At 42.3% G+C, this 89,601-nt stretch carries 102 protein-coding genes and 2 pseudogenes (1 of these 104 running past the window's edge); 40 read left to right on the forward strand and 64 right to left on the reverse strand.

Annotated elements, in window-relative coordinates; all coding sequences use genetic code 11:
* The 3 genes from gpmI to ACWIUE_RS04385 all read left to right on the forward strand — a co-directional run.
* On the forward strand, nt 1–193 hold the end of the coding sequence (gene gpmI / locus ACWIUE_RS04375; protein WP_454135217.1) for a 2,3-bisphosphoglycerate-independent phosphoglycerate mutase. The gene continues 1,283 nt to the left of window position 1, outside the view; 193 of the gene's 1,476 nt are visible here — the last part of the coding sequence; the start codon falls outside the window, past its left edge; the stop codon is at nt 191–193.
* Between the two features lie 235 nt (nt 194–428).
* Nucleotides 429–590, forward strand: coding sequence for a hypothetical protein (locus ACWIUE_RS04380; protein ID WP_454135219.1), 162 nt, complete (start codon nt 429–431; stop codon nt 588–590).
* A gap of 415 nt (nt 591–1,005) precedes the next feature.
* Nucleotides 1,006–1,173, forward strand: coding sequence for a hypothetical protein (locus tag ACWIUE_RS04385; RefSeq protein WP_454135220.1), 168 nt, complete (start codon nt 1,006–1,008; stop codon nt 1,171–1,173).
* Between the two features lie 40 nt (nt 1,174–1,213).
* Here ACWIUE_RS04385 and ACWIUE_RS04390 read toward each other — a convergent pair whose 3' ends face one another.
* From ACWIUE_RS04390 to nrfH, 3 genes are read right to left on the reverse strand one after another with little or no spacing between them, the layout of a single operon-like run.
* Entirely contained in the window at nt 1,214–1,387 is a 174-nt protein-coding gene (locus ACWIUE_RS04390; RefSeq protein WP_454135222.1) for a hypothetical protein, read from the reverse strand.
* A complete protein-coding gene (locus ACWIUE_RS04395; RefSeq protein ID WP_454135224.1) occupies nt 1,388–3,208 on the reverse strand; it encodes an ammonia-forming cytochrome c nitrite reductase subunit c552 in 1,821 nt (606 codons plus the stop codon).
* Nucleotides 3,209–3,226: 18 nt separating this feature from the next.
* Nucleotides 3,227–3,712, reverse strand: a complete 486-nt coding sequence (nrfH, locus tag ACWIUE_RS04400) for a cytochrome c nitrite reductase small subunit (RefSeq protein WP_454135226.1) — start codon at nt 3,710–3,712, stop codon at nt 3,227–3,229.
* Between the two features lie 214 nt (nt 3,713–3,926).
* Here nrfH and ilvD point away from each other — a divergent pair, with 214 nt between their 5' ends.
* Complete coding sequence (ilvD, locus tag ACWIUE_RS04405; RefSeq protein WP_454135228.1) at nt 3,927–5,627, forward strand: dihydroxy-acid dehydratase; 1,701 nt, start codon at nt 3,927–3,929, stop codon at nt 5,625–5,627.
* 214 nt (nt 5,628–5,841) lie between these two features.
* Nucleotides 5,842–7,056, forward strand: coding sequence for a sodium/glutamate symporter (gene gltS, locus ACWIUE_RS04410; RefSeq protein ID WP_454135230.1), 1,215 nt, complete (start codon nt 5,842–5,844; stop codon nt 7,054–7,056).
* A 95-nt stretch (nt 7,057–7,151) separates the two neighbouring features.
* Here the strand turns inward: gltS and ACWIUE_RS04415 are convergent, their stop codons facing one another.
* Nucleotides 7,152–8,978: a glucosyltransferase domain-containing protein gene (locus ACWIUE_RS04415; protein ID WP_454135231.1), complete on the reverse strand. Its 1,827-nt coding sequence runs from the start codon at nt 8,976–8,978 to the stop codon at nt 7,152–7,154.
* Between ACWIUE_RS04415 and ACWIUE_RS04420 the strand changes: the two genes are divergently transcribed.
* Complete coding sequence (locus tag ACWIUE_RS04420) at nt 8,962–9,117, forward strand: hypothetical protein (protein WP_454135233.1); 156 nt, start codon at nt 8,962–8,964, stop codon at nt 9,115–9,117. The genes ACWIUE_RS04415 and ACWIUE_RS04420 overlap by 17 nt on opposite strands.
* A gap of 116 nt (nt 9,118–9,233) precedes the next feature.
* Here the strand turns inward: ACWIUE_RS04420 and ACWIUE_RS04425 are convergent, their stop codons facing one another.
* From ACWIUE_RS04425 to ACWIUE_RS04455, 7 genes are read right to left on the reverse strand one after another with little or no spacing between them, the layout of a single operon-like run.
* Nucleotides 9,234–9,884, reverse strand: a complete 651-nt coding sequence (locus tag ACWIUE_RS04425; protein ID WP_454135235.1) for a metal-dependent hydrolase — start codon at nt 9,882–9,884, stop codon at nt 9,234–9,236.
* Complete coding sequence (locus ACWIUE_RS04430) at nt 9,830–10,138, reverse strand: hypothetical protein (RefSeq protein WP_454135237.1); 309 nt, start codon at nt 10,136–10,138, stop codon at nt 9,830–9,832. Before ACWIUE_RS04430 ends, ACWIUE_RS04425 begins: the two co-directional genes overlap by 55 nt.
* Complete coding sequence (locus tag ACWIUE_RS04435) at nt 10,138–10,596, reverse strand: DUF2393 family protein (protein ID WP_454135238.1); 459 nt, start codon at nt 10,594–10,596, stop codon at nt 10,138–10,140. The genes ACWIUE_RS04430 and ACWIUE_RS04435 overlap by 1 nt, the downstream gene beginning before the upstream one ends.
* Nucleotides 10,597–10,610: 14 nt before the next feature.
* A complete protein-coding gene (gene hisIE / locus ACWIUE_RS04440) occupies nt 10,611–11,567 on the reverse strand; it encodes a bifunctional phosphoribosyl-AMP cyclohydrolase/phosphoribosyl-ATP diphosphatase HisIE (protein WP_454135240.1) in 957 nt (318 codons plus the stop codon).
* A 21-nt stretch (nt 11,568–11,588) separates the two neighbouring features.
* Entirely contained in the window at nt 11,589–12,710 is a 1,122-nt protein-coding gene (locus ACWIUE_RS04445; protein ID WP_454135241.1) for an SPFH domain-containing protein, read from the reverse strand.
* Between the two features lie 13 nt (nt 12,711–12,723).
* Nucleotides 12,724–13,647 (reverse strand): branched-chain amino acid transaminase, encoded by a 924-nt coding sequence (locus tag ACWIUE_RS04450; RefSeq protein WP_454135243.1) that lies wholly within the window; start codon nt 13,645–13,647, stop codon nt 12,724–12,726.
* A 45-nt stretch (nt 13,648–13,692) separates the two neighbouring features.
* The gene (locus ACWIUE_RS04455; protein WP_454135245.1) at nt 13,693–17,040 is read right to left on the reverse strand and encodes a DNA translocase FtsK; all 3,348 of its coding nucleotides are present in this window, start codon (nt 17,038–17,040) and stop codon (nt 13,693–13,695) included.
* Between the two features lie 99 nt (nt 17,041–17,139).
* On the opposite strand from ACWIUE_RS04455, the gene ACWIUE_RS04460 reads away from it, so the two are divergent.
* Both ACWIUE_RS04460 and ACWIUE_RS04465 read left to right on the forward strand, forming a co-directional pair.
* Nucleotides 17,140–17,331: a hypothetical protein gene (locus tag ACWIUE_RS04460; RefSeq protein ID WP_454135247.1), complete on the forward strand. Its 192-nt coding sequence runs from the start codon at nt 17,140–17,142 to the stop codon at nt 17,329–17,331.
* Complete coding sequence (locus ACWIUE_RS04465) at nt 17,331–18,779, forward strand: hypothetical protein (protein ID WP_454135248.1); 1,449 nt, start codon at nt 17,331–17,333, stop codon at nt 18,777–18,779. The genes ACWIUE_RS04460 and ACWIUE_RS04465 overlap by 1 nt, the downstream gene beginning before the upstream one ends.
* Here ACWIUE_RS04465 and ACWIUE_RS04470 read toward each other — a convergent pair.
* Complete coding sequence (locus tag ACWIUE_RS04470; protein WP_454135250.1) at nt 18,761–19,210, reverse strand: hypothetical protein; 450 nt, start codon at nt 19,208–19,210, stop codon at nt 18,761–18,763. The two genes, ACWIUE_RS04465 and ACWIUE_RS04470, sit on opposite strands and share 19 nt — an antisense overlap.
* A gap of 22 nt (nt 19,211–19,232) precedes the next feature.
* On the opposite strand from ACWIUE_RS04470, the gene ACWIUE_RS04475 reads away from it, so the two are divergent.
* Nucleotides 19,233–19,469, forward strand: coding sequence for a hypothetical protein (locus ACWIUE_RS04475; RefSeq protein ID WP_454135251.1), 237 nt, complete (start codon nt 19,233–19,235; stop codon nt 19,467–19,469).
* On the opposite strand, the gene ACWIUE_RS04480 is transcribed toward ACWIUE_RS04475, so the two are convergent.
* Nucleotides 19,432–20,151: a glycosyltransferase family 10 domain-containing protein gene (locus ACWIUE_RS04480; RefSeq protein ID WP_454135253.1), complete on the reverse strand. Its 720-nt coding sequence runs from the start codon at nt 20,149–20,151 to the stop codon at nt 19,432–19,434. The genes ACWIUE_RS04475 and ACWIUE_RS04480 overlap by 38 nt on opposite strands.
* 3 nt (nt 20,152–20,154) lie before the next feature.
* Here ACWIUE_RS04480 and ACWIUE_RS04485 point away from each other — a divergent pair, with 3 nt between their 5' ends.
* Complete coding sequence (locus ACWIUE_RS04485) at nt 20,155–20,352, forward strand: hypothetical protein (RefSeq protein WP_454135255.1); 198 nt, start codon at nt 20,155–20,157, stop codon at nt 20,350–20,352.
* Here ACWIUE_RS04485 and ACWIUE_RS04490 read toward each other — a convergent pair.
* On the reverse strand, nt 20,305–21,657 hold the full coding sequence (locus ACWIUE_RS04490) for a hemolysin family protein (protein WP_454135257.1): 1,353 nt from the start codon (nt 21,655–21,657) through the stop codon (nt 20,305–20,307). The genes ACWIUE_RS04485 and ACWIUE_RS04490 overlap by 48 nt on opposite strands.
* Before the next feature lie 143 nt (nt 21,658–21,800).
* Between ACWIUE_RS04490 and kdsB the strand changes: the two genes are divergently transcribed.
* Both kdsB and ACWIUE_RS04500 read left to right on the forward strand, forming a co-directional pair.
* Nucleotides 21,801–22,667: a 3-deoxy-manno-octulosonate cytidylyltransferase gene (gene kdsB, locus ACWIUE_RS04495; RefSeq protein ID WP_454135259.1), complete on the forward strand. Its 867-nt coding sequence runs from the start codon at nt 21,801–21,803 to the stop codon at nt 22,665–22,667.
* Entirely contained in the window at nt 22,668–23,840 is a 1,173-nt protein-coding gene (locus ACWIUE_RS04500) for a glutathionylspermidine synthase family protein (protein ID WP_454135261.1), read from the forward strand.
* Between the two features lie 134 nt (nt 23,841–23,974).
* Here ACWIUE_RS04500 and ACWIUE_RS04505 read toward each other — a convergent pair whose 3' ends face one another.
* The 12 genes from ACWIUE_RS04505 to ACWIUE_RS04560 all read right to left on the reverse strand — a co-directional run bounded on the left by ACWIUE_RS04505 (nt 23,975) and on the right by ACWIUE_RS04560 (nt 31,532).
* Complete coding sequence (locus tag ACWIUE_RS04505) at nt 23,975–24,169, reverse strand: hypothetical protein (RefSeq protein ID WP_454135263.1); 195 nt, start codon at nt 24,167–24,169, stop codon at nt 23,975–23,977.
* A gap of 135 nt (nt 24,170–24,304) precedes the next feature.
* A complete protein-coding gene (locus ACWIUE_RS04510; RefSeq protein ID WP_454135264.1) occupies nt 24,305–24,526 on the reverse strand; it encodes a hypothetical protein in 222 nt (73 codons plus the stop codon).
* A 130-nt stretch (nt 24,527–24,656) separates the two neighbouring features.
* Entirely contained in the window at nt 24,657–27,362 is a 2,706-nt protein-coding gene (locus ACWIUE_RS04515; protein WP_454135265.1) for a RecB-like helicase, read from the reverse strand.
* A complete protein-coding gene (locus ACWIUE_RS04520; protein ID WP_454135267.1) occupies nt 27,305–27,520 on the reverse strand; it encodes a hypothetical protein in 216 nt (71 codons plus the stop codon). Before ACWIUE_RS04520 ends, ACWIUE_RS04515 begins: the two co-directional genes overlap by 58 nt.
* Entirely contained in the window at nt 27,448–27,708 is a 261-nt protein-coding gene (locus ACWIUE_RS04525; protein ID WP_454135268.1) for a hypothetical protein, read from the reverse strand. The genes ACWIUE_RS04520 and ACWIUE_RS04525 overlap by 73 nt, the downstream gene beginning before the upstream one ends.
* Nucleotides 27,659–27,838 carry a hypothetical protein gene (locus ACWIUE_RS04530; RefSeq protein ID WP_454135270.1) on the reverse strand — a complete coding sequence of 60 codons (180 nt, stop codon included), beginning with the start codon at nt 27,836–27,838 and terminating at the stop codon, nt 27,659–27,661. Before ACWIUE_RS04530 ends, ACWIUE_RS04525 begins: the two co-directional genes overlap by 50 nt.
* 132 nt (nt 27,839–27,970) lie before the next feature.
* Entirely contained in the window at nt 27,971–28,162 is a 192-nt protein-coding gene (locus tag ACWIUE_RS04535) for a hypothetical protein (protein WP_454135272.1), read from the reverse strand.
* A 69-nt stretch (nt 28,163–28,231) separates the two neighbouring features.
* Nucleotides 28,232–28,357 carry a hypothetical protein gene (locus ACWIUE_RS04540; protein ID WP_454135274.1) on the reverse strand — a complete coding sequence of 42 codons (126 nt, stop codon included), beginning with the start codon at nt 28,355–28,357 and terminating at the stop codon, nt 28,232–28,234.
* The gene (locus ACWIUE_RS04545; protein ID WP_454135276.1) at nt 28,308–28,799 is read right to left on the reverse strand and encodes an FkbM family methyltransferase; all 492 of its coding nucleotides are present in this window, start codon (nt 28,797–28,799) and stop codon (nt 28,308–28,310) included. Before ACWIUE_RS04545 ends, ACWIUE_RS04540 begins: the two co-directional genes overlap by 50 nt.
* Before the next feature lie 64 nt (nt 28,800–28,863).
* Nucleotides 28,864–29,274, reverse strand: a complete 411-nt coding sequence (locus ACWIUE_RS04550; protein WP_454135278.1) for a hypothetical protein — start codon at nt 29,272–29,274, stop codon at nt 28,864–28,866.
* Between the two features lie 17 nt (nt 29,275–29,291).
* Complete coding sequence (locus ACWIUE_RS04555; protein ID WP_454135280.1) at nt 29,292–29,450, reverse strand: hypothetical protein; 159 nt, start codon at nt 29,448–29,450, stop codon at nt 29,292–29,294.
* A complete protein-coding gene (locus ACWIUE_RS04560; protein ID WP_454135387.1) occupies nt 29,451–31,532 on the reverse strand; it encodes a transglycosylase domain-containing protein in 2,082 nt (693 codons plus the stop codon).
* A gap of 136 nt (nt 31,533–31,668) precedes the next feature.
* Between ACWIUE_RS04560 and ACWIUE_RS04565 the strand changes: the two genes are divergently transcribed.
* Entirely contained in the window at nt 31,669–31,989 is a 321-nt protein-coding gene (locus tag ACWIUE_RS04565) for a hypothetical protein (RefSeq protein WP_454135282.1), read from the forward strand.
* Nucleotides 31,990–32,076: 87 nt separating this feature from the next.
* Here the strand turns inward: ACWIUE_RS04565 and ACWIUE_RS04570 are convergent, their stop codons facing one another.
* Nucleotides 32,077–32,520 carry a CZB domain-containing protein gene (locus ACWIUE_RS04570; protein ID WP_454135389.1) on the reverse strand — a complete coding sequence of 148 codons (444 nt, stop codon included), beginning with the start codon at nt 32,518–32,520 and terminating at the stop codon, nt 32,077–32,079.
* Between the two features lie 75 nt (nt 32,521–32,595).
* Nucleotides 32,596–33,402, reverse strand: a pseudogene (locus ACWIUE_RS04575) (methyl-accepting chemotaxis protein); the annotation flags it as partial.
* 94 nt (nt 33,403–33,496) lie between these two features.
* Here ACWIUE_RS04575 and ACWIUE_RS04580 point away from each other — a divergent pair.
* A complete protein-coding gene (locus tag ACWIUE_RS04580) occupies nt 33,497–33,976 on the forward strand; it encodes a transcriptional repressor (protein ID WP_454135284.1) in 480 nt (159 codons plus the stop codon).
* 223 nt (nt 33,977–34,199) lie between these two features.
* Here the strand turns inward: ACWIUE_RS04580 and ACWIUE_RS04585 are convergent, their stop codons facing one another.
* Nucleotides 34,200–34,322 (reverse strand): hypothetical protein, encoded by a 123-nt coding sequence (locus ACWIUE_RS04585; protein WP_454135285.1) that lies wholly within the window; start codon nt 34,320–34,322, stop codon nt 34,200–34,202.
* Between the two features lie 11 nt (nt 34,323–34,333).
* Between ACWIUE_RS04585 and ACWIUE_RS04590 the strand changes: the two genes are divergently transcribed.
* From ACWIUE_RS04590 to ACWIUE_RS04615, 6 genes are all read left to right on the forward strand, one after another.
* Nucleotides 34,334–34,624: a hypothetical protein gene (locus tag ACWIUE_RS04590; RefSeq protein WP_454135287.1), complete on the forward strand. Its 291-nt coding sequence runs from the start codon at nt 34,334–34,336 to the stop codon at nt 34,622–34,624.
* A 69-nt stretch (nt 34,625–34,693) separates the two neighbouring features.
* Nucleotides 34,694–36,127, forward strand: coding sequence for a Do family serine endopeptidase (locus ACWIUE_RS04595; RefSeq protein ID WP_454135289.1), 1,434 nt, complete (start codon nt 34,694–34,696; stop codon nt 36,125–36,127).
* Nucleotides 36,128–36,309: 182 nt separating this feature from the next.
* Nucleotides 36,310–36,864, forward strand: a complete 555-nt coding sequence (locus tag ACWIUE_RS04600) for a ClbS/DfsB family four-helix bundle protein (protein ID WP_454135291.1) — start codon at nt 36,310–36,312, stop codon at nt 36,862–36,864.
* Entirely contained in the window at nt 36,861–37,043 is a 183-nt protein-coding gene (locus ACWIUE_RS04605; RefSeq protein WP_454135292.1) for a hypothetical protein, read from the forward strand. The genes ACWIUE_RS04600 and ACWIUE_RS04605 overlap by 4 nt, the downstream gene beginning before the upstream one ends.
* Nucleotides 37,044–37,127: 84 nt before the next feature.
* On the forward strand, nt 37,128–37,388 hold the full coding sequence (locus ACWIUE_RS04610) for a hypothetical protein (RefSeq protein WP_454135293.1): 261 nt from the start codon (nt 37,128–37,130) through the stop codon (nt 37,386–37,388).
* Entirely contained in the window at nt 37,355–38,038 is a 684-nt protein-coding gene (locus ACWIUE_RS04615) for a phospholipase A (RefSeq protein ID WP_454135295.1), read from the forward strand. Before ACWIUE_RS04610 ends, ACWIUE_RS04615 begins: the two co-directional genes overlap by 34 nt.
* Here the strand turns inward: ACWIUE_RS04615 and ACWIUE_RS04620 are convergent.
* From ACWIUE_RS04620 to ACWIUE_RS04635, 4 genes and pseudogenes are all read right to left on the reverse strand, one after another.
* Nucleotides 37,993–38,190 carry a hypothetical protein gene (locus ACWIUE_RS04620; RefSeq protein WP_454135297.1) on the reverse strand — a complete coding sequence of 66 codons (198 nt, stop codon included), beginning with the start codon at nt 38,188–38,190 and terminating at the stop codon, nt 37,993–37,995. The two genes, ACWIUE_RS04615 and ACWIUE_RS04620, sit on opposite strands and share 46 nt — an antisense overlap.
* A gap of 391 nt (nt 38,191–38,581) precedes the next feature.
* Nucleotides 38,582–38,782, reverse strand: a pseudogene (locus ACWIUE_RS04625) (2-hydroxymuconate tautomerase family protein); the annotation flags it as partial.
* Between the two features lie 31 nt (nt 38,783–38,813).
* A complete protein-coding gene (locus ACWIUE_RS04630; protein WP_454135299.1) occupies nt 38,814–39,605 on the reverse strand; it encodes a sulfite exporter TauE/SafE family protein in 792 nt (263 codons plus the stop codon).
* A gap of 192 nt (nt 39,606–39,797) precedes the next feature.
* Nucleotides 39,798–39,974 carry a hypothetical protein gene (locus tag ACWIUE_RS04635; RefSeq protein WP_454135300.1) on the reverse strand — a complete coding sequence of 59 codons (177 nt, stop codon included), beginning with the start codon at nt 39,972–39,974 and terminating at the stop codon, nt 39,798–39,800.
* A 71-nt stretch (nt 39,975–40,045) separates the two neighbouring features.
* On the opposite strand from ACWIUE_RS04635, the gene ACWIUE_RS04640 reads away from it, so the two are divergent.
* Complete coding sequence (locus tag ACWIUE_RS04640) at nt 40,046–40,189, forward strand: hypothetical protein (RefSeq protein WP_454135302.1); 144 nt, start codon at nt 40,046–40,048, stop codon at nt 40,187–40,189.
* Here ACWIUE_RS04640 and ACWIUE_RS04645 read toward each other — a convergent pair.
* A complete protein-coding gene (locus ACWIUE_RS04645; protein WP_454135391.1) occupies nt 40,136–42,319 on the reverse strand; it encodes an STT3 domain-containing protein in 2,184 nt (727 codons plus the stop codon). The genes ACWIUE_RS04640 and ACWIUE_RS04645 overlap by 54 nt on opposite strands.
* A 12-nt stretch (nt 42,320–42,331) precedes the next feature.
* Between ACWIUE_RS04645 and ACWIUE_RS04650 the strand changes: the two genes are divergently transcribed.
* Nucleotides 42,332–42,910 (forward strand): hypothetical protein, encoded by a 579-nt coding sequence (locus ACWIUE_RS04650; RefSeq protein ID WP_454135304.1) that lies wholly within the window; start codon nt 42,332–42,334, stop codon nt 42,908–42,910.
* Here the strand turns inward: ACWIUE_RS04650 and ACWIUE_RS04655 are convergent.
* The 15 genes from ACWIUE_RS04655 to ACWIUE_RS04725 form a co-directional block, all read right to left on the reverse strand.
* Complete coding sequence (locus tag ACWIUE_RS04655) at nt 42,834–43,280, reverse strand: hypothetical protein (RefSeq protein ID WP_454135306.1); 447 nt, start codon at nt 43,278–43,280, stop codon at nt 42,834–42,836. The genes ACWIUE_RS04650 and ACWIUE_RS04655 overlap by 77 nt on opposite strands.
* Complete coding sequence (locus ACWIUE_RS04660) at nt 43,270–44,178, reverse strand: thioredoxin family protein (protein ID WP_454135308.1); 909 nt, start codon at nt 44,176–44,178, stop codon at nt 43,270–43,272. Before ACWIUE_RS04660 ends, ACWIUE_RS04655 begins: the two co-directional genes overlap by 11 nt.
* Nucleotides 44,175–44,663, reverse strand: a complete 489-nt coding sequence (locus ACWIUE_RS04665; RefSeq protein WP_454135309.1) for a peroxiredoxin family protein — start codon at nt 44,661–44,663, stop codon at nt 44,175–44,177. The genes ACWIUE_RS04660 and ACWIUE_RS04665 overlap by 4 nt, the downstream gene beginning before the upstream one ends.
* A complete protein-coding gene (locus ACWIUE_RS04670; RefSeq protein ID WP_454135392.1) occupies nt 44,660–45,301 on the reverse strand; it encodes an ABC transporter ATP-binding protein in 642 nt (213 codons plus the stop codon). The genes ACWIUE_RS04665 and ACWIUE_RS04670 overlap by 4 nt, the downstream gene beginning before the upstream one ends.
* A 1-nt stretch (nt 45,302) precedes the next feature.
* Complete coding sequence (locus ACWIUE_RS04675) at nt 45,303–46,694, reverse strand: ABC transporter permease (protein WP_454135311.1); 1,392 nt, start codon at nt 46,692–46,694, stop codon at nt 45,303–45,305.
* Nucleotides 46,695–46,704: 10 nt separating this feature from the next.
* A complete protein-coding gene (locus ACWIUE_RS04680; RefSeq protein WP_454135313.1) occupies nt 46,705–48,366 on the reverse strand; it encodes an ABC transporter permease in 1,662 nt (553 codons plus the stop codon).
* A gap of 17 nt (nt 48,367–48,383) precedes the next feature.
* Entirely contained in the window at nt 48,384–49,859 is a 1,476-nt protein-coding gene (locus ACWIUE_RS04685) for a Fe-S-containing protein (RefSeq protein ID WP_454135315.1), read from the reverse strand.
* Between the two features lie 208 nt (nt 49,860–50,067).
* Nucleotides 50,068–50,271: a hypothetical protein gene (locus tag ACWIUE_RS04690; RefSeq protein WP_454135317.1), complete on the reverse strand. Its 204-nt coding sequence runs from the start codon at nt 50,269–50,271 to the stop codon at nt 50,068–50,070.
* 124 nt (nt 50,272–50,395) lie between these two features.
* Nucleotides 50,396–50,920 (reverse strand): iron transporter, encoded by a 525-nt coding sequence (locus ACWIUE_RS04695; protein WP_454135319.1) that lies wholly within the window; start codon nt 50,918–50,920, stop codon nt 50,396–50,398.
* Nucleotides 50,921–50,969: 49 nt separating this feature from the next.
* Complete coding sequence (locus ACWIUE_RS04700; RefSeq protein ID WP_454135321.1) at nt 50,970–53,120, reverse strand: FTR1 family iron permease; 2,151 nt, start codon at nt 53,118–53,120, stop codon at nt 50,970–50,972.
* Between the two features lie 75 nt (nt 53,121–53,195).
* Nucleotides 53,196–54,365 carry a hypothetical protein gene (locus ACWIUE_RS04705; protein ID WP_454135323.1) on the reverse strand — a complete coding sequence of 390 codons (1,170 nt, stop codon included), beginning with the start codon at nt 54,363–54,365 and terminating at the stop codon, nt 53,196–53,198.
* 161 nt (nt 54,366–54,526) lie between these two features.
* On the reverse strand, nt 54,527–54,697 hold the full coding sequence (locus ACWIUE_RS04710) for a hypothetical protein (RefSeq protein ID WP_454135324.1): 171 nt from the start codon (nt 54,695–54,697) through the stop codon (nt 54,527–54,529).
* 35 nt (nt 54,698–54,732) lie between these two features.
* Nucleotides 54,733–55,704 carry a shikimate dehydrogenase gene (locus ACWIUE_RS04715; protein ID WP_454135326.1) on the reverse strand — a complete coding sequence of 324 codons (972 nt, stop codon included), beginning with the start codon at nt 55,702–55,704 and terminating at the stop codon, nt 54,733–54,735.
* The gene (locus tag ACWIUE_RS04720; protein WP_454135328.1) at nt 55,701–56,306 is read right to left on the reverse strand and encodes an SH3 domain-containing protein; all 606 of its coding nucleotides are present in this window, start codon (nt 56,304–56,306) and stop codon (nt 55,701–55,703) included. Before ACWIUE_RS04720 ends, ACWIUE_RS04715 begins: the two co-directional genes overlap by 4 nt.
* Nucleotides 56,299–57,111 (reverse strand): AAA family ATPase, encoded by an 813-nt coding sequence (locus ACWIUE_RS04725; protein ID WP_454135330.1) that lies wholly within the window; start codon nt 57,109–57,111, stop codon nt 56,299–56,301. Before ACWIUE_RS04725 ends, ACWIUE_RS04720 begins: the two co-directional genes overlap by 8 nt.
* Nucleotides 57,112–57,356: 245 nt before the next feature.
* On the opposite strand from ACWIUE_RS04725, the gene ACWIUE_RS04730 reads away from it, so the two are divergent.
* Nucleotides 57,357–57,503 carry a hypothetical protein gene (locus tag ACWIUE_RS04730; RefSeq protein ID WP_454135331.1) on the forward strand — a complete coding sequence of 49 codons (147 nt, stop codon included), beginning with the start codon at nt 57,357–57,359 and terminating at the stop codon, nt 57,501–57,503.
* Here the strand turns inward: ACWIUE_RS04730 and dxs are convergent.
* From dxs to hisC, 7 genes are all read right to left on the reverse strand, one after another.
* Nucleotides 57,450–59,432 carry a 1-deoxy-D-xylulose-5-phosphate synthase gene (gene dxs, locus ACWIUE_RS04735; protein WP_454135333.1) on the reverse strand — a complete coding sequence of 661 codons (1,983 nt, stop codon included), beginning with the start codon at nt 59,430–59,432 and terminating at the stop codon, nt 57,450–57,452. The genes ACWIUE_RS04730 and dxs overlap by 54 nt on opposite strands.
* A 12-nt stretch (nt 59,433–59,444) precedes the next feature.
* Nucleotides 59,445–60,032 carry an HNH endonuclease gene (locus ACWIUE_RS04740; protein WP_454135335.1) on the reverse strand — a complete coding sequence of 196 codons (588 nt, stop codon included), beginning with the start codon at nt 60,030–60,032 and terminating at the stop codon, nt 59,445–59,447.
* Nucleotides 60,032–60,904, reverse strand: coding sequence for a DNA-methyltransferase (locus ACWIUE_RS04745; protein ID WP_454135336.1), 873 nt, complete (start codon nt 60,902–60,904; stop codon nt 60,032–60,034). The genes ACWIUE_RS04740 and ACWIUE_RS04745 overlap by 1 nt, the downstream gene beginning before the upstream one ends.
* Nucleotides 60,905–60,989: 85 nt before the next feature.
* Nucleotides 60,990–61,832, reverse strand: coding sequence for a flagellar assembly protein FliH (fliH, locus tag ACWIUE_RS04750; RefSeq protein ID WP_454135337.1), 843 nt, complete (start codon nt 61,830–61,832; stop codon nt 60,990–60,992).
* Complete coding sequence (gene fliG, locus ACWIUE_RS04755) at nt 61,816–62,847, reverse strand: flagellar motor switch protein FliG (protein WP_454135338.1); 1,032 nt, start codon at nt 62,845–62,847, stop codon at nt 61,816–61,818. Before fliG ends, fliH begins: the two co-directional genes overlap by 17 nt.
* Entirely contained in the window at nt 62,848–64,536 is a 1,689-nt protein-coding gene (gene fliF, locus ACWIUE_RS04760) for a flagellar basal-body MS-ring/collar protein FliF (protein WP_454135340.1), read from the reverse strand.
* A 9-nt stretch (nt 64,537–64,545) separates the two neighbouring features.
* Nucleotides 64,546–65,658 (reverse strand): histidinol-phosphate transaminase, encoded by a 1,113-nt coding sequence (gene hisC / locus ACWIUE_RS04765; protein WP_454135342.1) that lies wholly within the window; start codon nt 65,656–65,658, stop codon nt 64,546–64,548.
* A 78-nt stretch (nt 65,659–65,736) separates the two neighbouring features.
* Here hisC and ACWIUE_RS04770 point away from each other — a divergent pair, with 78 nt between their 5' ends.
* From ACWIUE_RS04770 to ACWIUE_RS04790, 5 genes are all read left to right on the forward strand, one after another.
* Nucleotides 65,737–67,419 carry a phosphomannomutase/phosphoglucomutase gene (locus ACWIUE_RS04770; protein WP_454135344.1) on the forward strand — a complete coding sequence of 561 codons (1,683 nt, stop codon included), beginning with the start codon at nt 65,737–65,739 and terminating at the stop codon, nt 67,417–67,419.
* A complete protein-coding gene (gene pyrC / locus ACWIUE_RS04775) occupies nt 67,416–68,453 on the forward strand; it encodes a dihydroorotase (protein ID WP_454135345.1) in 1,038 nt (345 codons plus the stop codon). The genes ACWIUE_RS04770 and pyrC overlap by 4 nt, the downstream gene beginning before the upstream one ends.
* On the forward strand, nt 68,407–70,392 hold the full coding sequence (locus ACWIUE_RS04780; protein WP_454135347.1) for a hypothetical protein: 1,986 nt from the start codon (nt 68,407–68,409) through the stop codon (nt 70,390–70,392). The genes pyrC and ACWIUE_RS04780 overlap by 47 nt, the downstream gene beginning before the upstream one ends.
* A 13-nt stretch (nt 70,393–70,405) precedes the next feature.
* Nucleotides 70,406–70,564: a hypothetical protein gene (locus ACWIUE_RS04785; protein ID WP_454135348.1), complete on the forward strand. Its 159-nt coding sequence runs from the start codon at nt 70,406–70,408 to the stop codon at nt 70,562–70,564.
* A 168-nt stretch (nt 70,565–70,732) separates the two neighbouring features.
* Entirely contained in the window at nt 70,733–71,248 is a 516-nt protein-coding gene (locus ACWIUE_RS04790) for a hypothetical protein (RefSeq protein WP_454135349.1), read from the forward strand.
* On the opposite strand, the gene ACWIUE_RS04795 is transcribed toward ACWIUE_RS04790, so the two are convergent.
* Entirely contained in the window at nt 71,187–71,357 is a 171-nt protein-coding gene (locus ACWIUE_RS04795; protein WP_454135350.1) for a hypothetical protein, read from the reverse strand. The genes ACWIUE_RS04790 and ACWIUE_RS04795 overlap by 62 nt on opposite strands.
* A gap of 38 nt (nt 71,358–71,395) precedes the next feature.
* The gene (locus tag ACWIUE_RS04800) at nt 71,396–73,960 is read right to left on the reverse strand and encodes an ATP-dependent Clp protease ATP-binding subunit (protein WP_454135352.1); all 2,565 of its coding nucleotides are present in this window, start codon (nt 73,958–73,960) and stop codon (nt 71,396–71,398) included.
* A 234-nt stretch (nt 73,961–74,194) separates the two neighbouring features.
* Here ACWIUE_RS04800 and ACWIUE_RS04805 point away from each other — a divergent pair, with 234 nt between their 5' ends.
* The 8 genes from ACWIUE_RS04805 (at nt 74,195) to ACWIUE_RS04840 (ending at nt 82,023) form a co-directional block, all read left to right on the forward strand.
* On the forward strand, nt 74,195–75,295 hold the full coding sequence (locus ACWIUE_RS04805) for a pyridoxal-phosphate-dependent aminotransferase family protein (protein WP_454135354.1): 1,101 nt from the start codon (nt 74,195–74,197) through the stop codon (nt 75,293–75,295).
* A 50-nt stretch (nt 75,296–75,345) separates the two neighbouring features.
* Entirely contained in the window at nt 75,346–75,900 is a 555-nt protein-coding gene (locus ACWIUE_RS04810; protein WP_454135356.1) for a DUF507 family protein, read from the forward strand.
* Nucleotides 75,900–76,022 (forward strand): hypothetical protein, encoded by a 123-nt coding sequence (locus ACWIUE_RS04815; RefSeq protein ID WP_454135357.1) that lies wholly within the window; start codon nt 75,900–75,902, stop codon nt 76,020–76,022. The genes ACWIUE_RS04810 and ACWIUE_RS04815 overlap by 1 nt, the downstream gene beginning before the upstream one ends.
* The gene (carA, locus tag ACWIUE_RS04820; RefSeq protein WP_454135358.1) at nt 76,019–77,164 is read left to right on the forward strand and encodes a glutamine-hydrolyzing carbamoyl-phosphate synthase small subunit; all 1,146 of its coding nucleotides are present in this window, start codon (nt 76,019–76,021) and stop codon (nt 77,162–77,164) included. Before ACWIUE_RS04815 ends, carA begins: the two co-directional genes overlap by 4 nt.
* Complete coding sequence (locus tag ACWIUE_RS04825) at nt 77,165–77,356, forward strand: hypothetical protein (RefSeq protein WP_454135359.1); 192 nt, start codon at nt 77,165–77,167, stop codon at nt 77,354–77,356.
* 7 nt (nt 77,357–77,363) lie between these two features.
* The gene (bamD, locus tag ACWIUE_RS04830) at nt 77,364–78,014 is read left to right on the forward strand and encodes an outer membrane protein assembly factor BamD (RefSeq protein WP_454135361.1); all 651 of its coding nucleotides are present in this window, start codon (nt 77,364–77,366) and stop codon (nt 78,012–78,014) included.
* Nucleotides 78,015–78,076: 62 nt separating this feature from the next.
* Complete coding sequence (lon, locus tag ACWIUE_RS04835; protein WP_454135394.1) at nt 78,077–80,419, forward strand: endopeptidase La; 2,343 nt, start codon at nt 78,077–78,079, stop codon at nt 80,417–80,419.
* Nucleotides 80,419–82,023: a MiaB/RimO family radical SAM methylthiotransferase gene (locus tag ACWIUE_RS04840; protein WP_454135362.1), complete on the forward strand. Its 1,605-nt coding sequence runs from the start codon at nt 80,419–80,421 to the stop codon at nt 82,021–82,023. Before lon ends, ACWIUE_RS04840 begins: the two co-directional genes overlap by 1 nt.
* A 130-nt stretch (nt 82,024–82,153) precedes the next feature.
* Here the strand turns inward: ACWIUE_RS04840 and ACWIUE_RS04845 are convergent, their stop codons facing one another.
* On the reverse strand, nt 82,154–82,312 hold the full coding sequence (locus ACWIUE_RS04845; RefSeq protein WP_454135363.1) for a hypothetical protein: 159 nt from the start codon (nt 82,310–82,312) through the stop codon (nt 82,154–82,156).
* Nucleotides 82,285–82,716 carry a Dps family protein gene (locus tag ACWIUE_RS04850; RefSeq protein WP_454135365.1) on the reverse strand — a complete coding sequence of 144 codons (432 nt, stop codon included), beginning with the start codon at nt 82,714–82,716 and terminating at the stop codon, nt 82,285–82,287. Before ACWIUE_RS04850 ends, ACWIUE_RS04845 begins: the two co-directional genes overlap by 28 nt.
* A 153-nt stretch (nt 82,717–82,869) precedes the next feature.
* On the opposite strand from ACWIUE_RS04850, the gene ACWIUE_RS04855 reads away from it, so the two are divergent.
* Nucleotides 82,870–83,130: a hypothetical protein gene (locus ACWIUE_RS04855; RefSeq protein ID WP_454135367.1), complete on the forward strand. Its 261-nt coding sequence runs from the start codon at nt 82,870–82,872 to the stop codon at nt 83,128–83,130.
* Nucleotides 83,131–83,207: 77 nt separating this feature from the next.
* Here the strand turns inward: ACWIUE_RS04855 and ACWIUE_RS04860 are convergent, their stop codons facing one another.
* From ACWIUE_RS04860 to ACWIUE_RS04870, 3 genes are all read right to left on the reverse strand, one after another.
* Nucleotides 83,208–83,462 carry a hypothetical protein gene (locus ACWIUE_RS04860; RefSeq protein WP_454135369.1) on the reverse strand — a complete coding sequence of 85 codons (255 nt, stop codon included), beginning with the start codon at nt 83,460–83,462 and terminating at the stop codon, nt 83,208–83,210.
* Between the two features lie 138 nt (nt 83,463–83,600).
* A complete protein-coding gene (locus ACWIUE_RS04865; RefSeq protein ID WP_454135370.1) occupies nt 83,601–86,072 on the reverse strand; it encodes a molybdopterin guanine dinucleotide-containing S/N-oxide reductase in 2,472 nt (823 codons plus the stop codon).
* A gap of 12 nt (nt 86,073–86,084) precedes the next feature.
* The gene (locus ACWIUE_RS04870; protein ID WP_454135371.1) at nt 86,085–86,708 is read right to left on the reverse strand and encodes a hypothetical protein; all 624 of its coding nucleotides are present in this window, start codon (nt 86,706–86,708) and stop codon (nt 86,085–86,087) included.
* Between the two features lie 253 nt (nt 86,709–86,961).
* Here ACWIUE_RS04870 and ACWIUE_RS04875 point away from each other — a divergent pair, with 253 nt between their 5' ends.
* Nucleotides 86,962–88,671 (forward strand): glucosyltransferase domain-containing protein, encoded by a 1,710-nt coding sequence (locus ACWIUE_RS04875; protein ID WP_454135373.1) that lies wholly within the window; start codon nt 86,962–86,964, stop codon nt 88,669–88,671.
* 43 nt (nt 88,672–88,714) lie between these two features.
* Here ACWIUE_RS04875 and ACWIUE_RS04880 read toward each other — a convergent pair whose 3' ends face one another.
* Nucleotides 88,715–88,858, reverse strand: a complete 144-nt coding sequence (locus tag ACWIUE_RS04880; RefSeq protein WP_454135375.1) for a hypothetical protein — start codon at nt 88,856–88,858, stop codon at nt 88,715–88,717.
* 110 nt (nt 88,859–88,968) lie between these two features.
* Here ACWIUE_RS04880 and ACWIUE_RS04885 point away from each other — a divergent pair, with 110 nt between their 5' ends.
* Both ACWIUE_RS04885 and ACWIUE_RS04890 read left to right on the forward strand, forming a co-directional pair.
* Nucleotides 88,969–89,142 carry a hypothetical protein gene (locus ACWIUE_RS04885; RefSeq protein WP_454135376.1) on the forward strand — a complete coding sequence of 58 codons (174 nt, stop codon included), beginning with the start codon at nt 88,969–88,971 and terminating at the stop codon, nt 89,140–89,142.
* 183 nt (nt 89,143–89,325) lie between these two features.
* Nucleotides 89,326–89,601 (forward strand): hypothetical protein (locus tag ACWIUE_RS04890; protein ID WP_454135378.1); only part of this gene is annotated, 276 nt, incomplete at its 3' end.

The following is an 89,601-nucleotide window of genomic DNA, read 5'->3' on the forward strand; positions in this document are numbered from 1 at the left end:
CGGGAATTGCGAAAAAATGAAAGATGAAAATGGCAAAATTCTCACAAATCACACGGTGGGATTCGTGTGGTGCTTTGTGGTGGATAAAAGCGTTTCGCGCGTGAAAGATGGCGGACTAAACAATGTCGCACCGAGCGTGTTGAAGTTGATGGGATTGGAAGCCCCGAAAGTTATGTCAGAACCGCTATTTTAGGCTTTGCGTTTTGGTAATTTGTGTTTTAGATAAACTGCACTATCGCTTGTTTTGGGTAATCATTTGAATTGTTTAAAATTTTTTAGATTCTGCGATTTTAATATAGATTCTGCAATTTTATGCGAGATTCTGCGATTCGCAGAATCTAGCTTGTAATAATTGTGAAGCAATTTGCGACAATCTAAATCGCAGAATCTGCCACCACTTCGTCATTGCGAGATTTGCGAAGCAAATCGTGGCAATCCAAAATTTTTGCGATAGCAAAAATGATAAAAATAATCCGTGCGAAGCACCCAAAACTCGCCCGCTTCGTGGTGCAAAAAATCGGATTGAAGGTTGCAGTAGTGCAACCGCCGATTTTTTTGCTAGAAGCGGAAAAGCGAGGCTCTCCCCCTAAAAGCGAAAAGCGGCTGCTTTTTGGGAACACAATTTAAATGAAGTCGGGGAGGGGGGGTGCAGCCCTTTTGCGAAAAAATAAGGGATTTTAAAGTGAGGTTTGGCGGTAGATTCGCAGAATCGCAGAATCTAATAAAAATCACGAATCGATAGCCCAAAAGCAAATCAATGCAGATTTATTGCAAGTAAGTAATTCGCCTAAAACGCAGATTCTCCCTAATGGATTGCCACGATTTTGCTACGCAAAATCTCGCAATGACGAAAAAAGGGCGTAGATTCTGCGTTTCAAGTAAATTTCGCAGAATCTAAAAAGAGATTTTTCGCTCATTTCACTCACTCAAAATGACAATGTTTTAGATTACTGCTTCGTTTCACTTGTAAAACAAGGCAAAGCCAAAGTTTCTTTATTTAATTCTATGGATTGCCACGATTTTGCTATGCAAAATCTCGCAATGACGGAAAATGAAGCATTTTTGCAGAATCTCGAAATAACACAAGGTGTGGATTGCTTCGGCGATAAATCGCCTCGCAATGACGGATTTTGCGCTAGATTCTGCAATTTTAGATTCTGCGTTTTTTTGTGATAATTTCGCAGAATCTCGCCTTAAACTCGCAGAATCTCTTTTAATTTTTGAGATATTTCGACTTTTTCAAAGTCTCAATATGACAATTTAAGATTTTCGCAGAATCCCCAAAATTTTCGCAGAATCTAAATAGAGATTCCGCTTCGCACTTCGCGCTACGCTCAAAATGACAAAATAAAATCGCAGAATCTCCGCTAGATTCTGCGATTAGCACCTATTTTACAATCTTTCCATCAATCTTTTGATAATTGTATGGTTTATTGTTTTTATCAAACTCTAATGCGCTTTTTGGTGGATTGCCGTTGATTTCGGCGTGCTCATAGTAGCGAGTTCCCGCTTTTTTGCCATTGACATCGACTTTATAGCGAATATCGCCCGGATTTAGCTTTTGAATCTCTTCAAAAGTCGCCTCGCTTGGTTTGTAAGCGATATTGTATTGTTTTGCGATGAGCGCAAGCTCTGTTTGCCCTTGACGCGCCATTTCGACTGCTTGAAGTAGCATTCTACTAGCTTCGCGTGGATTGTGGAAACCTGTTGAGTTTTCCGCACCCACGAAGTCGCCTCTCATTTGTCCTCTTCTATGCAATTCAAGCACATCTTTCAAAATCGCATTGATTTGCTCATCGTTTTTGCCTTGTTTGCCTAACTCATCGCGGATTTTCTTAATATCCCAAATTAGGCTAACTGTCGCATATTCCGCACTTCGCAAGTCAAACGCCACAGATTTTTGAATGTCGCTAATCTGCGCTTTTAGGTATTCCTCGCTTTGATTGTGGCAAGTTTTACACGCGCTATTTACATCAAACAAAGGCGAAGTTATGTTGTGCTGTGTAACCTTTTTTGCGCCTTTGCGAATGTAAGGCATATGGCAATCCGCGCACGATACGCCATTTGCAGCGTGGATACTTCCGCTATACATTTCATATTCGGGGTGCTGGATTTTTAGCATAGGTGCTTTGGTGATTTTGTGTGACCAATCGAATTTAAACGCCTTGCCACCTTCCAAATTTCGCGCTTTGTCATAGTGGGTATCAAACATTTCGATTCTAAATGGTTTGCCCTTTTCCCACGCGCTCCAAGGATAGATTAGCTCCAATCCATCGACTTCGATTTCGGTAGGTTTGTTGCCATCTCTCCACGAATCAAACTCATCGTAGGTTTTTTGAGTGCCATTCCACCATTTTTTGCTTGAATCTTGTGCGATTGATTCGCCCATAACTTTGACTTTTGTCCCTGTGGGTTTGAAATAATACTCTACGTGGCATTGTGCGCACACTAGCGTTCTCATTTCGTTTCTATCGGCTTTTACGCCTTGCACTGCGTCTTTTTCATAGCCACGAAGCACAAGTGAGTTTATCAACGCTTGACGGCTGATTCGCAAAGTCATATCGCTAGGATTGTGGCAGTCTGCGCAGGTTACGCCCATTCGCTTGCCTCCGTGCGGTCCGCTATGCTCAACGCTATTTTCAGCTATGCCATTTACCGCTGGGATAGTTTTAATCATAGTCCAATATTTTGTCGAGTTAAACGCTACCCAATCGCCCTTTGCGGTATTTTTGAGAAGCCAAGGCGACCATCCGCTGTGGCAGTTCATACACGCCGTAGGCTGTCCGCCAAATCCCGCAAATCCGTGCGCGTTTAAGAAGTCTTTGTTGTTTCGCGCTGTATCCATTTGATCGACTTGAATCCAAAAGTGCCCCCGCTCTTCGTTTGCGTCAATGCTAAATGGATACCCCGCCCAAAGTTGCGTTAGCTGCGGATAGCGAATGAGCTTGCTATACGCCAAATTTCCCCCAAATGTCGTATCTTTGGGCTTTTCTTTTTCGACAATCAAATACATATCCAAATAATCAGGATAGTTTTTGCCCCAAAAGTCAAATGTAGGATTATCATCGCTAATCTCTACAACGCCTTTTTGCGCCACCGCCAATTCCTCCGCCTTTTTCCCGCCAATGCTAGAAGCTAGCATTACCAACGCCACACCGATAATCACCGCAATCACCAGCACCGCTGGTAAAGTGTAAGATTTTTTCATCTTTATTCTCCCTTAATTTTAGAAATTTCTCAAATGCCCAACATTCTTGTGGCACGAAACACAACTAAGCGCATTGTCATAATTATGGACTTTTGCCGTAGTCGGATTCACGACATTACTAGCCAAAGACGCGTGGCAGCGGATACAATTATCCTGCACTATGACTTTTGTCTTTTTGGTAGGCGTGAAATGTGTCGGCAAGTCCTTCAAAGTGAAGGCATAAGCGTGATTAAAGCCACTTTGGGCTTTCATACTCCACTTTGCAACAAAGCCACTAGGGATATGACAATCACTGCACGAAGCGTGGTTTTTATGGCTACCAACGCTCCAATCCTTATAAACCTCATTCATCACGTGACAATTATTACACGCACTTGAATCATCGCTAAAATATGACGCGCCATTCGCATACCAAAATGTGAATGCCCCCGCTCCAAAGACAAATCCAATGGCGATAATAACCGCAAGTGTGAGAATGGGACTTTTGTCATTATGATTTTTCAAAAACTCCCCCTAATTTTTAAAAAATTTGCAAAAATGCGGGGCGATTTTAGCACACTTTGAAAACAAAAAATTTGACTTAAATCAAAAAAAATGGAGATTTTATTAAGAAAATTTATTTAGATTCTGCGAATCGCGATTTTTTTCACAAATTCGCCGAATCTACCCGCAAAATCCACTATAATTTCACACACAAAATATTTCAAAAGGATAGAAAATGAGAAGCGACATTATTAAAAAAGGATATCTCCGCGCGGGTAATCGTGCCTTGCTAAGAGCGTGTGGCGTTAGTGAAAGCGACTTTGAGAAGCCATTTATCGGCGTTGCAAATAGCTATATTGACATAATCCCGGGGCATTTTTTCTTAAATGAATACGGCAAAATAGTAAAAGATGAAATCCGCAAAAATGGCTGTGTGCCCTTTGAATTTAACACAATCGGCGTTGATGATGGCATAGCGATGGGGCATAGCGGTATGCTCTACTCGCTCCCAAGTCGCGAGATAATCGCCGATAGCATTGAGACGATGATGAATGCCCACGCGCTTGATGCGATGATTTGCCTACCAAACTGCGATAAAATCGTGCCCGGTATGCTTATGGGCGCGCTTCGTGTGAATGTGCCGACAATCTTTGTAAGTGGCGGACCGATGAAATCAGGCAAGTTAGATTCAGGGCGAGCAATCAATCTAAACTCCGTATTTGAGGCGGTTGGCGAATATGCAAGTGGCAAAATCAAAGACGCCGAACTTTATGAAATCGAGTGCAAGGCGTGTCCTAGCGGGGGCAGTTGTAGCGGTATGTTTACTGCAAACTCGATGAATACGCTGTGCGAAGCGATGGGCATCGCATTAAGTGGCAATGGGACGATTTTAGCACTCACAAAAGAGCGCGAAGAGCTCTTACGCAAGGCAGCACGGCGGATTTGCGAAATCGCGCTAGATTCTGCGAAGTGTGAAGCATTTAAGATTCGAAACATTATAAACGAAAACGCCGTCCATAACGCATTTGTCGTGGATATGGCGATGGGCGGGAGCACAAATACGATTTTGCATATCCTTGCCATCGCAAGGGAGGCTGGGGTGAAATTTGACTTGCGAAATATTAACGAAATCGCTTCAAAAGTCGCGCACATCGCTAAAATCGCCCCTGCGATAGAGACGATTCACATAGAGGATATACATCGCGCAGGTGGCGTGAATGCCGTGATGAGCGAAGTGGCAAGGCGGGGCGATATTTTACGCACGCACGCACTTACAATCACAGGCGAGAGTTTGGGTGAGCGCATAAAGGGCGCGGAGATTTTAGATACAAACATAATTCACCGCAACGAAAATGCCTACTCGCAGGTGGGCGGATTAAAAATAATGTTTGGCAACTTGGCAACGCAAGGCGCGGTGCTAAAAGTCGCCGCCATCGCAGAATCTATGAAAGAGTTCGAAGGCAAAGCGGTGGTTTTCAACTCGCAAGATGAAGCGATAAAGGGCATTTCAGGGGGCAAAGTAAAGGCAGGGGATGTCGTAGTCTTGCGCTATGAAGGACCAAAGGGCGGACCCGGTATGCAAGAAATGCTCTCCCCCACAAGTCTAATTATGGGAATGGGACTTGGCGAATCTGTCGCACTCATCACCGATGGGCGATTTAGCGGGGCGACACGGGGCGCGTGTATCGGGCATATAAGCCCCGAAGCGGCGGAGGGCGGACTAATCGCGCTTGTGGAGGATGGCGATAAGATTCGCATATCTGTGGCAAATGGGAGCGTGGATTTGCTAGTAGATTCTGCAATCATTGAAGCGCGAAAAAGGGCGTGGAAGCCGATTCAAAAGGCGATAGATTCAAGGTGGCTAAGACGATATGCAAAGATGGTTAGCAACGCTGCAAATGGCGCAGTGCTGGATTTGGAGGGACTTGGAGGGTGAATTTTTTAGGTGCGATTTTAGATTCTGTGAATCGCAAAAAATTCGCAGAATCTGCCACTTTATTGCAAAATCCACGCATAGATTCTGCTAATCGCTAAAAAATATTTGACTTAAAATATCAATAAATGGCAAAATCCAAAAATCGCGCTAGATTCTGCGAACAGCACTCAATTTCGCGCCGAATCTAGCAAAATCTCAACAAAAAGGACAAAAGATGAATGCAATCGAATTTAATTTCTACTCAACGCTCGTGTGTATGGTAATCGTGCTGATTTTGGGGCGATTTATCATTAGCAAAGTCAAAGCATTAAGCGACTACAATATCCCCGAACCTGTGGTGGGCGGGATTATCGCGGCGTTGTTAATTTTGTGTGTGTATAAATTTTTGGGGACGGAGTTGAAGTTTGATAGCTCGTTAAAAGACCCGCTAATGCTTGCGTTTTTCACATCTGTGGGGTTAAGCGCGGACTTTGCTTCGCTTAAAAAAGGGGGCAAGTTGCTAGGCGTGTTTCTCTTTTTTGTGTGCGGATTACTAATCTTGCAAAATCTCGTAGGCATAGGCGCAGCCACCGCAATGGGCGTAAATCCGCTAATTGGGCTACTTGGCGGCTCTATCACGATGACAGGCGGACACGGCACGGGCGCGGCGTGGGCGGATGTTTTCAAGGCAGCACCGCATAATTTTAGCGCGGCGACAGAAGTGGCGATGGCGTGTGCGACTTTTGGACTTGTGATGGGCGGACTAATCGGCGGTCCTGTGGCGCGATTTTTGGTAAAGCACTACAAGCTCAAAACGCCCGGCAAAGAGCATAATAATGACGACCCGCACGGCTTTGAAGCCCCTACAAAAGAGCGACTAATCACAGCGGAGAGTTTTGTTGAATCGCTTGCTTTGATTGCGATTTGCTTGCTTGTCGGCACACTTTTGAAGGGATTAGAAAAGTCCTACATTGCGGGGCTAAATCTACCGACTTTTGTTTATTGCCTATTTTGCGGGGTTGTGTTGCGAAATATTTTAAGTGCGCTAAAAATCCATCAGGTTTTTGATAGAGAAGTCGCGGTGATTGGCAACGTGAGCTTGTCGCTATTCTTGGCGTTTGCGATGATGACGATAAATCTATGGGAGCTAGTCGCGCTCGCACTGCCGATGCTTGTGATTTTAGGACTGCAAACGGCGATGATGATTGCGTGGGCGATATTTGTCACATTTAGATTCTGCGGGAGGGACTATGATGCGGCGGTTTTGGCGGCGGGACACTGCGGATTTGGCTTGGGCGCGACACCAACGGCTATGGTAAATATGCAAACGGTCACTTCGCATTATGGACCTAGTCACATTGCATTTATTATCGTCCCGCTTGTTGGGGCGTTTTTCATCGATATCATCAACGCACTTGTGATTCAAGGGGTGCTTAGCGTATTTTTTTAGGGCAAGATTCTGCGAATCGTAGAATCTGTGGCATAAAAAGCACATAAAAAAAGCACAAATTTCGCAGAATCTAATAGCTTTTAGATTGCAAAATACTATTTATCACCCGTTTTAAGCGTTAAAAACACGCAAAAATCAACATTTGATATCGTGTGATATTCGTTATCTAACAGAATTTTTGGGCTTTTTTTGTCGCTAAAATTTTTGCATTTTTTTATGTCATATTCGATTTTATACGGGGATTTTAAATGCCAAAACGCGCTTTGATTCCACCCCCATCCCTCCGTCATCAGTATCGGGATAATCCTACTAGCGACTTTGTGCCGCTCTACAAGCCTTTTTGCCACAGGCGCATAGCCTATATTGCCTTTGATAAAAACCATCGCTTTGTTAGAATCTAATCCCACTTTTAGCAAATCATTAAGCGCGAGATTTGCCCTAAATGCCATCCATTCTTGCTGTTTGGCTAGTGCGTTTCCATAGGCGTTTGCAAAGGCGATGCAGATATATCCAAGCAATATTATGCAGATTTTGGAGAGATTTTTTAGTGCAGTGGATTTGGGTAATATAAACGCGCTTAAAAGCAGCAACGCCACAAATGCGCCGATACCATTAAAAGCGCGTGGCACAAATAATGGCTTTGCCAATGCCAAATATAATCCATACGACAAACATAAACAAACGATTAAAAATAACATAGTAGCCAAAAAATACCACACACTTTTTTTATTTGCAAGTATAGCGATGATAAAAGCTACGCAAACAATGCACACAAAAATAAAAAAGATTGACGCACCTTGTATAAAATCGCTATGTAATATGCGAAAATAATGGCTTAGATTTTTTATTAGTCCAATATGCAATTCTTTTAATGGCAACATAGAGCTACTTACATAGTCATCCACTTCTCTTACTACAAAAACCTTGTAAATACCCGCAGAGGTAATCAAAATCACAGCACTTAAAAGCAGAAATTTGACAGCTTCTTTGACGCTCATATCGCCCCGCACAACGCCATTAAACGCGATAAATAACGCCAATAATATATACACGCTATTTGCCGACTGATATGAGCAAAGCATAAGCAAAAGACTTGCAACCCCAATAATGCAAAATGGCAAAGTATGCTTTCTAAATATAAATGGCAAGCACGCACAAAAAACCGCAAAAGACATATTTAGTGCGTCAAACTTATAGCTCATATTTTCCAAAAAATACGGACTAAGCCCTAGTGGCAGCAATGCCATCATCCCAAAATAGCTAAATTTTTTCGCGCCATCCAAAGCATACAAAATCATCATAGACGAAAGCACCATTAGCGCAATGCCAATCAGCTGATAAATAGGCGAAATATCCAAAATCGAGCCAATTCCTAGCGTTTGCGCCAAAAATGTCGCCATAAATCTAGAAAAATAATTCCAATCACTTCCCCAAAGACTGCGCCCCCAATCATCGATATAATAAACATCGCCCCGCAGTAGCGCAAATAGCGCGATAAAATATAGCAAAAATCCAAATATAAAAATATTTTTAAAATTAGGCGTAGCGAGAAAATCTCGAATTTGCCCTTTGCACTGCGAAGTGTGCGAAAAAAATATCGCAAATGCCATTAGCGATAAAATCGCAACATAATACTTCGCAATGCTTTTTATAAGCGGATTAAAGCTGATTTTATATTCGACAACGCCGATAGATTCTGCGTTTTGCGTGAGTTTTTTTAAATCCTGCGTAGAATCTACCCAAATTCTAATGTTTTTCGTGCGGAGATTCTGCGTTTTACCTGCGATTTCCGCACTCCACGAAAATCGCAGAATCTCCACACTTGAAATGCGCTTTGAGCGAAGCAAGGGGGCGAATTTTGGCGCGTTTATGATGAAATGATATGAGAAAATTTCGCCATTTTTTGTGGCGTTTTTTAGCACCAAATCCGCCTTAAAAATCTCGCTCTTTGTGGATAAATTTAGCACAAATGCAAATGCGATACCCAAAAATGCGACGGCACTTAAAACGCAAAATATGACTTTTAGCGGAGATTTTATAAAAGATGGATTTGGCTTATAACCTTTGCGCCCCCCCCCAAGAGTGTGTTAGTGGATTTTTCATTTTGTGTCCTTTTGAGATTTTAAAGTGCGAATTATAGCAAAAAATTGCGCTTGTGAAACTAAAATTATTTTGCTTTAAAGCGCAAAGTCGCCTATATGCTTTAAAAATCGCTTTATTGCTTTTAGATTCTGCAAGTTTTGGATTTGCGAAATATCAGGCGAATCGCCAAAGACAAAAACCGAAGAGAGTGCGATTAGTGGCGTTAGGATACAAATTAAGATGATTTTCTCAGCAATGCTCCCCGTGCGAAAACGCAAAAATTGTGGCAACAGCACGGCTTTTTTGCGCGAAATGGGGAAAAAATAATGTGGGATTCCACTAATTGTCATCATATCGCCTATTTGGTGCAAAAAAATCCCATAACTTAGCGCAAAAAAGCAAGGCGTGATAATTTCGTGCGCCAAAACCGCGCCCACCACCACAAAAATCAGCGGAAAAATCAAAAAATGCGTAAATCCCCTATGCGAAAAACTAATGCTAAAAATCCGCGAGATTAGCGGAAACTTCCTGCCGATGAAGCTTTTTGGCTCATCAATATCTGGCAAAAGTGAGCCTAGCAAGATTAGTGGGAGCAAAAGGGTTAGATAAAATTCTTTTGCGATGCCACATTTTTGTGCGAGTGGATAGGCGCAAACACCGCCAATTAGTCCTAGCGAAATGTGGCTTTTGGCTAGCAAAATATCGCCTTTGAATCGCCTAAATATCGTAAATTTATAGATTGCCACGATTTTGCTGTCGCAAAATCTCGCAATGACAAAATTTCACAGATTCTGCGATTTTGGTAGAGATTCGCAGAATCTATCGCAAAATCTCGCAATGACGGACAACCCACCCCCTTAATCCCCCGCTCGCATTTGGGAGGGGGAGAATAAAAAAGCCCCTCCCCTTGCGGGAGGGGTTGGGGTGTGGTTAATCTCCGCAAGGGAGGGGGAGATTTTATATTTGCGCATTTTGCGTTAGATTCGCGCCAAAATTTCACTAAAAGCACCTGATTTTTATCTCTTTTACAGATTCATCTTTAAAATTATCGATTGTGCGCTCAATCTCTGCCTCCGCGCCCACTTTTAAGTCCAAATCGCTAACGATGACTTTATAGTCGGGGTTTAGCGGGAATTTGTTTTTTACATAGAGATTGAAGTGGCATTTTTTTAGCGCGGTTTTACCGACATTTTTTAGTGTGCCGTGCAAATAAAAGCTGTCAATATAGACGAGTTTTTTCGAGCTATCGGCGAATGCAACTTTGTTGATAAAGTTATCCAAAATGAGAATATTAAAAAATGGTAGCGCGAAAAATAGCAAAACGCATAGCCCAAAAATCGCCCATTTTGCCCCGCCACGCAACAAAAATCCAAGCATTAAAATGACGATAAAGGCAAAAAATAGTGCGATTCCTACAAAAAAATCCCAAAACCCTACTTGTGGTAGCTCAAATCCCACGATGAGTGCCTTTTTTAGCGATTTTGTCGGCTGTTTTTTTCATCGATTCCGCTTGTGCCAAATCGCCGTTTTAGCTCGTCCATCACGCGATTTGGCGATATATCGCAATAGCTTAATCCCACTAGCAAGTGATAAATCAAATCTGCGGATTCGTAAATGACGGATTGCGCGGGAGTTTGGGGGAGATTTGGTTTTGAAGTGCTTGTAGATTCGTGTGAATTTACCCACCCCCTTTGTCCCCCTCCGCAAGGGAGGGGGAGAGATTGATTTTCGCCCTCCGCAAGGGAGGCAGAAAGTGTGGTGTCGCCTAGTATTTGAGATGATAAATCATCTTGTTCCCCTCCCCTTGCGGGATGGGTTAGGGGTGGGGTATTTTTTGATTCGCGCAAAAAATCCTTTATCGCAAAGCATACTTCGCCACTCTCTTCGATGATTTTTTTGCAAATCGCATTTTGTCCTTTGGCGTAAAGTTTCGCAGTGTAGGATTTTTCAGGCGATTCAAACTTGCGCTCTTGCAAAGCGTGATAGAGATTATCGATGATATGATAGGGATTCTGCGCTATATTCTGCGATTCCGCGACTTTAAGTGCCAAATTCTCCAAATCCACTTTTTTAAAAAAGCAGCTGACATTGCCCGTATGACAGGCGAATCCCTTTTGATTTACGCAAAACAAAATCGCATCATTATCGCAATCAATGTAAATTTCGCTAATTTTTTGCGTATTGCCAGACTCTTCGCCCTTTTGCCAAAGGCGATTTTTGGAGCGCGAAAAATAATGTGCTATGCCTTTTTGTAGCGATAATTTCAACGATTCGGCATTGCTATATGCAAGCATTAGCACTTCTTTACTCGCAGAATCTTGCGCGATTGTGGGGATTAGTGGCGATTTATCCCACGCGATTTTGCCTAAAATCGTTTCGATTTTCGCGCTAGATTCGCGCTCAAAATCTACTTCGCTAGATTCGCCCATTTTACGCCTTTATCGCAGAATCTACTCGCCACTTGCCGCCGTGCTTCGCTGTTTGCTTTTAGAATCCACCCAAATATTTGGCACAGCACCGCCGGGTGTTAAAAATATCTGTGCGTTTGTATTTTCGCGCAGTGCTTCGTTAAACTTCGCTTGTGTTTCGATTTGGCGCAAGTTTAGCAGTTGATTTGTGAGACTTGCGCCGATTGCGCGGTTTGCCTTGCTTTGCGCTTGTGCTTCAATCGTGATGGCATCTGCCGCACCTTGCGCCTTTGTGCGATTGACATCTGCCTCCCCTTTTGCCAAAGTAACGGCTTTTTCTGCCTCCATTTTTGCTTGCTCGACTTCATAGCGTTTGCGCTCGGCTTCCTGCCTTGCGACTTGGACTTTTTCGATTTGCTCTCTTATATTTTGTGGCAACACGATTTCACGCAACTGCACAGAATCAAGTCGCACGGGCTGATTTTTAAACTTCATAATTTCGGTTTCGATATTTGTGCTGATTAGATTTGCGATATCATTGCGCTTTACGGGTAATTCTTCCGCTGTGTAGCGTCCTATCACGCTTCGCACGACATCAAGCACAACAGGGTTTATGATTTTTTGCTCCCACGATAAGCCATACTCGGCAATCGTTTGTGGCGCAGTGGTGGCGTTTAGCTGATATTGGACGGTTAGCTCGATTGAGACCGTTAGCCCGCGACTATCCATTACGCTTATTGCATCATTGCGTAAAATGCCCTGTTCGCGGTTTATAGCGGCACTCTCCGTGCGTGAAAAGTCGATTTTCAGCACGCGCGTATCGACAATTATGACATTTTGAATCCACGGGATAAAGAAATGCAGTCCCGCTTGAAGTGGCGTAAAGTCATATTTTCCCGCAGTGGATTTAATCCCCACTTGCCCCGAGCTAACAATGACAAATGGCTTTGCGATGATAAAGATAAACACAAGCACCACCACCACGATAATTCCTGTAAGCGTCTTGCCATTTGGCATTTCAGGCATATTGATTTTTGGCGGTTTGAATGGATTGTTTGGCGAATCCTTATCGCCACCATTATTTTTGTCGCCTCCGCCGTTATTGTTTGGCTTGTTATTATTTGCGTTTTTGCGCTTTAAATGTTCGTTTAAGTCAATAGGCATAATTTCTCCTTTGTTAATCAATATAAGTCAAAAAGTCCGCATACTTGGCGTTTTTGCCTTGTGCGACTTCAAAAAATGCGTTTTGCAAGTCTTTTGTGATTTTGCCACGCTTACCACTGCCGATTTGCCTAAAATCTAACTCGCGAATCGGCGTAATCTCCGCTGCTGTCCCTGTGAGAAATGCCTCATCAGCGATATAAAATTCATCGCGTGTGATTCTGCGCTCAACGACTTTGTAGCCCAAATCTTTGGCGATTCGCACTACTGAATCTTGGGTGATTGATTCTAATGAATTGTCGTGTGGCGGGGTGATTAGCTCACCATCTCTAACGATAAACACGCACTCACCTGTGCCCTCAGCTACGAATCCATTGTCATCTAACATTAGGGCTTCATCAAAGCCACATTCAACCGCCTCAAACTTCGCCATTTGCGAGTTTAGGTAGTTTGCGGACGCCTTTGCTTTGCCCATCAGCGATTTGATAGAGTTTCGCACAAAGGAGCTAGTTTTCACGCGAATCCCATTTTCAATGCCCTCTTCGCCCAAATACGCGCCCCAATTCCACGCGGCAATCATCATATTTACAGGGCATTTTTTATGATAAATCCCCATAACGCCGTATCCCAAGTAAATGAGCGGACGAATATAGACATTGTCCTTAAAGCAATCTTTGTTTGCGCGAAGCACTTCAATATGCGCGTTTTTGGTGGTTTCAAAGTCATAAGGCGTATTTAGTAGCAAGATTTTTGCAGAATCTAGAAGCCGTTTTGTGTGGCAATCTAGCCTAAAAATCGCTAGTCCCTTATCTGTCCTATATGCTCTAACGCCCTCAAATGCGGCGTTTCCATAATGCAAACTATGTGTAAGCAAATGCGTGGTGGCTTTTTCCCACTCAACCAATTTGCCATCACTCCAAATAAATTTTGATTCTTCCATTTTTTACTCCGTTTTTAAAATTTTGCGATTTTAGCGAAATATGCCTTAATTGCCTATAATTTCTCTAACGCCCTTGCTATTTGGGGGCGACAAAAATCCATCTTTTTCTAGCGATTCGATGATACTTGCAGCCTTGTTGAATCCTACGCCAAGCCCCCTTTGCAGGTAGCTAATGGAGGTTTTGCCACTTTGCAAAATGATTTCTTTGGCGCGTTCTTTGTAATCGCCCTCACTGCTTATTTGCGTAGGTTGTGGCGCACCAACAGGCTCTTTTTGCTCTAATGAGAAAAATTCATCGTATTGCACTTCTTGTTGCGCCTTTAAAAACTCTACAATGCGCTCAATTTCTCTCTCATCATTGTATGGCGCGTGTAATCGCACGATATTATTTGTCTTTGAAAAGAGCAAATCGCCCCGTCCCAGCAATGCCTCCGCGCCCGTCTCATCTAAAATCACCTTTGAATCAATCTTTGAACCCACGCGATAGCTGATTTTGGATGGCAAATTGCCTTTGATTAGCCCCGTTACGACATTCACCGTTGGGCGTTGAGTGGCGATTATTAGGTGAATCCCACTAGCACGGGCTTTGCCAGCTAGTGAAATCAAAAACTGCTCTGCCTCGCGCCCTCCCATTATCATCAAATCCGCAAATTCATCGATGATTATGACAATATAGGGCAGTTTTTCTTCGCCATTTGCCTCTGCAACTTCATTGTAGCCTACAATCGTCTTAACCTTTGCCTTATCCATTAGCTCATAGCGGCGATTCATCTCTTCAACCGCCTTGCTTAAAGCAATAATCGCCTTTTTTGGGTCGGTGATTATAGGCGTTAGCAAATGCGGAATGTCCTTGTAAAGCCCAAATTCAAGGAATTTTGGGTCAATCATAATGAAACGCAAATCCTTTGGCGTGTGGCGATAAAGAAGCGATAAAATCATCGCATTTATGCCGACACTTTTCCCACTGCCCGTAGTCCCAGCGATTAACAAATGTGGCAACTTCGCCAAATCCTCAATCACAGGATTGCCAATCACATCTTTACCAAGTGCTATGGGGAGATTTGCGGTTGCGTTGCGATATTCATCGCTCTCAAATATCTCACGCAGATAAATTGTCTGAATTTTATTATTTGGAATCTCAATGCCAACTACATCTTTGCCCGGTATCGGGGCTTGAATGCGAATGCTTGTCGCCTTTAATGCCATCGACAAGTCATCTTGCAGGTTTTGAATGCGCGAAACCTTCACATTTGGCGCGGGGCGAAACTCAAAAGTCGTAACCACAGGACCGCTATAAGTGCGCACAATATCGCCCTCAATCTTAAAAACGCGCAGTTTGTTGAAAAGATTTTGGACTTTTATGTCAATCTCGCTATCATCAATGTCGATTTTTTGCGCGAGTGGCGGGGCGAGTAAGTCTAGCGGTGGCATTTGAAATCCATCTCTTATCGCAGAATCTGCGTTTGATAAATCCGCAGAATCTCGCGTTTGATTTTGCGAAAGATTCTGCGAATCATTAACATCTACCGCAGATTCTGCGTTTGTCGCAAAGTCAAAGAAATCATCGCCAAACTCATCTTTTGCCTCAACTTCATCCGTTTGATTTTGCGGTGGATTCTGCGTTTCCATAAATTTTGGCGTAGATTCTGCGTTTATTTCGGCAAAATTGCGCGAGATGACGCTATCTTGCAAGATGGGCGGGGTAAAATCAGTCGCTTCTTGCGTGAAATTCGCATTTTTCACAATGGCAATATTTGGCGCAGAATCTGCATTTGATAAATTCGCAGAATCCACCATTTTCGCAGAATCTCGCACGAAAATCGCAGAATCTTTTGGGGCATTAAACCCACCCCCTAAATCCCCCTCCGCACGGGAGGGGGACATAGAGAAAGCCCCTCCCCTTGCGGGAGGGGTTTGGGGTGGGGTATTCTCCGCAAGGTAAAGGGAGGATTTTTCCGCAGAATCTACCGCAGATTCTGCGTTTATTTCAGCAAAATTTTGCCCTAGATTCTGCGAAATATTAAGATTCTGCGTTTCGACAACATTTTGCCCTAGATTCTGCGTTTCGACAACATTTTGCCCTAGATTCTGCGTTTCAGTAACATTTTGCGCCAAATCTCGCTCAAAATCCGCATTTGACTTAATTGGCGTGATGGATTTTATGTCGCCTAAATTTTGACGCATTTTTGCGATTTTTAGTCGCTCTTCGAGTTTCTTTTGTGCGCGTGTTAGGGAGTTATTGATTTCATTCAACTCATCAATGTCCTCTGTGGCGTCAATGATATTATTATCGCCCAAAATATCATCGTAAAGTGCCTTAATCTTGGGAAATTCAATGTCGTAATTATCGATTTTATCGACAATCTCGATGCTGTGCGTCCGTCCATCATCGAAATTCTGCGTGTAGTCGGCATTTGGCGTGTAGATGATTTCATTATTGCTTTGCGCGAGGTTGCTAATGATATTTGGAGTGGCGTTTGGCGCGGTGGAGTGGGCGAATTTAAAATCGGTATTTTTTGGGGCAGATTCTGCGATTTTCACAGATTCTGCGAAATTTTGCGGTTCAGATTCTGCGATATGAAGGTTGCTTAAATCGACTTTTGGCACGGGATTTTGCGTAGAATACAAAGTGCGAAGTGGCGTAGATTGCGAAGCAAAATCGTGTATTTTCGCAGAATCCATCGCATTTTCCATCGCAGAATCTACGAAATTCGCAGAATCTTTGGGGGAATTAAACCCACCCCCTAAATCCCCCTCCGCAAGGGAGGGGGACATTTTGCGCGAATCCTCCGCAAGGGAGGGGGACATTTTGCGCGAATCCTCCGCAGTGGAGGGGGAATATTCAAGGTTTGGATTGCCACGATTTTGCAAAGCAGAATCTCGCACGAAATTCGCAGAATCTACATTTGATTTCGCACTAGATTCTGCGATTTGCGTCTCTGCGATTTGAGTTTTTTCGATTTGAGTTTCTTGCGCAAAGTCTCGCTTTGGCAGTGGCACTCGCTTGGGAATTTCATTGATTTCCACTGCAAATTCGCTTTTAGATTCTGCGCTAAAATCATTCGCAGAATCTAACGCAGAATCTGCCGATAAATTCCTGCTTTGGGGCGTTTGATTTTGCTCTATATATTCTTTCACATTTTCGATATTGTCCGCCAAATGCGCGCGTTTCGCCTCCGCCTCATCTGCAAACTCTCTCTCAATCAACTCATCATCGCTCAAATTCCGCAATCTCGCGCGTTCCTCGTCCTCGCGCAGTCGCTTGATTATGGGACTATTTTCGTTTATTTTTTTATTCGCGGGTTTATTTGCAGGACGGAAAGTCTCTTGCTCGCGTGCTTCGGGACTTTCAATGCTTTGTTTTATTAGTTTTATTCGCTCTTCTAATTCCATTTCATATTTTCCAAAATTGATAAAAAATTATCGCGAATTATAGCATATAATTTTTTTTATGTTAAAATTATCGTTTTTTGGAGGGATTTTATGGAATGCGTGAGTTTGGAAGAATTTTTGAAAAATAAAGGCAAGTTTAGCACCGCGACAATCGTAAAGCAGGGCGATGATGAAGTTTGCATCGCGCTAAATAATGAGGATGATTTACTTGCATTAGTTATCCCCAAATTCGCCCAATCTCCCGCAAAGTCCGCAGAATCTACCCCAAAAAAACCCGCGGATAAAAAATAATGCACGGCAGAATCGTTCAATATTCCCACTCCACAGGCGTGGGCATCATCATAAATAATCACAAAAAGTTATTTGACTTCAAACTCATAAATTGGCACGATAAAACGCGAATCCCCGAGATAAATCTACTTGTTGAATTCAAATGCGATGAGGATAATTTAAGCGTGCTGTCGGTGAAAAGTAGCAATTATCAAGAGTTTGGCAAAGATAGCATTATAAAAGAGGCGGATTTTTGGAAAACGCTCACCGATGATGAGTTAGAGCGCGTGGAGCTTGGCGTGTTTGAGGACTTAATCGCCAAAGTTTGCAAAGAGACAAATTATGAAAATTTAAGCGAAATCAAACCAAGCATTTCGATTGAGAACTTTTTAGAATACCACTTCGAGGCGGAAAATCATATCATCCAAATCGCGCTAAAACTCCCCACAGGCGGATATGAGCTATTAGACTATCGCATTTTGACGCGATTTTTAATGCGGACTTTGGACTCGCTAATCTACACCGAAAAGCGCATCACAAAGGACACTTTTTCGCAGTATTTGGAGATTTACAGCAAATTGCAATATTTTGTGACGCCATTTTACAAAGCAAGTCAAGATTCTGCGAAAATCTACGCAGAAGTGTTTTTAAATCAACAGCTTTATTTCACCGCCGCAAAGCGAAAGTTACTTAACACAAAGGATGATTTATTGCGCGTGGAAAGTCGATTGCGGATGAGTAGAAGTCAGATTTTAAGCAACGAGCAGAAGTTATCAAACGCACAAAATAAACAACAAAACGAAGTGCGGGAGCGATTAGAAAAATTAAGGGCGCAGTTTGCCGAGCTTGGCGAGGAAAAAGTAAGATTAACGAAGTTAAAAGAAAAATTAAGCGTGATGATTGACGCCTTTCAAACGCGCTACGAGGCGAACTTCGCAAAGCAGTTTAACACAAAAAAAGAGCAGATTTTTGAGCAAATCAAACTCGCCCTAAACACCACAATCACTTCGCTAGATAACAAAATGTGGGATTTGGCGATGAAAAGTGAGCCGATTAAAAATCACTATTTTAAGTTAGATACGAATTATTCCTTTTGCATTTTGGCGTTTGTGTTGCAATATCTAAAAATGCTCGATAGCGCGAAGCTAAATGATAATGATAGGATTTTGCACTCATATATCATCCGCTACCGCGAGCGGCGAAGCAAAAATATTCTAATCGTCTCAAATAATGACAGAATTAAAAATAAACTTAAAATCAAGCTTTTCAGCGCATATAAGGACTTTTCCATCACCGCTATTGAGAAAAAAATGGAGTATGAAATCATCATCGCAAATCAGCACTTTGACTTTGTGATAATCGATGATGAGTTAGAGGACGGCGTGCCAATAGAAATGGTGCTCTTTGGCAAAAGCAAAAAGCACAATAAAAACGCGAAGTTTATTGTGTATCAAACAAAAGCAGTGTAGATTTTGGTGCGCCAAAATTTCAGTTTATGCCGAAATTTTCGCGTGGATTTACGCACTGAATAATAGAACTTTGCGAGATTTAGCGCATCTGTGCCTAAACTCTCATAATATTGCAATTTTTCTCGCATTTCATTCTCTAATTTATCGCTATGCTTTTTCTGCGCCCTTTTGGCGTATTTTGTGCGATAATTCTCATCTCCGCGGCGAAAGGCATTATGCGCCCCTTGCGCGAAAATATTTTCAAAAAAACTCAAAAGTTTCGTTGCGTAAAAATCCTTCGGGTTGAAGTTATGCAAAAAAATGGGTTCATTTCGCATCGCTTCATAGGCGCGCTCATCGCTATCGATGCGTTTGACCTCCGCCACTAGCGCATCCAAATGCGGGAAATTATGCGCGTTTATGAATGCCTTTGGATTGATTTGATATTCCACCAAATGCGGAGAAATGCGCGGAATGCGAGTGTCGATGAAATCTTTCGCAGAATCTGCTGTGGAAATCGTAGAATCTTGGTTTAGAATCGCAGAATCTCGCACGAATTTCGCAGAATCTTGGTTGTTCGCAGAATCTTTTGTGGAATTATACCCACCCCCTTTATCTCCCTCCGCAAGGGAGGGGGAAATTTTGTTAGATTCTGCGTTCGCAGAATCTTTATTTATGAATTCCCCCCCCCCCTTAACGCATTTTTTTTAGAAGATTCTGCGAAAATTGCATTAGATTCTGCACTTCGCAAACTCGTATCGCCCCAATAAATGGGAATGCACCCCGCATTGTAGGCGTCAAATAGCTTTTCAGTCAAATATCCCGGCGCACTTGAATTCTCAAAGCAAATGTTGAATTTATAGCTTTGCAACCATTTTTGCTTATTCTCCATCCAGCTTTTGCCGTTGCTATCGATACTTCCGCCGATATTATTGCGCCAATTCCCACCAGAATCTACCCTTTTATATTCGCTCAATTTATCAAAAAATCTATCCCGAAATCCGCCAAATTCGCCCCACAAAAACGCCCCGCTGTGCCGCACCAAATAACTACAAAACTTCTCCCTTTTGCCTAACACACGCTCTTTTTTGCCATCCTGATAAAACGCAAACAGCGGAAAATGCAAATACCTATCGCCAAAGTCCATATAATCAAATCCAATGCCATAATCCATTAAATTCCAATCCACGCGGACATTTTCGCCTGTGTAGAATATTTTCACGCACTCATATTCAAAGTGCCGATTGCCAAATGGTCCGCAAAGCACGAAGTCCGGGTCATCGGAGCGGACAATGTCAAACTTTTGGCGCAGAATCTTAATTATGTGATTTTTGTAAAAATTCTCCTCTGTGTCGGCATCCCACCAATCGATAACTTTCATTTTTATTTGCATTTTTTGTCCTTTTTTTGTTTTTTTGTGAAAATTGCAGAATCTGAGTTTAAAAACGCAGAATCTTGCACGAAATTCGCAGAATCTTTTGTGAAATTATACCCACCCCCTTTATCCCCCTCCGCAAGGGAGGGGGAATCTTTGCTAGATTCTGCTCTACTTTATATTTTCCCCCTCGCTTTCATCTTTTTCCTCATCTCTTAATCGCACGATTTTTAGCTTTTTGATTCGCATTCCATCGATTTCTAGCACCTCATAGGCAAAGTCGCCCTCTACCACACTATCGCCCACAAGCGGTTCTTTGCCAAGCAGATTAAACACATATCCGCCGATTGTAACTTGCTCTACCTCATCGCTAAATGCTACAAGAATGCGCTCTCCAATCGTGTCTAAATCAAGCATTCCATCGACTTCATAAGTGTGCGCGTCAATTTCTTTAATGTCTTGCGTTTTTTTGTCGTGCTCATCGGAGATATCGCCCATAATCTCTTCGATAATGTCCTCCATTGTGAGTAATCCCGCTGTCCCGCCGTATTCATCGACAACAAGCGCGGTGTGGATTTGCTTTTTATTCATTTTCATCAGCACATTTGAAATCGAACTTGATTCAGGGACGATGATTAGCTCACGCACGATTTTTGATAAATCACAAGGCGCAGAATCTGCCCCGATTGTCGCTTGAAGCAAATCGCGGATGTGAATCATTCCTACCACATTGTCCTTGCCCTCTTTGCAGTAAGGATAGCGCGTGTGATTTGTCTCGCGGACAATTTGGATATTTTCCTCATAAGAATTATCATCAAAAAGGCACACAATGTCCTTGCGTGGCGTCATAATCTCTTTTGCCGTTGTGTCGCTAAAATCAACGGCATTTTTCAAAATCTCGCTTTCGATTGAATCCAAATATCCGCCTTTTAGGCTCTCGCCGATGATGATTTTGATTTCTTCATCGCTGTGGGCGTTTTCAGCCTCTTCGCTTATTTCAATGCCGATTCGCCGTAGAAAAAAGCCACTCATCATCTCAAAACTCTTTATCACAGGGAAAAACACATTGCGAAACAAATACAGCGGACGCGCCACAAAAAGCGTGGATTGCTCCGCCTTTGCGATAGCGATAGACTTTGGCACAAGCTCCCCAAATACGATATGTAAAAATGTGATTAAAGTAAAGGCGATGACAAAGCTAACCGAATGAAGCAAAATCGTATTTTCGCCAAAAAACCCGCTAAATGCCTTATGTAGCACCTTTGCGATAGCTGGCTCACCTAGCCACCCAAGCGCAAGAGATGAAAGCGTGATTCCAAGCTGTGTGGCGGACAAATAAGTATCAAGCGACTTTGTGATTTTTAAAGAGAGCTTTGCATTTGCTTTATTTTTCTTTGCTAACTCTTCAAGTTTGGAGCGTCTAACTTTGACAATCGCAAACTCTGATAGGACAAAAAACCCATTCAACGCGACAAAAAACAATGCCAATATTATCATTAGCAACTGACTCGGCGAACTATCCAACAATAATCCTTTTGCTTGTAGATTTTATGTGATTTTCATAAAAAAGCGCGAAAATTATAGCTTAAAATAAAAATTCTAACCTTAAAGGCGAAATTTTAGGGTAAAAATCGCTAGAATCCACGCAAAAATTTTAAAGGCAAACTATGATAATAATCCCCGCAAGACTGCAATCCACGCGATTGCCAAATAAATTATTGCTACCATTAAATGGCGTCCCGCTAATCATTCACACCGCAAAAAAGGCGCAAAATATCGATGATACAATCGTGGCGTGCGATGATTGGGCGATTTTAAAAGTGTGCGAATCACATAAGATTCACGCGATGATGACTTCTACGCTGCATTCAAGTGGCACGGATAGATGCGCAGAAGTGGCGCGGGAGCTTGATTTACCCCGCAATGAGATTGTGATAAATTTGCAAGGCGATGAGCCATTTTTGGAGGAAGGCGTGGTTGATTTGCTGATAGATTCGATGCGCCACACGCATTTTATGGCAAGCTGTTATAAGGCTGTAAGCAAGGCGGAGGCGGTTGATTCAAACCTAGTCAAAGTGGTGGTAAGCAATGATAATTTCGCGCTTTATTTTTCGCGAAGTGTGATACCTTTTGAGAGAGTGGATTTGGCAGATTCTGCGAATCAAAGCGCTGAATCTAATTTAGATTCAGCAAAAAATACCCCGCCCCAAACCCCTCCCGCAAGGGGAGGGGCTTTCTTTGTATCCCCCTCCCTTGCGGAGGGGGACAAAGGGGGTGGGTCTTCTAATTCTAAAACCACAGATTCATCGCTAGAATACAACGGACACATAGGAATCTATGGCTTTTTTGCGTGGAGTTTGGAGGAATTTTGCGCTCTGCCAAAATCACCGCTTGAATCCATCGAAAAATTAGAGCAACTCCGTGCTCTTTGGCATAGAAAAGAAATCTTTATGACAAAGGTTGAAACGCAATCAATCGGCATTGACACGGAGGCGGACTACAAAAACGCACAAAAAATTATGGGAGATTTGTAAATGAAAATCATTGATTTAAAGCCTTTGGATAAGGACGCACTAGAAAATATCGGGTTAGAATGGCACACGGACGCCGATAATACGCCATATATCGCAAATGAAGCGGTGGAGATTAGCAAGGCAGAAGCGGAGGCGTTTTATAACGCGGGGAACGAACTTTATGATATGTTTGTCGAAGCTGGGGAGTTCGTCATCAAAAACAATCTATTCTTTGAGCTAGACATTCCTACAATGCTAATTGATAGCATAAAGCAAAGCTGGGAAAATGAAGTGCATTGGCATATTTATGGGCGATTTGACTTTGCGGGTGGATTTGATGGGAAGCCATTAAAATTGCTTGAATTTAACGCCGACACCCCCACTTTGCTTTATGAATCCGCGCTAATTCAATGGGCATTGCTAAAATTCAACAAAATGGACGCCGATTCGCAGTTCAACGATATTTTTGATGCCATTAGCGATAATTTTAAGCGAATGATTACGCTGGGCGCGGATTTAGAGCGATTTGATGAAATGTATGAAGGCTGGGGTGTGCTATTTTCTAGCATTAGAGGTAACGCCGAAGAAGAGCGCACCACGCGATTTTTGCAAGAGTGCGCCAAAAATGCTGGGTTAAAAACAGAATTTGCATACATTGATGAAGTGATTTTTGATGAAAATAATGGCGCGTTTTTGGGCGATTCGCAATATGAGTTTCTTTTTAAACTGCTCCCGTGGGAGATTATTAGCATTGATGAGCCTGAACTTGCGGTGCTTGTGAATAAAATGATTGCAAACAAAAATACGATTTTTCTAAATCCCGCATACACGCTACTTTTTCAAAGCAAACGAATGCTAAAAATTTTGTGGGATTTGTTTCCAAATCACCCGCTATTGCTTGAATCCGCCTTTGAGCCGATTCATAGCAAAAAGCAAGTCAAAAAAGTTTCATTTGGGAGAGAGGGCGCAAATATGGATATTTTGGATGAAAACGGCGCGATTTTAGCGCAAAGAGGTGGCGAATACGGCAATTACAAGCCACTTTATCAAGAATTTTATGAGCTAAATAGCGCGCGCGAGGCATTTTATCAGCCAAATGTCTTTTTTGCTTACGAATCTTGCGGACTTGGAATCCGCAAAGGCGGGGAAATAATGGATAATATGTCAAAATTTGTAGCGCATTATTTGAGGTAAAATTTGGTAGATTCTGCGAATTTTGTTTTAGATTCTGCGAATTTTTGTGTGCGAGATTCTGCGATTTGCAGGAAAAATTATAAAAACGCAGAATCTGCCTTTTGATTTTGTGAATTCGCAGAATCTGCGCTGTTTTATGTCATTGCGAGATTTGACGAAGTCAAATCGTGGCAATCCATTGTTTTGTCATTCTGAGCGAACAAAGTGAGCGAAAAATCTCTTGTTAGATTCTGCGATTTTGTGCTAGATTCTGCGTTTTTCGTGCGAATCGCAGAATCTGCGATAATTTCGTTATTTTGTCCATTTGATTCGCTTGTTTTTTTTCGCAAAAGGGCTGCACCCCCCCCCCGCTCCCCCTACGCGCCAAAAAGCAGCCGCTTTTTCGCTTTTAGGGGGAGTGCCTCGCTTATCCGCTTCTAGCAAAAAATCGGCGGTTGCACTTCTGCAACCTTAAATCCGATTTTTTACACCACGAAGCGGGCGAGTTTTGGGTGCTTCGCACGAATTATTTTTTTTTGGATTGCCACGATTCTGCTTCGCAGAATCTCGCAATGACGAAATGGGGGCAGATTCTGCGAATTGTAAGAAAAAATGCAGAATCTAATAGAATTTACCCACCCCCCTAACCCCCTCCGCAAGGGAGGGGAATCTTTTGATTGCCACGATTTGCTTCGCAAATCTCGCAATGACGAAATTTAGCGCATTAGATTCTGTGAATTACAGAATCTCGCACGAAAAACACAGAATTTGATTTGGATTGCTTCGTCAGTGCTATGCACTTCCTCGCAATGACAAAACAAAGCAAATTCCGCATTTTCACACCTCCAAAATCTCCCCATTTGCGAAGCACAAATACGCGCGGATATTTTTGTAGTGCGCCCTTGCAAAGTCCGCATACCGCAGAATCTGCGCCTTTTTGCCCTCCAAATCCAAATCGCTACTTTTATAATCCAAAATCACCGCATTGCCCCCCGTTTCAATCAAGCAATCAATGCGATTTAGGCGATTATTTTCCAAATACGCCACCTCACAGCGCACAGATTCTGCGTTCGCCAAAATTTCGCGTAACGCCGCATTTCCCAATATTTTCCCCACGCTCCGCAGTATCTGCGCCCTTTCACTCGCCCCCAAAACCATCCCAAAGCGATTTTGCAAAATCGTCTCAATCTCATCATCGCTATTCCCGTAAGCAAGGCGCATTTCTAACGCCAAGTGCAGGGCGATTCCGCGCATTTTGGAGAGATTTGTGTAGGATTTTTCGCTCTGCTTTATAAAGTCGCCTTGTTTGCCAAAGTCGTATTGCGCGGGGATTTTCGCGCTAGATTCTGCGAATTTTGGCGATTTTTCGCCGATAATGTCGCTTCCAATTTTCCCATCTTTTAAGTCCAATAATTCCAATCGCAGGGCATTTTTTTTCGCAGATTTGATGATAAATAAACTATCCTTTGCGCGAGTAAATGCCACATACAGCACATTTAGCGCGTCATTTTCATCCGCTGATTTTTTTTGCGCTACAATGTTTGCAAACTCATCATCCACAAGCACACGCGCCTTTTTATCGCCTAAAAAATACACCTTCCCACCGCGCAAAGATGGCGCGTAAAACTGCGCCGTGTCGCGATTATTCTGCCCTCTTAAATCGCAAATAATCACATCTCCAAACTCCAATCCTTTGGATTTATGAATTGTCATAATCTGTATTTCACACGCCAAATCCGCCGCATTTTTTATCTCCGCACCGCCCAAATACGCGATGAATTTTTCCAAGTCATCAAACTTCGCACTTTCCTCCAAAATCCGCAACGCCACCGCGCCACGAAGGGCAAATGTCTGCATAATGCGGTGGATGATTTTATGCACCTCTGCGTCCTTTTTTATCGCGAGAGACGGCGTAGAATCCACCTCACCGCCATTTAATTTCACGCAATTTTTGAGATAAAAAATATTATTTGTTTGCAAAAATCGCAGGGCATTTTGGATGATTAAAAGTTCTACATTGTTGCTTTTCTCCGACTCCAATGCGATTTTAGTGTGCGGAAAATGGGCGCGCAAAAACCCATAAATTTCCTCCGCAGAACTTACATTGCGCGTCAAAATCGCAATATTTTTTTTGTGATTTTCTAGCAAAGTTTGGATTCTGCGCTCTATCAAATCAAACGCAGAATCTGCCTCACTCTCGCTTACAATCTCCACAAATCCGTCATTTTTGCTCTTTGGATTTTGCATTTCGTAATTTGGAAAGCGCGTTTGAAATGCGCTATTTACGAACTCCACGATATTTTTGGCACTGCGATAATTATCTTTTAGCGTTTTTTCGCTCATATTCAACTCATCGCTAATCGCGCGAAATAGGCGACTTTCCCCTCCCCGAAATCCATAAATCGCCTGTTTTTCGTCACCCACAAAAAACAGCGTCTTATTTTCTCTCGCGCCATCGCCACTTTTAATCTCATCGATGAGCGGTTTTAGATTTTCATACTGCTCTAAATTCGTATCTTGGAACTCATCCACCAAAATGTGATTGATTTTTGAATCAAGGCGAAAATAAAAGAAATTTTTATCAATATGATTGTGAAGCAAATCATAGCAAATCTCGCTAATATCGCTAAATGTGAGTTTATTATGCGATGAAATCACTTGCAATTTTTGCTTTTTAAACTTCGCATAAATATTAGAAATTTTCCATAAAATCTCGCTTTCTTGCATTTCAAAAAATTTTTTGCATAAATCTTTTAGATTCTGCGTTTTTCGCGCGATAATCGCAGAATCTACCGCAGAATCTAGCGTTTTTTGCATATTTTCTGTTAGCGTAAAAATATTTTCCACGATGGCACTAACATTTTTTTTGTCAATATTTTTATTGAAGCGACTTTTTAAGTGGTGTGCGTTTTTTTGCCCATCCACCGCATTTATAGCAAATGCACGCAACTCATCAAACGCATTTATAATCTCATCTTTCAAATCGCTAGATTCTGCGATTTCGCCCAAAAACTCGCCGTTTTTAAGCGAATTTATCATAGATAAAATATCTTTTTGATTGAGTTGATACTTCGCGCAAAACTCTATCAGCGCGTCAAACTCGCCCCCTCCAAGCAAATCAAGTGTCTTTTTGAAAATCTCACCATCTAACTTAAAGTCCGCGCCCACTTCATAATCGCTCCGCACACCCGCGTAAAAACTAAACTTTTTCACCACCGCATTGAAAAACGCATCAAAAGTCATAATGTGATTTTTGCTCTCCACAAAATGCCGATAAATCGCCCCGCTCTGCGTCTCAATCGCACTTTTTGAGATACCTAAATCAAGCAGATTCTGCGAATAGGCGTCATTTGGATTTTGGCAGAGCAAAAAAAGCGTGTTTGTAATGCGCGCAAGCATCTCATCCCGCGCCTTGTTCGTGAAAGTGATACACAAAATCTCATTTGCCCTCGCGCCAAAAAACAGCAAGGAAATATAGCGCAGTGTCAAAGCGAAAGTTTTCCCGCTACCAGCACTCGCGCGAATGCTCTGCCATCGCTCCATAATGCCCCTTTTTTGTGAAAATCAAAGGGGAATTTTAGCAAAATGGCGGTGAATTTTGTTGCAAGATTCTGCAAATCGCAGAATCTCACACGAAAATCGCAGAATCTGCCCTGTGTTTTTTTGTCATTGCGAGAAAATGCGTAGCATTTTCGTGGCAATCCAAAAAAACAACGCCGTCATTGCGAGGCACGAAGTGCCGAAGCAATCCAAAAAAATCCTCAATTGCGGAGACTTCACGCAAAATTTCCCCCTCCCTTGCGGAGGGGGATAGGGGGTGGGTAAAACTCAACCTTTCGTTATGCCACAAAGTCGCCACAAGTGCCGACTTCGTGGCAATCCAAAACAAATAACGCCGTCATTGCGAGATTCTGCAAATCGCACGAAAATCGCAGAATCTGCCACCAATTCGTCATTGCGAGATTTGACGAAGTCAAATCGTGGCAATCCAAGATTCTGCGAACGCAGAATCTAATCAATAATTGTCATACTGAGCGAAGCGAAGAATCTCTATTTAGATTCTGCGATTCTGCGATATTTTCGCCATTTTTAGCATTTGATTCGCTAGTTTTTTCTCGCAAAAAGGGCTGCACCCCCCCACCCCGCTCCCCCTACGCGCCAAAAAGCAGCCGCTTTTCGCTTTTAGGGGGAGTGCCTCGCTTATCCGCTTCTAGCAAAAAATCGGCGGTTGCACTACTGCAACCTTCAATCCGATTTTTTGCACCACGAAGCGGGCGAGATTTGGGTGCTTCGCACGATTGATTTTTATCATTTTTGCTATCGCAAAAATTGTGGATTGCCACGACTTACAAGTAAGTCTCGCAATGACGGAGAGTAATGCAGATTCTGCGAGATTTTCGCCGTTTTTTGCATTAGATTCTGCATTCGCAGAATCTACCCACCCCCTTAATCCCCCTCCGCAAGGGAGGGGGAAATTTTGGGATTGCCCTACGCAATGGAATTGCGAGATTCTGCGTAAAAATACTCCAAAAATTCATTTTCATCCAAATTTTCGCCCAAAATCAGCACATCATAATAATAAATATTGCAGTTTGAGTGCGCCACATATCGCGCTAGTAGCGTAAGATTCTGCGTATCATCAAGTGCCAAAGCACACATTGGCGACCCAAAATTATCAAAGATTATCGCCCTTTTGTAACCGCAGGATTTTAGCGCGTCAAAAATCGACAAATAATCCTCGCCCTGCGCCTCCAAAAATGCCTTATCCCACTCAAAATACAGCGATGGTTTGTGCGATTTGATAAAATCAATTCCGCTTCGAAGCACCTTAAAATCAAATCCATCAGTATCGACTTTGATGAAGTTCGCGTCAAATTTATGCTTTTGCAAAACCGCATCCAAAGTCGCAAATTGCGAGTTTTCGCGCAATAAAATCGCCGTTGATTTACTTAAAACGCCACTGCCATTTTTTAGCGTCATTTGATAGTTTGCGTTTGTTTGCTCGCCGATTAGGGTTGTTTCGATGATATAATTTATCGTATCGCTACTGCCCCCCCCCCCCGTTTTGAATGTTGCTATAATTTGCCCTTAAATTTTTCTCAATCAAATTTGCGTAATTTTCACTGCCCTCAATTAGCAAATAATTTGCACCTTTGCATTGAGTGAAAACCGCCGTATCGCCGATATTTGCGCCGACATCCACCATATTTAAAAACCCGCATTTTCCCTTTATAAAATGCGCGATTTTGCCTAGTGCCATATCATAATTTGGATATTGCTTTTGGTAGGCAAAAATCGTGTGCGAAAATGGCATAGTTAGGCAAAATCCGTTGTATTTTAGCGTGATTAGCGGATTGCAAAACCTTAAAATTATCGCGCGGATTTTCCATAAAATCTTTGCCAAAAACTTTGATTTTGTCCCTAAATACGCTTTATAAATCATCTTTGCAATCATAATTTCCTCCATTAAAGTTAAAATTTCGCAGATTCTGCGTTCGTTTCATTTGCGTGGGAATGACAATTTTTTGTGGATTGCTTCGTTGCACTCGCTTCGCTTCGTGCGCCTCGCAATGACGGAAAAACGACACAGATTCTGCGAATTTCAATCATTTTGTCATTGCGAGTTTGCATTTAAAACAAAATCTCTCCATCGACATTGCTTTTCGCGGGTAGTTTGGAGGTTTTTGTATAAAGATACTCCACGCCATCGATATTTCGCCGAAAAATCCCGCTTGGCACATCAAACGCCCTTTTTAGTCCCGGCTCCACGCGCAAAATATTACGGAAAAACTCCCCCGCCACCGGCGCGCTAATCACGCCACCTGTGAGATTATTGCCGATTGATTTATTATCATCGCGCCCATACCACACGACAACTTGAAGCGTAGGCGAAAATCCGCTAAACCACGCATCCACGCTGTCATTTGAAGTGCCCGTTTTCCCTGCGATTTCGATGCCCGAAGTGCGCGCGCGATACCCCGTGCCGTGCGTTACGACACTTTTCAAAATATCAATGCTTAAATATGCCTGCTCTTTGGCAAGTAACTCTTTTGGCGCAGAATCTAGCGCAGAATCTGCGGATTTTTCGCCAAATTTTTTGGTGGATTCTGCGATTTTTGCGTTAGATTCTGCGATTTTTGCGTTAGATTCTGCGGATTCTGCGATTTCTATGGGCATTTCGCTTCCATCAGGTTTGATAATCTCTCTAATAAGTTTTGGATTTAGTGGCGTTCCATAGTTTGCAAAAAGCGAGTATTGCTTCGCCACATCAAGCGGAGATAGCGCGAAACTCCCTAGCACCACAGTCATATCCTGCGGAATATTTGCAAATCCATAATCCACCATTTTCCCATACACCGCGCGAAATCCAATCATATCTACCAAATTTATCGTTGCCAAATTCAGCGAACGGCGCAGTGCCTCTTTTAGCGTAACGATACCATTGTAACTGCGCGAATAATTCTTCGGTCGCCACGAGTTATCCACCGCCTCTGCGTCATTTTCGATAGTTTCTTCTGTTTTTAAATCCGCATTGCTTAAATCCGCTTCATTTTGCCCAAAACTTCGCGCCACATCCGAAATCTGCGTCCCTTGCGAGTATCCCATATCAAGTGCGATTTGATAAATAAATGGTTTCACGGTGCTACCAAACTGCCTTTTTGCCTGTGTGGCGCGATTAAATGGACTTTTTGAGTAATCCACCCCACCCACTAATGCCAAAATATTGCCCGTTTTGCTTTGCGTGACGACAATTGCGCCATTTAAAGTGTCATCCGTTTCCTCCGCAGAATCTGCGGAGTTTTCGGTAGATTCTGCGTTTTTTACTTTTTTGGTGCGGGAGATGATATTGTCATATCCGTTTTTTAGCGCGGTTTGGGCGACTTTTTGATAATCCAAGTCAATGTGCGTTTTCACCACATATCCGCCCGTTTTCAAATCTTTAATGTGGGAGAGTTGTCGCAAAACCTCATCGACAACATAGGGGGCGAGATTCTGCGTTAAAGTCTTGTTATAAACCTTTGGGACTTCATTTAGCGCGTTTTCAAACTCATCTTTGGTAATCCACCCGATATTATAAAGTCGCTCTAAAATCGTATTTGCGCGGGTTAAGGACGCCTTTAAATTCGTCACGGGATTATAAAAGGATGGTGCTTTGGGGAGTGCCATAAGCATTGCGATTTCTTTTAAAGTGAGATTTTGCAAATCCTTGTTAAAATACCCGTCCGCCGCCGTTTTTATGCCATAAAATCCATTGCCAAAAAATATGCAGTTTAGATATTTCTCCAAAATCTCTTCTTTGCTTAAAAACTTTTCAATTTGGATTGTGATGATTGCCTCTTTGAACTTCCTATCAAATGTCCGCTCCATCGAAAGGGCGATATTTTTGACGAGCTGCTGTGAGATGGTGCTACCGCCTTCATTTAGTCCGCCGGATTTGAGATTGCGAAGCATTGCGCGCATTATCGCGTCCAAATTTATCCCGCTGTGCTCAAAAAACATCGTGTCTTCCACCGCCAAAAGCGTCTCAATAATCTTTGGGGGAATCTCATCATATGGCACAAAGTGGCGGAATTCATCCTCAAAGGCATTCGCCACTAATCTATCTTTTCTATCCAAAATTTTTAGTGCTTTATTTGGCGTGTAATTCACCACCTGCGCGACTTTGCTCTGCGTATCATAAATCGCTACAATCGTAAATAGCGCAAACATCATCAGCAAAAATAGCACAACCGCAAGGGCAATGCGCCGTTTGGAGTTGATAATGGTGAATTTTTTAAGAAAATTTTTAAGAAATTGCAAAAAAGTCCTTTTATGTAAAATTTAAATATCGCAGATTCTGCGAAATTGTTTGCTTTGGTGGCAGATTCTGCGAATTGCCTTAATTGTCATTCTGAGCGAACTTTGTTCGCGAAGAATCTCTTTTTTGAGATTTTTCGCTTCGCACGAGTGCTTCGCTCAAAATGACAAAAAAGTGGGGGCAGATTCTGCGATTTGCCTTTGTTTCGTCATTGCGAGGCAGTTTGAGCGAAGCGAAAACAACGAAGCAATCTATAATTTATTCTATGGATTGCCACGAAGTCGCCACAAGTGCCGACTTCTCGCAATGACGGCGAAAATATCGCAGATTCTGCGATTTTTCACGCAAATCACGCAAATTCGCAGAATCTAGATTGCCACGCTCGCTTCACTCGTTCGCAATGACAAAACGAGAGCAAATTCGCAGAATCTACGCAGAATCTCACCGCAATCCACCGCGTTATTTTTCCAAAACCTCCATTTCCTTACTCATTTTTGCGATTTTCGCCTGTGAGGTGGCGAGTTTCTCGCTTAGCATTTCATCAATCGCGCTAAAAATTTGATTTCCCATATCCTCAATTACCACCATTTTGCTATCGATGAAATTCTTTGGAGTCGCCTTATTTGCGTCAAGCAGACTTGCAGCAAGCGCATTTGCCTCCGTGTGAATGCTTAAATGCGGGACTTCGACTTTTTTATACGCATTTGTCGCGGAGAAATTCTTTTTCCCCTCGCCCTCATAATACCACTTGCCAAAGCGGCAGCTTGTGCCATCGACTTGTTTAAATTCATTTGTCATACCAAAAATCAGCGAATAAAGTCCTTGTTTGTAAAGCAAATGGTCGATTTTGGCAAGTCCGCAGAATACCTTGTCATTTGAACAGCCGATTTTCAGCTCCGCCAAAATGGAGTTATCTTTGAAAACTTTTACGATATTATTTATCTCATCGACATCCTCTTTGACACTTTTTGTAACTTCGTTGATTTCCTCTGTGCTTGTTTGAATGTCACTTGCCTCTTGCTGCATTGATTTTACCACGATGGCGATTTCTTTTGTCGCTTTTTGCGTTTTTTCAGCGAGTTTGCGAACCTCATCTGCGACAACGGCAAATCCTCTCCCGTGCTCGCCCGCGCGTGCCGCCTCAATTGCTGCATTTAGCGCAAGTAGATTTGTTTGCTCGGCGATATCATCAATTAGCGAGATGACATTTGTGATTTCGTTGCTTCTTTGCGTGAGTGAGCTAACCAAATTTATCGCATTTTGCATTTTTTCATACAAATGATTTATTTGCTGTGATGAGCTTTGCGAAATCTCAATGCCCTTTGTCATCCCCTCCGCAGTCTTATGCGCGACTTCATAAATCTCTTTTAGCTCGCCTACTAGCTCAATAAAGGCATTTTGACACGCAACCGCCCCGCCGTGCATACATTTATTATAAAATCCTAGCAAGTCCTCGCCTAACTCTTTGGAGCGTGAATCGACTTCATTTAGGTAATAAATGGCAATATCGCCGACTTTTTTTGATTTGACTTTGATATTATTTTGCGTGGTTACAATCTCGCTTTTGCCTTCTTTCAAACTTTGCTTAATCCCATCAAAGTCCCTAATATCCGCGCATTTATCGTTTTTAAATACTACTTCATCGCCCAAAAGTGCCACTACAAATTCATTTTGCGAGTGCAATGCAATCGCCTTGTATAGCTCATTTTCCTTTTTTAATGCCTCAATTTCTTGCTTCAATGCTTCTAATTGTCCGTTGTTATAAGTGTGCTTTGCGCCAAACATTTTGTCTCCTTAAAATAAAAAATGTGCGGATTTTACCAAATATTATTTTAAAATCTAGTATAATTTGCATTTTATAATATTTGGGAGGACGAAATTGGCGGAGAATAAAATCAAAAGAACAGAGAGTTTGGAATCTGTCATCACGCGCTTACAAAGAGTAGTAACCGCAAAGCAGCTTAAAACAAGCAAACAGCGAGAGCATATTTTGGCGTTAATCTACAATAGCAAAACGCATTTAAGTCCAGAGGAAATCACAAATGCCCTAAAAGGCGATGATAAAAACTCATCGCTTTCGAGCGTATATCGCATTTTGCAGTTTTTGGAGACTTATGGATTTTTGACTTCTGTGGAGACTAAAAGCGGGAAGCGATATGAAATCGCCGCAAAAGAGCATCATTACCACATTATTTGTCTTGGGTGCGGGAATATTATGGAGTTTGTGGATGATGATATTCGCGAAAAGCAATCAATCATCGCCAAAACGCTAAAATGCGAACTAATCAGCGATAATCTGCGACTTTTCGTGCTGTGCGGGAAGTGTTTGGGGAAAAAAGGGAAGGGATTGGTGTATTAGATTTACCCTCAACTTTGTCATTGCGAGATTCTGCGAATTTGGTGCGGACAATTTGTCTTTGGGTAATCATTGCGTAGATTTGCAATTTTTCGGGGCATTCGCAGACCGCAAGTCTAGTCTCAGCCCCAAAAAATTGCAAAAACTCCACAAGCACTACCGCAAAATACTTCGATTGTAGATTCTGCGAATCAAATAAAAAATCGCAGAATCTGCCCGCATTTCGTCATTGCGAGTCCTTGCGATAGCAAGGCGAAGCAATCCACAATAAAATCAAATCCGTGCGAAGCACCAAAATCTCGCCCGCTTCGTGGTGCAAAAAATCGGATTCAAGGTTGCAGTAGTGCAACCGCCGATTTTTTGCTAGAAGCGAAAGCTGGGCACTCCCCTAAAAGCGAAAAAGCGGCTGCTTTTTGGCGAGTAGGGGGAGCGGGGAGGGGGGTGCAGCCCTTTTTGCGAAAAGAAACAAATGAATCTAATTTAAAAAACGGCGATTTTATCGCAGAATCGCAGAATCTGCCCGCATTTCGTCATTGCGAGGGAGCGAAGCGAGCGTGGCAATCTATATTAGATTCTGCGAATCAAACCAAATTCGCAGAATCTCGCCCAAAATCGCAGAATCTACGCAAATTTGTTAAGAAATCCGCATAAATTAGCGACATTTTTTAGCATTTTTTACATATAATTTCGCTTATTTTTAGCAATTTGAAAGGATTAAAGATGAGAATTTTAACTGCATTTTTAGCGTTATGCGCGATTAGCTTTGCTTTTGACTTCGCCGAAATGCCAAGTGCCACAAAAAGGCAAAATCCAAGTGGTGCTAATGGCGTGATTCACTCATACAATGACGCAATTAGCGAGGTAAAAAAGAGTGTCGTAAATATCTCCACACAAAAAAAAGTCAGCAACAATGTGCTAAATCACCCCAATAATCCAATATTTAGCGACCCGTTTTTTCAGCAGTTTTTTGGCGACATTTATCGCAACGCGCCAAAGGATAGGGTAGAGCGAAGTTTAGGCAGTGGCGTGATTATCTCAAAGGACGGCTATATCGTTACGAATAATCACGTGATTGATGGCGCAGATAAGATTTTGGTAAGCCTCCCAAATAGCCCCAAAAAAGAGTATGAAGCAAAAATCATCGGCAAAGACCCGCGCAGTGATTTAGCGGTAATCAAAATTGCGCAAAACAACTTGCCCTACGCAAAAATCGGCAATAGCAATGAACTAATGGTAGGCGATGTCGTCTTTGCCATCGGCAATCCCTTTGGCGTAGGCGAATCCGTAACGCAGGGCATAATCTCCGCGCTTGATAAAACAAATATGGGGATAAATGACTATGAAAACTTTATTCAAACAGACGCCTCCATAAATCCGGGCAATTCGGGCGGTGCGCTTATTGATTCGCGTGGTGCGCTTATCGGTATCAATACGGCGATTCTCTCGCGCACAGGGGGTAATCACGGCATAGGATTCGCAATCCCTAGCGATATGGTAAAAAAAATCACAAAGACGCTGATTGAAAAAGGTAGCATTGAGCGCGGATTTTTGGGCGTTGGGATTCAAGACATTACGGATAATCTCTCAAATCTCTACGATGGCAAAAGTGGCGCGGTTTTGGTGAGTGTGGATAAAAGCTCAGCTGCGGCAAAAGCGGGGCTAAAAGTGTGGGATTTAATCATCGCAGTAAATGGCAAACCCATAAATAGCGCAAGTGAGCTAAAAAACACCATCGGCTCATATCCGCCAAATGAAGTCGTAGAAGTGCGCTACATACGGGACAAAAAAGAATACAAAGCCAAAGTGAAATTAGACAAATATACCGAAAAAGGCGAAATAGCAAGCGTGCAACGAGGCGACAAAGGCGCGAAAAATGCCAAAAATAGCGGACTTGTCGTAGAAAATATCGATAGACAAATGCGCCAAAGATACCAAATCCCAAGCGATTTTAACGGCGTGATTGTAAGCGAAGTAGCGGAGAATAGCACAGCGCAAAAAGCGGGATTTGAGAGTGGCGATATAATCACGCAAATTGAGGACATAAAGATTAACAGCGTGAGCGATTTTAACAATGCGATGAAAAAATATAGTGGCAAAACGAAGCGCATTTTGGTGCTACAAAATAGGGGGCTAAATACGATAATTTTGAAGTAGATTCTGCGCTTTGGCGTCATTTTTATGTCATTGCGAGACTTTGCGATAGCAAAGTCGTGGCAATCTATATAGATTCTGCGATTCGCAGAATCTAGCGCAAAAAACGCAGAATCTTGCTAAAATTTCACACAAAATTCGCGCAAAATTCACATAAAAATTTCACACGCAAAAAAAGGGAGAAAATGCCACGCCCACGAAGTAAAGATGAGTTGCTAAAAGCGATAAATGATGAGTTTGCCAAACTTTTGAGATTTATCAAAAATGTGCCACGCGATATTTTGGAGGGCGATTTTACCCTCCCACTACGCGATAATTCGCGCGATAAAAATGCCCGTGATGTGCTTATCCACCTTTATGAGTGGCACAAAATGTTGGAGCATTTTGTCGCAAATAATTTGGAGTGCGATGGCAAAAGATTCACGCAAAGGGCGCAGGTTACGCCATTTTTGCCACTTCCGCATAATTGGCGCACTTATCCAAAGCTAAATATTGAGTTTTGGCAAAAGCACCAAAGCACGCCCTTGCAAGTCGCGCTAGATGCGTTGCAAACAAGCCACAGCACCATCGCAAATATCGTGCAAAAATTTAGCGATGATGAGCTGTTTTGCAAGGGGCATTTTGCCTGCACGGGGGCAAATGCGCTTGGTTCGTTTGTGATTTCAAGCACTTCTAGCCACTATGCGTGGGCGATAAAGCAACTCAAAAATGGTATAATTTCAAATAAAGGATTGCGATGATTTTGGGTAAAATTTTGGCGGGTTGCGTGGTGCTTGTGAGTTTTAATATATCGCTTGGGGCGGGGGATTTTAGCACTCCGTGTTGTCATATTGAGCGTAGCGAAATATCTCAAAAAGATTCTACGATTCAGACGCAAAACGCAGAATCCGCAAATAGGGGGGGGGGAAGAATAGGTTAAAAAACGCAGAATCTACGCTAGATTCTACAAATCACGCAAAAGATTCGGCGTTCGATTCTACGAATCAAACCCCGAGTTGTCATATTGAGCGTAGCGAAATATCCCAAAGAGATTCTTCGCTCACTTCGCTCACTCAGAATGACAATGAACAAACCACAGATTTTGCGATTCAACCCAAAATCACAAAATCCACCTTTGATTCACCCACCGATAATGCCACGCCACGCGCGATTGTTCGCCCAAAAGATTCAAGTGCATTTTTTGAAAATTGGCGCGATACATATTTTTTGTATGTGTATAATCTTACATCTATGCGAAATCCGCAGTATTTTCGCGGCGAGATAAAGGGGCAGGTGAGTTTTCGCGCGCCTATCGTGACTTTTAGCGATGAGTGGATTTTTTATTTGGCATTTACGGATACTTTTTATTTTCAGCTTTTTAATGAAAAGGCGAGCTCGCCGATGCGGGATAATGACTTTCAGCCCGAGTTTTTGCTGACTTATCGCCCGAGCGATGTGAGTGATGGCTTCGCGCTAACTGAAATCACGCTAGGGTGGCGACATATTAGCAATGGCGAGATAAATATCGCGCAAGGCGGGGCGGCGGATAGAAGTAGGGGGAGCGATAGATTTATCATAAAGGCGCGGTTTTCGAGCAAACATTGGGGGCTTGATGTGGAGGCGTTTGCGCCGACTAGATTTTATGCGGAGAATCGCGATATTTACAAGTATTTGGGGATTTTGGAGATAAAGGCAAATATGCGTTATGGCGACCATCTAGCGGACTTTGGCGTGGGTGGATTGCTCGGTGTGCTCGCCCCGCCCTACAATGTCGCCAAAAAGCACCCTACGCCATACTTTCGCGCCAGCTACACTTACAAAATCAACGACTACTACGGCATTTACGCGCAGTATTTCGCGGGGTATGGCGATGTGCTGTATGAATACGATTACTTTTCGCATAGAATTGGCATTGGCATAAGATTCGTGCGGTAGGGGTGGGGGGATTTTTGCGAGATTTGCGGTAGATTCCGCGATTCGCGCGAAAAGCGCAGAATCTGCGGGGAGATTCTGCGAGATTTTATGCGAATCACAAAATCTATTGTCATTCTCGCGCGAAGCACTTTGTGCGAAGCGAAGAAACTCAAATTCTCCACCTCCCTTGCGGAGGGGGATTAAGGGTGTGGGTAGATTCTGCGAATTTTTATGCGAATCACAGAATCTAGCGTAACTTTGCCATTCTAATTTTTGTTATTCTCGTGCGAAGCACGAAGCGAAGAATCTCTTTTTTAAAATTTTAGAGATATTTTGGCGTTTTCAAAGTTTAAATATGACAAAAAAATGCCCCAAATTATGCGAAAATAGATTGCCACGAAGTCGCCCAAAGTGCAACTTCTCGTAATAACAAAAAATCACCATAGTTTCACACAATCTTTAAGATTTTTACTTTTTAGATTCGCGCTTTTTCGCGCTTTTTGGCGAATCTTTTTTATTTGTTACACCCTTTTTTTCGCCATTTTTCACTTCATTTTTCGCGCCCTTTTTTCGTAGCAAAGTTATGCTCTCACCGCCTAATCCGTAGTTGTCCGTGTCGATTTCATCGATTATTACCACCGTGCTAGACTTATTTTTGCCTAGCACTTCGGCGAGTAAGTTTGTAACACCTGCGATTAGCTCCCGCTTTTGCGCGATTGTGGGCGTCCCATTTTCTTTTGTGATGCGAATATTTACAAATGGCATTGCGAATCCTTTTTAAAAAATTTTAACATTTCTAAATCGCCAAAATCCCCATTTTGCGCAAGAGCGTGAATGCGGTGGTGAGTATCGAAAAGGCATAGACGCAAAGCATTGCGGTTTTGTGGGAGTTTAGCTTGATTTTCTCCATCATTTTTGTGCCGATAAATACGCCAAGTAGCGAGCCTACGCCCACTGCCACGCCCATCGTCACCACGCTTTCATTTAAAACTCCCTCCCGCGCGAATGAAAGACTCCCCGCAACGCTTGCAAAAAGAATGTAAAATAGCGAGATTCGCGCTACTTGCTTGCTGTCATACCCTAGCGCAAATCCCAAAATCGCCGCGAGCTGCACGCCCCCGCCAATGCCAAGCGATATGGCAAAGACGCCCACAAGCGCGCCCGTGCCTACTAAAATCACTCGTTTTTGTGCCTCCGTGCGGGACTTTGCGACTGCTACGCTTTTTTTGGAGCGAAAAAAATATTTGATGAAAAATATCACGCCAACGCCCAAAAATATCGCTGTAAGCGTGATATCTGAGAAAAAATTCACGATTATCCCGCTAAAACTCGCACCCAAAAGTCCGCCAAAGCCCACAAAAAGCCCGTCTTTGAGATTTAGATTTCGCTTTTTGTAGTTGAGATATGAGCCAAAGATGGATGAGAAAATCATCTGCACCACGCTAATTGCGACTGCGTGATGCGATGAAATGCCTAGTAGCAGGGAAAATGGGACGATTATCATCCCCCCGCCAATGCCAAAAAGCCCCGAAGTCACCCCCGCCACGATGCCGATGAGTGCGTAGGGGATAAGTGCGATGAAGTCCATAGCGCGCCTTTTTTAGAAAAAATTTTAGCATTTTAACGAAAATTTGCAGAATCTAGTGTGCAAAATCGCAGAAACTCGCAAAATCAAATCCAAAAAATCGCAAGAATCTCGCACGAAAACGAAGAATCTAGTGCGAAAAAATCGTCATTGCGAGGCAGTTTGAGCGAAGCGAAAACAACGAAGCAATCTATTTTATTTTCTTTTTTTTGGATTGCTTCGGCACTTCGTGCCTCGCAATGACGGATTTTTTACCCACCCCCTAGCCCCCTCCGCAAGGGAGGGGGAGAAAGAGAGAAAATAAGCCCCTCCCCTTGCGGGAGGGGTTTGGGGTGGGGTAGATTCTGCACTTCGCAGAATCTCATTTGTCATTGTGAGTTAGCGAAGCGAAAAATCTCTGTTGTGTTTTTTGTGAGATATTTCGACTTTTTCAAAGTCTCAATATGACAAAAATTAGGGCAGATTCTGCGAATTTTGATTATTTTTTCGCGCTAGATTCTGCGTTTTACACACGATTCGCAGAATCTACCCCCTCACCTAACCTTCCACGCTTTGGAATGTGGGGATTTGTAAAGCATTTGAAATAATTTTCTATCATAATTTTCATATAAGAAAAACTGCACCAATAGCGAGTCATTCGTCCGCTCATCGATTAAGAAAAATCGCCCCATCTCCACAGAAAACACCGCAATAAGCGCGCCTTTCTCATTTTCATAATTCACTTTATCCGTCTGCAAGGTATTATGCACTCGCTCAACTCTGTGAAATGCCTTTACTTGGAGTGTTTTCCCGCTTTCGATATCCGTAACCACGCCATTTTTAGGATTAAATCGCACCTTTTCATCTAGCACAAATTCATCGCCATCAACTCCCACGCTGTAATACCGCACGAGTTTTTTATCCGTCCGTGTCGCCTTTCCGTTGCGTAAATCAATATCGCTAAACTGCTCGATTGTCGCGGTTAGCTCAAAAAGCTGATACGGGATGAAAATATAAATCTCACGCTGTTTTTCAACTCCGCTAAAATGCTCCATATTTTCAAAAACGGCGTTTGGATTATCGCTAGTGCCGTATTTTGCGATGATTTTCTCCACTAAATTCATCTTTTTATCATCTTTTTCAAAATACAAATTCGTAGCGATATTCATCAAATTATACGCTGCTTTTTGGTTTGTCTCGGTGATGATTTTTGCCGCTACAAAGTGCATTACGCCATCCATATCGATGCCAGAGATGATTGCGCGGGTATTTGTGTAATACGAAGTCAAAAATCCATAATCCCACCAGCTAATCGTCACATTCTCCCTACTCGCAGAATCTGCCCTTATCTCATTTAGCGCGCCCATCTCTTCGCTATAAAGCGCGGGTGCGTAACCGATATTTTTCCCAAAATAAAAATGCGGTATTATGCAAACTCCCGCAATCACCGCATACGAAACGATTTTCACACCATAAATTACGATTTTATCATCAAAAATCTGCTTTGCCCCCTGCAACACAAAATACACAAAGTAAAACACGCCGATGGCAAACACAGGCGAGGCAAACATAGAAAAGCGAATGCCAAGTTTAATCGACAAAAGTCCAAGCAAGGCAAACGGGAGCAAAACTAGCGTTTGCGGTTTTTTATAAAACAATAGCAAAATCCCAAGTGCGCCAATGGTAAATGCCGTGTAATCGCCAATTATCCGCACCACCGCGCCATAAAAATCAAGCGGTTTTAGCTCCATAATCGTATCTGTGACGCCACGCACGATGATATTTGCATTTTGCAAAGTGTCTCCCGCCACCACATACAGCGCAAAACTGCTAATAAATCTATCGACATTTGAAAGCAGTCCAATGGCAAGTGCGACTAAAAACAGCGTGACGGATTTGTATTTTAACTTTGCTTTGATTTGATTTGTGAGATTCTGCGCGATGAAAACTTTATCACTCACAAAGTGCAAATACACCGCCAAAAGCGCGAGTTTTAGGAAAATATTCATATTGCAAAGCGCGATTATCAAAACGCCAAGCAGCTCCAAAACCCTCAAATCATCCCTTTTAAAAATTAGCGCGTAGCAAATGCCTAAAAATACTCCCGCCCCAAGCAAGGCAACGGCACTTGTCGTATGCCACGCAATCGCCATAATGCCAAAAATCGCCCCCAAAATCGCATAGCGCAATTTCGCAGAATCTAAAATTTTCAGCAGAAAATACGCCACAAATAGCGGGATTGTCAAAATTAGCATATCCGTATCATAATATCCGCCCATCGTGCGCACGGAATACGCCTGAGTTATGGGCGCAAGAAGTGCCGCAAAAAACGCCACCAAAGAATTTGAAAAATTTTTGGTAATCAAAAACACAGGGATGACAAGCAAAATCGAAAGCACCATCGGCATATAAAAGAAGAGTTCATCAAGCGAAAATGGCAGGATTTTATAAAGCGTCACACTCAAAAGTGCCGGCATCTCAAACTCGGCAGATGGGAAAAACGCAGAATCCCCCTTATTCCCCTCCAAGCGGTCGCGCGTGGCGTTTGCGTAGTGGTATCCGTCATTTGTCGTTAAAATGCGCTCATCATTAAAAAAATATTGTGGCATAAACTGCGTAGAATCCGCATACGCAAGGCGCAAGTGAAGCACGCACGCCATCGCAACTATCATCAAAATAATATCAATCACAAAATATCTCGCCAAAAACTCATAAAAACGCCTTGCCTTCTCAATCATCACGCACAATCCTTGTTTAAAAAAATATTTTGCGATTATAGCAAAGTTTGGATGGATTTTGGCGCAGAATCTTATTTGGATTCTGCGAAATTTGTGTTTGATTCGCAGAATCTAATGCGCCAAATTTTGTCATTGCGAGATTTTGCGATTTTGGAGCGAGATTCTGCGAATTTTGGTTTGAAGCGCAGAATCTGTGTGATTTTTCGTCATTGCGAGAAGTCGCACTTTGAACGACTTCGTGGCAATCCAAATAAAATTGTCATTCTGAGCGAAGCGAAGAATCTCTTGTTTGTTTCGCAGAATCTAATGCGCCAAATTTCGTCATTGCGAGATTTGCCAAAGGCAAATCGTGGCAATCCATTATGGAGACTCTGTGTTTTAGGCGAATCACCTACTTGCAATGAATCTGCATTGATTTGCTTTTGGATTGATTTGTTATTTTTATTAGATTCTGCGATTTTTGTTCGATTCGCAGAATCTGCGAGATTTTCGCCACTTTGCCCCTTTGATTCGCTTATTTTTCTCGCAAAATGGCTGCACCCCCCTCCCCGCTCCCCCTACTCGCCAAAAGCTGCCACTTTTCGCTTTTAGGGGGAGTGCCTCGCTTTTCCGCTTCTAGCAAAAAATCGGCACTCGCACTACTGCTCGCTTGCTCCCGATTTTTTGCACCACGAAGCGGGCGAGTTTTGGGTGCTTCGCACGATTGATTTAATTGTGGATTGCCACGCTCGCTTCGCTCACTCGCAATGACGAAGTGGGGGCAGATTCTGCGATTTTTGGTTTGAAGCGCAGAATCTCTTGTTTGTTTCGCAGAATCTAATGCGCCAAATTTCGTCATTGCGAGATTCTGCGTAGCAGAATCGTGGCAATCCATTTTTAGATTCTGCAATTTCTTGCGAATCGCAGAATCTAAAACACCAAAAATCCACACAAAACGCAGAATCTGCCCTTTATAGCGCACTTAAAATCTTGCCCTTTGGTATCAAACCTACGAATTTTTCTTTGACTTTGCCATCTTTGAAAATCACAATCACGGGGACGCCTTTTATGCCACCTACGATTTGGCTAAAAAATCGCCTTGCAGCATTTTCGTAGAAAATCGACAGTGAGATTGCGCTAGATTTGGCGTATTTTTGGGCTAAATCTTTGTTTGGTGCGTTGCCTAAAATGCCGTAGATTTTGATATTTTCATTTTCTAATTCTTGCGCGATTTCTTGCAAAATGGGGATTTGCGCTTTGCAAACGCCACAAGTGGTGGTAAAGAAAAATAAGATGAAATGCGAATCTGTTTTTGCTTTGTCATTCTGAGCCGTAGGCGAAGAATCTCTATTTTTTTGAGATTTTTCGCTACGCTCAAAATGACAATTTAAATTAGATTCTGCGTTTTTTGTTTCATTCGCAGAATCTGCGATATTTTCGCTATTTTGTTTATTTAATTCGCTTATTTCTTTTCGCAAAAGGGCTACACTCCGCTCCCGCTCCCCCCGACTATTAAACTGTGTCCCCAAAAGCTGCCGCTTTTCGCTTTTAGGGGGAGAGCCTCGCTTTTCCGCTTCTAGCAAAAAATCGGCGGTTGCACTACTGCAACCTTCAATCCGATTTTTTGCACCACGAAGCGGGCGAGATTTGGGTGCTTCGCACGAATTTGATTTTATTTTGGATGGTTGCTTCGCTTCGCTCGCAAATTGCATACCCAAAGACGAATTGCCATCACGCGAATCCAAAATTTTCAGCACCCCATTTTCATAAATCGCACTTATTTTTCCCGCATTTATCGCTTCAAACTCGCCTTTGCTCTCCAAACACCCGCATAGCAAAATCGCGCAAAATGCCACACACGCGCATTTAAAAAGATTCATAACCACTCTTTGATTTGCGCCTCAACCTTGCCAAAGTCCGTTACACCGATGATTTTGGCGCGAATCGTCCGCTCTTTGTCTAGCAGAACGATTGTAGGCGTCATATTGATGATAAATCGCTTCGCGCTCGCCCCTAGCGAATCGCGCAAAACGCGCGTATTTGGCAGTGGCGTTTCCTCCAAAAACTCCATTATTTCCTCTTTTGAATTTGCCATATTTATCGCAATGGAGGCAAGATTCGCGCTTTTGGCATAATTATCAAGCGCAGGGATTACGCCCACGCAAGCTTCGCAACCATTTTTATAAAACACAATCGCAACGGCTTGTCCGCTAAAATCGCTCAAATTCACGCTTTTTCCCTCCAAATCCATAGCCACGATTTCGGGGGCGGTTTCATTTAACGCTGCGTATTTGTCGCCATCACACGCACTAAAAAAAATCGCACCAAAAAGCGCAAAAACACATAAAAATTTTTTTAGATTCACGCCATTTCTCCGTGCTTTAACAGCACTTTTTTGTTGCCGTATTCGCCTAACTCGGGGTTGTGTGTGATTAAGATTATCGTTTTGCCCTCATCGCGCAGTTTGCAAAATGCTTCTAAGACGATTTTTTCATTTTCGCCATCCAAATTGCCCGTAGGTTCGTCTGCCAGTAAAATATCGGGGTTGTTTATGAAAGAGCGCGCAATGCAAAGTCGTTGCTGTTCGCCCCCGCTTAGTTCGCTTGGCAAATGTGAGATTCGATGCCCTAACCCTACTTTTTCAAGCGCGGCTTTGGCATCATCGCTATCGACTGCGGAGTGATAAAACTGCGCAAGTTCGACATTTTCAAGCGCGGTGAGATATGGGATAAGATGAAATTGCTGAAAAATTAGCCCGATTTTCTCCCTGCGAATCACAATCTTTTCCTCTTCGCTTAAATCTCTCATAGATTTCCCCATAAGGCGATATTCCCCGCCACTAGGCTCATCAAGCAATGCGATGATATTTAAAAGCGTAGATTTTCCACTGCCACTAGGTCCCATAATGCTAACCCAATCGCCCTTTTGGACGGATAGATTCACGCCTTTTAGTGCAACGACATTGCCAAAAGATTTGTTTATATTTTGTAATTCTAAAACCATATTATTCCCCTTTGAGATTTGTGATGATATTGACATTTAACGCCTTTTTGATAGGGTAAAAACTCGCCACAAAGGCAAAAAATAGCGTGATTCCAACCGCGCCTACTATGCTTAAAAATCTAAAAGAAATGCTTGAATTAAAGATAATCCACCCAAGCAGATTCGCCAAAGCATAGCCACAAATCGCGCCCACTACGCTTGAAACCAACGCCAAAAGCAAAACCTCCGCGCCAAAGAGTTTGGCGATTTGGCTTTTTCGCGCTCCCAAGCTCAAATGCAAGGCGACTTCCTTTTTTCGCGCAAAGATTATCGCGCTAAGGCTTGTATTTACGCTCAAACTTGCGATAAATAGGATTGTAGCGCAGATTAGAAAGATAAGCGATTTGATTTTGTTTAGGACTATGCCTTCGCTGATTGACACCTGCGCTATGGGCTTTGCGACTATTTGCGAATCGCTTAACGATTCGCCTATTTGCTTGACTTCGGCAAAGTTGCCGTATAAAACAAGTTTGGCGTAGTGGATAAATGAGCGGTTAATTATTTCGTCATTGCGAGATTCGGCAACGCCGAATCGTGGCAATCCATTAAGGGGAATCTGTGTTTTAGATGAATCACTTACTTGCAACGAATCTGCATTGATTCTCTTTTGGGTCATTGATTCTTTTTGCTGTTTAGATTCGTGTGATTTGGATTGCCACGAAAATTCGCTACGCTCATTTTCTCGCAATGACGGATTATTTAAAGTTATTGAATCGTTTGCAATTCTAGTATCTTGCGTAAGAGACGAATTGCTTGCCAAATTCTGCACCACTTTTAACGGCGCAAACACAATCCCATCAAACTCATCTCCGCTTGAAATTATCCCCTTAACCTCCAAATCCGCGCTTTCTAGCGTCTTTTGATTTGTTAGCGTGATAGTATCACCTGCTTTGATTTCCGCGCTTTTTGCCAAACTAACGCCCACAAATGCGCTAGATTCGCCAAAAACGCTATTGCCAAAATGCCCATCAACCACTTCGATAAATGGAAAAACGCTCTTTAATGCGCCAAAATCCACGCCCGCGACAATCGCAGAGTTGCTCCCCAAGCTAAATGAGCCATAGAGAAATGGCGCGGCGGCTTTTAGCTTGTCTTTTGGGATTTGGGCGATTTTTGTTTCATAGAGCTGCGAATCTATGTGATTTTGCCCGTGTGTGGGGGAGATAATGAAGTTTGCACCATATACTTTTAGCTCATTTGATAGCTTGTATTCAATGTCTAGCAAAATATTTAAAAACGCGCTACTCACGCACGCACCGATAAAAAGCGAGATTGCAATCACGCTCACACGCGCAAAAGAGACGCGCAGTGAATTTAAAATGCTTTTGTAAAAAAATGCGTTATTTGCGTTCATTTTCGCCTCCCTATCGCCCATACAGCACATTTGCAGGTAAAAGCGCGTTGATATTTTTTAGTAGCATTAGTGAGCCACAAAGCGAGATAAACAGCGCAAATGCGATAGATAAGGGCAATGCAATCCACGAAATCGGCAGTGCGTGGGCAAAAATGCTAAGCGATATTAGCTCTGCTACGCCCACACCGCCAAAAAAGCCGATGATTGCGCCAAAAATGGCTATGACACACGATTCGCCTGCAAAAATCGCATAGATTTGCCAGAGATTCGCGCCAAGCACTTTCATAAGCCCGATTTCTTTGCGTCTGCGCTGAAACTCCGCGCTTAACAACGCGCCGATTCCCACACTTGCCACAAGCAGACAGATTATGCTAGTAACCCCCATAAGCCCTTGAATCTTGCGCACAATAGAGCTTTCCGCATCGCTAACTTTGATTTGTGCTTTGGCAGACGCGCCTTTGAAGTCCTCTTCGATTTGATAGGCAATCGAACTTGCAAACGCGCTACAATACCAAGTGTCAAATTCTACATCGTTTAGCCCATCCAAATTGCGCCGTGCTTTGTAGCTAAGCGTGTTTTCGGGGATTGTGAATGCGGAGACTTCGGCTTTGGCGAAAATATTGTCCTTGCCCATTAGCTTTTGCGCTAACGCAAGTGAGCCTACTATGCGATTGTCATAAACGCCACTATTTGATAAGATTCCGCTGACTTTTGCGTGATATTGATTTGAATCGCGTGAATCAGCGGTAGATTCGCGCAAAATTAGCGTGTCGCCGATTTTTATATTTTCTCTTTTTGCAAGTTCGCTTCCCACAAGGACAGAATTAAGCGAATCATCTGCCACCCATTCGCCCTCCACGCTCCACGCAGGGTAGAGCATTTTCACGCCCGTGCTAAATTCGGGTTCGTCTTGGACGCCGATGAGTTTGTCAAAATAAGTGCCACTGAATATTGCAAAAGTGCGATTGTCTTGTTCGCAATTTGTTCTGGGGTATTCATTCGAGTCGTTTTGATGCGAAACTTCGCTCAATGGACGCCCAAGTCCTATTTTCGCTCGTTCCGCATCAAAACGACTCGAAGCAACACCGCTTTTCGCTCGTTCCGCATCAAAACGACTCGAAGCAACACCGCCATTACTTCGATTGTTTGATTGCGTGGTAGATTCTGCGTTTAGATTCTGCGATTTTGAATTAGATTCTGTATTCGTAGAATCTGTATTTGAATCAATTCTAGTATTTGCGGTATGGCTTTTGTATTTGTGAGAATTTTGGGGATTGAGACTAGACTTGGAGTCTGCGAAATCCCCAAAATTTTCACAAGTGCGAAATTGCATACCCAAAGACGAATTGCTTACCTTTAAATCCAAAAATGGCGCAAATGCGGTAATATTATTTCTCCAAAATATTTCCTTTATCAAATGCAGACGCGATTCCTCCAAATAACTCTCACTCTGCAAAGGCGCAAAAATCTCATCGCCCACTTCCACGCTAAGAGTTGTCCCCTTTGGCAAAACCACGATATTGCTCCCATAGCTACGCAAATCTTTGGCGATTTGATTGCCGATGCCTAGCGTAATATTTAGCATACAGCTTATTAGCAAGGTGCTTGCGATAATCGTAACTAGGGAGAGAATCTTTTGAAACCTGCTCCCGCCAATAGATTTTCTAATCAAATTTAGCGTCATTTTTTCTAACTCTCTTTGTGATATTTTTGGATTATGTAAAGTGCGCTTTGTTCGCTAGGTGCGTAAATTTCAGGCTCTTTGACAAAGGTGTCGTAGTTTTCTTGCGATTGAAAAAAATATGTCCGCCCGTTAAATTCATAGCGAAAAAGCGCGTCTGTGTTTAGCAATTTTGCGCCACTCACAGGGTCGGTTACTTCTTTGCTAACGATTTTGCTAAAATAATTTGCCCCGCCTAGCACATTTTGAAGGCTAATGCGAATCGTGCCATTTTCATTGCTAAATTCTAGCGGGATAGGATTGCACCCGCCAAATTTCCCCACAGATGGCAGAAAAATCCGCACATTACACGCGATACAGATTAGCTCTCCACCGCGCTTGATATAGCCCATATCGCCACAGAGCGCACACGCATCAAACGCCACCGCAGGGGAGCTTCTATCCTCAAATTTGTTTAGCAAAAAGAAGCGAATCTCTTTGCCCTCATCGTCAATATAGGCGAATCTATGCAGTTTATTATCGCTCAAAATCTCCGCGCTAAACTCAAAAACGCCACTTTGCGGACGCTCCAAAATTATAGGTTTATCAATCGTCATAGGCTTTGAAGCGTATAAATCATAATATAGCAAAATCCCCACACTCACCACGCACACGCAAATATTTAGGGCGAACTTTTGGTTTATGAAATTTTTTAGTCCGCATTTTTTGCGATAATCCAAATCAAAAAGCGCGTTTTTATGAATGTGGCGCGGGATTTTTGCAAGGCTCATAATCCCCAAAACCATCAAAAATCCCACAAAAATATATGGGTTTAAAAACGCGTAATATAGGCTTTTACCAATGTAGCTAATAAGCGATTCGCCACTAGGGAGGATATTTTGTCGCACCAAATATAGCAAAATGTCCGCAATGACAGGGTTTATCGACAAAATCGCAGTGGCAAAAGCGATGATTAGCGTGAATTTTGGTGCGAATTTACGCAAAATTTTTAGCAAGTAAAACACCACCACACACGCGCCTAGCGCAAGAAGTGTGAGCGCAAAAGAGTTGATTGCCAAAGTATCCAAAATCTCTGCGCCAAAGAGTTTGAAATCCACGCTCTCTTTTAAATATCGCACGAAAAATCCAAGCGCGATAAAGGCAAAAATGCTCTCTTTTAGCAGTGGTATCTCTGCGATTTTTGGGGCGATTCGCGCGGTAAAATAAAGTGCGATTAAGGCAAAAAATGCAATTAAAAGCAAAATATTTGTGATAAAAATTAGCGTGTCATCTTGCAGATTTTTTGTGGCGATAAAGTGCGCGATATAGGCAAAAACCGCGCCTACAATGATAGAAAATATGAGATTTTTAGGGGCAATCTTTTTGCTTTGAGCGCGTGAATCTACGCTAGATTTGCGCGAATCTTGCGTGAAATCCAAAAAAATTGCACCTAAAAAACTAAGTGGCACTAAAAGCGCGAAAAAATGCACGAAATAAATGGACATTTTTTATCCTTAAAAATTGTAATTTTCAAACGCCGTCATTGCTTTGGCGTTTCGTAGATTCGCCGAAGCAATCCACGCCCTGATTGTCATTGCGAGAAGTCGCACTTTTAAGGGCGACTTCGTGGCAATCCACAAAAAATTGTCATTCTGAGCGAGTAAAACGAGCGAAGAATCTCAAAAATCAACAAATAGAGATTTTTCGCTTCGCTCAAAATGACAATTTAACGCAGATTCTGCGAATCAAACTAAAAATCGCAGAATCTAATGCGAAAATTACCCACCCCCTAACCCCTCCGCAAGGGAGGGGGATTTTTGAATTCAAACTCCGCAAGGGAGGGGGAGTAAAGGGCGGATTTTGCCCCGCCACTTCGTCATTCTGAGCGAAGCACGAAGTGCGAAGCGAAGAATCCAAAAAAGATTCGCAATTCGCAAAAATATTTTTTAATTTTGCTAACGCAAAATTTTTGGATTCTTCGGTCGCTTCGCTCTCTCAGAATGACGATTCGGCACGAATTGCCATACGAATCGCACCATACCTATGGTTTTGGGCGTCCTTTATATTGAAACTTATATTTCACACTAAATGGCTCAAACCACTTGCCTACGCCTGTTTCTTTATCTACATGTCGTCCAAATCCTTGCTTTTCAGGGCTTTCGATGAGATAGATTAGCTCATAATTGCCCGGTCCAAAGCCGTCCTTTTCCATAGCGATATTTGCGCCGTAGTGTGCGCCATCATCAGCCACCATAGGCATAAATTTACCTGCTTTGGATTTTTTGGTATCCAAATTTGTAATCTTATAACCGATTGTGAGATATGGTATCCAATCGCCCTCTGCAAAGCCATTTTTATTGCCTTTTGTCGCGTGAATATCCGCCTCCAAGTGAATGTCAGCCTTTGACGCTGCCAAATCAATGCCACGGGGCTCCATTTCGATAGGTTGCAAATAAACCGCCGCGATTTCCATACCATTTTTTTCTTGGCTATCTCCGATAGGCACTTCTGCCGCAAAGACAACCGCCGAGCTTAACGCCAAACCAAAAAATACCTTTTTTAACATTTTTTATCCTTTCTTTTGAAATTTTTTAAAATCACACAAAAACGATTAGTTACGCATTTGCACCTCCCGTTTTTGGTGATTTTTCTCCCTTTTGGGATAGTTTTCTTGTGGCGATGATTCCGCCTATTATAAAGCAAACTACGATTGCTTGTAGTCCCAAACTCTCATAATATGGATAAAGTCCCGCCCACGAAATCGCATCAAATTGATATGGGATTAGTGTCGGTGTCAAAACCTTGCCTTCGATTAGTTCGCCTACGCCCTTGCCACTGAAACTAAAACACATTAAAAAGATAATCGCCGAAGTGGCTTGAAAAAATAGCTTTATAGGGATTTTCACCGCACCGCGTTTGATTAGCAAGTATAGCACCACTAAAATAATGCACCCCAAAGCCAAACCACCGATTACCGCGCTAAAATCCGCCGAAGTGTTTGAATCAAAAAGCAATGCTTGATAAAATAGCACGGTTTCCGCGCCCTCGCGATAAACTGCTAAAAACACAGTCCACCAAAGCGCGTAAGATGAACCCTTGCTAATCGCCTCTTTTGCGCTGTGCTTGATAAATTCATTCCATTTATGCGCCTTTGAGAGTAGCCAAAAGCCCACATATAAGAGCAATGCGACTGCAACTAGCATTGTTACGCCCTCTAATAGCTCTCTAAACTGCCCTGCGTATTCTCTGAAAAAATAATATACCGCAAACGCCGTTACAAAGCTCAAAAATACGCCCACGCCAAGCGCAGAATACACGATATTTGTGCGATTGCTATTTCCACTCTGAATCAAATACGCCACGATTGCCACGACAATTAGCATAGCCTCCAATCCCTCGCGCAAAATTATGCTAAGTGCGGAGATAAACAAAAACCACACGCTTGAATCCTGTATAAAATCTAACGAACTTGCGATGAGTTTGTTTAGCTCATCAAAGGTTTTTTGCAAGTCATCTTTGGGCGCGTCTGCTTTGATTAACGCCACGCCACGCGTGAATTGCGCTTCGATTTTCATTTTCAAATCTGCATTCATCGCGCCAATCTTATTTTCCATTCCGCTACCTTCAAAAATATCCAAATACGCGCTTTGAAGTGCGTCAATTAGCGTTTTTGCGCCTTTATTTTGATATGAATCCAAAATATTATTTAGTGCGATTTTTATATCATCAGCGACTTTGGCATAATCTTTTGTAACCGCACTCTCATCAAAGCCTTTCACTTGCACAAGCGCGATTTGCTCAGGCGTAATGGTTAGCAAAATATCAAAAAGCTCATCGCTTAAATCCGTGATTTCCTCGCGCAGTCGCTTTTCATCAATGCTTTTTTCGCGAATCTCACGGGTGATTTGGCGCATAGATTGCTGAATCTTATTGCCTTTGTCGGAGACTTTGTTGATTGCGATTTCTAACTTTGTGTTGCGATAATCATCAAATTGCGCGCTCTCAATGAGATTTGCCGCGCTTTCAATTTCGCCCTTTTGAAAGCGCATAGCGGCAATGTCAAGCTTTGCACTGATATTTTCATAGATAAAATATAGCTTTGGATTTAGCCCTGCGGCTTGTTGAAACTCCGCGCTACTTTGCGCACCGATAGCAGAATCTGCGTTTTGTTCCCCCTCCCTTGCGGAGGGGGCTAGGGGGTGGGTATTAGATTCTGCGTTCGCAGAATCTACACTAGATTCGCTTGAATTTGCACTCGATTCGCCCGTATCTCCAAGCAACGCCGCAAACATTGCCTCCGCTTCCTTGCGCCTTTGCGCTTCTGCCTTTATCGAATCCGCCTCCGCCTTTGCCTTATCATAAGTCGTATCGCTTGCTTCTGCCACCAAGCGAATCCCGCCTTTTAGGATAGGCAAAACCTCGTCCATATCAAAATAAAGCCCCGCGATTAAGGCTTCTATGCGCTCCAAGTCGTTAGATTGTGGATTGGCTTTATTTTGATATAGTTTGCGCAAGTTAGTGAATCTGCGCTCCATTAGATAGGCTTTTTTGCCCATATTGCGCCCGATATGCCCCTCGATATTTTCAAAATGCTGAAAATACGCGTCCTCTGCTAGTTTTTTGGCAGAGAGATTATCGCCGTTTTTATACACCGCAATGCTTTTATCAAGCATTTCACGGATAATTTTCGCATCCGCTTCAAAATCCTTTGCGTTGCCAAAAGCGCAAATTAGCGCAAAAATCGCTAAAAACCTAACTAATTTCATATTTTTCACTCCAAAATTACCCCAAATTCACCCCAAAAAAATTTCGTAGATTCTGCCAGAATCTAAATCCAAAATCTAAAAATTATACGCCACAAACGCTTCGAAATAATTATGCACCTTTTGCGTGCTAAACACCCTGCGGTATTTCGCGCCAATCTCTGCCCCTGCGTATTTACCTGTGGCGACTATATCGATATTGTGAAGCGGTTTTAGCGTCTCTTCGCTTTTGATATTGCCCTTTATATCGCTAATATTGCCATATAAAAATTCAATATCAAAATAATCCGCAAATCCATATCCCACGCCAAAATACGCCGTGAGCGCGTTTGTATCGTAGAAATAACCACTGCCTTTATTTAGCGGACGGCGATTGCCAATCGATGCGAAATCCACCACACCGCCAGATTCTGCGCTTTTGTTAAAGACTTTCATCACGCCAAGTGTCGCGCTTAATTTATGCTCATCCGCAACGGCAAACTCCAAATGCTCCGCCACATCTAAAAAGTGCGTATCAAGCGTATCTTTGGGATTTGCGTGAAAAAATGAATATTTGATACTCGTAGATGACGCGATAAACTCATTGCCTAAATTTAGATTCGCCCCAATCCACGCGCCTAAATAGCTTGGCACTTCGCTTGTCCTCGTCCCGCCGACACTCATAAAATACGCCTCCACCATCAGCGGTTCATAAGAATTATTCGTAATCCCCGCGATAAATGAATCGCCCCTCACATTATCCTCAAACTGCAAGATTTCATTATAATCCGCCACGCCTTGCCGTGAGAACCAATACCCTTCGATTTTTGTCGCACCTTGCGGGATTTTCACGGCAAATCTCGCCCCTTCGATATAGTCGCCAACCCACTCCAAATCCACCGCTTCGCGCCCCGCACTCACATCAAAATACTCGCTTGTGTAGCCGATAAATCCTTGATATAAAATCGCATTTTTGCCAAGAAACTCATCGTAAAATTCGCTCTTACTACCAAGATTCACGCTACCCATCGCACTTAATCCAAAGCGAAGTCGCTCAAACTCCACGCCCTCAAATCCCAAATACCCATAGAGACTTTGAAAATTGCTTCTATTGCCCGAGTATCCTTGCGAATACTGCGCGCCGACTTGCGCATTGTAAGAATAGTTTTCTTTAAAATGTTTTGCGATTTCATTTTCGCCATCATCGGCAAAAACGCCACTAATCGCCAAACTCGCCGCCATCGAAATGCCTAAAATTTTATTTTTCATATTTGCTCCTTTGAATTTTTAAATTTAAAATCGCAATATTATAATAATAATTCTTAAAAATATTTTAAAGTGAAAATTGAATAAAAAAATTCGCAGAATCTAAATTGATTTTGCAGATTCTGCGTTTTTTGTTGCAATTCGCAGAATCTAAATTGATTTTGTCATTGCGAGGCAGTTTGAGCGTAACGAAAACAACGAAGCAATCCATTTTTTGATTTATAATTTGCCGTGTTCGCTTCGCTTACTCGCAATGACGAAATGGGAGTTTTATTTTTTAGATTCTGCGATTTGCAAAATCTGCCTTCCTCATCTATTGCGGAGAGTAAATTCAAAGTTCCCCCTCCCTTGCAGAGGGGTTAGGGGTGTGTTAAATTTCGTAGATTCTGCGAAATGCCAAGTGCATTGCGGTTTCGATTTGATTTGATTTGTGAGTGTCTAAAAAGATTTTCGATGCTTCGATTGCCTGAAAAAGAAGCATTTTTGTGCCGTCAATCGCGCAGATTCTGCGATTTTTGGCAAGTTCCAAAAACGGGCATTTTTTGCCATACATTAAATCAAAGGCGATTTTTGTGCGTTTGAAAAGCCCTGCCAAAATCGCCCTATCCAAAGGCAAGTCGCCATTTATTGATGATGAAGTGGCATTGACAATCAAATCATACTGCGATTCGCCACTGAGATTCGCGCTAAATTCCCCAAAATTCGCACTTTTAAAGCCATTTTGCCTAAAAAATTCTAATCGATTTTCGCTACGATTGATAATCTCCACGCAAATCCCGCGCTCTTGCAAGATAAAGGCAATCGCCTTTGCGCTGCCACCAGCACCAATTACTAGCGCATTTTTTACAAATTCGTCTTTTGGCGATAAATCGGGGAGACTTGTTGCTCGCTTCGTTGATGAACCATTAGTTCTATCGCCTCGCTCACAACTGCGCAACCCCGATTTTTCGCTCAAAATACTAGAATTTGGATTTTTAAAATTCGCGTTTTTTACGCATTTCGCAGAATCTATCAAATTGCGATAAAATCCCATCGCATCTGTGTTATATCCAAAAAGTCGCTCATCGCGCCGAACAATGGTATTTATCGCGCCGATTTTTTGTGCGATTTCGCTTACCTCATCACAGGCTTCAAGCGCGATTTCTTTAAATGGGATAGTGATATTTGCCCCGCTTAATCCGTATTCAAAAAATTGCTCCCTAAAATCCTCCGCATTTGTGGTTAAATCCATTAAGATTCGCACATACCTTGCGTCAATGCCTAAATTGTAAAATGTGGAGTTATGCAAATACGGCGATTTGGAGTGGGCTATGGGATTGCCAAAAACGGCGAACAGCTTCAATTTCGCCCTTTTTGATTTGCGCCATCTTTTACAGAATCACCCGCATTTTTCGTGCCATCTCCCGCATTCTCCGCACTATCTTTTAGCAAACTCAAAAACGCAAATCCGCCGTTTTCTAACTTCGCCCACTGCCCTTGTATCTCGCTAATGCGAATCACCGCGCCTTTTTTAAATCGCTTTAAGATTTTGCCCTCGACACTTGGCTTTGCGCGGACATTTAGGACTTTTACCTCTACGATGAAATTTCGCGGGAGTTTTGGCAAATCTGTTGTTACGGATTCTGCGGTGTTTGGCGTAGAATCTAGCGCATTAAACGCAGAATCTATCTCATTTGGCAACTCATCTAGCGACTTTACAGAATCTAGCGGTGCTTGTGAAAAATCTTGCGCGAGATTCTGCGAATTTTGCGAAAGATTCGGCGACAGATTCTGCGAATTTTGCGAAAGATTCGGCGGGTAGAAATCTTCGCCACCGCTTGTTCTCATCGCATTTTGGCGATTTTCTGCGAATAAAAATACGACTAAATAAATCAGCGCACCTATCGCAAGCACGCTAATGTAGGTAAATGATATGACAAATTTTCTGCGCATTTTGCTAAACATCTAAACTCCCTAGTTCGATTGCCGCCATCTCTACAATCTTTTTAGGTATCTCGCCCTTGCTAAATAGCGTAGGATTCACGCTGTAATAATGCTCGCACAAGTCAAAGAGTAAAAAGCACATTCGCGTGATAAGGCGCAGATTACCGCTACTTTGCTTGAAAATAAACTTATAATGCCACTCTTTGAAAAGTCGCGGGATTGAATCTAGCCCCGCCTTGCTTAACTTTTGCGCGATGAAAAGGCGGATATTTGGCACATCAAGCTCACGGATTACGACTTTATCCCAAATGCGCGATGTGAAATAGCTTTCATTCAGCACTTCTTTATGTTTTAGCGCGTGCGTTACCAAAATAAAGCGAAACACACGGCAATCGCTAAGCATTCGAATCACTTCTAACTCTTTATCGCCATAAAGTTGCACTTCATCGATGATAATCGTAGGCGAGAGCTCTTCACGCTTTAAATTCTCGCTAAAACTTTTAAAAAACTCATCGCGCGTCATATTTTTGTGGATTTTGATTTGTGGGAGAAACTTTATATGCAACTGCGCTAAAAACGCATTTAGCGAGAGAAATGGGAAAAGTTGAATATGCAATCGCCCTTTTGGGATACTCTGCTCCAACTGCTTTATAAGATAACTCTTGCCAACGCCGGGCTTACCGGTCAAAATCACGATTTGAAATGGCACTTTTTCAATCAACTGCTCGATGCGATGACGCGCCGAAATATTGATATCCAAATCGATATAATCCATCGTATCGACTTTTTCTAAAAACACGCTCTTTGCTTCGCTAAATGGGTTCATTCAAAACTCGCTAATTGTTAGATTTTATAATCAGATTCTGCGAATTTTGGCGCAGAATCTAATGATTTTTGATTTGTAAGCAAAAATAATTCCTAATTTAGATTCTGCGATTAGATTCTGCGAAATTGTGTAGATTCTGCGACTCGTGCGCGAGATTCTGTGTTTTTTTAAATAGATTCTGCGATTCCTTTCCCTTATGGATGATTTGCATTTTATTCCCCCTCCCTTGCGGAGGGGGTTAGGGGGTGGGTAATTTTGATTTTAGATTCTGCGAATTTTACATTAAGATTCTGCGTTTTTCGTGCGAGTCGCAGAATCTACTTCAATTTTCGCAGAATCTAGCGCAAATCTTTTTTAATCGCACTTGCGATTTTGCGGGGCGAAATGCCTAAAATGTCCTCAATTTCGGCGGTTTTGCCCTGCGCTATGAATCTATCGTCAAATTCAAATGATTTAATCGGCACAAACACCGCATTTTCGTTTAATAAAAGGGCGATTTTTTCAGCGATTCCGCCCTTTTTTACGCCATCGCTAAAAACATAGATTTTATCCACGCGCCTTGCTATGCTTAAAATAGTCGCGCTATCAAGGGGCTTTGCAAAGCGCAAATCCACTAAAATCGCGCTAAATCCTAGCAATGTGTTTGTCAAATGTGCGCGTCCCACGCCGTTGCCAAAGGCAAAAAAGGCGATTTTTTTCACTTCGTCATTGCGAGACTTGACGCAGTCAAGTCGTGGCAATCCACTCTTTGATTTTTGGATTGCTTCGCTTCGCTCACAATGTGGTGGCTCAAACAAAATCTCCGCCTTGCCAAATCTAAACGGCTTATTTTTAAAGGTGTTGTTTTTTAGCAAAAAGCCACCGCGCGGGTAGCGAAACGCACAAGGCGATTTGTCAAACCCTGCTGCAAAGCGGACAGCAAGCTCTAAACTTCGCTCATCGCGGGGCGCAAAAATCGTCATATTTGGGATTAGCGACAAATATGAAATATCAAAAATGCCTTGATGAGTTTCGCCATCCTCGCCTACGATTCCAGCCCTATCTATCGCAAATCGCACGGGTAGATTCATAATGCTAACATCGTGGATAATGCTATCAAAGGCGCGTTGCAAAAATGTCGAATAAATCACCACAAAGGGCTTAAAGCCCTCTTTTGCCATCGCTGCCATCGAAGTGGTGGCGTGTGCTTCGGCGATGGCGACATCAAAAAAGCGACTAGGCAAATTATCCATTAGCAAGTCTAATCCCGTGCCACTAGGCATTGCAGCGGTTACGCCGATGATTTTGCTGTCATTTTGGGCTAGTTTTAATAGCTCTTTTGCAAAAATTTTGGTGGGATTGGTGGGCTTTGGCGGATTTAGCGGAGTGCCATCCTTTGTATCAAATGGCGCGACACTATGCCACTTTTCATACCTGCCTTGCGCGATTTTGTAGCCATAGCCCTTAATCGTCTGTGCGTGAATCAAAACGGGCTTTTTTAAATCTCGCGCCTTTTGAAAAATGCTAATGAGTTCGGCGATATTATGCCCATCGATAGGACCGATATAGCTAAGCCCAAGTTCCTCAAACAAAATGCCGGGCGTGATAAGTTTCAGCGATTCCTCAAATCGCTTTGCCAAAAATGTCGCCGAATCGGGCATTATGTTTAAAAACGACTTTGCTTTATCGCGCAAACTTTGATACATTTTCCCTGCTGTGGCGGTGGAGAGATACTTGCTCATCGCCCCGATAGGCTTGCTAATGCTCATCTCATTGTCGTTTAAAATAATAATCATCGGGTATTTTATGTCGCCGATTTCGTCCAACGCCTCATAGATTAGCCCCGCGCTCATCGCGCCATCGCCGATTAAAATCACAGGCACACGATTTTCGCCACGCAATTTTATCGCCCGTGCTGCGCCCACTCCAAGCGACAATGAAGTCGAGCTATGCCCCGCGATGAAATAATCGGCGTTTGATTCGCTAGGCTTTGCAAAGCCACTGATTCCGCCTGTTTGGCGCAATGTGGCAAATGATTCATATCGTCCGCTTAAAAGCTTGTGTGCGTAGATTTGGTGGCTCACATCAAAGATAAATGGGTCTTTATAGCAGTCAAAAACCGCGTGCATTGCGATTGTGATTTCTACGCTGCCTAAATTTGAGCTTAAATGTCCGCCATTTTTGCTTAAAACTTCGATGATTCGAGTGCGAATCTGCGCTGCGATTGCCTTTAACTCATCGATGTTTTTGCCTTTTAGAGAGCCAAATTCGCGGTGATTCGCGGTCGAATCTAAATTTGCGTTAAGATTTGGATTTTGTGAAATTTGAGTAAAATCTTGCATTATGTTTCTCATCTATTTTTTCCACACAATATGCCCGTTGATATTGTGTTTTTCATACACTTCAAGCACTTCGTTTAAGAATGCAATCAACTCTTTATCATCAGCTTCTTTTGCGGTTTCAAGCATTCTTATAAACATTTTCTTACCCGTTTCGGTTTGTTTTAAATTTTTCTTTAAAAAATTATGCCTTGCACACAGCGTTTGTCCATTTTGCAAAGTCGCTTTGCCACCCAAATCTTTGGGCTTTATATGGTCTATGTGAAGTTCCACGCCCTCATTTTTGCCAAGCCCACAAATCACACATTTGTAATTATCTCGCTCCAAAATCTGCTTTTTTAGCGCAGGGCTAAAATCCTCCAAATCCTGCCTTAAGTGCGCCATTTCAGGCTCATAGCGATACACACCTTTGGCGATTTTTTGCAAATAGCCCCTTTGGTGCAAACTGCGAATGCCTCTATCAGGGTCGCGAAAGACTTTGCCCGTGCGCTTTTGCCACTCGCTCGTTACCCAATCCACAACTTCAGGGTGTGAAATATCGCGTTTAGGATTTGCCTTAAAAAATTCCATTATCAAATCAAGTTGCGAAATTTGCTTATCCATTAAAATAATCCTTCTAAAATAATCTTTGCTTCTTTTTGTATTGTTTGCAAAAAGCGATTTTTTGATAGTTCGCAGTAGCTCTTATCGATTTCAATACCGACAAATTCGCGTTTGTTAAGATAACTCTCTATCATAGTCGTGCCAGAGCCACAAAATGGGTCGCATACTACATCGCCCACAAACGAAAAAAGCTTTATGCACCGCTTTGGCAATTCTCGTGGAAAAGGCGCAGGGTGTCCTACGCGCTTTTTAGATTCACCATTGAAACTCCAAAGTCCATTTGTCCAAGCCATAAATTCATCTTTGCTTATGTCGCTAACGCCTTTTTGCGCTTTTTTCCACTCGCCTTTGTAAAGCACCAAAATCAACTCCACAGGTGCGATGACATAAGGTGCAGACGCGGAGAGCCAGCTCCCCCACGCCGTGCGCCGTGAGATATTGCCCTCATTCCACACAATCGTGCTGTGGTATTTCCAGCCAATTTTTTTGGCTAGTGTCGTTATATCTGCTCCCACGCTTTGCTGTCCGCCTTTGTTTTTATCAAGCGGGATATTTAGGCAAAATCTCGCCCCATCTTTTGCCCAAAGATAGCAGTTTTTTAGCCACTTTTCGCAAAATTTCAAATAGTTTTCATATTCGCCTGTGTCGTCATTTGAGTTATATTCTATGCCGACATTATAGGGTGGAGAAGTGATGATTAAATCCACACTTTGCGGTGATAAAAGCGAAGTTTTAAGCACAGAATTTTGGTGTAATGCGATATTTTTATGGCTAAAAAATGGCGATAGATTTTCACGCTTTTTGCGCACCAAATCCGTAAAATCTACCCTAGATTCTAAATTTTCATCATATTTTTGAGCTATGGAAGTCATTTATATCCTTTTGGTTGTGTATCAAAGTGATTTTTTATCGATTCAAATATCGATTCAAACTTGGCATTCCCACTTTTATCACCCATCAAAAGCCCTTTAAGTTTTCAATGACGCTTTGTTTTAGCAATTTGTAGCGCGACATTATGCTACCATCGATATTGCCATTTTCGCTGATAATCACCACGCCACCTTTTGCGATGGCGTCATCGCTTTTGATTTTGATATTTTCCTTGCCTTTTGCCAAATTGTTCAAAAACTCAAAATCAGCGGGATTTACCTTTATCACCACATCTAAATTCCCGCTCATCAACTTTAACAGCTCTTTTGCAATCGAAGCGGCGACTTTAGCGGATTCCTCGCTGACTTCTTTTATGATGACTTCTTTTGCGATGTCAAGCGCGATAGAGCTTAGCTCGGATTCTAACTTAGCAATCTGCTCTTTTGCGCCATCGATTGCCGAATCTAGCTTATTTATCGAACTTGCGATTTTTTCTCTCTCAGATTCGATGCTATTTTTTAGCTCCAAATCCACCATCATTTTGCCCTCTTTTATGCCCTCTTCTTTGGCAACTTTTTCGCGCTCGATGGCTTGGGCTTGGAGCTCTGCGAATCGCTCTTCAAAGCCCTTCAATGTCGCACTCAAATCATCGCTTTTTTGCAAAAGTTTATCAATCAACTCTTTTTCTAAACTACTCTCAATCATCGCAACCTGCGCCTTACTTGGCGCAAATGTAGAATCTTTTGTAGAATCCATCGTAGATTCTGCGATTTTGGGTGCTGAATCTACGGATTTTTGGCGAGATTCTGCGTTTAGATTCTGCGATTTTACACTAGATTCTGCGATGGTTTTAAAGCTATATTTATTCATTGTGTGCGCATCTAACTCATCTAGCGCGATTACGCTTTTTTCATTACTCAACAACATCATCTGCCTCGCCTATGGTGATGACGCCTTGCTCGCTTAGTGCTTGGACGATTTCGACAACCTTTCTTTGCGCGCTCTCCACATCACGCACTTTGACGACGCCCAAATATTGTAGCTCTTCGATAAATGTTTCCCCCGCTCTTTGGCTCATATTGCTTAAAAACTTCTGTTTTAATTCCTCTGGCGCGGATTTTAGTGCCATCGTCAAATCCTTTTTATCCACCGCTTTTAGAATCTCAATAATGGCGTTTTTATCGAGTTTCACGATATCTTCAAATGTAAACATCATCTCTTTGATTTTGATTGCTAGTTGCTCATCGCTTTGCTCGATGTGAGATAGCGTAGTCTTTGCCGCCTTTTGCCCCAAGCGATTGAAAATCTCCGCCACCGCGCGTGGTCCGCCCACTTCGACTTTGTAGCTTGTAAGTGAATCTAGCTTATTTTCTAGCACGGCGGACACTCGCTTAATCGTATTTGGCGCGATATCGCCCAAACTCGCCATTTTGATAGAAATATCCGCTCGTTCCGAGTCTGAAAAATAGCTCAAAGTCTCCGCCGCCGAGTTTGAATCCATATGCGCTAAAATTAGCGCGATTGTCTGCGGATGCTCATTTACGATAAAGTCAGCAAGCTGCTGTGGGCGGACTTTTGAGAGATAAGAGAAGTTTTTTGCCGCTTGCATTGATTTAGAGAGCTTCTCTAACACTTTTTTTGCTTCCTCTTCGCCTAACACGCGATATAAAAGCTCCCTTGCATACTCAAATCCGCCCTGTGTAATGTATTGATTGCTTTGAAAAATCGCATAAAATTCCTCCAAAACCGCCGCACCGATGCTTTTATCCGTGCTTTTCATTTGTGCGATAAATTTTGAAATCTCAGTGATTGAATCTAAATCCAAATGCGAGAAAACCTCGCCCGTCAAATCATCGCCTACCTGCATAAGCAAAATGGCGATTTTCTCTGCCATCGAAAACTCATCATATTGTGCGCGCTGATTTTGCGTTAGATTAAATGCCATTTACGCCCCTTTTTTAATATCCTCTAATCCTAACTCATCGCGGATTAGCGTTTGAAAGAGATTTGCGACTTCTTGCGGTTTCTCCGCCAAAAGTGTTTTGATTTTTTCTAGCAACACTTCATATTTCAGCTCATCCTCCCTAAAATCGCCAAGTCCGAGCTGATTTTCAATGCGCTTGCGGAGTTCATTTTCTTTATTGCTTATCTCTTCGTCCTCATCAAGGGCGATTAGCGACTCTATATCCTCATCGCTTTTTTCTTGCGTCTCAATCATTCGCTGTGCAAATGGCGCGATGATTTTTTGATAGAATATAAAGATGATAATCGCCACAAGGACATATTTTAGCAAGGGCAGGGCGGGTTTAAGTGCGTTCATAACTTTTTCAAGCGAAGTTTGCGGTGTGAAAGAGCCGCTCTTTGCATTAAACTCAAAGTTACCGACACTCACCATATCGCCCCGCTCTTGCGAAAAACCAATCGTTTGCTTTACAAGTGCCTCAATTTGCTGTATTTTCGCAGAATCTAGCGCAACATATTGCATTTTCTCCACGCCATTATCATTTACTAGCGCATAAGTCCCATCAACCACCACCGCCGCGCTTAATCGTTTTAGCGTCCCAAACTGCCCCTTAATCTCTGAAATCGTCTTGCCGACTTCGTAATTTGTCGTAGTTGTGTTTATGGTGTGAATCTGTTTATTATTTAGCGAATCAAGCCCCTGCACAGGTCCCACATTACTAACTGCGCCGGGCACTCCGCCGATTTCAGGTTCGCTTACGCCCTCTTTGCGCTCTTCGTGTGTTTGCTCCCCGCGCACGACATTATTTGGGTCAAAAGTCTCTTTCATACTTTTGGTTTGCGAGAAGTCAAACTCCGCATTTACCTTTGCCACAACCCTATCTTTGCCCCCGATGATGGGCGTTAAAACATTGCTGATTTTATCCTCTAAAATGCGCTCAAAATTATTTTTGTATTTTAATTGCAAGTTTATGATTTCATTTGTGGCGGTGGATTCGTTATTTGCGTCAAGTGGCTCGCCGTTTTGATTGATGATGGCGACATTTTCTTTGGTGAGTTTTGAGATAGCGGAGGCGATTAGATTTTTAATGCCCTCAATTTGATTTGGCGTAAGATACATATTTGGGAGAATTTCTAGCGTTGCGGAGGCTGTCGGCAACACTTCTTTGCTTACAAAAACGCTTTCTTTTGGGATTGCGATATGCACTCTTGCGGAAATGATAGGTTTTAGGCTCTCAATCGTCCGCCCAAGTTCGCCTTCAATAGCGCGAGTTCGCTTGATAGCTAACTCTGACTCCGTTATCCCAAAGCTTTGCTCATCAAAAATCTCAAAGCCTACTTTGCTATTTTTTGGGATTCCGTTGCTTGATAGGGCGATTCGTTGCTCATAAACGACATCTTTTGGGACTAAAATCGTATCCTCGCGTTGCAGTTTATAAGGGATATTGTTGCTTTGCAAATGTTGCAAAATTAGCGCGTTATCGCTAGGCGTTAGCCCATCAAAAAGCACGGCGTAGTTTGCATTTTCATTGCGGTCGCGAATCGAAAATACGATAAAAAACGCCAAAAACGCCACAATCGCCACAACCCCGCCAATCATAGCGATTTTTTGGCGTTTGTTTAGGCGATTGTATAAATCTAAAAGTTGCTTAAAAAGTTTGTTAATATCCACGAATCCGCCCTAAATCTTAGCATTTTTATTTAAAAATTTTGCGATATATTTTAGCACTTGTTTGTTTTCTTTTTCTAACCCGATTGTGATTCGCACGGCGTTTAGATTGTAGCTTTTTAGATTTCTAATAATTATGCCATTTTTTAGCAAATAATCGCACAGCGCGGTTGAATCGACATTTGATTCAAAGAAAAATGCGATAAAATTCGTGTAAGATTCGATAAATCTTATGCCGTTTTCTTTTGCGAATTTTTCATAGATTTTCATCTGCTTTGCGTTGTTTTCAAGCGTTTTTTCGACAAATTTCTTTTCTTTTAGCGCGACAAGCGCGGCTTTTAGCGAAATATTTGTATTATTAAAAGGTGGGCGCAGTTTTGAAAGCGTTGCGATGGTGCTATCAATGGCTATGCAAAAGCCCACGCGAAGTCCGCCTAACCCATAAAGTTTAGAAAATGTCCCTAAAAAAATGGCATTTGGATAGGTTGAAATCAGCTCACTTGGCGAAATCGCCCTATTTTTGTCCTTAAACTTTGCAAATTCGTTGTAGGCGCAATCAAGCGCGACAATGCAATCTCTATCAACCGAATCTAAAATCCTATACACTTCATCACGCGTGAGACAATCGCCTAGCGGGTTATTTGGGACACATAGAAAAATGATTTTGGGCTTATGCGCTTTTGCTAGGGCGATGATTTCATTTGCGTTAAAAATATCGCTTTTTGTCCGCACTACACTTGCTTCACACTGCTTTGCATAAATCTCATACATCGCAAATGTTACCGCGCTAGTCAAAATTTTGTCGCCTTTGCCACACACAGCGCGAATCAAAATGTCAATAATTTGGTCGCTCCCACTGCCTAAAATGATATTTTGCGGGTAGATTCGGTGCTTTTTTGCTAACGCCTCTTTTAGCTCATAAGCACTATCATCGGGGTATCGAAAGGCGTTTTTTGCCTCTTTTTTAATCGCCTTTGCCACAGCTTTTGCGCAACCTTGCGCGTTTTCATTGCTTGCTAACTTTATAACATCATCTTCATAAATGCCAAATTCGCGCACCACAAGTTCGATTGGTTTGCCTGATTCGTAGTTTTTTAGCGTATTTAGATAATTTTTAAATCCCATTTTCAACTCCAAAATCTTAAAAAAATAGATATAATTTTAGCTAAAAATGCTAAAAAAAATTTAAAAAAAGGTGGCAAAATGAGTATTTTTAGAGAATACGACATTCGCGGGATTTTTGGGGAGGATTTGCGCAAAAATGTCGTGGTGGCTATCGGTGCGGAGTTAGGAAAAGAAATTTTAGCGCGTGGCGGGAGAAGTGTGGCAATCGGGTATGATGCAAGGACGCATAGTCCTACTTTGTTTCAATGGCTATGTGAGGGGATTTTGCAAAGCAATTCGTCTTTGGGTAATCATTGCGTAGATTTGCAAAATTTCGGGGCTTCGCAGACTTCAAGTCTAGTCTCAGCCCCAAAATTTTGCAAAAACTCCACAAGCACTACCGCAAATACTAGAATTGTTTTGGGGGCAAACAATCCGTCATTGCGAGGCGAATCGCAAGATTCGCCGAAGCAATCCACACAAAACAATGCGCCTTTGCAAATCTATGATTTAGGTATGATTCCTACGCCCATCGCCTATTTCAGCCTTTACTCCAAAATCGCGCAGGTAGATTCAAGCATTATGATTACAGGTTCGCACAATCCGCCCGAGTATAATGGCTTTAAAATCACAATCCTAAAAAAGCCCTTTTATGGTGATGAGATTCGTGCTTTGGGGAATAGAATTATGCAACGATTAGGCGAATCTAATGCCAAATCTAATGCAGATTCGCCAAAATCAGATTCGCCTAAAAACCCGCATATTACGAAGCTAAACGCGCTAAATGAATACATTGATTTTCTAACCGCCCATTTTGCAAGGCTAAAAAATTTTCCGCACAAAGTCGCCTTTGATTGTGGTAATGGCGTGGCGGCAATCGCGCTAAAATCGGTGCTTGACAATTTGCAAATCCCATATTTGCCTTTGTTTTTTGAGCCAAATGGCAATTTCCCAAATCATCACCCTGACCCAAGCGAGGACAAAAATCTTGTATTTTTGCAAAATGCGATGAAAGAAAATGACATAAAAATCGGCATTGCATTTGACGGAGACGCCGATAGAATCGGGCTTTTAAGCGAACATTATCACTTTAAGGGCGATGAACTTGCCATTCTCTTTGCTAGGCAAATCGCAAAAAGTGGCGTTAAGCCCGTTGTCATCGGCGAAGTGAAGTGTAGCGCGGTTATGTATAGTGAGATTGATAAAATCGGACGCGCCATTATGTTTAAGACAGGGCATAGCAATTTGAAGGTAAAATTAAGCGAGACAAATGCGCACCTTGCGGCAGAAATGAGCGGACATTTATTTTTTAATGATAGATATTTTGGCTATGATGACGCGATTTATGCGAGTTTTAGGGCATTGGAGCTATTTTTAGATGAAAGCGTGAGTGAAGTTGAATCCTTTATAAAATCCCTACCGCAAATGTTTTCTACAAATGAAGAAAAAATCAAATCCACCGAATCTGCAAAATTTGAAATTATCAAAAAACTTGTAAAAATGCTAAATAAGATTCGCCAAAATCAGCGAGATTTAACAGATTCGCAAGATTTGCCCACAAACTTCCCTAAAATCATCGATATTATCGACATTGACGGGATTCGTGTGGTGTTTGAAAATGGCTGGGGACTAATCCGTGCAAGCAATACAACGCCCGTGCTTGTAACGCGCTTTGAAGCTACAACGCGCGAGTTTGCCGAGCTTTACAAAAAAGCAATGTTAGATTTGCTTGATGAGTGCCAAAAAGATTTACAAAAAGATTTGCAAAAGGATTTACGATGAGTGCGAAAATAACGCTAAAAAATCCGCTTGATATGCACATTCATTTGCGTGAGGGAGCGATTTTGGAGGCTGTCGCGCCTTGTAGCGCACAAAATTTTAGCGCGGCTCTTGCAATGCCAAACCTTAAAAATCCCATCACCACGACAAAAATGGCGTTAGATTATAAAAAAGCGATTTTAGATTCTGCGAAAAATGAAAGTTTTTTACCACTAATGAGCCTATATTTGACAGAAAATTTAAATCGATTCGAGCTTGAATCTGCCCAAAAAAATGGCATAAAAATCCTTAAACTCTACCCAAAAGGCGCGACTACGGGAAGCGAATCGGGCGTGGCTGAAATTTTAAACCAAAAAACGCTAGAAATCTTTGAAATCGCACAAGATTTAGGCTTTGTTTTATCCATACACGGCGAATCTAATGGCTTTTGTTTGGATAGAGAATTTGAATTTGGAGAAGTTTTTGCAGAAATTGCAAGAAATTTTCCGCGTCTAACAATCATTATGGAGCATTTAAGCGATAGGCGCAGTATCGCGCTTTTGGAGCGATACCCAAACCTTTTTGCCACGCTCACGCTTCATCACATTGCGTTAGATTTGGATTGTCTCGCTGGTGGCGCGATGAATCCGCATTATTTTTGCAAACCCATTCTAAAAACGCCAAAGGATAGGGAGGCGTTGCTAAATCTTGCGCTGAGTGCGCATCCAAAGGTTAGTTTTGGGAGTGATTCTGCGCCACATTTACAGAGTGCGAAATTAAAAGGTGCTGCGGGGATTTTTTCCGCGCCTGTGCTACTTCCAAAGCTATGTGAGATTTTTGAAACGCATAATCGATTAGAAAATTTGCAAAAATTTATAAGCGATAATGCGATGAAAATTTATGGGCTAGATTCGGCGCAAATCCCGCAAAAAAGCGTCATTTTAGAGCGAATCGATAATATTTTGCCACGCGAGATTTGCGCCCAAAATGAAACCATAAAAATCCTATTTGGTGGCGAATCTTGCGCGTGGCAAATCAAAGAAAGGGGGCAATTATGAAGCATTTAAGAAAAATCGGGGGGGGAATTGCACTCTAAAAAATCCCACTTTTAAAAACCCCAAAAATCGCGTATTTATAGATTTCGCACTCGCATTTGCATTTGCATTCACAGCACTACTTGCAAACGCCACCGAACTGCGCGATATTTGCAAAAATGGCACTTGCACCATTGCCACAAAGCAAGATTTACTCACAAATCACGGAGCATTTAGCACAAGCGACCAAATCACCATACAAACCACCATAAATAGTTTTATAAACTACGGACACATCGCCTCAAAGGGACTTTATCAGCACACCGCAAACAACTATCTCCATTCTCTTACAAACTACGGCACGATGAATGGATTTTGGAGCAAAGACCAAGCACAGACGATAACCATCGAAAACTACGGCACGATATTCACGAATACGGGCAGTTATTTGACTAGCGAATCTAACGGCGCGGTTCATTTCGTCTTTGAGGCGACAGGAAATCATATCAAAATAGGCAACTACGCAATAAAGATTGACGAAGCGCAAAGCGAATTCAACGCCTTTGAGAAATACGACAGCAAGGATAGCAACAAAAATTCACATTTGATTATGCGACTAAAAGAGAGCAGTATTTCTTTCAAAGACGCCACCTCAAAGTTGATTTTAGACTTTGGACAGAACTTCGAGTTTGGCGCAAAATACGCGCTAGACAAACTTATCGTAAATAAAGTAAGTGACGCCAAATCCACGCTAGAAGTGCCATTTTGGCGACTTGCAACCAAAAGTAGCATTTATCAACTTTCCCAAAGTGGCAGTCATTTCATCGTCACAATCGATACTTCAAAAAGCGAGATTGCAACGCTTGGCAGGGCGAATGCAAGGGCGATGAATAATCTATTTTTGATTAGCGATGCGATGATTTATCCGCGCAAAATTAGCAAATCCGCAGAATCTAGCGCACCAAAACGCAAAATCCGTAAAATCGCAGAATCTACCCTCGCACCATCCGTGCGAGATTCTGCGAATTTCTATTTAAGTGAAGCGAAAAATCCCGCAGATTCTGCACTTTTCGCACAAAATGACACATTTTTTTATCGCACACAAAATCGCCGAATAAATCGCAATTTACACACAAAAGATTCTGCGAAAATCGCAGAATCCACCGCAGAATCCACCAAAAACTACCACTTTGTTTTCACGCCATTTGTAAATCATAATTACTTTTTTGACAGCGGAGAATTATCTGGATTTGACTTTGGATTTGTCAGCGCATTTAGTGGGAAAATCGCAGAATCTAGCGCATTTGGCGCGCATTTTGCGATGAGTTATGGTGCGCTAGGCGATACAAACGCACTGCAAATCAAATCGATGAATTTCAATGGCGCTCTGCACTACAAACTCGACTTGCCCTACGCTACACATTTTAGGGTGCGGGGCGATTTCTTTTACTTTTTAAACGAACTGCAAACGATGTTTTTTGACGCCAAACCAAACAATTTGGGATTTGGCGCAAGTGCGAGTTATGGCAAGGACTTTGATTTTGGAAATGCTGGGATTTTGCGCGTGGAAGGCGGTTTTGAATACAAGGGGTTGTATGCAAGGGCGATTTCGCTTGGTGGAGGGGATTACAGCGATTCGCTTCAAAATATGCTCTTTGCGGATGTTAGCGTGGATTATGGCAAATATTTTCACACGAGCAGTGGAGTGTGTGGCGTGAATGCGATGGCGGGAGTTAAGGGAAATGCGCTCTTTGCGCTAAAAAATGGCAGTGTGGTGCTAAATGGAAGGGCGTTTGATTTGCTTTTGGGGGATGATAAAATTTTGGGTTATATGAGTGCGGGAGTCTCGTATGTGCTTCAAAAACGGGCGTTTGATGTGGAGTTTAGCGCGAAGTATTATGGTAACTTTGGGGATAGCGGGATGAGCAATGGCGGAAGCGTGGAAATCCGCGTAGGGTTTTAGATTCTGCAAAAATTTGGATTTAGATTCTGCGATTTTCGTGCGATTTTCGCAGAATCTAAATATTTTTTTGGCGCAGATTCTGCGTTTTACGATAATTTCGCAGAATCTAATGCGAAAAATTCAAATCAAATTCCGCAGAATCTGGTCCCAAAATCGCAGAATCTTGCAATGACGAAATATAGCGCAGAATCTAAACTATTTTTTACACATTTTCACGCAAAATATTACAAATTTACACATAATCTTAAATTTTCCTTCAAAATTTTTCATTTTTAAGCAAACTTTAAGGGGGGGGGCGTAGAGTGTCGCTTTTATAAATTTCACTTCAAAGGATTTTAAAATGGCAAGAAAGAATTTTGGCAAGGTTTTAGTGGCGATTTTGCTTTGTGGTGCGCTATTTTCACAGGCAAATGCAAAAGAGTGGCACACGACAAAAGAGCAAAAAACGGGTGGATTTGTCGGTGCGGAGTTAGGATTTGCGCCGGGGTGGAGCGTTGGCGCGGTTGGCGGATATCAATGGTATTTTTTGGATAAACCATATTTTCATTTAGGACTTCGCTTGGTGGGGCATTTGGACTATTCGGGATATGTTAGTGTGCATTCGGTAGGCATTGGCGTTGCGCCACATTTCGTTTGGGACTTTTTGAATATCGATTCGCATACGCTTGGCTGGCACATCGCCCCTGCGGGATTAAATCTAAACTTTCTTATTGGAAACACTCTTTCATTTTCGCCGGGATATGAGTTTAATTTAGGGTTGCATTATTTTTATAATATCCATCATCAAGTGGATTTCAGCTTCCGCTATGGACTACTTGGCGGGTGGGTGAGCTTGGGATATACTTATAAATTTTAGCGATTTTATCTGCGAATGCGCTAGATTCTGCGATTTTCGCAGAATCTAAATAGTTTTTTGGCGCAGATTCTGCGTTTTTCGTGCGATTCGCAGAATCTAATCTAATCAAATCACATTCCGCAGAATCTCGCGCGAAAATCGCAGAATCTACCCCACAATCCCCACGATTTTGCCGTCCTTTGCGTCAAATTCTACGCTTGAATCTTCGCTTACTTCATCACGCAAAATCATTTCGCTTAATCTATCTTCGATTTGCTCTTGCAAGGCGCGTTTTAGCGGACGCGCACCAAATACCACATCAAAGCCGATTTCGGCAATCAGCTCTTTTGCGCTTTGCGTTAGCGTTATGTGGATATTTTTTTGCTCGGCGATTTTGGCAATGTTTGCAAACATTATATCCACGATTTGCGCAATCTGCGCCGTCCCAAGCGGATTAAAAATCACAATATCATCGATTCGATTTAGAAACTCTGGCTTAAAGTATTTTTTTAGCTCGTTATTCACGGCATTTTCGCGCTCCGTTTTATCACTCAACTCCATAATCTTATCGCTTGCGATGTTTGAAGTTAGGATAATAATCGTATTGCAAAAATCCACCACAACGCCCTTGTTGTCGGTCAGTCGCCCATCATCAAGCACTTGAAGCAAAATGTTAAAAACATCAGTGTGCGCCTTTTCGATTTCATCAAAAAGCACCACGCAGTAGGGCTTTCTACGCACTGCTTCTGTCAAAATCCCGCCCTCTTCATAGCCCACATAGCCCGGAGGCGCACCCACAAGGCGCGATACGGCGTGTTTTTCCATATATTCGCTCATATCAATGCGCACTAGCGATTTTTCGCTATCAAAGAGAAAATTTGCCAAACTTTTCGCGCTCTGCGTTTTTCCCACGCCTGTGGGTCCCAAAAAGAGAAAGCTCCCAATGGGGCGATTTCCCGCGCTTAAACCTGCCTTATTTCGCTTGATTGCGCGTGAGATGGCATTCAACGCTTCATCTTGCCCAACCACGCTTTTTTGCAATTCGGCTTCCATATTTAAAATGCGCTCCCTATCGGTGGTAAGCATTTTTTTCACAGGTATTTTACTCCACTTGCTAACGATTTCTGCCACGCTCTCTTCGGTAACGCTATTTTTTAGCAAAGTACCAAGAGCGGACATTTTATCCCACTTTGCCTCCAAATCTTTGATTTTTTTCTCGCACTCTGGTATCGCGCCATAGTCGATTTCGGCAGCCTTATTAAACTCCCCATTTTGCTTTGCAAACTGCGATTTTGTGCGTAGCGAATCTAACTCATTTTTTAACGCACTGATTTCATTAAAAATCGCCTTTTCGTTTTGAAACTGCGCTTCTAGCGCGCTTTGCTTTTCTTTTGCCGACTCTAACTCTTTGGCAATCTCATCTAATCGCGGTTGATTTTTTTTGCCATCCATTTGTAACGCCTCTTTTTCTACCTCCAAATTTGCGATATTGCGTTTAATCGCTAACAGCTCGGTTGGGGAGGATTCGATTTGGAGGCGAATCTCACTTGCCGCCTCATCGATTAAGTCAATCGCCTTATCGGGCAAAAATCTATCAGCGATATATCGCGCAGACAAGCGCACCGAAGCCACAAGTGCCGAATCCAAAATCGTTACATTGTGGTGCGTCTCTAACTTTTCTTTTATGCCACGAAGCATCGCAATGGCTTGATTTTCTGTGGGTTCGTCCAAATTTATGGGCTGAAAACGGCGTTGCAATGCCATATCTTTTTCAAAATATTTGCGATATTCTTTTAGCGTGGTTGCGCCGATTGTGTGCATCTCACCCCTTGCAAGTGCGGGTTTTAGGATATTTGCAGCATCCATACTGCCTTCACTCGCCCCCGCGCCTACGATTGTGTGAATCTCATCGATAAACAAAATCACATTGCCACTTTTTTTGATTTCATTTACCACCGCTTTTAGCCTATCCTCAAACTCGCCACGATACTTCGCCCCCGCGATTAGCGCACTCATATCAAGGGCGACTACGCGCTTATTTTGCAAGGATAATGGCACATCTTTTTGGACGATTCGTTGTGCCAAAGCCTCCACCACAGCCGTTTTCCCCACGCCCGGTTCGCCCAAAAGAATGGGATTATTTTTTGTCTTGCGAATCAAAATCTGCATCATTCGCTCAATCTCTTCATCTCGCCCAATCACAGGGTCCAGCGCACCATCTAACGCCTTTTTGGTTAAATCAATGCCGTATTTTTCTAAACTCTCCAAATTTTCATCGGCGGATTGAGACTCGATTTTTGCGCCACCGCGCGTTAATTCAAGCGTTTTTTTAAGCTCGTTTAAATCCATATATTTTTTGAAAATATCCGCAAAGGGCGAATCGCCAAGATTTGCGATGATAAAGCAATCAACCGCGATAAATTTATCGCCATTTTGCGTAGCCACTCCAAGTGCGCCTTCAAGGGCGTTTAGCAGATTTTTAGAAATGCTTAAATTGTCCTTGCTAACGCTTGAACTCTTTGGTAGCGAATCGATTGCGCTTTTTAGCTCCAATGTGAGCGCGTTTCTATCGACATTCATTTTGTTTAGCGCGGTATTTAGGACTGAGTTTGATAGCAATGCAAAAGCCAAATGCGCGATTTGCACCTCTTGATTTTTAAAGCTAAGTGCGAGAGCTATGGCAGAATCCAAACTCTCTCTAAATTGATTTGTGAGTTTTTCAAAGATATTCATTTGCAATCCTTTATGTGAATCTTATAAAATAAATTTATAGAAACGGCATTATAAATATTTAGTCTAATATTGTCAAGGTTTGCGAAAAAATAATGCTAGATTCTGCACTTCGCACAAAATTCGCAGAATCTAGCGATAAAAACGCAGAATCTAAGTGTAGATTCTGCGTTTTTACCTAAAATATCTAAATTATGCTAAAATACGCATTTTCATTCCACTGCAAAGGATTAAAAAATGTTACTTTTTACGCCCGGACCGACACCGACACCTGAATTTTTGCGAAACGCCCTTGCAATGCCTACACTTCATCACCGCACCAAAGAGTTTGAAGCGTATTTTGCGTTTGCGCGTGATAAACTCCAAGCAATGCTAAAAATGGACGAAGTGCTAATGATTGCAAGTAGCGGAAGTGGCGCAATGGAGGCAAGTGTGAAAACATTTTGCAAAAAGCCACTTTGCGTAAATAGCGGAAAATTTGGCGAGCGATTTGGCAAAATCGCAAAAGCGCACGGCATAGAGTTTGTTGAGGTTATAAACGAATGGGACACTGCGCCCACCGCCGAATCTATCAAAGCGATTTTAGAAAAAGACAGCGAAATTGATAGTATTTGCATTCAAGTGTGCGAGAGTGCGGGAGGATTGCGCCACAATGTCGAATCAATCGCAAAAATGGCAAAATCGCTAAATCCAAAAATAATCATCATCGCAGACGCCATAACTGCGATGGGCGTGGAAGAAATCGATACAAGCAATATCGATGTGCTTATCGGTGGCTCACAAAAAGCGTTTATGTTGCCACCGGGGATGGCGATTTTGGGGCTTAGCAAATATGCGGTTGAGTTAGCCGAATCCTGCGACATAGGCTTTTATTTCAATCTAAAAACCGAGCTAAAAAATCAGCGAAAAAACACCACCGCTTGGACTGCGCCTACAAGCATTATCATCGCTTTGGCGAAGTATTTTGAGTGCGTGGATTTGCAAAAAGTTTATAAAGAGACAAAGGCAAGGGCAAATGCGCTAGATTCGGCACTCAAAGCTTTGAATCTAAAAATCTATCCCAAAACTCCCGCACTTGCGATGGCAACGATTTATGATGAAAAATCGCCTGAGATTCGAGCGACTTTGAAAAATGACTTTGGCGTAAATGTCGCAGGTGGGCAAGATAAGCTAAAAGAGCGTATTTTTCGCATAAACAATATGGGCTTAATCGAAGTTTATGAAATGGCGTGGGTTGTAAATGCAGTTGAGCTAACGCTTGAAAAGCTAGGGATTCGCGCCTTTGATGGCAGTGGCAATAAGGTATTTTTGAGTGAATATTATAGCAATTTGGGATAATTTTAAAGTTTTTGCTACAATTTCAAAAATAAAATTTAAAAGAGTAAATTATGAAGCTAAAATTATCACACATTCCATATATCGCAGATAAAATCGCTAGGGACTTGGGTGGCGCGAAGTTTGTAGAGATTCTAACGAATCGCGGGGACATTATCAAAGTCGCAAGTAAATATTTAGAGGAAAATATCAAGCAAGAACTCGCACTGCACGAAAGGGCACAGAATTTTTTAGAGCAAAATGTGAGCGATTTTGAGCGCGATGGGCTTGATGAAGGGCATTTATTGCGAATGATAAAGAAGCGATTCGCCGATGAGAGTGGCTTTATCCTTGCGTGGGAGGACAGATACAACGCGCTTTCGCATAAAATAATGGACGAGCTAATTGATACTAGCATTATAAATTTCAAAGTTAGCGAAATGATGGTAAAAAATGTCATCTTTAAGTCCATAAACGCCTACGCAAAGGGCTATAAAGACATTGAAAATGCTATAAATGATAGAATCAAAAATAATTTCAAAAAGAAAATACAGCCCGGCACAGAGGAATATGAGCTAGTGTTTAGCAAAATGTTTGAAGAAGAGTTGCGCAAACAGGGATTTATTTAATGAAAAACGCAGAATCTACACACAAAAGATTCTGCGATTCGCAGAATCTCGCCAAATTTTACAAAAACGCAGAATCTAGCGCAGATTCTGCGAATTTTTATAAATTTAGGACTTTTAAATGAGTGAAATTTTTAAAAACGCATATCTTTATATCGAGGGTAGCGAATCTGTCCTCCCCGCGCTTAGTTTTGGCGCGGATGGCACAAAAACGGGCGAAATGATTTTCAATACTTCGCTTTGTGGCTATCAAGAGATTTTAAGCGACCCTAGCTACGCTGGGCAGTTTGTAGTCTTTACAATGCCTGAAATTGGCATTGTCGGCACAAATGACGCTGATATAGAGTCGCAAATCAAAGGCACTTGCGGGATAATCGTGCGACATTATAATGCAAATCCATCAAATTTTCGCTCCACTGATTCGCTACATAATTACCTAAAAAAGCACGGCATTATGGGCATTTGTGGCGTTGATACAAGGGCATTGACAAAATTTATCCGCAACAACGGCGCAAAAAATATTATTATCTCAACCAAATTAGATTCGCTTAAATCGCTCAAATCCGCACTAGAAAAAGCCCCAAAAATCGCAGATATAAATTTCATAAAAGACATTAGCACCAAATCGCCAAAAACGCATAAGCAAGGCACATTTAGCTTTGAATCTATGAGCTACACAAAGCCAAAAACCACAAAAAAAATCATCGTGCTAGATTTTGGCGTAAAGCAAAATATTTTAAATGAATTAGTTAGCGCAGGATTAGAATGCGAAGTTTTGCCACATAGTGCGAGTGCTGATGAAATCATAGAGAGATTTAAAAAGCGCGAAATTGGGGGCGTTTTTCTCTCAAATGGACCGGGCGACCCAAAGGTTTTGAAGCGCGAAATCGCCGAAATCAAAAAGCTAATAAAAGCAAAAATCCCCATTTTTGGCATTTGCTTGGGACACCAGCTTTTAAGCATTGCGCACGGCTATGACACTTTTAAATTAGAATTTGGGCATCACGGCGCAAATCACCCCGTGAAAAATCTGCTAAATGACGAAGTCGAAATCACTTCGCAAAATCATATCTACTCCGTGCCTGAAAATATCTGCGAAGTGGCGACAATCACGCACAAAAATCTATTTGACGGCACGATTGAGGGTGTGAAATACAACGATTCGCCTATAATTTCGCTGCAACACCACCCCGAAGCAAGTCCGGGACCAAAAGAGAGCGCGAAAATATTTGGCGAATTTTTCAAAATGGTAGCGGAGTGCAAATAAATGAGAAAATATACGAATCTTTCGTCATTGCGAGGCTTTGAAAAAGCCGAAGCAATCCAAAAATCAAAAATAGATGGTTGTTTTACTTTATTTTCAAATCCTGTGGATTGCCACGATTCGGCGTTCGCCGAATCTCGCAATGACGAAAAACAGCGCAGATTATGCGAATCGCAGAATCTAACAATAAGGTGAGTTTATTATGAAAAAATCTATTTTTTTAGCATTTTTAGGTGCGAATCTAATCTTAATAGGCGCGTTTTTTAGCGCGTGTAGCGATGATGCCGATGAGTTTAACAAAAGCGCGTCCTATTGGTATGAGCAAATCATAATCGCGGTGGCGGATGGCAATTTAGAAAAGGCGGATAATTTTTTTAATTCACTGCAAAATGAGCATTCTGCCTCGCCACTTATCAAAGATGCGTTAATTTTGCTTACAAAAGAGCATAGTGAGCAAAATGAGCATTTGCTTGCGGGATTTTTTGCAAATGAGTATAAAACGCGATTTAGTGAGCCAAAAAACGCCGATTATGTGGGCTTTTTAAATATACAAACGAATTTTTACGCATTTGGCAACTACACCAAAGACCAAGGATTCATAAACGAAAATGTCAATGAAATCGCCGCCTTTGTCGCACAAAATCAAAATAGCAAATATTTGCCCTATATGCGCCATATTTTAACAACTTTTAAACTCGCGCAATTAGAGATAAACCAAGAAATAGCGCGAATCTACCGCGTAAAAGACAAAGAAATCGCGCAAAAAAAATACGAAGAAAAAAATATGGATTTAGATGGCATAGATTTTGAACCATCGCATATCCCGTGGTATGTGAAAATGTTTAGCTGGTAGGCGCAGAATCTAAAATGCAAAATCGCAGAATCTAAACTTTAAAGGACATTAAATTGAAAAATATGAAATTTCCCACCATTTTGCCTATTTTGGTAGAAGATTCAAACTTCGTATTTCCATATACGATTAGCCCGATTTTTGTAAGTGATGACGCGAATCTCTCCGCGCTAAATGCCGCGATGGACGATAATGCCGTGATTTTCATCACCACTACAAAGGACAGCACGGATTTTGAAAGCCCGATTCATAACGAATTTTACGATGTTGGCGTGGTTGGCAACATTATGCGAAAGCAAACAATCCCAAATGGCAAAACAAAGATTTTGTTTCAGGGTATTTCCCGTGCGCGAATCTTAAAGTATGACAAGCCACAAGGTGCGCCATTAGTTGGAATGATTGATTTGATAATCCCAGATAACCCCGATAGCAACAAGCTAAATGCGACTATGGCGTTTTTGAATGAAAAGATTGACTTAATCGCAAAGTTGCTCCCATATTTTCCGCACGATTTGATAAAGACGATTGAAGGCTTTGAGCCAAATCGCGTTGTGGATACGATTTTAAGCACGATTCGCTTCTCTAAAAGCAAAATTTATAATGTCTATGCGAGTAATGATACGATTGAACGAATGATTTTGCTAATAAGCTACATTGATGAGGAAATTGAGAGTTTGAAACTCCAAAAAGAGATTAAGACAAAAGTAAATAACAAAGTCGAAAAAATCAATAGAGAATTTTACCTAAAAGAGCAATTAAAGCAGATTCAAAAGGAATTGGGCGTTGATAATCAAAAAGATGAGGAAATCGAGGGCTATGCCAAAAAATTAGAATCCATAAAGCCACACATTAGCGAAGATGGTTACAAAGAAATCAAAAAGCAAATCGAGCGATTAAGCAAAATGCACAGCGATAGTTCAGAGGCAAATATCGTGCAAAATTATATCGAGTGGATGTTGGAAATCCCATTTGGGAAGTTTTCAAACAAAAAGCTATCCATCGCAAATGTCGAAAAACAGCTCAATATCGACCATTTTTCGTTAGAAAAGCCAAAAGAGCGAATCGTAGAATTTTTTGCGGTAAAAGAGCTTTTGTTGCTTCGTGGCAAAAAGGATACGAACTCCAAAGGGACGATTTTGTGCTTTTATGGACCGCCGGGAGTTGGGAAAACGAGCCTTGCAAATTCGATTGCAAAGGCGTTGAAGCGTCCATTGGTGCGAATCGCACTTGGCGGATTAGAGGATGTCAATGAACTTCGCGGACATAGGCGGACATATTTAGGCGCGATGCCCGGGCGAATCGTGCAGGGGTTAATTGACGCAAAAGAGATGAATCCTGTAATCGTGCTTGATGAAATCGACAAAGTGGGGCGAAGCTATCGTGGCGACCCGACAAGTGTGCTTTTGGAGATTTTAGACCCCGAGCAAAATGTCGCATTTAGGGATTATTACGCGAATTTTAATATTGATTTAAGCCAAGTGATTTTTATCGCAACGGCAAATGACATTACGCAAATCCCCGCCCCCTTGCGCGATAGAATGGAGTTTATTCAGCTAAATAGCTACACACCGCAAGAAAAATTAGAAATCGCCAAAAAATATTTAGTGCCACAAGAACTAAAAAAGCACGGCATAATGGGCACGGAATTTAGCATAAATACAAACGCGCTTAAAGAAGTCATCGAAAAGCACACGCGTGAAGCGGGAGTGCGAAAGTTGCGAGAGCAAATTGCACAGATTATGCGAAAAAGTGCCAAAATCATTTTGGAGCACAAAAAAAGCAAAATCTCCGTAACTACGCAAAATCTAAAAGATTTCTTACACAAAAGCATTTTTGAGATTGAAGAATCCGATGGCATTGATAAAATCGGCGTGGTAAATGGACTTGCTTGGACAAGCGTGGGTGGCGATGTGCTAAAAATCGAAGCGATAAAGATTGTAGGCAAGGGCAATTTGGAGCTAACAGGCAATTTGGGCGATGTGATGAAAGAATCCGCCAAAATCGCGCTCTCAACGGACAAAAACTACATTGACAAAAAATTCAAAACCAAAGAGCAGATTTACAATCGCTTTGACATTCATTTGCATATCCCAGAGGGCGCGACACCAAAGGACGGACCAAGTGCTGGAATCGCAATGGCGTGTGCGATTATGAGCGTGTTTTTGGATAAAAAAGTCGATAGCAAAATTGCAATGACGGGTGAACTGACTTTAAGCGGGGAAGTTTTGCCAATCGGCGGACTAAAAGAAAAGCTAATCGCCGCATTTAAGGCAAAAATAGAGCGCGTCCTAATCCCAGAAAAAAACTTCAAACGCGATTTAGATGAAATCCCGCAAGAAGTCAAAGACAATCTTAAAATTATCCCCGTAAGCCGAATCGAAGAGGTATTTAGCAAGGCACTCAAATAATGCCAAAACTTCATCTAATCTCACTTGGTTGCACGAAAAATTTAGTCGATAGTGAGGTAATGTTGGGTGCGTTATCGCACTATGAGCGCACAAACGATGCGCAGGATGCGGATATAATCATCGTAAATACTTGCGGATTCATCGCTAGTGCGAAAAAAGAGAGCGTGGATAAGATTTTGGAAGTGGCTTTGAAAAAGAGAGCGGAGGCGATTTTAATCGTAAGCGGTTGTTTAAGTGAGCGATACGCCGAAGAATTGCAAGGTGAAATCCCAGAAATTGACATAATCACAGGCGTTGGGGATTATGATAAGATTGAATCGATGATTAAAAGCGTGGTAGATTCGCGTAAAGATAAACAAAATCCGTGCGATAGCACCGAATCTCGCCCGCTTCGTGGTGCAAAAAATCGGATTGAAGGTTGCAGTAGTGCAACCGCCGATTTTTTGCTAGAAGCGGATAAGCGAGGCTCTCCCCCTAAAAGCGAAAAAGCGGCTGCTTTTTGGGGACACAATTTAATAGTCGGGGGGAGCGGGAGCGTGGTGCAGCCCTTTTTGCGAAAAGATTCAAGTGGATTGAATGGGCAAAGTGGCGAATCTAACGCAGATTCAAGTAAAAAATTACCCATAAATTCTACGCCCCAAATCATCAAATCCCCCCGCACTTTTCTTATCGAAAACCAACAGCGAATCATCACAGGTAGCGCGATTCACGCCTATATCAAAATCAGCGAGGGTTGCAATCAGCAATGCAGTTTTTGCGCGATACCGCATTTTAAAGGGCGATTGCATTCGCGCAATTTGGATTTGATATTGCGCGAAATTGATTCGCTTTTGGCAAAAGGCTACTTTGATTTTAGCTTCATCTCACAGGATTCAAGCTCATATATGCGCGATTTAGGCAAAAAGGACGGACTTATCGATTTAATAAAGCGCGTTGAAAAAAGCGGGGCAAAATCCGCACGAATCCTTTATCTCTACCCCAGCACCACTAGCGAATCGCTAATCCAAACTATCGCCGAATCGCGTGTGTTTCAAAACTATTTTGATATGCCACTGCAACACATTAGCGATTTTATGCTAAAAACTATGAAGCGTGGTGCGCCCAAAGCGCGACATATCGCCCTTTTGGAGCAAATGCGAAATGTCAAAAATAGCTTTATTCGCACATCGTTTTTGGTGGGGCATCCACGCGAGAGTGAGGCAGATTTTGATGAGCTGTGTGAGTTTGTGAGTGAGTTTAGCTTTGAACGCGCAAATATCTTTGGCTTTTCGCGCGAAGAGGGGACGGCGGCGTTTGATATGAGCGGTGCGGTGAGTGCGAAAACCACAAAAGCGCGAATCAAAAAGCTAAATAATATTTTATCAAAAGCGCAAGAGAGAAGCCTAAAAAGCCTTGTGGGGCGGACGATTTGCGCGATTGTAGAGGGGCGAAGCGATAAAAGCGATTTGCTTTTTAGTGCGAGGGATTTGCGGTGGGATAGGGAGATTGATGGTGAGATTTTAATCAATGATAGCGAAATCCCGCTAGATTGTGGCTACTACGAAGTGCAAATCACAGACTTTAAGGGCGGATATTTGGTGGGGAGAGCGATTAGCAAAATTTAATAAATTCGCAGAATCTAGTGCGTTTTTTTGTAGAATCTTGCCCCAAAATCGCAGAATCTCACAATGACGAAAAACTTTGTCATATTGAGCGAAGCGAAATATCTCTATTTTGTTTGAGATTTTTCGCTCGTCACTCGCTTAAAATGACAAGTGGGCGCAGATTCTGCGTTTTTTTGTTCGATTTCACAAAATCTCGCCCAAAAGCGCAGAATCTCCCCAAATATACGCGAGATTCTGCGTTTCGTAAGATTTTTGTGAAATTTATGCAAGTTGCGCTTTTAGCATCCAAATGTCTTTTTCTAACTTCGCAACAACGCCATTTGCGTAATCCACACTTGGCGTATCGCCCGCTTTTTCGCCCTCTTTTGCGAGAGTTTTAAACGCCTCCAAAAAGTATTCAAAGTCCGCCAAAATGATTTTCAGCACTTCCTCGCCTTTGAAGTCCGTCTTGCTTTCCTCTTTGATTTTCGCAGTTTTCAGCGCAGAATCTAGCGTCACAAGCGGTTTTCCGCCAATTTGCAAAATCCGCTCCGCCACCGCATCAAAAATCTCCGCAAACTCATCATAAATCCGCTCCGTGCTCTCGTGTATGGGCTTAAAGAGCGTCCCTTTCACATTCCAATGCAGGTTGTGCAGCTTCATAAAAAACACAATGCTGTCGCTCTGAATTTGCCTCAAAATCTCTACTATCATAATTTCTCCTTTACACATAATTTAAGCGCAAATCGTAGCATAAATTTTATTAAGATTGCGCTAAAAATCATAGAAATTTAAATAAAAATTTGGCGATTTTAGGGATGATTTGCGTTTAAAAAATGCGGAAAATTCTATAAAAAAGGTTGCAATTTGGCAGAATCTCTTGCCAAAAAGTGCCAAATCCACAAATCCAAACTTCATCAAAGTAAGCGACACAGGCAAATCCACACGAGACAAAATGAAATGCTAATCAATATTTTAAAGGGCAAAACACAAGAGATTACAACACCGCAAACTACGCAGAATCTGTATTTATCCCCCTCCCCTTGCGGGAGGGGTTTGGGGTGGGGTATTTATCGCAAGGGGGAGAATTTTGAGAGATTTTTCGCTCATTTCATTCGCTCAAAATGACAAATTTAAAGATTCTACTATTCGCTTAAAATTGTCATATTGAGACTTTGAAAAAGTCGAAATATCTCAAAAAATAATTAGAGATTCTTCGCTTCGCACAAGTGCTTCGCGCGAGAATGACAATTTTTGTGGATGGTTGCTTCGCTACGCTCGCAAATTCTGCGAATTGCCACGAAGTCGCCCTTAAAAGTGCAACTTCTCGCAATGACGAAGTTTTTTTTGAGATTCTTCGCTCGTTTCACTCGCTCAGAATGACAATTTTTGTGGATTGCTTCGGCGATTCGTTGAATCGCCTCGCAATGACAATATTTTTTTATCGCTTTGATTTGCAACGCAAATCACTATCGAAGTAATGGCGGTAGTGCTTTGCGTTGTTTTTATGCAAAACAAGCGAAATAGAACTTGGGGTTCATTGAGCGCGGTTTTGCGTGAAAACAACGCACAATGATTACCCAAGACACAAATTGTCCCTATTTATTCGCATATTTCGGTGCTTTAAACACTTGCACCGCTTCTGCTTTGCCTTTATATTTCTCCACATTTACTAGCGCAGTGTGGGCGATATTGCCGTTTGCTAGTTTGGAGGTAGGTATGTCAAGCGTTAGCAGATTCGCGCTACCATTGCGACATAGCCCTTTGCTATCAGGGTCATACCACGCGCCCTCAGGCAATCGCACTACGCCCTCTTTTATGTCATTTGTGATGACAGCCCCTGCCAAAACTTCGCCCCTTTTGTTAAACACGCGCACAATGTCGCCTTTTTTGATGCCTTTGCGTTTGGCGTCTTTTGTGTTTATCCAAATGGGTTCGCGCCCATTGACAGCGTATTTTTTGCGTAGGCTAGTGTTATTTAGCTGTGAATGCAATCTATCCACAGGGTGAGTGCTTATTAGATGAAATTCCGCGCTTTTGTTTTTCATTAAAAGCCACTCAGCAGGTTCAAACCAAGTGGGGTGCGCGTGGCAATCATCGTATTTCATTTTCTCAATGGTAGTAGAGTAGATTTCGATTTTGCCAGATGGTGTCCCTAGTGGGTTTAAAATAGGGTCATCTCTAAAATCTTTAAATCGCACAAACTCCGTATTTTCATAAGGCACTTCAAAGTTTATAACTTTGTTTGCCTTCCAAAATGCCTCAAAGCTATCAGGCAATGGGATATTTGATGCTTTTGCTTGTTTTAGCGCGACATTGTAAAATTCCTCTAACCACGCCATTTCGCTTTTGCCCTCGCTATATTTATCCAAAATGTCAAATTCCTCCGCCAAATCGCAGAAAATTTGATAGTCATCTCGGCTCTCCCCTTGTTTTTCTACCGCTTGTTTCATAGGGACTAAATTTAGGTTTGAATAATCCCCTGTCATCGCAATATCATTGCGCTCATAAGTCGTAGTCGCAGGGAGGACAATATCTGCCATTCTAGCCGTTGGCGTCCAATAAATCTCATTTACCACAAATGTGCGTGGTTTTTGAAATGCCTTTACAAGCGTATTTGTATCTTGATGATGGACAAATGGGTTGCCACCGCACCAATATACGAAATCAATGTCAGTATAGGTTACCTTTTTGCCGTTGTTGTCGATGACTTTGCCCGGATTTAGCAATGCGTCTGCGATTCGCGCCACAGGGATATTGTATTTTGCAGAAGTGGCAAGCCATTCAGAGCCTCTGCTTTCATCAGTTGTCGCACTAGCAGTCATACCGCTAGGTATTGCAGCTTTTGCAGTCGCCACGCCACCGCCAGAGTAGTGATAAGATAGCCCGAATCCTCCGCCGGGTAGCCCGATTTGTCCAATCATACTTGCCAAAGTTACAAGCATCCAATGTGGTTGCTCTCCGTGGTGAGCGCGTTGCATTCCCCAGCCAGACATTAGCAATGTGCGATTGCCAAAGAAATCTTTTGCAAGTTGCTTAATGGTTTTTTCGCTTACGCCACTGATTTTTGATGCCCATTTTGCGTCTTTTGCAACGCCGTCTTTTTTGCCTGTGAGATATTCGGCAAATTTATCAAAGCCCTCTGTGTAGGTTTCTACGAAGTCTTTGTCATATTTGCCTGTGGCGTGCATTGTATGTGCGATACCTAGCATAAGTGCGACATCGGTATTTGGGCGTGGTGCAATCCACTCAGCTTTTAGCTCTTTTGCGCTCTCGTTGAAAATAGGGTCAATGTGAATGATTCGTTTGCCCTTTGCTTTGGCTAGTTTTTTGAAGTATTCGATACCTTCACCATCAGGGATTCCCCACGCTACGCGAAGCGTTGCAAATGGATTCGTTCCCCAAAGCACGATGATTTTGCTTTCACTTAGCACATAATCCCAAGAAGTTTGTTGGTCATAAACCTCCAAAGTCCCTACCACGTGTGGCATAATGACTTGTGAAGCACCTGTGGAGTAGTCGCCTGTTGAGCCGACATAGCCACCAGCCATTCCCAAAAATCTTTGAAGTAAGATTCGCGCATTGTGCATTCTGCCCGGGCTATACCAACCATAGCTTCCGCCAAAAATAGCACTTGCGCCTTTGTCTTTGTAAGTTTTTTTGAGTTCATTTGCGACTAATTTAATCGCGTCTTCGTATTTTACGCGCACCCATTCATCTTTGCCACGAAGTTCGGGCTTTGGTGAATTTGGATTTTCCAAATAGCTTTTTCGCACCATTGGATAAAGCACCCGCGAATCCGCATAAATCAAATCACCCGTAACCGTTTGCAACGGATTTAGGGTCTTTTTAGGAATCGCATTTTGGCTTGAAATCACCTTGCCATTTTTAATGCCAAGTTTCAAAATCCCCCAATGCGCACCCGTAATCACTTCGCCATTTTTCACTAGCTCTGCGGTAAAGCCACCTTTTAGTCCTTTTGCCTTCAACGCTCCGCGTCCTACTACATTGTCAATTAGTGGCAAGCTCGCAAACAATGCACTTGACTTTAAAAATCCTCGTCTTTCCATTGTTGTTTCTCCTTATTTTTTATATGGCATATCTTTTGCGTTTTTTTGCAAATACTGAATCAAAAGATAGCTCTCTTCTTTTGAAATCGCCGTCCTACTAAGCATAGAGTTTATCATACTAGGCCACTGATTTGCGTTAAACTCTTTTTTATCGTGGAGTTTGTGGCAAATCGAGCAGTTTGTTTGATACATTTCCTCCGCGCTTTTATACATAGCCTCCAAATCATCGCCAAATCCGTCCTTTTCAGTTAAGAATTTTGCTTTGATTAAAATCCACTTTTTCCCGCCCTCCTCGATAGAATCTATTTGCGTAAAGTCATATTGCGCCTTTTTGTCAATGCCTGCAACCAAGATTCTGCGATTTGGCACGAAATATACCGCATTTGGGACGCCATCTTCTATCCACCCGCTAATCTCAACTTCTACTTTGCCGTCCTTTTTGCCGTCTTTTTCGCCAAGCATTTTCACCTCCACACTAGGCAAAAGTCGCCCTACGGCTTTTTGTGCATTTGGCAAATATAGTTGTTTGACTTTTGTGGCATACGATTGCCCCCAACTAATGCTAGAAAATAGCGCAAAAATAAGTGCGATTTTTGCCACGCCAAGCGATTTTTGCGCATTTTTAAAAACACCCATCAAAACCTCCAAACATTAGATTTGCAAAATATCTTTTGCAAGTTTGGATTCTACTCTAAAATTTTGCATTTGCGTAATATATAATTTTTTATATAACCCCGCAAAATAGGGATTGTTTCGCACATTTTATAAGTATTTTATAAGGCAGATTCTGCGTTTTTAAGCAAAATTCGCAGAATCTCGCGTGAAAATCCGCAGAATCTCAATATTTTTTCACTACAATCACACGAATTTTTTTAAAAAGGCAAATGCGATGAATTTCTTTTATAGATTCTGTGAAATGTATGTGAAAACTTCGCTCCCACGCGCACTTTTTGACGCATATAAAAGCATAGATTCTGCCGTCCGCCGTGCATTTTGGGCGATTTTCATCATCACAAATCTCACATTTGCATTTCACACAATCCACTTTCTTTGGGGCAATCACGATTGGTTAGCGGTGTTTGAAGGGCATAATATTTTTGCTGAAAACTTTTCAGGACGCTACACGCAACATCTTATTTCTCTCGCATTACAAGGCGGTAGAGTGCTCCCAGTGCTAAATAATCTTTTGGCATTTGGGGGCATTGCATTTAGCGCGGTGCTAATTTGCGCTTTGCTAAATGTGCCAAAACGCGCGTGGATTTGGGCGATAATAGGACTTATGCTGACACTCACGCCACTTGCGCTAACGCGACTTTATTACGCATTTCAAGTCTCTGGGCTTTTTATCGCCATCGGCATTGGGATTTTGGGACTTTATATCGCAAAAGATGATGTAATTCGGGCGAATTCTGCAAAACTCGCGCTTTGCGTCATCTCCATTTGCCTTTTGCACTTTGGGATTGCAAGTTATCAGCCATTTATAAATACGATTTTTATCCTGCTGTGCGGGGCAATCATCGCTAATATCATCGATTTTAAGGGCGATTTAAAAGTCGCATTTTGCAAATCTCGCTCTATGATTTTATGCTCAATTTTTAGCGCGCTATCCTACAAAATCGCCCTTGACGCGCTAAAATGGCAAGGCATTGCAATTGAAAATTACAATAACCAAATGACACCCATCGCCGAAATCCCCACGCGAATCGCACTTATCGCCAAAAGCGCGTTTGAAAATCTCGTGCATTACGAATACGCATTTATGCCGCAAGGTTTAAGTGCCCTATTTTTGGCGTTTGCAATCGCGCTTGTGATTTTAATCTTTGCCTTGCCTTTTAAGATTCGCGCGAAAATTGCGATTTTGGCACTTTTAGTTTTCTCGCTATTTGCGACACTTTTTCATATCCTACTTTCAAAAAATATCGTAAATGACGCCACTACGGACTTTTATGGATTGGCATTTTGGCGTGTGGTAGTCGTTGCGCTAGTTTTTAAGGCAAGTTTTGCAATGCGCAAGAGTGTCGCAAACTTCGTGCGAAACAGCGCATTTTTGCTTGGGGTGGGCACTCTTTGGGTTTGCATAGTGTGCGACTTACACGCACAGCGAATGCAAAAATTCGCATTTGACGCCCACACCACGCTTTTAAAGACAATAGTCGCCAAAATAGAAACGCTAGAAAACTTCGCCTACGGGCAAAAATACCACTTTTTAATGTTTGGCGATATACCAAATATGCGCCACCGCTACGGCAAACCCTACTTTGAGACGCTCCCACAGGATAAAATCAAGCGTTCAGGCAGGGGACTTGGCGGATATGGGACGCTAATCCCATCGTGGTCGCCACTGCAAGCGTTTGAATTTTATATGCTAGAACCCATCAGTGGCGCGGGGCGGGGCAATTTTGGCGATTATTTGGACGGACACAAGGATAATGCGCTCTTTCAGTCGCTAATCGTGCGCCTTCGCAAGGCGGGGATTTTGGAGCGACTAAAACCCTATCCACACAAAGATTCGCTTGTGCTATTTGAAGATATTATCGTGCTTGTGGCAAGTAAGGGGCATTTGGATGAAGTGCGCGAAATGGCAAAGGGGTGGGAGTAGATTTGGCAAATTAGCGCAAAAAGTGCAGAATCTACGCATATTTTCAAAGCAAAATCGCAGAATCCGTGCAAGATTCTGCGTTTTTCTCGTCATTGCAAGGCGAATCTTGATTCTCCGAAGCAATCCAAATCAAATTGTCATTCTGAGCGAACGAAGTGAGCGAAGAATCTCTTTTTAGATTCTGCACTTTGCCACAAAAAACGCAGAATCTTACACAAAAACTTCACAAAATTTTATAAAAAACGCGGAATCTGTGTTTGTTTATTTCCCCCTCCCTTGCGGAGGGGGATTAAGTGGGTGGGCAATTTTTACATTAGATTCTGCAAATTTATAAAATTTTCGTGCGAGTCGCAGATTCTGCGTTTTTCGTGTGATTCGCAGAATCTAGCATTTTTATTTTTCCGTCATTGCGATGCGAATCTTGATTCGCCGAAGCAATCCACACATTCCGTCATTGCGCACGAAGCGTAGCGAGTGCAACGAGCGAAGAATCTCTTTTTAGATTCTGCGGTTTTGTGTTTTTCTCGTCATTGCGAACGAGCGAAGCGAGTGTGGCAATCCAAATCAAATTGTCATTTTGAGCGAATGCAGTGAACGAAGAATCTCTTTTTAGATTCTGCGATTCACACGAAAATCGCAGAATTTAAATGTGGATTGCCACGAAAATGCTACGCATTTTCTCGCAATGACGGATTATTAGATTCTACGAATTTCGTGCGAGATTCTGCGATTTGTGTCTTTTTAAACAATCGAAGTAATGGCATTTTGCGTCAGCAAAATCAACTAAAAACCGTCCTGTGCGGAAGTATCGTGCGATGGATTCGTGGGTTGTGCCGAAAAATTCGAGCGAAGATAGGACTGATTCGTCCATCGAGCGAGGATTTTTCAAGCTCCCGCGAATACGCGCACGAGACGACGCACTACCACGCT

The organism is Helicobacter sp. 23-1045 (assembly GCF_053654655.1).

Bases quoted from the DNA above. Each gene is read 5' to 3' on its own strand.
- ACWIUE_RS04385 (WP_454135220.1), top strand. From the start codon at position 1,006: ATGGATTGCCACGATTTTGCTATGCAAAATCTCGCAATGACGGAAAAT.
- ACWIUE_RS04395 (WP_454135224.1), bottom strand. From the start codon at position 3,208: ATGAAAAAATCTTACACTTTACCAGCGGTGCTGGTGATTGCGGTGATT.
- ilvD (WP_454135228.1), top strand. From the start codon at position 3,927: ATGAGAAGCGACATTATTAAAAAAGGATATCTCCGCGCGGGTAATCGT.
- gltS (WP_454135230.1), top strand. From the start codon at position 5,842: ATGAATGCAATCGAATTTAATTTCTACTCAACGCTCGTGTGTATGGTA.
- hisIE (WP_454135240.1), bottom strand. From the start codon at position 11,567: ATGGGCGAATCTAGCGAAGTAGATTTTGAGCGCGAATCTAGCGCGAAA.
- ACWIUE_RS04445 (WP_454135241.1), bottom strand. From the start codon at position 12,710: ATGCCTATTGACTTAAACGAACATTTAAAGCGCAAAAACGCAAATAAT.
- ACWIUE_RS04450 (WP_454135243.1), bottom strand. From the start codon at position 13,647: ATGGAAGAATCAAAATTTATTTGGAGTGATGGCAAATTGGTTGAGTGG.
- ACWIUE_RS04455 (WP_454135245.1), bottom strand. From the start codon at position 17,040: ATGGAATTAGAAGAGCGAATAAAACTAATAAAACAAAGCATTGAAAGT.
- ACWIUE_RS04465 (WP_454135248.1), top strand. From the start codon at position 17,331: ATGCACGGCAGAATCGTTCAATATTCCCACTCCACAGGCGTGGGCATC.
- ACWIUE_RS04475 (WP_454135251.1), top strand. From the start codon at position 19,233: ATGCGAGTGTCGATGAAATCTTTCGCAGAATCTGCTGTGGAAATCGTA.
- ACWIUE_RS04480 (WP_454135253.1), bottom strand. From the start codon at position 20,151: ATGCAAATAAAAATGAAAGTTATCGATTGGTGGGATGCCGACACAGAG.
- kdsB (WP_454135259.1), top strand. From the start codon at position 21,801: ATGATAATAATCCCCGCAAGACTGCAATCCACGCGATTGCCAAATAAA.
- ACWIUE_RS04500 (WP_454135261.1), top strand. From the start codon at position 22,668: ATGAAAATCATTGATTTAAAGCCTTTGGATAAGGACGCACTAGAAAAT.
- ACWIUE_RS04515 (WP_454135265.1), bottom strand. From the start codon at position 27,362: ATGGAGCGATGGCAGAGCATTCGCGCGAGTGCTGGTAGCGGGAAAACT.
- ACWIUE_RS04540 (WP_454135274.1), bottom strand. From the start codon at position 28,357: ATGAATTTTTGGAGTATTTTTACGCAGAATCTCGCAATTCCATTGCGT.
- ACWIUE_RS04545 (WP_454135276.1), bottom strand. From the start codon at position 28,799: ATGACGCTAAAAAATGGCAGTGGCGTTTTAAGTAAATCAACGGCGATT.
- ACWIUE_RS04550 (WP_454135278.1), bottom strand. From the start codon at position 29,274: ATGATTGCAAAGATGATTTATAAAGCGTATTTAGGGACAAAATCAAAG.
- ACWIUE_RS04555 (WP_454135280.1), bottom strand. From the start codon at position 29,450: ATGCAAACTCGCAATGACAAAATGATTGAAATTCGCAGAATCTGTGTC.
- ACWIUE_RS04560 (WP_454135387.1), bottom strand. From the start codon at position 31,532: ATGATGTTTGCGCTATTTACGATTGTAGCGATTTATGATACGCAGAGC.
- ACWIUE_RS04595 (WP_454135289.1), top strand. From the start codon at position 34,694: ATGAGAATTTTAACTGCATTTTTAGCGTTATGCGCGATTAGCTTTGCT.
- ACWIUE_RS04600 (WP_454135291.1), top strand. From the start codon at position 36,310: ATGCCACGCCCACGAAGTAAAGATGAGTTGCTAAAAGCGATAAATGAT.
- ACWIUE_RS04605 (WP_454135292.1), top strand. From the start codon at position 36,861: ATGATTTTGGGTAAAATTTTGGCGGGTTGCGTGGTGCTTGTGAGTTTT.
- ACWIUE_RS04615 (WP_454135295.1), top strand. From the start codon at position 37,355: ATGCGAAATCCGCAGTATTTTCGCGGCGAGATAAAGGGGCAGGTGAGT.
- ACWIUE_RS04630 (WP_454135299.1), bottom strand. From the start codon at position 39,605: ATGGACTTCATCGCACTTATCCCCTACGCACTCATCGGCATCGTGGCG.
- ACWIUE_RS04635 (WP_454135300.1), bottom strand. From the start codon at position 39,974: ATGACAAATGAGATTCTGCGAAGTGCAGAATCTACCCCACCCCAAACC.
- ACWIUE_RS04640 (WP_454135302.1), top strand. From the start codon at position 40,046: ATGACAAAAATTAGGGCAGATTCTGCGAATTTTGATTATTTTTTCGCG.
- ACWIUE_RS04645 (WP_454135391.1), bottom strand. From the start codon at position 42,319: ATGATTGAGAAGGCAAGGCGTTTTTATGAGTTTTTGGCGAGATATTTT.
- ACWIUE_RS04660 (WP_454135308.1), bottom strand. From the start codon at position 44,178: ATGAATCTTTTTAAATGCGCGTGTGTGGCATTTTGCGCGATTTTGCTA.
- ACWIUE_RS04670 (WP_454135392.1), bottom strand. From the start codon at position 45,301: ATGGTTTTAGAATTACAAAATATAAACAAATCTTTTGGCAATGTCGTT.
- ACWIUE_RS04675 (WP_454135311.1), bottom strand. From the start codon at position 46,694: ATGAACGCAAATAACGCATTTTTTTACAAAAGCATTTTAAATTCACTG.
- ACWIUE_RS04685 (WP_454135315.1), bottom strand. From the start codon at position 49,859: ATGTCCATTTATTTCGTGCATTTTTTCGCGCTTTTAGTGCCACTTAGT.
- ACWIUE_RS04695 (WP_454135319.1), bottom strand. From the start codon at position 50,920: ATGTTAAAAAAGGTATTTTTTGGTTTGGCGTTAAGCTCGGCGGTTGTC.
- ACWIUE_RS04700 (WP_454135321.1), bottom strand. From the start codon at position 53,120: ATGAAATTAGTTAGGTTTTTAGCGATTTTTGCGCTAATTTGCGCTTTT.
- ACWIUE_RS04705 (WP_454135323.1), bottom strand. From the start codon at position 54,365: ATGAAAAATAAAATTTTAGGCATTTCGATGGCGGCGAGTTTGGCGATT.
- ACWIUE_RS04720 (WP_454135328.1), bottom strand. From the start codon at position 56,306: ATGTTTAGCAAAATGCGCAGAAAATTTGTCATATCATTTACCTACATT.
- ACWIUE_RS04725 (WP_454135330.1), bottom strand. From the start codon at position 57,111: ATGAACCCATTTAGCGAAGCAAAGAGCGTGTTTTTAGAAAAAGTCGAT.
- dxs (WP_454135333.1), bottom strand. From the start codon at position 59,432: ATGCAAGATTTTACTCAAATTTCACAAAATCCAAATCTTAACGCAAAT.
- ACWIUE_RS04740 (WP_454135335.1), bottom strand. From the start codon at position 60,032: ATGGATAAGCAAATTTCGCAACTTGATTTGATAATGGAATTTTTTAAG.
- ACWIUE_RS04745 (WP_454135336.1), bottom strand. From the start codon at position 60,904: ATGACTTCCATAGCTCAAAAATATGATGAAAATTTAGAATCTAGGGTA.
- fliH (WP_454135337.1), bottom strand. From the start codon at position 61,832: ATGATGTTGTTGAGTAATGAAAAAAGCGTAATCGCGCTAGATGAGTTA.
- fliG (WP_454135338.1), bottom strand. From the start codon at position 62,847: ATGGCATTTAATCTAACGCAAAATCAGCGCGCACAATATGATGAGTTT.
- hisC (WP_454135342.1), bottom strand. From the start codon at position 65,658: ATGGGATTTAAAAATTATCTAAATACGCTAAAAAACTACGAATCAGGC.
- ACWIUE_RS04770 (WP_454135344.1), top strand. From the start codon at position 65,737: ATGAGTATTTTTAGAGAATACGACATTCGCGGGATTTTTGGGGAGGAT.
- pyrC (WP_454135345.1), top strand. From the start codon at position 67,416: ATGAGTGCGAAAATAACGCTAAAAAATCCGCTTGATATGCACATTCAT.
- ACWIUE_RS04790 (WP_454135349.1), top strand. From the start codon at position 70,733: ATGGCAAGAAAGAATTTTGGCAAGGTTTTAGTGGCGATTTTGCTTTGT.
- ACWIUE_RS04800 (WP_454135352.1), bottom strand. From the start codon at position 73,960: ATGAATATCTTTGAAAAACTCACAAATCAATTTAGAGAGAGTTTGGAT.
- ACWIUE_RS04805 (WP_454135354.1), top strand. From the start codon at position 74,195: ATGTTACTTTTTACGCCCGGACCGACACCGACACCTGAATTTTTGCGA.
- ACWIUE_RS04810 (WP_454135356.1), top strand. From the start codon at position 75,346: ATGAAGCTAAAATTATCACACATTCCATATATCGCAGATAAAATCGCT.
- ACWIUE_RS04815 (WP_454135357.1), top strand. From the start codon at position 75,900: ATGAAAAACGCAGAATCTACACACAAAAGATTCTGCGATTCGCAGAAT.
- carA (WP_454135358.1), top strand. From the start codon at position 76,019: ATGAGTGAAATTTTTAAAAACGCATATCTTTATATCGAGGGTAGCGAA.
- ACWIUE_RS04825 (WP_454135359.1), top strand. From the start codon at position 77,165: ATGAGAAAATATACGAATCTTTCGTCATTGCGAGGCTTTGAAAAAGCC.
- bamD (WP_454135361.1), top strand. From the start codon at position 77,364: ATGAAAAAATCTATTTTTTTAGCATTTTTAGGTGCGAATCTAATCTTA.
- lon (WP_454135394.1), top strand. From the start codon at position 78,077: ATGAAATTTCCCACCATTTTGCCTATTTTGGTAGAAGATTCAAACTTC.
- ACWIUE_RS04840 (WP_454135362.1), top strand. From the start codon at position 80,419: ATGCCAAAACTTCATCTAATCTCACTTGGTTGCACGAAAAATTTAGTC.
- ACWIUE_RS04850 (WP_454135365.1), bottom strand. From the start codon at position 82,716: ATGATAGTAGAGATTTTGAGGCAAATTCAGAGCGACAGCATTGTGTTT.
- ACWIUE_RS04865 (WP_454135370.1), bottom strand. From the start codon at position 86,072: ATGGAAAGACGAGGATTTTTAAAGTCAAGTGCATTGTTTGCGAGCTTG.
- ACWIUE_RS04870 (WP_454135371.1), bottom strand. From the start codon at position 86,708: ATGGGTGTTTTTAAAAATGCGCAAAAATCGCTTGGCGTGGCAAAAATC.
- ACWIUE_RS04875 (WP_454135373.1), top strand. From the start codon at position 86,962: ATGAATTTCTTTTATAGATTCTGTGAAATGTATGTGAAAACTTCGCTC.